Genomic DNA, 115343 nt, shown 5'->3' with positions numbered 1-115343 from the left:
GTTCGGTCTTCCTGTGGAGCGCCTTGGTCCTCTGGTGCTTCTGGCCCGCATGCGTTCCAATTCATCATCATTATCATTGTAATTCATGGTAAAACACCTCATTTATCATTTAATTTAAAATGCTGTAACATGGTATTATCTATTCTATAATGCGCCGGTAGCTCTGCCATTCTCCCGTGGTGATGCCAACCTCCACATTATTGATGTTTCCGCTTGTCTCCTGGATGCACAGCATCTGACCGTCCGCTGCCCAGCCAAGGAATATGACCACATGGGCCTGGGGGCCGGTGCGTATGCAGATATCCCCGGGAACCAGCTGTTCCTTTGTGACGGCTGTTCCGCTGGAAATCAAGGTGCCGGTGCTCTCCGCGCCCAGACCGCGTCCTGATACGGACCAGTATAGCCAGTTGATCCAGCCCGAACAGTCCAGGCCCTTAAGGAATCGCCCGTCCTCGTCCGGCGTGACAATGGAACCGAAATTGTTCCCTGTATATCCGGGAGAAGATGGTTTCCCGCCCCAGTAATAGGGGACTTTTCCAACCGAGGTAAGCGCATATTTTACAAAATCCCGTTTCATCTGGCTGGTGTTCTCAGGAACCATGCTCATATATAGATCGATCTCCCCAGAGGTCAGGGGATTTCGCAGGAAAAGATCCGTGGTATTCAGGCCATATTCCTCATACCAGTCCTGAGCGATCAATGTCCTGACCCCTTCCATAGCGGACTCATCCCACCCTTTCCACGAGGATGAGACTTCAGCGGATGCATAAGAATCCGCCGGAAACAGTCCATTTGACTCAGACGCACCTGTTACCACTATGGTGATGGAAAGGTCTATATGTCCGGGACAGGGGGATTCAGAGGCCAGGGAAGGTTCCGATTCCGTAGCTGTAGAGACAGCTGTTTCACCGGGTCCCACCCGTTTTTCACCGCTGACGGAAGCTGCGGCAGGGGGTGTCTGTCCGTCAGCAGGGGCTTCCGTCTGCCCGGTTATGGCTGCAGCCTCTTTCAGGCAGCTGCCGTCACAGTAGTAGATGTCACCCATCTGCAGTGAATATTGATGGGAATTGTTCCACATGTTTGCCGCGTATTCCTCCAGCTGGTCCATACTGCTTAAAACACCGTGATAATAAAGCGTATTTGCCATGGAAATGATATCGCGGGCATTGGATGTACGGCTGGTTGCCTGTCCGTCTCCATCCAGAAAACTCATGCTGATATTTTTAAATTGCGGTATGACTCCTGATGCGGCAGTGACAGCCTGGACCGGCAGACCCATCTGGGCAGACAGCCGCTCCGGCGTATAGCTGTACAGGTCATAAAGTCCCGAGGACCACCTGGCGTCCATGCTTGAAAGCATGCTGTATAGGCGGCCTGCATAACTGTAGGTGGCATCGGCGGCATCCTCAGTCCCTTCATACAGATAAGCCAGGTTTAGGATATAGGGACTCATAATCTCTGCATTGGCAGGGGTGGCCTCAGAATAAGAAGCATAAGGCGGAAAAGCAAAAGAAGGCTCTCCCTTAAGCGTCTCCTGGACCGCACTGTCTTTCATTTCCCCGTCAGGGGCAGCTGAAACCTGGTCTGAAGGCCTCTGTGAATGTTGCCCTGCCCTGTATGATATGTAACAGCCTGTACTTAAGACCAGGATCAGGACGGTTCCTTTCAGTATGTGATGTTTATAAGTTTGATACAGCTTGCGGGCTGTCTGGATCAGATCATGGTTCTTATCATGGTTCATCTTAGTTTATCCTATGGGTATCGTCTTATGGGGTTATCCTACTCTCAGCGGATAAGGGAACAAGTGTCCCTGCACATAAAGAGTAATCCCGGCAGTGTCAGTAATACTGCGCTTATATCGCTCCCCATTATAACACAATGCCTGGGGAAAAAACAGAACAAATCTCTTAAGTAATCATTAATAATGGGACCTCACCCAAAATATGGTTGACGCATAAAATAGAGTGAGATATAATATTTTCATTCTATTTAAGGAGGAATAGAATCCAATAGCAAAGCTAAGCGCCATGCACCTTTTACCGGGAACGTGAACAGCAGAACAGCTGCTGCCGGTGAGAAGGTTAACGAGGAGGAGAGATAATCGAAACATTCGGCGGATACTCTCCCATGCGGTCCGGGCGTGTGATATACCGTTAAATATGCGGGTAACTGCAAAACAGAAGCGGTATAACCGGACAGGGATCAATGGAAAAATCAAATAAAAACCCCCACAACTGGCATTGTTAAAAATCTGGCATACAGTGACAGCTTATTTTTTATGGCCATTTTTAGAGCATCCATGTGGTGGAAAAAAGAGAGGTAAAAATTATGTGCGGGATTATTGGATATACAGGCCCTCTTGAGGCCAAGGATCTGCTTTTAAATGGACTGTCGGGGCTGGAGTACCGAGGTTACGACAGCGCCGGAATTGCCTATTTTAATACGGCCTCACAGGTAAAGGTCATCAAAAAGGTAGGAAAGGTGGCTGCTCTCAGGGAGTGTGTTAAAAAGACAGGGGATATATCCCACTGCGGAATCGGCCATACACGATGGGCAACCCATGGAGGTGTCACAGATGAAAACGCCCATCCCCACCGCGCCGGGCAGGTGACCCTGATCCACAACGGTATCATTGAAAATTATCATCAGCTGACAGAAGAATATGGAATCCGGGACAGACTGGTGTCCCAGACCGACAGTGAGGTGGCTGCCTGGGTACTTGATGCAGTGTACGAGGAATGCAGCCATGATCCCCTGATCGCCATTGGGACGTTCGTAAAAAAGCTGGAGGGCTCCTACGGCTTTTGTATCCTTTTTGACGACCGGCCCGGGGAAATATATGCGGTGCGCAGCGTCAGCCCGCTGGTGGCCTCCTACACGCAGTCAGGGGCAATGGTGGCCTCGGATCTCACTGCCCTTATCTCTTTTACAAAGGAGTATTTTGTGGTTCCCGAACATCATATCCTGCGCCTGACCCCTTACAAGATCCGGGTATATGATATGGACTGTTCCAGGATACAGCCTGAAATGCTGGAAGTGAACTGGAATATGGATGCTGCCATGAAAAATGGATTTCCCCATTTTATGCTGAAGGAGATCCATGAACAGCCGGAAGCGTTAAAGAATACCATCCTTCCCCGTCTGGCGGGAGGACTTCCTGATTTTACGTCAGATGGGATCCCGGATGAATTATTTACAGACTGCGGACAGATCCGCATCATTGCCTGCGGAACGGCCATGCATGCAGGTATGGTGGCAAAAGCGCTGATGGAACCGCTGCTCAGGATTCCTGTTACCGTGTCCATTGCCTCAGAATTTCGATATGAGGATCCCCTTATAGATAAAAGCACACTGGTGATCGTAATCTCCCAATCCGGTGAGACCATCGATACCCTGGCAGCCATGAGACTGGCAAAGTCCCTGGGCTCCCGCACGCTGTCCATTGTCAATGTAAAGGGATCAACCATTGCCAGGGAAAGCGACCATGTGCTTTACACCCATGCCGGCCCTGAGATCGCTGTGGCCAGCACCAAGGCCTATTCCGTCCAGCTGGCTGCATTATATATGCTCTGCTGCCGCATGGCCCTTTCAAGAGAACGATGCAGTGAGGCGGATGCAAAGGAATTTATGGAGGATCTGCTGGCGGTGATCCCGGCCATGGAATCCATGATCGGCCAGTCCTCCCATATTAAGTCCTTTGTACGCCATCTGATCCGTGAGAGGGATACCTTCTTTATTGGCAGAGGGCTGGACTATGCGTTTTCCTTGGAAGGCGCCCTCAAGCTGAAGGAAATATCATACATTCACGCAGAGGCATACGCTGCCGGGGAGCTAAAGCACGGAACCATTGCACTGATCTATGACAATGTCCCGGTTATTGCCATTGCCACCCAGGATCACGTATTTGCCAAAACCATCTCGAATATCAGGGAAGTTAAGGCAAGAGGAGCCTATGTCATCCTCCTGGCCAAGGAGCAGGCAGCCATAGAGGATGGGGTGTCGGATGTGGAACTTAGGATACCTGACCTTGAGGACCGGTTCACCGTGTTCCCCATAGCCGTTGCCCTTCAGCTCATTGCCTACTATGCATCCATTGGCAAGAACCTGGATGTGGATCAGCCCCGCAATTTGGCAAAATCAGTGACAGTGGAATAAAAAGCTGAAAACAAAACCGCCGAAAACAAAGCCGCCGCCCGCCAAAATCAACTGGCGGGCGGCGGTTTTAATTACGGGCTTTACTGCTGTTTTTTGTACTGCTGTTTTACCTTTGCGAAATTCATGATCACGTCCACCGCACCTTCCGGCCCGGTGACGCTGCTGTTAAGGCACAGGTCATAGCTGCGCGGGTCGCTCCACTTCTTATTGGAGTAATAATTATAGTAGCTGGAACGCTGCTTATCTGTTTTGATCATAATATCCTTTGCCTTGGATTCATCCACCTTATAAAGCTCCTGAAGGCGTTTCAGCTTATCCTTGTCATCTCCTGTGATGAACACGCTGACTACATTGGGGTAATCCTCCAGTGCATAATCCGCGCACCGTCCAACAATTACGCAGGAGGCTTCCTCTGCCAGCTTCTTGATGGTATCAAACTGCGCAAGGAATATCTTATGGTTAATAGGCATGTCGGAATATCCGGAAGCCGTGTATCCCATGGAATAAGAATCCATTACCAGGGAGTACAGGAAACTGCTGGTGGGTCTTTCATCGTGCTTTTCAAACAGTTCTTCGCAAAGTCCGCTGTGCTTTGCTGCCATGGATAACAGTTCCTTGTCGTAACACTTAATCCCCATCTTCTCGGCCAGCATCTCGCCGATTAATTTGCCTCCGCTTCCACACTGTCTGCCAATTGTGATAATAAGATTATTTGTCATTCTACATTCCCCTTTCTGCTCTCTATGTCATGTTATGAATGTATCATATTTTATCTATTAAGTATTATAACTCAAAAATTCAGAAAAGTATATAGAAATGTACAAAAAGATATAAAATAACCCAAAGGATTTCGACAAAAGTGACAACTTGTCTTATACTGTCTCTTATAAATATGCTTTTATCGCAAAGTACGGAGCAGTTTATCAAAGTATTCTGGCAGGGGGGCTGTGAATTCCATGTACTCCCCTGTGCGTGGATGCACGATTCCCAGGATTCCGGCATGAAGGGTCTGCCCGGTCAATCCGGGGACCGGGCATTTGGCCGGGCCGTAAACATGGTCCCCCAGCAGTGGATGGTGAAGGCTGGCCATATGCACTCGGATCTGGTGGGTCCGCCCTGTCTCCAGGCGGCATTCCACATAGGTAAACTGGCTAAAACGCTGTAATACCCGATAGTGGGTAATGGCGCTGCGTCCATTGCTGTAGTTGATGCACATTTTCTTGCGCTCGGTCTGGTGGCGCCCAATGGGGGCAACCACGGTCCCCTCCTCCTCTTTTATGACACCATGGACAATGGCCTGATACCGTCTGGTGATGGAATGTTCCTTGAGCTGGGCGGCAATGGAATTGTGCGCCATATCGTTCTTACAGGCAATGAGCACGCCTGTGGTATCCATATCGATCCTGTGGACGATTCCCGGTCTCATAACCCCGTTTATACCCGAAAGCTGGTCTTTGCAGTGGTACATGAGGCCGTTGACCAGGGTATGGCTGTAATGGCCGGCAGCTGGATGGACCACCATGCCTTTGGGCTTGTTGATCAGAATGATGTCCTGGTCTTCATAAAGGATATCCAGGTCCATGGCCTCGGCCTCAATCTCCGGCTCCACGGCCGCGGGGACCTCCAGCTCGATATGGTCATCCTCAGACACCACATAGCTGGCCTTTACGCCTTTTTTGTTAACCAGAACCTGCCCTGATTTAAGCAGCTTCTGGATATAGGAACGGCTTAATTCGGGGCAGGATTCAGACAGATATTTATCGATCCTCATATCGGATTCCATGTCCGTTGGATAAAATTCCTGTTTCAAGTGACTTACTCCTTTTCGGCATTGCCGTGTTTTTTGATGGCAAAACAAGCCATGTCCTCGTCCTTGTAATAGAACATGATAAGGATCACAAGGCAGGCCGCCGCAATGGTAACATAACAATCCGCCACATTAAATATAGGGAAATTGATCAGCTTAAAATACAGGAAATCCACCACGTAACCCTGGCTGATCCGGTCGATCATATTGCCTACCGCACCGGCGCTGACCATCATCAGACACACGGACATGGGACGGTATTTCCTGTCAGTGGGCATTTTCACCATCAAATATGCCACTGCGCCAAGTACCAACAGTGCGATCAGGAAAAAGAAAAGCTGTTTTTCCTGCATCATGCCAAAGGCCGCTCCCCTGTTTTCCGAGTAATAGAATTCAAAAACCCCATCCCAGACCACAAAGGGCTTATGTCCCTTTAAATGTGCGACCACCAGTCCCTTAGTCCATTGGTCCAGTCCCACCAGAATCACAAATCCGATCATAAAACTGATCAGAATGGACTTTTTCTGTTTTGTCATTCTTTATGTCCTCCTATGCAGTCAAATCCTTCTTTCATCTCGTCACTGCTCACGGTCCTGTCCACATAAGCATTCCCCATGGACCGGAGAAGAATGAACTTGACCACGCCGGCGTCCATCTTTTTATCACTTTTTGCAGCTGTGTGGACCTCATCCCAGGTGAGCCCGTCCACGGTTACGGGAAGTCCGTAAGCATCAAAGACAGACCTCAGATCCCTAAACTCCTCCTCTGTAATCATTCCCCTTTTATAGGAAATATATCCGGCTGCAATACATCCAAGGCCCACACAGTGGCCGTGAAGCATGGTAAAATCCTTTAACTTCTCAACCGCGTGGCCCAGGGTGTGGCCAAAGTTTAAAAGCGCCCGCTCTCCCTGCTCAGTGGGATCCATTTCCACCACCTGCTTTTTGATGCGGTTGCTCTCAAAGACCATTTTCTGGCACAGCGTCAGATCCCGGGCCCCGATTCCCTCCCGGCTGTCCTTAAGCCACTGGTAATACTCCTTATCCTTGATCAAACCATGTTTGATCACTTCCCCCATGCCTGAGGAAAACTGCTCATTGGACAGCGTCAGCAGGGTACTGAGGTTGGTGTACACAAAACGTGGCATATGGAATGCTCCCACCATGTTTTTGTAGGCGTCAAAATCCACACCGGTCTTACCTCCGATGCTGGAATCCACCTGGGATAAAAGAGTTGTGGGAATTTGGAAAAATCCCACGCCTCTCAGGTAAGTGGCTGCAGCAAAACCGCACAGATCCCCAACCACACCGCCTCCCAGTGCGGCAAGCATATCCCTGCGGTCAAAATGTTCCAGGATCAGGTGCTCATACAGTCTCTTGACTGTATCCAGGTTTTTATTTTCCTCACCGGCGGAAAACACATACACGGAGACCTTTTTGCAGCACTCTGAAAGGATGGCTGTCACCTCCTCCAGGTACAGCTTTGCCACATTGGAATCCGTCACAATACATATCTTATGGTCTTTCAGGGAAAGACCCATTGCCTCATCCTTTAGTCCTGAAAAGGATGTGTCCATCACAATGTCATAAATAGGCTGTCCATCCCTGCACACGTTCATTCTGTCTGCCATACCAGTTTCCTCCTTTATGTACTTATAACAACAAATCGGCAGACGCTCGTGGTCTGCCGCATTCACTTCCATATCGTCTTTCTCATCCAAATGCATTATAAACGAATATTGAGTCCTGACACATCCATTCCCATAGCGCCGCCTGCGGCCAGGATGTCCTGGAAATCACCGGATAGTTCAACGGAATCAGGAGTTGCAATAAAGATATAGTTGGATATCTTCTGAAGATTACCGTTCATGGAATAGGTTGCCCCTGATGTAAAATCAATGATCCTCTGAGCTACCTCTGTATGTATACCCTCCATATTAAGTACCACTGCCTTGCCTGCCAGGAGATAATCACAGATGTCCCTGGAGTCCTCCATAGAGGTTGGCTTTATCATGGTTACTTCCATGCTGCGCCGCATGGGCACTACTTTGGGATTCGATCTTCCTAAAAATCTTGGCTTGTCCTGTTCTTCCTCATCTTCATATTCCGTACTTTTCTTTGTAAACAGCCCCTTGCGGGGAGCTTCCTCTTCAAAGTCATCGTCCAGGTAGTAATCATCATCTTCCTCTTCAGGACTTAATCTCATGGTATCCATTAACTTACCTAACAGACTCATCTTACACTCTCCAATCTCTATATGAAGTGTCCCCTTAAGCGTGTCCAGACACTGGTTCCAGCAATCAGCTCACTGGCGGAAACACCTTATCGTATACCGAAAATACCGGTACCGACCCTAACCATGGTTGCGCCTTCCTCAACAGCAACCTCATAATCCCCAGTCATTCCCATTGAGAGCACACCCATAGTAACATTATCAATGTTTTTCCTACCTATGTCAACAGCAAATTCAAATAATTTTTTAAAAATTCCACGATTTTCTTCTGGATTGTCTACAAATGGCGCAATTGTCATAAGTCCTTTTATGTGCACGTGGGGAAAATCCTTTATGGCCATGACGGCATCCTCAACTTCCTCCAGCATGAACCCGTATTTGCTCTCCTCCCTGGCCACATTGACCTCCAGAAGAATGTCCACATCCACCTCTTTTTTTGCTGCTTCCGCTTCAATCTGCCGGGCCAGGCGCAGGGAGTCCACGGAATGGATCATCACCGCGTTGCCGATCACCTGGCTGACCTTGTTGCGCTGAAGATGGCCGATCATATGCCAGCGGATGTCCTGGGGCAGTTCCGGCTTCTTGGCCAGGATCTCCTGGACCTTATTCTCTCCAAAGTCCCTGGTTCCTGCAGCATATGCCTCCTCCAGCATGGGAACCGGTTTTGTCTTGCTCACGGCGATCAGAGTGACTTCCTCCGGTCTCCTGCCCGCCCTGATACATGCTGCATTGATGGTTTCCCTTACCTGATCCAGATTTTCTTTTATCATTTACTCGTTCCTCCTTGCCGGCCTTAGCCTTCTTATTGATACAGAAGCTGTCCCTCTTCCACCATGGAAGCATCCAGCACAATATGGTCATAAACGGACAACCCATAGGTCATATTCCGCCTTATGGTATAAAATTCATTGTTGGAATCCAGTATATCAATTTGTTTGAAAATTGTATAGCCCTTATTTATGTTGTAAACACCTTTTAGGGAAGCCGTGCGCCCGATCTGATACCGTTCAGAGGACGATGGCTTGACAACGTAATCCCCGGCCTTGAATCCTTCCTCCTCATTCATATCCACATAGAAGAATTCATCATCTGAATAATAGATGGTGGTCGGCACAAACACAACAGAGGATCCGTTTTCCGTGTACACTTCCTTATTAAATCCGCTTTCTGAAGAATCGCCTCCCTGGGTCATATAATCTATGGGGATCAGGTAAAAGCTTTTTTCAGTCACAGCGCTGGCCGGTATCTTAAGGCCGTCCGTCTGTTCTGTCTTGATCTCAAAATCAATAAACCGGTCTGATATAAACTGTTCCATATATTTGGTGAAGTCCAGTTTGCCATAGGAGGCCCCGTCCTTACCGGTAAAGGTGGAATAGGAAGCCGGTGTGCTCATGGAGTAATCCCTGAAGATAACCCGCAAAGTGGTCTTATCCGAATATAGGGAAGCGTCCTCCTCTGTGAGGGGGAAAACAATGGACCAGTTCTCAGAGGTGATGATCTTATAGGCAGGGGAGCCGCTGTCAATAAGCTTTCCTGACTTATTAAGGGTCTTTACATAGGTATCCCTGTTAAAACTGGCCGCTTCGATATCAGCGGTGGTCACTGTCTCATAATTGTCAAAGCCATAAGACACAACCCCGGACACATCGGTCCGGACCTGTTCAAAGACTGCGCCGGACTCCTGAGCCAGCTTGTCCAGCTGATCCAGGGCGCTGAAACTGGAATATTCCATGACGGAAGCTTCCAGAGAATATCTTGCATCGTAAATGGAAGAAAAGTCCTGATCCCTGAAAGACAGTACAAAGGAAGTCAGCTGCTTTTTCAGGTCGGAAAGACTGTCATCAGACAGGGAATTGCCGGCCTCCGCATTGTCCTTTAGCAGCTCTTCCAGACTTCCGGTTTCATCCAGGGAATAGATCCTGCTGCCCACCGATGCCCGCTTGCCTTCCCTGAGATAATAATTAATGTAGCCTGAACGGTCCGCATTCCTTACCTGCTCCTCCCTGAGAATCAGCCCTGTGTACATCCGGTTGCTGACAATGCCTCCGTCAACTACTTCATAAAACTGGATTTTTTCTCTTTTCAGATATGTATATACACTGAACACCAGGTAGAGGAAAATAATCGCAAAAATGATCATGCCCACATTGATATTCAGAGGCCGCTTGTAGCGGACAACCTTCTTGTTCTTCTTAGCCATGGAACAAGGCCACTCCTTTTCTGAATCAAAGAATAAAAAATAACAAACAACTGCCCGCCATACCAGGCATGTATGTCCCGGCACGGCAGGCAGCCCTATCACTCCTGTCACCTATCTTATCACAAAAAATGTATCATTACAATGAAATAATCACATCACCTTTGGCGCATTCCGGAAGCTCTTCTGCATCCAGGGAAATACTCAGTACAAAAGTTACATGATACTTTTCACCGATATTTTTCAATGTCATATATGTATCGGATATGTCAGCCCCCTCCAGGCATGACAGCTTTAAAAAGCTATCCAGGTACATGGTTTCCAAATCGTGATCTTGGGAAATGATACCGCAGATAAAACCTAAAAATCCTTCATTGTTTGTAATTGGGAATTCATTGACATTAATGAGACGAATCTTATTATTTAACTCATACATATGCTGGGCACTTTTATCCAGATATACGACAGTGCCGTTGGCCCCCTTGATTGCTGCATTGGCCATATCTAACAGATGTTTGGTCTTGCCTTTACCCTTTTTTCCTGCAATAATCTGAACCATACGAATCTCCTCCTTGAGTTATATATGTTGTATAAAAAATCAATTAAGATTACTCTAATTATAGTATAACTTCATAGAAAGCGCAATCACTATTTGACGATTTTAGAAATTATATTTGCCATATTGTCATAAAGATGCGGACGGCTGTCCGCCTTCAATACAACCGATATATACTCCTTGTCAGAGTCATCCCGTGAAGCCATAATCAGGCAATACCCTGCCGCCTTGGTGGTGCCTGTTTTTCCCCCAAATACTTTGAGGCCGTCAGGCGTCTCCCTCTCGCCTGTCATGAACCAGTTTCCGCCCTTCCAGGTTTTTGTTACAGGCTCGCTGTTCTTATTGTGGTAATTGGCCGTATAGGCCGTAGTACCCACGATCTGGCGAAATGCAGGATACTTCAGCGCCTCGTTGAAAATAAGATACAGATCGTATGCGGTCGTGTAATGATCCGGGTCATTCAGCCCGTGTGGATTGACAAAATGGGTGCCTGTGGCGCCAAGGCGCAGAGCCTCCTCATTCATCATGTCCGCAAAAGCATCAATACTTCCCGCAATATGGACTGCTATGGCTGCCCCCGCGTCATTTCCGGAGGGAAGCATAAGACCATAGAGCAGCTGTTCCAATGTCAGGGTATCGCCCGGCTCTATACCGCACAGGGTGGCGCCGGATTCTGTGATTACGGCATCCTCCGTCACATGGACGCGGGAATTCAGGTCACCTTCCTTGATTGCCACCAATGCTGTCATCACCTTGGTAACGCTGGCCGGATACAGCTTTTCAAATGCCTCTTTGCTGTACAGGACTTCCCTGTCGCTGATATCGAACAGGGCTGCTGCCTCGGATGTGGCAAAATCAGCATCAAACCCGCTCTCGTCCGTAACCACGCACAGGTCGGATGCAAACGCATCCGCAAAACGCGCGGGCGCCGCTCCCTCATCCAGGGCCGGAATACGCTCCTCCAGAACATAGGCATCTTCATATCCGGCAGAACATCCGCTTACACAGACAGATACACCTAAAAAAAGCGTACACAAAAGGGCAGATGCCCGTCTTCTGCCTTTTAATCTGCCCCAAACCGTCATTACCTGGCAACCTCCCGCCATTCCATGTCACCTCTGTCCAGAGCCTTGATCAAAAGCTCCGCGGATGCCAGGTTGGTGGCCAGGGGAATATTATAGATATCACACAGACGTACCACATTGTTTACATCCGGCTCATGAGGTTTTGGATTGTTGGGATCCCTTAAAAAGATGACCAGATCCATCTCGTTGTGCTCAATCTGGGCAGCCATCTGCTGCATACCGCCTAAATGGCCGGCAAGATACTTGTGGATATTCAGATTGGCAACCTCCTCGATCAGTCTTCCCGTGGTGCCTGTGGCGTACAGGGTGTTCTTGCTGAGAATCCCCCTGTAGGCGATGCAGAAATTCTGCATCAGTTTCTTTTTTGCGTCATGTGCAATCAAACCAATTGTCATATTATATAACCCTCCTTGGATTAGAAATGTCTTGTCTCTCTTTGAAGTCCTACGTTCAGCACCAGCCCCATACCGATGAAGATACTGATCAGGGAACTGCTTCCAAAACTGATAAAAGGAAGCGGAAGCCCCGTGTTAGGGAAGATACCAGTGGCAACCGCAATGTTGGCAAATGCCTGGAACGCGATCAGCGTTGCCATGCCCACACACAGAAGCCTACCGGATAGATCCCTTGCCCGGCCAGCCAACATAAGACATTCATATACTATCAGTAAAAACAGTACGATCACTATCACACAGCCTATGAATCCCAACTCCTCACCTATTACGGCGAAAATGAAATCCGTCTGCTCTTCTGACAGGAAATTACCATTTTTTACAGAAGCAATCGTAGTATTAAACAGCCCCTTGCCTTTTAACTGACCGGAGCCGATGGCAATAATGGAATTGTTCTGCTGGTAGCGGGCCTCACCATACTGATCCGGATAGAACCATGCCAGGATACGGCCTGCCTGATATTCCTTAATAAAAGGGATCATTCCATGGAGCAGCAGGTAAATGAACGTAGCAACCATGGGAATGGTTACAGCAAGGGTTCCCATGATCCACTTATAACTGATGCCGCTGGCAAATACAATTCCCAGTATCATCACCATGATCACAAGACAGGTAGACAGATTCGGCTGCTGAAATATGAGTGCTGCCGGAGCTGCGAACAGGACGGCAGCAATCACAACAGTACTGACCTGATTGATCTTTTCCTGATATTTCATGAAATACCAGGAAAAAGTCACAATCAGGCCAATCTTTACAAATTCCGATGGTTGTAACTGGCCGAGTACCGGCACTTCAATCCAGCGTTTTGCATTGTTGACTACTTTGCCCCATATCAGCACAGCCACCAGACTGGCGATACACACGCCGTAAATAGCTATGCTGAAATTTAATATCTTATGGTAATCAATGAGTGACAACCCTATAGCCACTGCGAGTCCCACCAGGACCCCCATCAGCTGCTTGCTGACTGCGTCTGCGTCCAGATTAGTGGCACTTCTTATGACAAGTATGCCGATGACGTTAAGCGCAATCATGTAAAATATCAGCCGAAAGTTAAAATGTCTAAAATCATAATCCAAAAACATCTAATATAGCCCCTTATTCGATATGGAACGAATCGGTATGTTGGCATGAAGCACAGGCAGGGTCCGGCCGCTGCCGGAAAGAGGACTGTCTGTTTCCATCTGTATCTGGACGTTGTCCTTTTCTATCTCCATATATTTTGAAATGACGTGAATCACATCATTTTTTATCATCAGTATCATCTCCGGTGAGCAGCCTGCCTTGTCGGATACCAGCAAAAGCTTAAGCCGCATCTTAGCTGTCTCTCCGGAACGCCGGGTGTGAAACCTTAAGAACCATCTCACCTTGACACCATCCCTTCTAAGCACGCCTTAATATACTGCGCAGTCTGGCAAATATAGTCTCAGCCTGTCCGGGATTGGTCATAGGAACACTCTCTCCCAACAGCCTTCGGCAGATGTCCAGGTAAGCCTGTCCGGCCGAGGAGCCCATACCCACTAACGGTTCTCCCTGGTTGGTCGATACAACGATATTCTCGTCATCAGGAACTGCTCCGATAATGTTTACTGCCAGAATGTCCGTCACATCGCTAAGGGACATCATGTCCCCCCTCCGGACCATGTCAGACCGTATCCGGTTGACGATCAGATCCACTTCATCCAGCTCCGCATGTTCCAGAAGACCAATGATACGGTCTGCATCGCGGATCGCGGATACCTCGGGGGTGGTTACCACCAGGGCGCGGTCCGCGCCGGCGATGGCGTTGTAAAATCCCTGTTCGATACCGGCCGGACAATCAAGCAGTATGTAATCAAACTCTTCCCTCAGGTCGTCCACCAGCTTAATCATCTGCTCCGGGTTCACAGCAGTCTTATCCCTTGTCTGCGCAGATGGCAGCAAGTAAAGGTTTGGATATCTTTTGTCTCTTATCAGGGCCTGCTTCATACGGCAGTTGCCTTCCACCACGTCTACAAGATTGTAGACAATGCGGTTCTCCAGTCCCATGACCACATCCAGGTTGCGCAGGCCGATATCAGTATCGATCAGCACTACACGTTTACCCAGTATAGCCAGTCCTGTTCCCACATTGGCAGAAGTAGTCGTTTTGCCTACCCCGCCTTTTCCAGAAGTAATCACAATGACCTCACTCATAATGAAATCCTCCTGAAAATTACTTTACCTTCCTATTGTACATTAAATTTCGTAAATTTACCAGTATTTTTTTGGCATTAAGCAAAATTTAACATATTGTTTAGGAATGTTTTTTTGAGCGGGCGAACCTGGATCTCTCCATTCTCCACAAAAGCAAGCATCGGTCCTCTTCCTAAACGCTTGTTCCGCTCATTGAAACGGCTGCTGATATCGCTGATGCGTATCTGCAGCGGCGCCATCTCAAAGGCCATGATCACGGCGTCCAGATTGCCCGCCACTCCGGCTGTCACGGTACCCCTTAGATCACCCAGGATAATGACATTGCCTTTGGCAGTCACCCGTGCCCCATGGTCCACATCGCCAATGATGATGATGCTGGCTTCTGATTCCAGGCAGTCTCCCCTTCGCAGTGTTCCGCGGTAAAACTGCCCGGTCTGGGAGCTCAGCTCCATCAGCTTATCATTCAGTGCTTTCTCACAACGTTCAATCCGCTCCGCATCCGTGTCCAGAAGACAGAGCACCTCGATCTGTGAGTTTCTCGTAATCGTATCAACAATCTCGAATTCCTCCGCCGCAGTAAGGATACGCCCTTCCAATGTAAGGGTCATCTGGACTGAACCCCAGAACCTGGCGCTTTCGCTGAATTTCTTCCCGATGGCTTCCACTAACTCGCCAAAGGGAAGGTCCGGGTCCAGGATCACGGTCATGCCCGCCTTACTGCTTTTGATTACTACCGCATTGTGCATACAATCACCTCTTTTGCTGGTTTAGTCACCAATATTTACATTTGATACACCTAAGGCTCCGGAATCAAGGATCTGATCCAGGGTCGTATATCTATAATAATACTCATACACCTTTTTGCCAAGGGTTGCCGCGTTGGTTCCTGCATAACCGTAAGGAATATTTACTGTAACAGCAATCTCGGGATGGCTGTAAGGTGCAAAGGATACAAAGAAGGCATGGTTGGATCTGGTCCTGTCCTCCTGGGCAGTACCTGTTTTGCCTGCAACCTCCACCGGGAGGTCTGAGAAAATGCTCTTGGCAGAGCTGTCCGTGATCACCCGCCGCATACCGGTCTGGACCGCGTTCCAGGTGGAGTCCGAAGCCTCAATGTGGGAACTTGCAGTGGGCGCGTAATCCGTGATCAGGTTGCCGTTGGAGTCCGTGAGCTTATCCAGAAGGCTCAGTTCAAATACGGTCCCTCTGTTGGCAATGGCCGCCACATAGCGGGACAGCTGCACGTTGGTGTAGGAATGGGTGCCCTGCCCCATGGCGGAACGCTCAGGGTCCTCCGTGGAGATCTGAGGTTCATTTTCCGGGATCTCCACTCCCGAGGTGTGGTCCAGTCCAAACATGGCCGCATATTTGTGCAGGGTATCCAGTCCCTGCTCCGGTGAATAGGTGCCGTCAGGTTTGATACAGAGCCTGTGGGCCAGTTCCGCAAAGAAATAGTTACAGGAGTTCTGTATGCCCTCCTCTATGTTCTCGCCGCCATGCCGTCCCGGATAAATCCAGCACTTGATGGGATTGGAAACCTGGTCGTAAATACCGGTACACTCAACGGTATCCTGAAGTCCGATCACACCTTCCTCCAGGGCAGCCACCGCAGTGATGGGCTTAAATGTGGAACCCGGGGCCTTCTGGGCCTGGGTGGCATTGTTGTACAATGGTTTGGACATATCATCCTGGAGCTGGGCAAAGTACACAGCATCCACGCTGCCCGACATCAGGTTATTATCATAACTGGGATAAGTTACAAGGGCTTTTACCTCCCCTGTCCGCACATCCGTGACCACGACCCCGGCCGTACAGGGGTCCAAGGCCAGCTGGGCCGGCGTCAGGTCCAGGTTAGAGATCTTTTCCCGGATAAACTGGAACGCATAGGTGCTATCTCCTGTCCTGAGGGCCGCTATCTCCTGGGGATTGTTCTCCAGCACGCCCTGTGAAAAGAGGGCCAGGCACAGCTGGTTGCCGGTGATCACCTCGTCATTTACAAGATAGCGGAACATACGCTTGGTAAACTTGTTGTCAGTTTTCAGGGACTCGATCACATAATCCACCAGCTGGCCAAAGATATCGTCCGCATCGGAATACTTGCTGGATACATCCAGCCGTGTGGTATCCACCCAGCTGCCGGCAATTCCGCTGTAGATATAATCCCTTAAGCTGATGCTCCCCTCTTTCCATGCCTGATACTCCGGCGAGGACTGGTCGATCCTGTCCTTTTGGATGATACCGATGGAGGAATCCGACAAAAATGTATAGATATAGTTCATGTAAGTGGACATATCCTTTGGCAGGTCGTTCATGGCCATGGCGTGTGCACTCATAAGCTCGTTGCGGATATTGGTCAGGATCTGGTCCCTGGATGTCACATAGGTGCTGTATATTTCCTTTTCAATGTCCGAGGCATCCTCCCTGGCCATATCCGGAAGGGACAGGACATTGTTGTTGATCAGCTGATAATACGCATCCTTTACAGGTATCTTTTTCTTGGAGGAGTCCGCTGTGGTCAGCGGGTCCACGTCCTCATTCCTCAGCCAGTAGGTGATGATACCGGCCAGCTGCTGTTCGATCAGCTTGTAGGTGGCGATCTGAAGGTCCCTGTCAATGGTGAGATAGACATCATCCCCAGCCTTGGCATCTGTTTTTTCAATGATCTCACGGGGGCGTCCCATATTATCCACATACATCCTGGAGTATCCCTTTTCACCCTGAAGCTCCAGCTCCATGGATTTTTCAATCCCCGTACGCCCCACAATATCGTTCAGGTCATATTTCTTAGAGTCCTGGGGAAGCCCGGCGGCCTCATCGGTGTGGCGCCACTGTTCGTTGAGTTCGTCCAGCTGGTCTTCCTGGACCTTGCCTGTATAGCCAATGATGGGGGCAAAGAACAGACTGTCGTTGTATTTGCGGACAGAGGACTGTTCCACGGAAACACCCTTTAAGTCGGCAATGTTTTCATTGATCTCGGTCATGGTTTCATTGCTGATGCCCACAGCCACCGTGGTGGTCTCGTATTTCTGGTATTCGGTCAGTTTCATGGTGTAAATGATGTTGACCATGTCAAGGGCGATCTTATCCGGAAGGATCAGGGCATTTCCCTTATCATCCTTCATCTTGTCCAGTTCATAGCTGTGCTTTTTTGTCTCAAATGCCTCCCTGGCCGTGATATTCCTGGGATATTTCCCCTTGGGGTCGTCCAGCTCCGCGCTGGATGAACGGCCGTAAAAGTTCAGGAGGAACCTGGTCTTGGCAGACTCGGAGGTGGAAGTAAAGATCATCTCTCCGTTCTGGTCCATGGCCACCTCAAACTTGCCCTCCACGGTTTCTCCCCGCCGTTCCAGTATGGTTACAAGACGGTACAGCATCTTATTGCGGTCAGCAGGCCTGGAGTAATCTCCCGTGTCCTGGATGACTACGGAATATGCCAGTTCATTGTAAGCCAGCTCATATCCGTTGCAGTCATAAATCTTACCCCGGGTGCCTGGGGTATCCACGCTTCTCTCCGTCTTCTGCATATATTTTTCCTGGTAGTCGCTTCCGTCCAGGATCTGCATCCGGAACAGTTTCCCCACCAGGCCCGCAAACATTACGGTAAATATGACAGAAAGGGCAAAAAGCCTGGAACTGAACAGCTTTTTAAAAAATTCCTGTACGATCTCCAAAAGTTCTTCAAACAAGATTCTTGTCTCTCCTTTTTCCTATATCTTCCACGCGTCTGCTGGCAGATAAGAACAGCCGGTAAATCAAAAGGGTGGTCACCGCCGTGAAAATGATCTCGGGCAGCATGATATTCCTGAAATAATAGGGAAGGTTCAGCCTTCCCCGTATCAGGAAACGGAATACATAAACGTACATGCTGTACCACAGCCCGTTCACAATACTTAAGATCAGGGGCAGGGTAATGTAGTCCTCATAGTAATATTTGGTGAAAATACCGTTCACATATCCGATATAAATATAGATCAGGGTATAGAACCCAAAGGGGCCGCTGTAAAAAAGGTCTAACAGCAGTCCTGATAATATGCCGTAAAGCATCCCCGCATTCTTTCCATGGATAAACCCAAAGGAGAATGTGAGGATCAAAAGCAGATTAGGCGTTGCGGACAAAAACGGAAGTAAAGGGAATACGCAGTTCTGCACCGTAAATGCCAGCACAATAAACAATATATTGATAAGAACCTGTTTTACCTTTGCATGAATCACTGGGCAGCCGCCTCTCCTGTATCTTTGATATCCGTGATGATCAATACCTCCTGCAGATTGTCAAAATCCGCAATGGGAATCAGATAGCCTGACTGGGTCAGGTGGTCCGGGTCAATGGTTACATCTGTTGCATACCCAATAAGGATTCCGGGCAGGAACTTGGAACTGATATTGGAGGTGATAATCTGGTCCCCGTCCCGCAGCTGGGCATCCTTTGAAAAATCGGTGAGCTTCAGCTTCCCCTCCTCGTACAGGGTCAGATCCCCTGCCACGATACAGGTATAGGAGGAATCCAGCTTCATGGCTCCCACGCGGCTGGAATCATCAATAATGGAACGGACCGTGGCATAATTAGCCCCCACATCCGTGACGATCCCCACCAGTCCTCCGTCAGCCACCACGTTCATATCCACAGCCACTCCATCCTTGGAGCCTTTGTTGATGCGGAAAACCTGGAACCATTTTTCTGAATCCCTGGCAATGACCCTGGCTCCGATTTTCTCATACTGCATATATTCCTGGTCCAGCTCATACAGCTGCCGTAAGCGGTCCAGTTCAAACTGCTCAGCCTGAAGACGGTTGTTGTCCTCTGTGAGCTGGGCCACCTGACTTTTTAATTCTTCGTTTTCCGCCAGTGCATCCTTCAGCGAACCGTAATCCCTTATTTCGTTATAGATTCCGGTGCCCACTGCATTGACCCCGGACTGGATGGGAATAAGGAAATATCCCACTCCTGTCCGCAGCGGTTCCATGATACCGTCTTTCAGGGAGGTGATGCAGATCATCAGCACACACAGTACCGTGAGTCCCGTAAGTATATATTTGCTGTGTTTAGATTCCATGGATTAACTTCCTCTTACAATATTTTCTGTTCGCGGAAACTGAGGTAACACCTGTCTCCGATGACGATATGGTCGATAAGGGTAATACCGATCAGGGCTCCTGCTTCCTTTACACGCCCGGTGAGCATCCGGTCTGCTCTGCTTGGCGCCGGGTCTCCGCTGGGATGATTGTGCACCAGCACCATGGACACCGCGCAGCAGCGGAGCGCTTCTATGAGGATCTCACGGGGAGTGGTGACCGATGCGTTCACGGTTCCCCTGGAAATAAGATGGTCTTTGATCAGAACCTGTTTGGTGTTCAGGAACATGACCCTTATTTCCTCCTGCTCCAGGTGGCGCATATCTTCCATATAATAATCGGAAATCTCCTGGGGGTTCCCAAAGGAAATGGGATTGACCCGGGCTCTTCTCTTCCAGATCCGTCTGGAAAGCTCGCCGATACATAAAAGCTGTACCCCCTTCACTTTCCCCACGCCTTTGATCTTCATAAAATCATTCAGGGAATGATGCAAAAGCCCCAGCAATCCGTCACCGGGACTGCCAAGGGCCAGAAGCTTTTCTGACAGGGCCAGGGAAGACTGGTCCCTGCTGCCTGTGCGTATGATAACTGCCAGAAGCTCTGCATCTGTCAGGCCCTCCGGGCCATGGCAAAGACATTTTTCATAGGGACGGTCCATACTGGGCAGATCCTTCATTCTTATTCTTTCCATCTCTCTCCTAACTACGCACCTCTCCAAGTACAAAGTTAAGAAAATAGAGCTGTTTAAATAAACCGGTAAATGATCAGGGCCACAGCGATTCCGATTATGCTGGCCATGGTGATCTTGATGGTAAGTCCAAAGGTGATGACCAGAATCCCGAAATTGATGACCAACGGGGAATCCAGTCCAAAGGATTGTCCGAAATTCAGCCATTCAAGCCAGGGCACCCCCTCGGCCAGCTGTCCCATAAAGCCGCCCAGCACAATACCTGCCAGGAGCATGATCAAAAGTATCCAGAAATTCTTGTAATGCATGTACCTTGTCCTCCGGTCTACCTAATTAGTATATATTACCATAAGTCCTTTAAAGTGTCATCTTAAAATTTTCAAAACACCGTCATCCAATAATTGCTGCAAAGATTTAAGGATTCCCAGCTTTGCATGGTACCAGGTCAGTCCTCCCTGGAAATATACAGCATAGGGCGGCTTAATGGGACCGTCCGCGGAAAGCTCAATGGAGGATCCCTGGACAAACGCTCCGGCAGCCATAATGACCTGGCTGTCATATCCCGGCATATCCCATGGCTCCGGCGTTACATAGCTGTCCACGGGCGCGGCTGCCTGGATCCCCTTGCAGAAGGCAATGACACCTTCCGGTGTGCCAAAGGTAATGGCCTGGATAATGTCATGGCGGGACTCATTGCTGTCAGGAACCACCTGAAATCCCAGGCGTTCATAGATATTGGCGGCAAATACAGCGCCCTTTAAGGCGCCTGCAACAACCGTGGGGGAAAGGAACAGGCCCTGGTAAAGCTGCTGGTTGATCCCCAGGCTGGCGCCCACCTCTTTTCCAAGTCCGGGAGCGCTGAGACGGTAGGATGCCCTGTCCACACATTCCTTTGTTCCCACAATATAGCCGCCGATGGGGGCCAGGCCTCCGCCCGGATTCTTGATCAGGGATCCCACGATCATGTCGGCTCCCACATCCGTAGGCTCTTTTTCCTCCACAAACTCTCCATAGCAGTTATCTACCATGCAGATCACATCCGGCCTGATCTCTTTGACAAAGGAGATCAGTTCACCGATCCTGTCCACGGAAAGGGTGGGACGTGTGGCATATCCTTTGGAACGCTGGATGGTTACCAGCTTTGTCCTGGGATTCATTGCCTTTGCGATCCCGGCAAAGTCAAAGCTTCCGTCCTCAAGAAGGTCCACCTGCCTGTAGGTCACCCCGTATTCCTTAAGGGATCCCACGGAATCGCGGATGCCGATCACTTCCTCCAGGGTGTCATATGGTTTGCCCACCGGGGATAAAAGCTCATCTCCGGGGCGGAGGTTGCCTGATAAAGCCACGTGCAGCGCATGGGTACCGCTGATCAGCTGGGGGCGCACCAGTGCGCTTTCTCCATGAAATACGCTGGCATATACATCCTCCAGAGTGTCACGGCCCAGGTCATTGTATCCGTATCCGGTGGTCGCGGCAAAGTGAATGTCGCTGACCCGGTTATCCTGCATTCCCTTGATAACCTTCATCTGGTTATACTCGGCAATGGCGTCAATCCCTTCAAACCGCTCCTTCAGCCCGGCTTCCACTTCCCTGCCAAACTCCATTACCTGGGGGCTGATGCCCAGTTCCTTATACATCCCTTGTAAACTTTTTATGTCCATTTTATATCTTATCTCCAATCCGTCTGATCCGGCTGTTATTATTTTATAAGCGTTTTCTCCCGCGCCAGTTTGTCATTATATCACAATCCCCTTCGCCCTGCAATCCTCTATTATCTGATCCAGCAGCCGGGAAGTATTGTTTTCAAATTCAGGCAGGTTCAGCCACCGCACATCCCTCTCCCGCTTAAACCAGGTCAGCTGGCGCTTGGCAAAATGTCTGGTATCGCGTTTTAGTATATACACAGCCTCATCCAGGCTTACGCGGCCTTCCAGGTAATCCAGGATCTCTTTATAGCCAAGTCCCTGCATGGAGGTCTGTCCACGGCGGCACCCCAAGTCCCTGAGCTTGTTTACTTCTTCAATAAGACCGTTTTCCATCATCTGGTCCACTCTGCGGTCAATGCGTTCATAGAGCAGGGAACGGTCCGTATTCACTACATAGTATAGGAAGTTATAGGGGGATTCCCTCTTACGTTCCTGCTCGTTGTGAAGGGATATCTTTTCCCCGGTGATCCTGAAATACTCTATGGCCCGTATGACACGCTTTAAATTGTTGGCATGGATCTGGCCGGCCGCCTCAGGATCCACCTCCTGCAGCATGCTGTGGAGAAGATCCGGCGCCGCCTCTCCTGCTTCTTCTGCCAGGGCTTCCAGTTCACTGCGTACAGGGCTTGCTTCGTCATTTTCCCGAAAGTCGATATCATATAGGAGGGCCTGGATGTAAAAGCCCGTGCCTCCTGCAACAATGGGCACATGTCCGTGGCTGTAGATTTCCGTCAGCGCCTCTTTGGCCAAGTGCTGAAATGTAACCACGTTAAAGTCCTGGTCCGGATCCAGCACATCGATCAGATAATGGGGAATCCCATCCATCTCATCTGGCGTGATCTTGGCTGAACCGATATCCATGTGGCGGTACACCTGCATGGAATCAGCGCTGATGATCTCCCCGCCAATGGCCTTGGCCAGCTGAATGGACAGGGCTGTTTTCCCCACAGCGGTGGGACCGGTGAGAATAATGAGAGGCTGTTTCATTGGCTGTTTCATTTGCAGCTGTTTCATTTTCCGCAGCTCCTTTCGTTGTCAGTCTACACAATTCGCTTGAACTTCTTTTCCAGTTCATATTTTGTCATGGAAATAATGGTGGGCCTGCCGTGGGGGCATGCGTAGGGATTGTCCAGCTGCAGCAGCTGGTCAATAAGTTCATTGGCCTCCGCGGCGGACAGGGAGTGATGGCCCTTGACCGCAGCCTTACAGGACATGGAAGCCACCCTCTCGTAGATGATATCAGGATTGTGCACCGAGATATCATCGGAAAGCCCGTCTATCATTTCGATCAAAAGTTCCTTCTGGGCAATGGAAAACAGGTTGGCAGGAACGCCGCGCACTGCATATTCCCGGCCTCCAAAGGGTTCTATCTCAAATCCCATTCCTGTAAAATAACTCATGTATCTGCTTAACAGGACCTCCTCGTTCATATTCAGTGTGAGGATAATAGGCGGTTCCACCATCTGTGTGTCGTATTGCCTTGTTTTTAAGGTCTTTATGGTTTTTTCATAGAGTACCTTTTCATGGGCCGCGTGCTGGTCAATAATAAAAAGCTGCTCATTGTACTCCACCATCCAGTAGGTGTCAAACAGCTGGCCAATGAGTTTATGCCTCAGTCTGGCCTTGGGATCCAAAAGCTTTCCGTCAAACAGGTCCAGCTGCTCCGGCTCCTTTGGCGCCGGGGCATTGGACTGATCTTCTGCTAAAGTGGGGACTTGATCCTGTTTATCTCCAATATATTTGTTTGAAGTGGAGTCTGTTTTGTTGATATCCTGTAATTTCTCAGAAAAAGTGGAGGCAGTATTCTGAGTGGCGTTTGAATCCTTCATGGCATTGGCAGCAGCCTCCTGCTCCCGTTTTCGCACTTTCAGCCATTCCGGCATCAGTTCATTCACATAGGATGGCTTGGGCGGAGGTGTCCGGGCATAACTGGCAGATGAGGAAGCCTTGTCCTGGGCTGCGGGCTGGGCGGCGCGGTTCATGGACTCGCGTCTTTTTACCTCAAACGGCTCGGGCCTGGGTGACAGCCGCTGGGCCAGGTCCGCGGCCTCCTTCTCCTTTTTTTCGGCGAGGCTCACCTCGGGTATCAGTTCCTTGTGGGCCAGGGCATCCGCCACCGCCTTGACCACTGCGCGGTAGACAGCTTCTCCGTCAGAAAAGCGCAGCTCCATCTTGGTGGGGTGGACATTCACGTCCAGAGTGTCCTGCTGTATGGTAAAATGCAGCATGGTGAAGGGATATTTGTGCTGCATCATAAAGGGCTTATATGCCTCTTCTATGGCTTTTGAAATCACGCTGCTGCGGATATAGCGTCTGTTGATAAAGTAGTTTTCATAGTTGCGGTTGGATCTGGCGATCACCGGCTTTCCGATAAATCCAGACACTTGGATATCGCCCTCCTGGGCGTTTACGGCCAGAAGATTGGATGTGATCTCACGTCCGAACACGGTGTAGATCAGGTCTTTTAAATTATGGTTTCCTGAGGTGTAGAGCTTGTTCTGATTGTTTTGTATAAAACGGATGGAGATATCAGGGTGGGACAGGGCGATCTTTTCCACCACGGCAGCCACATGGGCCCCTTCTGTCATGGGGGTCTTTAGGAATTTTTTCCTGGCCGGGGTGTTATAGAACAGATTGCGGGCAATGATGGTGGTTCCTTCCGGCGCTCCGATCTCCTCCAGCCCACGTTCCGCTCCTCCCTCAATTTGGTAACGCGAGCCTGTCAGGCTGTCGCTTGTTTTTGAGATCAGTTCTACCTGGGCCACTGCGGCAATGCTGGCAAGAGCCTCACCTCTGAAACCAAGGGAGGAAACAGTGAAGAGGTCCTCCACGGATCTGATCTTGCTGGTGGCGTGGCGCAGAAAGGCCAGGGCGATCTGGTCCCTGGGGATACCGCAGCCATTGTCCGTTACCCGGACCATGGAACAGCCCCCGTCCTTAATCTCTATGGTCACGGCAGTGGCCTGGGCATCAATGGCATTTTCAAGAAGTTCCTTTACCACGGAAGCCGGCCGTTCGATTACCTCTCCTGCCGCTATTTTGTTAATGGTGCTTTGATCTAATACAGTAATGTTGGCCATATGGTATCCTTTCCGTCAATGCTTTTGTATGTTATATGGGTTTGTAGTGTACGTAACCCTAAAAACGCCGGCCCCAAGTTACTGGAGGGCCGGCTCCTTAATCATTCGTTTTTGCAGGGGTGAACTTTCTGACCCGTACCCACTTCACTGCCTTTCGTTTTACAAATCCATCAAACCTTCCAGAAGATGTACGGTCATGGTCCCCTGTTCCGTATCCACATTCAGGATGCAGTCCTTGATGGCGGGTATTAACAGCTCCCTGCCGTTTTTCATCTCTACCACATACACGTCATTGGCGCCTGTTTCCAGTACGTCCTTCAGGACGCCAAGGGCTTCCCCGTCCTCTGTAAGCACCTGAAGTCCTATGAGGTCTGTGATAAAGTATTCATCCGGTCCCAGTTCCACCGCATGGTCCCTGGTAATGAGCAGGTCTTTGGATTTGTATTTTTCAATATCATTTATATTGTCATATCCCTTGAATTTGAGAATGACCATGTTTTTAAAATACTTCACCTGTTCAATCTCAAGAGGTATCTGTTCTTTTCCTGTGTCAAGTATAATTTCTTTTAATTCGTTAAAGCGTTTGGGGTCATCTGTTGTGGGAAATACCTTTACCTCTCCCCTCACTCCATGGGTAGATGTGATAACGCCTACTCTGAGCATGTCTTCCATATAATATATAACCTTTCTCACCTAGCAAGAAACAAACCGCCAGCCCAGGGGCCGGCGGTCCATCAATTACTGAATCTCAACAATTACTTTCTTGTCTTCTTTGGATGCAGCGGCCTTGACTACGGAACGGATTGCTTTTGCGATCCTGCCCTGTTTGCCAATGACCTTGCCCATATCGGCAGGAGACACCTTAAGTTCGATCAATGTATCTTCGCCCTTCATTGATTCGGTAACGACAACTTCATCTGGGTTATCGACCAGTGCTTTCGCAATCACTTCGACTAATTCCTTCATCTCTCCACCTCATTTGAGTCTTACTGAATGCCGGCGATCTTTAAGAGTTTTCCAACAGTCTCAGTAGGCTGTGCGCCTGTTGCGATCCACTTCTTAGTCGCTTCCTCGTCAAACTTGATTACGCTTGGTTCTCTGGTTGGATCATAATAACCGATCTCCTCGATGAACTTTCCATCTCTTGGGGATCTGGAATCAGCAACTACGATTCTATAGAAAGGAGCCTTCTTCTGTCCCATTCTTTTTAATCTCATCTTTACTGCCATGTGATTTTCACCTCCTTGTGATTTGTTCTTATATTAGACATACAGGATATCCTGTTTGACTAGCTTAATGTATTGTGTTACCGGGGCCTTAAAATGGAAATTTCATCTTACCGCCCATAAGTCCGCCAAGACCGCCGAAGCCGCCCCGCTTTTTGCCGCCGCCCATAAGGCCGGGCATCTGTTTCATCATCTTCTTCATCTGGTCGAACTGTTTGACCAGGCGGTTGACTTCACTGACCTCCACGCCTGCGCCCTTGGCAATGCGCTGCTTTCTGGAGGGGTTCATCAGGTTGGGATTGTCCCTTTCCTCCTTGGTCATGGAAAGGATAATGGATTCCACCCTGCGCATGGATTTCTCGCCCTCATCCATATCCACACCGGAGAGCTGGCTGCCCATGCCCGGCATCATGGAGAGGATACTTCCCATACCGCCCATCTTTTTGATCTGCTGCATCTGGGTCAGGAAATCATTATAGTCAAATTCCGCTTTGCGCAGCTTCTGGCTCAGTTCCCTGGCCTGCTCTTCATCTACCTCGGCCGTTGCTTTTTCAATCAGGGACTGGATATCTCCCATTCCCAGGATCCTGGAAGCCATGCGGTCCGGATAGAACTGCTCCAGATCGGACAACTTCTCGCCCATACCAACATATAGGATCGGTTTCCCTGTGACAGCGCGGATGGAAAGCGCCGCACCGCCTCGGGTATCGCCATCCAGCTTTGTGAGGATGACACCGTCAATACCAATTTTTTCATTAAATGTGCCGGATACGTTGACCGCATCCTGTCCGGTCATGGCGTCTACCACCAGTATGGTCTGGTATACGTCCACATGATCCTTAATCTCCACCAGTTCTTCCATCATGCCTTCGTCTATGTGAAGGCGGCCGGCAGTATCCAGTATGACCAGGTTCATTCCGTTCTTAGCCGCATGCTCCACAGCAGCTTTGGCAATGTCCACCGGTTTATTCCTGTCCCCCATGGTGAAGACAGGGACGCCGACTTTCTCTCCGTTGATCTGCAGCTGTTTAATGGCCGCAGGACGATATACATCGCAGGCTGCAAGAAGAGGCTTTTTGCCTTTGGCTTTCATCTTGCCCGCGATCTTGGCCGTGGTGGTGGTCTTACCAGCACCCTGAAGGCCTGCCATCATAATGATGGTGATCTCGTTGCCCGGTTTCAGGGCAATCTCCGTGGTTTCGGAACCCATGAGCTTTACCAGCTCTTCCGTTACGATCTTGATAACCGTCTGTCCGGGGGTCAGACTGCCGAATACATCTTCCCCAACCGCCCGATCCTGAACCGAGCTGACAAACTGCTTTACTACCTTGAAACTCACATCTGCCTCAAGCAGGGCCATCTTAACTTCCTTTAAAGCAGCTTTTACATCTGCCTCTGTCAGTCTGCCCTTGCCGCGCAGGTTTTTGAATACATTCTGTAATTTATCGGATAAGCTTTCAAAAGCCATGAATACCTCCTAAGGGCCGCACCGCTGCGGGTTACAGGGTGCCGGTGATTTCTCCCGACAATCTGCGGATCCGGCCGATCAGGGCCATATCTCCGGTTCGGGCACATTCGTCTGCCAGGTGTTCCACTTCCCTGGCCATATCCCGGATTTTCATGAATTTGGCCACCAGATGAAGCTTGGCCTCATATTCTTCCAGTATCTTGTCACATCGTTTTATCAGATCATGGACACCCTGACGGCTGATCCCCAGTTCTCCTGCTATCTCGCTGGGAGAAAGATCATTAAACACCACGTCCTCATACACTTTGCGCTGGTGTTCTGTCAGCAGTTCTCCATAAAAATCATACAGTAAACCTTGTTCCACAATCTTTTCCATTTCAACCACCTGTGATATCATACACGATGGCAGAAAGAATGTCAAGCATTTTTACTTGACATTCCCTGAAAGTTTTTATAAATTTTTATTTACCCGTTATAATGTACATTTTTACAGCCAGCATAGATAAAAATAGCGGCCAGGAGACAGATGACTGTCACGGAACGGTACAGCTGGCCATGGCCCGGATAAAACTGGGATCCGATCAGGCTGAACCCGATCCCAAACATGGCAACCATGATGGGAACCAGGGAGAAGAACAGGTATTTGCCCGTGGACATTACATTTTTCGGGGGGTTGCAGCGGGTCAGCTTGACGAGCGGCAGCCTTGCGAGACGGAAACAGGGACCAAAGGTAAATGAAGCCTGGTACGCGATCCCCTCCAGCCGGATCAGGGCATATGTTTTCTCCAGTCTGATCGTTTCATAGTCAAGATGGTTCCTTTGGGCATAGATAGCGGTTTCCCGTGCAAAGTCAGTGGGGTTCAGGATCTCTTCCTGGGGTTCAAAATAAATGTACTGGCCATGAAGTTCCTTTTTAAACAAAATCCAGTCTTTTTTGATGTTCTGGAACAGGAAGCCCTGTTTTTCATCCTCATGGATCTCCTTAAGACACTGACCGATCTCCACGGGGCTCAGCTGTATTCTCTCTTCCAGACGGGTGCACATCTGCCCCATCTTTTTTAGCTGCTCCACCTCTCCATCGATCTGGCTGCGGCGCATCTGCATCATTTCCCCCAATCCTATGCGTCCCTCATAATAGCCGCGTATATCTTTTATGGGAATGCCAAGCTGCCTGAAAAGCTTGATCTCCAAAAGCCGTACAATGTCCTCCTCGCTGTAATCCCTGTACCGGTTTCCTTCCGTGCGCCCGGGCTCCAGCAGTTCTTCGCTTTCATAGTACCGGATGTTTTTTCGGTCCAGCCCGGTTCTGGCTTCTGCTTCTTTCATCTTCATACAACGCACCCTCCTTTCCTGGGATACATTGATTGTAAACTATACAGGAACTGTACAGTCAAGTATATTTTTGGAAATAATGGGGAAATGATAGAGAAATTTTTATAATCCCTTGTGATAGCCATAAAAAGCAGCCCGAAGCGGATCATTCCACCCCGGACTGTAAAATTATGGAATATTTAGTTGCTGTTGTAGTTGGGGGTCAGGACGATCTCTCCGCTGATGATCTTTTCCTTTGCCTCGTCAGCTGCTGCCTTTGCCTCATCAGTCGCCTTGCTGCTGTAAGGGGCGATACTGATAACGCCTTCCTTTAAACCGGGGTTTTCAAGTCCGCCGAAGGTGCCTGCATTGATGATGTCGATCTGGGAGGTGATCATGGTGGGGATACTTACCATAAGGGAGGTAAGGCACAGGTCGTCCTTTACCAGGGATGCCTGGTCGGAGGTATATCCGATACAGAACACACCCTTTTCCTCACATGCCTCAAATGCTCCAAGCCCTGTCTCATCGCAGGTCTGAAGGATCACGTCAACACCCTGCTCGATCATGGCCAGGGCGGTTTCTTTTCCCTTGGAGGAATCATTAAAGGTGCCGGTGATCACTGTTTTTACTTCCACGTCAGGTCTGGCTGCCTTTGCGCCTTCCACAAATGCGTTTTTATCGGAAGCCTGCGTGCTGTTGTCTCCGCCGCCGATGTAGCCGATCACGCCGCTCTGACTCTGCACTGCTGCCAGCACGCCGCACACGTATGCGCCCTCATACTCCTTGTAATCATAGAAAGCAATGTTGGATGGGGCTTCTTCGCCTTCAGGCGGGTTTCCTGTGATGAAGAAATATTTTTCAGGATAATCCTCAGCCACGCGGACGCAGGCGTCTCCGTACTGCACGCCGTGTCCGATCACAAAGTCATAATCCTCCTCGCAGTAGCTTCTGAAGGTGGACTCCATGTCAGCTGCCTGCACATCCTCTGTATAGGCGATCCCATAGCCCTGGGATTCCAGTTCCTTAAGGCCCTCATAAGCGCCCTGGTTCCAGGATTTGTCCGTGATAAAGCCTGGGAGAAGGATAGCAATCTTGGATACTTCCCCGGCAGCGGCTTTTTCACCTTGTTCCTGGGCTGCCTCTGTTTTTTCTGTTTCAGCTGCCTTGGTGGTTTCTTCTGCTTTGCTGCCGCAGCCTGTGATCACAGATGCTGCCATGGCGGCACACAGAAGAAGGGATACTACTTGTTTGCTCTTTTTCATAATTACGTCTCCTTTTGTATTATATTAATCCTGCCAAGCAGGTAAATAGGCCGGTTACCGGCTTTCCTTATTATATATTTGTCCCAGATACCGGGGAGCATGGATATTGCGTCCGAATATCACAAGACTGATGAGCGTCACCGCATAAGGAAGGGCCACAAAAAACTGGTACGGAAGGGGGGACCCCAGCGCCTGGAGCCGCAGCTGCAAAGCTTCCACCGTACCGAACATGAATGCGGCGCATACCGCAAACACAGGGTTCCACCTGGCAAGGATGGTGATGGCCAGACAGATAAAGCCGCGGCCCGAGGACATATTTTCCGTAAATGTCCCCACTATGCCGCAGGAAAGGAATGCGCCTCCGATGCCTGCCATAAAGCCGCTGAACATATAGGTGCTGTATCTGATCTTCACCACATTAATGCCGGCCGCGGCCGCGGCCCTGGGATTTTCCCCTGCAGCATCCACTTTAAGTCCCAGGTTGGTATATTTTAGCAGGAACCATACAAGGGCAGCGGCTATGAGCGCAATGTACACAAGTACATTGTGTTTGAAGAAAATATCACCGATAAACGGGATGCGGGACAGAACAGGGATCTCAATATTCTTTAATATGTCCACTTTGATCTTATCCGTACTCACGCCATACACGGCCCTGTACAGGAAGTTAGTAAAGCCAAGGGCAAAGATATTGAACATGATGCCCACCACGGACTGGTCCTGCTTGCGGCTGACGCCCCAGAATGCGATGAGCAGGGCCCCGCACATTCCTGCCAGTCCTCCGGCCAGGATGCCAATGACTATACTGGATGAATGGTAAGCTGCCATAAAGGATATGAGGGCGCTTACCAGCATCTCACCTTCCAGGCCGATGTTCATCACACCGGAACGCTCTGACACCACGTCACCCACTGAACCGAATATCAACGGTACGCTCATGCGCACGCCTGCTGTAAAAAGAGGAACCAAAAATGCCGCTGTTAAGATCTCACTCATTTTTTCACCTCTCCTATTCTTTTGTCAGACTGTTTCTTCTTTCCCGCTGCTCCGAAAAAGCTGAAGCCCAGCAGGATGAACAGTACGATCAGGGCCTGGAGCACATTGAGGAACAGGGAGGAAACACCTGTTTTTACCTGCATGGTCTCCGCGCCCGAGGAAAGGGCTGCCAGAAGAATGGATGATACCAGGACCCCCACAGGGTGGAGCATTCCCAACAGCGCCGCCACCACTCCGTCAAATCCGTAGGAGCCGGCCAGGCCTTCCAGCAGACGGGTCTGGGTGCCTGCGATCTCAATGGCTCCGGCCACTCCTGCAAACGCACCGCTGACCAGCATGGCTGACAGATAATATTTTTTCTGGCTGATGCCTCCAAAGGCAGCGGCCTTGATGCTGCCGCCCAGGACCCTCAGTCGGTATCCGAAGCTGGTCTTTTTGATGACGATCCAGTAGATCACAAAACCGGCCAGGGCAATGAGGATACCCGCATTCATACGGGAACCTTCAAAGAGCTTTGGCAGTGTGGAAGCCACCTTGGCGGACTGGGGGATATTTCCCTTGGAATCCCTAAGAGGATAATAGACGCAGTAGCTTAAAAACTGCACTGCTATGTAATTCAGGAGCAGTGTTGTAATGATCTCACTGGCCCCGAACTGTGTCTTAAAAAAGCCTGCGATCCCGGCCCACAGTGCGCCGAATACGGCTGCGGTCAGGATTCCCAGGGGAAGCCACACGGGCCCCAGGCTTTTTGCAAGAGGGGAGATCCCCACAATGGTCATGCCGATGGCGCCCAGGCAAATCTGCCCCTCCCCGCCCAGATTGCTCAGCTTGGCCTGGAACGTAAAGGATACTCCCAGTCCCACGATCAGGATGGGCACCAGCTTTACGGAAATTTCTCCAATGCTTCTAAAGGAGCGGAAGGGCCGTACCAGAAGGTAATAATAGGCCTCCAAAGGGTCAACGCGGAGGATGGCGATAAAAATGCCTCCGATCAAAAGGGCGGCCAGCACGGCGGCCAGGGTAATGAGACATTTGACCGCTGTCCCGGCTTCCTGCATGGAATCAAGTAGTTTCATCTGCCGTCACCCCCATCATCATCATACCTACTTCCCGGACCGTGGTCTTTTCAGGAACCACCTCTCCCACGATCCTGCCCCGGTAAAGGACCACAATGCGGTCCGAAAGGGCAAACAGCTCCTCAAAATCCCCGGACAGGAGAAGGAGCCCCATTCCGTCTTCCCGTGCCTTAAGGATCTTTTCACGGATAAACCAGGTGGCTTTGATATCCAGCCCTCTGGTGGGATATGCACAGATCATGGCTTTGGGGTGTTTGCTCAGCGCCCTTGCCAAAATAAACTTCTGCAGGTTTCCGCCTGACAGGTTGGCGCTCCTGTCAGTGATCCCCCTGGCCCTTACATCAAAGTCGATCATGGCTTTGGCTGCCTGGGTCTTTATAAAGCGGTAATCCAGGAACCACCCCTTTTTAGGAGGTTTCCTGTTCCTTAAGATCCAGTTTTCATAGAGAGGGAAATCAGGCACACTGCCCACATAGTTGCGGTCAGCAGGGACATATGCAATGCCCTTATCAATAAAGTTCTTTGCATTTCTGGTGGAAACCTCCTCACCGTTGATCCGCACCGTGCCGCCCAGGGCTTTGCGGACCCCTGCCAGCACTTCGGCCAGCTCCACCTGTCCGTTACCCTCCACACTGGCGATTCCTACCACCTCTCCCGGGTACACGGACAAGGACACGCCGTTCAGGGTTTTGACTTTTCGGTCATCCTCCGCCTCCAGGTTCTCGGCGCAGATTACAGGCACCTGGTTTTCATGGCAGGTCTGTTTTTTGTCAAATTCAGGCGGATTCACTTCCTCTCCCACCATCATTCGCACAATGGTGGATTTATCCGCATCCCTGGTATCGATCTGACCTGTGACGCGCCCTTTGGTGAGCACTGTGATACGTTTGCTGATCTTCAGGACTTCGTCCAGCTTATGGCTGATAAAGATCACCCCTTTGCCCTCGCTGACCAGATTGGAAATGATCTCAAACAGGCCATCGCATTCCTGGGGCAGGAGAACCGCCGTGGGCTCGTCAAATATAAGCAGGTCCGCACCTGTGTACAAAAGCTTGAGGATCTCGACTTTTTGCTGCATGCCGATGCTCAGCTGCTCCACAGGGCTGTGAAGATCCACATCGATCCCGTATTTTTCCTTCAGATGTTCCAGGTTCTCTTCTATCTTCTTGCGGTTTGTAATAGAGAAGGTCCCCGCATCCCCCATCAGACCTATGTTCTCAATGGCCGAGAACACGTCCACCAGCATAAAGTGCTGATGGACCATGCCGATTCCATGACGCAGGGCGTCCTTGGGGGACTGGATCTTCACCGGGCTGCCAAAACGGCGGATTTCTCCCCTGTCCGGCTTATAGATCCCATAGATCACATTCATCAAGGTACTTTTGCCGGCGCCGTTTTCGCCTAGAAGGGCATGGACTTCTCCGGGATATACGGTAAGATTTATGTCCTCATTGGCTGTAAAGCTGCCGAATGTTTTTGTAATACCTTTTAATTCCAGTAATGGAGTCTGGTTGTCCATGGATGTTCTCCTGTTTATTTGCAATGTACTTTGCACCACAGTTCCTGTACCGGCGGGATCTGCTCCCTCATACCCGGGGCAAGGCGGCACCATATAATGCCTTTCACCGGTCTGGGAAATTCGTGGCGTGTCTCAATGATGCGCGTAGGGGTTACGATATAGTCAATGGCTGTATCATACTCCTCCACCGTAACATCCACGTCAGCAACCTGGCAGTCATGTCCGGCGCCAACGATAACGGAAGTTTCATCCACAATGCCCATGGTGTACAGCATGGCCCATTCCAGATCAAAGTAGCCGTGTCCCTTGCCAAAACGGATGCCGCTGGGGGTGATGGCGGAAGCGCCTGTGACCAGCATATCGATGTGGCCCACGGATTCCTTTAACTGCTCCAGTGTCTGGTGCTTCCAGTAACGGGAAACGCCGTCCAGCAAAGATGCGACCTCCTCTTTTCCTTCGGGGATAAACTCGGGTTTGATGAGGAAAAATCCCCGGGTGATCCCGTAGTTTGTCATGACCACGGTCTTTTTATCCCGGAATGCTGTTTCACGCAGTTTTTCCAGGTTATTGTCAGGGGTGATGAAGATCACCTTTGCATTTTTATACATATCTGTGGAGGCCAGCAGAGCGGCGCCCTTGTCACTGCCCTCGTAATCTGCTATAAACTCTGAAAATTCCCAGCTGAATTTGGAATCCGGCCTTGCAACTTTAAGTAACTCTTCCCAAATCTTAACCCTTGCTGTTTTTGCGTCCATCTTCATTTCCCCGCATTCTCCTTTGTGTATTTATTGTTTTTTCTCATATTGAGCATTCTTATTATTAACACAGCTAATATTAGTATGTTTTTCCATGTTTGTCAATATAAAATTAACACACAGATAAAATTGCACGGGGAGGGGGAATTATACCCTCTTCGGGCGCCGTGGTCCGGCCACGGTCCCCTTTCCCGGAACGTAAAAAATCCCCGGAAGCCTGTTGATCGGACACAGGTTTCCGGAGATTTCCGGTATTAAATGTTCAGTTCTCTTTTTCCAGCACGATTTCATAACTGCAGCTTCCGCTAAGCGACTTCTTTTCACCTGCAGGGCTGATGATCTGGATCAGCCTCCATCCATCGGCCGCTTCATTCATAATGATCTCTTTACAACGCTCAAAGGTCTCCAGATTGCCTGTTTTTAAATTCCCGTCAAATGGGACCTCCACAAATTTATAGTCAAATTTCCCCATAATAACAGCTCTTTCTCTTTTGATATTTGCCTTCATTATAAGAGAATGATTCATAAAGATGCTATTGGAATTTCAAAGGGGCATATAAAGATTGTATATAGATTCAGGAATCATTCCTGATTTCTCTACATAACCATATTGAGCACCAGCAGTTCTGCTATCCCCACCCCTGTCATGATCATGGATACGGCCGTCTTACATTTTAACTGGTCCTTTAAGTCCGTCAGGCCGAACATTCCGTTGAATACCCAGAATCCGCTGTCATTGAAATAGCTGAATGCAATGGCGCCGATACAACATGACTGCGCCAGGAGAATGGGGTTCACTCCCAAAACGCTGACCAGCGGGGCTGTCAGAGATGCGGCCGTGGTGATGGCCACGGTTGCAGACCCCAGGGCCAGACGCATAAGGGCGCCGATGATCAGGGGAATGAGGATGGCCGGTATGGGCCATGACACTACGGTGGCGCCCAGCACGTCACCGATCCCGCTGACCTTGATTACATTGCCCAGGGAACCGCCGGCACCTGTGATCAGCATGATCATTCCGGTGTCCTTGATGCTGTCGTTCATGATGCCCAGGAGTTTCTCCTTGTCGATCTTGGCGCCCAGGCCATAGACAGCCAGGGTGGTTCCGATACCCAGGGCTACGATGGGGGAACCTAGCAGACTGATGATGGTATATGCGGTTCCCTCCGGCATACCTGCAAAGTCAGCTATGGTCTTGGAGAGGATCAGCACCAGGGGGATAAGAATTGGGGCAAGGGACGGAGCCAGACCGGGAAGTTCCCTGGCATTCATGATCTCCTCCAGCTGGTCCATGGTCTTTAAGTATTCTTTTTTGTATTCCATGCGCTCAAATGTACCGTCCTCATGGGGGATCTGGTAAATATTTCGTCCCACCCATTTGGCATACAGGATAGCTGCAACAAAGATCAGGATGGACATGCCGCTTCCTGCCAGGATCATCTGTCCTACGTCAATTCCCATCATTCCGGCGGCTGTCAGCGGACCCGGTGTGGGGGGAACCATTACATGGGTGCACTGCAGGCCGCAGGCCAGTGCCAGCGCCAGCCCGACCACGGACTTGCCGGTGACCCTGGACATGGCTTTACACAGGGGGGCAAAGATCACAATGGCAGAGTCCGCGAATACGGGAATGGAAACCAGCCATCCCGTGATCCCCAGTGCCCACTCCTCCTTTCCCTTGCCGATCAGGCGGATGAACGTGTAGGCAAGGCGTTCTGCAGCGCCTGTCTTTTCCAGGATACCGCCCATCATGACCCCAAGGCCGATGATGATGCCGGTGCTCTTAAGTGTGCTTCCAAAGCCGTTTTGGATGGCATCAATGGCCTCAGATGGGCTCATATGTCCCACAATACCTGTGATCAGTGCTGCCAGGAGCAGTGCAATGAATGTATGGGTCTTTGTTTTCATGACAAGAAATATCATAACGGCAATGCCTAAAAACAGTCCCAGAAGCATTTGTGTTTCATTCGTCATAACGGTTTGACTCCTATTCTTTTGTGTGATTGTAACAGTTCAGGACGGCGGGAAAATAACATTAACGGACAAGACAGGGCTTCTTGGAATTGAACTTCCATCCCGGGATCAGATACTGCATTACAACAGAGTCATCCCTGCCGCCCAGGCAGTGATCCAGGTACAGCTGATGGGCTTTTTTTACCTGTTCCATGTCCACCTCTATGCCAAGTCCCGGTTTCCTGGGAACGGCCACACAGCCGTCCACGATCTGTAATGGTTCCTTGGTCAGGCGTTCCATCCCCTCCTGCCAGATCCAGTGGGTGTCCAGGGCATTGTATTCGCCGGGCACGGCTGCGCCCACCTGGGTAAACATGGCCAGTGAAATGTCAAAGTGGTTGTTGGAATGGCTTCCCCATGTATATCCGAAATCATGGCACATCTGGGCCACCCTCACGGAACCGTTCATGGTCCAGAAATGGGGATCGGCTAAAATAATGTCCACGGCCTGGGATTCCAGGGAATGGCCCACCTCACGCCAGTCTGTGGCGATCATGTTGGTGGCTGTGGGGAATCCGGTCCGGCGGCGGAATTCACTCATGATCTCCCGGCCTGAATAAACGCCTTCAGCTCCGCAGGGATCCTCGCAATAGGTCAGGATGCCCTGCATCCCCTTTACATACTCAACCGCCTCCTCAAGGAGCCATCCTCCGTTGGGATCCAGGTCGATCCTTGCGTCCGGGAACTCTTTCTTTAAGGCCCGGATCACATCCATCTCTTCGTTACCCGCAAGGACGCCGCCTTTTAACTTGAAATCCTGGAACCCGTATTTTTCCTTGGCAGCTTTGGCAAAGGCCACGATCCTGTCCGCTGTAAGGGCCTCCTCATGGCGGATCCTGTACCACTCACAGTCTGCGTCCGGTTCGGCATCGTAAGCCAGATCGGTCTTGTTGCGGTCCCCCACAAAGAACAGGTAGCCCAGCATCCGTACCTTGTCCCTCTGCTGTCCCTCTCCCAGCAGTTCACATACGGGAACACCCAGGTGCTTTCCTAACAGATCCAGGCAGGGCGCTTCGATGGCAGTGATCACATGGACCCCGGTCCTCAGATCAAAGGTCTGGTTGCCTCTCACATCCTCCTCGCCCTTGGAATCCAGATGTTTTTTTACCTTTAACAGGGTGCTTTTGTACTCGGCGACCTTTGTACCCTCCACCAGCGGAATACATTCCTCCAGGGCATTGGTGATCTTTTTGCCTCCCGGGACCTCGCCCACGCCCATCTCGCCGTTGTCCGCGTAAAGGACCACCACATTCCTTGTGAAATAAGGAGCATGGGCACCGCTCAGGTTCAGCTCCATACAGTCCTTTCCTGCTACCGGATACACTTCCATTTTTGTGATTACAGGTGTTGTCATATTCGTTATTCTCCTTTTGTTTGATAAGTTCTGATCCCTGTTCCTTGTTGTTATCTTCATTTTAAAGGAACATTTACACTTAGTCAAATTACTTAATTTTATTTTTACTCTTAAAAATATTTATAGTTTTATGATTGTAAAAATATAGGTGATAATTTGCCGCAGCACAAAAACAGGGCTATACAGAATAGGTGACCACTCATCTATCCTGTATAGCCCTGTGTACTTTTTATGTTTTCTGCACAAGCCGGATCATTGATCGGCAAAAACCGGATTTTTAAATCAGCGCTGTGACAATGGTTTGTAATCCTCTTCCTGCATTACGCTGGTATAAGCAGGGCGGATGATCTTATCCATGTTGATCAGCTCCTCAATGCGGTGAGCACTCCAGCCAACGATCCTGGCAATGGCAAAAATAGGGGTGAACATCTCCTCGGGAATATCCAGCATGCTGTATACAAAGCCGCTGTAAAAGTCAACATTGGCGCTGACGCCCTTATAGATCTTGCGCTCCTCCGTGATCACCTTGGGACCCAGTTCCTCGATCATGGAGTAAAGCTCAAAGTCGTCAATGCGTCCCTTCTCCTCTGAAAGCTGCTTGACAAAGCGCTTAAAGATCTCGGCACGCGGGTCGGACTTGGAGTAGACCGCATGGCCCATACCATAGATAAGGCCCTTTCTGTCAAATGCTTCCTTGTGAAGAAGCTTCTTCAGATAGGATTCCACCTCATCCCTGTCCTTTAAATCCTTTACATTCTGTCTCAGGTCTGCCATCATCTCCACTACCTTGATGTTGGCGCCGCCGTGCTTGGGCCCCTTTAAGGAGGCAAGGGCTGCAGAGACAACGGAATATGTATCGGTTCCTGAAGAGGTGACCACATGGGTGGTAAAGGTGGAGTTGTTTCCTCCGCCATGCTCCATATGAAGGATCAGCGCCAGATCCAGTACATGGGCTTCCACCTGGGAATACTTCATATCAGGACGCAGCAGGCGCAGCAGGTTTTCAGCCGTGGACAGCTTCTCATCCGGACGGTGGATGTACATGCTCCCATCCCGCTCATAATGGTTAAAGGCATGATAGCTGTATGCGGCCAGCATGGGCATGACGCTGATCAGCATCATACTCTGCCTCAGGACATTGGGAATGGAGATATCCCACGCCTTGTCATCATAGGATGCCAGAGTAAGGATACTCTTGCTCAGGGAAACCATCATATCCTTGGACGGCGCTTTCATAACCACGTCCCGGACAAAATTGGTGGGCAGGGTGCGGCTGTATGCCAGGCTGTCCCTGAACTTAGACAGCTCCACGTCATTGGGGAGCTCCCCGAAAAGCAGCAGATAAGCAATCTCCTCAAAACCAAACCGGTTGTCTCTCACTACTCCGCCTATGAGATCATAAATATTATAGCCGCGGTAGAATAGCTTGCCCTCACAGGGAACCTTTACCCCATCCACAACCTTATTGGACTCAATTTTGGACACTTTTGTCAATCCGGCAACCACGCCGTTTCCATTCTTGTCACGAAGCCCACGTTTCACCTCGTACTTTTCGTAGAGCCCTAAATCAATCCTCTCATCATTCAGGCAGATATCTGCCCACTGACCCACATTGTCCAAAAATTCCTTTGTCTGAATCATGCAAATCGTCTCCTTCCGTTTTCGATATAGTATCCTCCTGTAAAATCAGTAATAGTACTATTTTAATATATTTTGGAAATTATTGCAATACTTTCCTATTCCTCTTCCAAATCTTTTATCAGCTCCGGGAAACGCTCCCTCTCAAATTCCTGGATGGAGATGGACTTTTTATTGGGATTTGCAAACACAAAGGTCTTGTCCACGTTCTCCACATAGTTCTGGATTTTGTCATTGGTGGCGCTTATGATGGCCTGGAATCCCAGACCGCGGATGAGTTCAATACAGCTGGCCACCTTCTCCGCATCCATTTTGGAGAACGCTTCATCCAGCACCACCAGGCGGATGGTGGGATTGCGTTCCATCTTGGGGGAGAGATTGATGCGGTAGGCCTGGGCAAAGCTGGCAAGAAGAGCTACATATAACGGGTTCTGGCCCTCTCCGCCTGAATTCTTCTTGATCATCCGGCTCAGGCGTATTTTGATGACCTCATCCTCGTTTTGGATCAGCTGCTGCATGTCAAAGGAAAGGTAAGTGCGGTAATCGGCATATTTGTCCATGTTCCGCTTGGCTTCCTCCATCTGCTGGGGATTGGCGTTTTCCGGAGAGATGAATATGCTTATGAGTTCTCCCATAAGCTCCCCGTACCGGTTCTCGTGCTGTGCGGTGAACAGGTCCATCTGATGATCAAAGGAATCCGCCAGCTCGGAGGGGTTTACCTCCAGGGACTCGTCCATGAACATATCATAGTACCGGCCGTCCGCCCCCCTGTTGCGTCCAATGACAAACTGGTATTTATCCTTTCCAAAATCCAGGCGGCTGATGATACGGTTCAGCTCGTCCTTTCGCAGCATGGCTTCACGGATCGCGCTTCGGATCTTGTACATAAAGTCATTTTTAAAATGCTCCACCGCTGCCCTGGCCTGTTCGGCCGCCTTTTTTCTGTACTCGTCCAGGTGGTCGCAGGACAGGCTCTTTAGCAGGTGGTCATAGGCCTGGTTGTCCTTTGTGTTGACCGGGAAGTTTCGGTTGGGATAGCGCCTCAGGTAATCGGTCCGTACGGTCATCAGGTTTTGGAAGGCCGTGTCCCTGCTCTCCGTAAGCTTAACACATCTGGCGGCATAACTCTCCCTTTCCCTGTCATATCTGGGGTGGTCCTTGGACGAGAGGTATCCGGCCAGCTGGGACTCGAAATCGTGGTTTGTCTCCCATCCCCGTTCCTGGTCCGTCAGGGTCACGTTCAGGGCAATGGCCGCATTCTGATAACGGCTGATCTCATTTTCCTTATCCCTTATCATATTCAGCAGCTCATCCCGCTCCCTCTTTTTGCCATCGCACAGGCTGACCACAGCCTTTCTCTCCTGCTCCAGCTGGTCCACGTTCTGAACCTTCAGTTTCTCCAGTTTCTGAAGGATCCGCTTTTTCTCGCGCTGTTTTTCATTCCAGGAACCGATATCCTTAAGCCACTCCATGTACTCTCCAGGCTCCAGTGATAGCTGCTCCAGGGTGAGGATGCGCTGGCATTCCCTGACCACCTCTTCATGGGGCTTTCTCTGGACGCCCAGGGATTCCAGTTCCTGCTCCAGAAGGCGGATGCGCCGTCTCATGCTGTCCTTGCCAATGTAGGCAAATTTGCTGTATTGATCCGGATTGATATACTGCAGCCGGTAGCTGTGATACAGCATGCAGTCCGGCGTAATGCCGATGCGGCACTCACGCAGGTCCTCTATGGTCTGGCACTTGATGACCTTGCCCAGGAGCAGATCCATGTAGGGCTGTATGTAGGACTCCCTGACCGTTACCTCCCGGGACAACGCATTGGGCAGCACCGCGTGCTGGCTTCCCGAAATCTTTTCCGTATCCAGCACAGCCACGCTGTGATATTCTTTTTTGTCCAGTTCCCCGTAGATCTTCAGGGCAGCTTTGGCATACCCCGGGGCCACCACAAGACTCAGCTTCTGGCTGCCCAGATAGCCCTCCACCGCATTGCGCCACTGGGCATTTTTAACCTCCAAAAGGTCGGCCAGAACATGGACATCCACGCCCTTTCCCGTCTCCTCCAGCAGACGGCGCTGCAGGAAGGTTCTGGCGTTTTCCAGATATTTGGGATATGCCTTGCTTCCGGAGCGCAGTTTCTCCAGCTCATCCTTAGTCTGCTTTTCCTTGTTTTTCAGGTCCCGGATCACAGAGGACGCTTCCTGGCGCTGCTTTTCCGTGTCGGTGCACATGGAGCCAATGGACTCCTTTAACCGGCAAAGAGTGTGTTCATCAATGGTGCGGTTTTCAAATTCCTCAATATCCCAAAGGGTTTGATTGGAGGTGATATCCTCCTCCTCCCAGCATTTTAACGCCTGTGTGGTCTGCTGCCACCTGGCTTCACTTTTTCCCAGGCGCTCCAGCAGCTCGTTCAGACTCTCCGCCTGCTGCTTCAGGTCCTCGTACCCGGTGGATGCAATCCGGCGCAGCAGGTCATCGCTTTGTTCCGTCAGGTCAGCGATCTGTGTTTCCACGCCCGCCCTTGCCTCCTCCTGGCGCAGCAGGTCTGTTTTGGCAAGATTCAGCTTGTCGGCCAGAGTTCTGACCTGGGTCTGGAGGTCCAGAATCTCCAGCTTTTTCACAAAATAGGTGCATTTCTTGATCTGGTTTTCCTTTTCCTCATAGGACGCAAAGGCCTGGCGGATCTCCTCCAGGTCCCGTATTTCCACACAGGTATCCTCGATCTTCTTCCTCATGCGCCCGTACTGCATCACACTCTCCTGCATATCCTCAATGTGGATATCCATTTCCATGCAGATATATTCTTTCACAAAATCCTCCAGCTTGATATTCATGCGAAAGGGAATGGCGCGTTTGAACAGAAGAGGAAATTTCTCAGGATCCAGCCCGCCCAGATAGGTATCGTAAAGGATCCTGCGAAACCGTTCATTGTGGGAGGTTGCAAAGCACTCCTCTTTGTTGTAGTGGGACTGAAGGTATGACTCCACTTCCGCAATGGACATGGTCCTTTTTCCGGTGCGGTATTCATTTTCCCAAACAGGGCCTTTATGCCAGAAAAAACGCCGCGAGATATCATTGGTGGCTGTCTCCACGTCAAATACGATCCCCACGCACTGGCATTCACCTGTATCACTGCGCTTCAGCTCCAGCACAATGGTGGAGCTGAAGTTCTGGTTCCTCAAATAGGAGAACTCATTGTTGTCCCCAATGTTGACCATGCCTCTCAGGTACTCGATCAGGCTTCGGTCCGAGTCATCAGCCGCCGCTTTATTAAAGAACCCACGCCCGTCCGTGTTGGCGTACAGAAGGATCTGCATGGCGTCAATGACCGTGGATTTGCCGCTTCCCGAATGGCCGGTGAAAAAGTTGATATTTTCATTAAAGGAGAGGGTGCGCCTGCTGATATAGTGCCAGTTATTCAGACAGATCCTGGAAAGGGCAAGGAAGCGGCTTTTTCCTGGGGTCCCTTCCTGTGGAGCAGGGGAATGTTCCTGGGCTGTCCGGTTTATTTCAGTCAATTCCATTGTCTGACGCTCCTTTCTCCTCTATGTTCTTTTCTTCGGGTCCATTTTCCTCGGGTCCATTTTCTTCGGGTTCATTTTCTTCGGGTTCATTTTCCTCAAGTTCATTTTCTTCCAATTCGCTTTCTTCCGTCACATCAGGTTCCTCAAGCGGAAGGTCCGCTTTTCCCTGTACGCCCTCATCCTCCTGCCGCTCATCAAAGGATGCCAGCAGCTGTCTGGCATCATCCCCCATAAGCACCACGTTGATGCAGGGATAGATGATCATGCGGCTGTCGCTGTTTAAGTCCTCCAGCAGGTCCAGTGGCTCCAGTATCTGATATTTTTTGAGAAGTGTGACTGTCCTGCGGATGTCCGTGGGGGAGGGCTGCTTTTTAAAGAGACGGTAGCTGCCCAGCTTTTCATGGATCTCCCTCAGGGTAGTGTAGATATTGACGCTGGTGGACACGCTCTCCATCTGCTCATCGTAGATCAGCTTCAGCACCAGCAGATAGAGAGTGGCCAGCTTGGGCAGCTTATCTCCGATGAGATTTTCTCCCTGGATATAGATAAGGCCCAGCTGGCTGTTCTCCTGAACTTCGACCCCGCTGACCGCAAAATAGTTCCTGATAAATTCCAGATGCTTGTTGCAGGCGCGGAACTCCTGGTTATACTGGAAACGCCAGGTGCGCCTGTCAAATTTGCGCTCCAGGATAAATGTCTGGTGGAGCAAAAGGCGTATGGATCCTGTGACCTGGGCCTGTTCTTCCTGCATCAGGCCGTCATAATAGGGTATGTCAAATGGCATTATTTTTTCCTCCTTGCAAATACAAAGCCCGGATAGGTGTATCTGCCGTTGTGTATCATCTCCGGTTCCTGGTCCTCCACCTCATAGGCGCTTTTTAAGCGGGTGGAATAATCGTAAGCCAGGATCAGCTTTTCAAACTCCTCGTCATTGGAAACAGTATCCTTGTCCACTGCCATGATCCCGTTCTCCATATGGGTTTCAATAAAGCCTTCGATCTCTTTTCTGCTGTAGCGGTTCTTTACCTTGTTCAGGTTCAGGACCTCCTCCATGGACAGCTCCCTGGACAGGGCCTCGTCCTTTAACTGTTCTTTAAAATCCGTCTTTGTCCTGCGCTTTTTGTACAGGGATCGTTCCGATAAAATACTTACCTGGGACAGGTTCATCCTGGCCCCAATGGATGATACATCCTCCTGGGGACAGTCATATTCCGATAAATGGTTCAGCAGCTGCACCACCAGTCCCTTCATGTTATCCTCCTGGTTCAGGAGATAGTTGAGCCTGGTAACCGTGGCCCGCACATAGCGGGTGTGTTCCTTGTCCATGTTGGCAATGCGGTGCTCTATGTCGTCAAAGCCGCGTTCCAGCTGATCCAGCTTTTCCATGACTTCTGCCTCGGTTACATTGGAGGGTTTCCGCACAAAGAAACCAGCGGGCCTTGCGCACATCTGCCCGATCCATTCCTCGTCCTGGCGCATGGCTGTGATCCAGCGTTTGATATCTGTTTTATACAGATAAAAGTTATCGGAAGTCTTAAGGATATGGTATTTTCTGTTTACAATTTCTTCCACATAGCGGTCCAGATGCTCTTTAAGCAGGCTCTCATAATTTTTCTGCTCCAAAAGGCTGCCGAAGAATTTGTCCATATTATGGAGCATATCCTGCAGAGACTTATTCAGCTTCTTTGTATTGACCAGCGCGGTGTTGAGAAGGGTTATACTGGACCGGGGATCATTTTTCAGAGAAAATAGAATGGCATAGACATTCTGGATATAAATTTCCGTCTCATCTTCCTCATCCCTTGCAAGCCTTGCAAATGCTTCGATCATAACAGCCGCATAATCGGGGATGACAATATTCACGGTCATATTGGCATAATCATCCACTTTCCTCAGCCAGCCGTTTCTCAAAAGCCAGTTCAGGACCCTGGTGGCTGGGGGCTCAAGGGTATCCCAGTCATCTTCCGTCTCGTCCTGCCATAGGACATACTTTTTTCTGGAAAAATATTCGCTGAGAAGCTGGATGCACATTTCCCTGCTGAGAAAGTAGTTGCTGTACTCATATTCCTCATTGATTTTTAATAGCGCTTCAATATAAGTAGACCGGTTTATAGAGCGGAATAAGCTCCAAAACCGGTCCGGTATTTCATTCATAAGTATCATCTTAATCCTCCGGTAACAACCTGCCTTTGACAGCGGTTTTCCGTACTATTATAGCAGGAAACAGCCTATGTGACAATCAGTAAAATCCTCCTGTTACCACACGGACACTGTAAATTGTGTTTGCGTAATCGCTTAAGTGGACATATCCGTCAATGGGATCCATGGCAGTGATGTCATAGGAATCTTCCTCTGTTCCCGTGAGCATGATCCAATGTACGGCGCCGCTTTTGCGCCTTACCTTTACAATGGGGTATTTCCCCTGTTCTATCATACGGTTGATGAACGCACTTGACATTTGGCCGTCCAGGTCCACGGTTACGCCTGGAAGGGCTTCCTCCAGGTTTTTCCAGATAATGGCGCCGCTTTCATTATAGACCCCGTGGTCATTGAACAGCTGGTTTAACTGTCCCGGCGTGTAATCGTAAATGCCCTGTCCCTTTAGGGATGCCGCGATGCAGCAGGTCAGGCAGCCTGAGGAACCCATGGTGTCCCTGGCCTCCCCAAGGGGGTTCCCGGCCCACTTTTTATCCATCTGATGGTAATCAAAATACCCTTCTAACGGAAAACTGCCGGCATAATAAGCATCACCGGCAATCTGGATCCCGCCCTTTCCCCTATGGGTCATCCAAATTGCAGCGGCTGTCAGGATACAGGCCAGCGCTAAAACGAGGATCCAGGCAGTATGTTTTCCCTTTAACTTTGTCCTTTTTACTGTATTCATGTCCTTATTCCCCCGTAAAACCAGATATAAAAATTATATCAGCTTAAATGGACAAAGTCTTTATCCTAACCTTAATATTTATTACGATTTAGATGATGAGAGAGCCGCATGGTCAATGATCGCCTGCACCAGTCCGCCGATGTGGTAGCTGGAAGCCGTGATGTGGGCCTTATGTCCGGATCGTTCCAGCTCCCGGGCTGTGATATCACCGATACAGACCATCTTTGCATCCGGCAGCCAGGATGGCATGCCAATGGAGTCCATGCGTTCAAAATAAGCCCTGACCCCGGAAGCGCTGGCAAATGTAAGGTAGTCCAGCGTTTCGGTTTTATCTGCAGGGCTGTCATTTGCAGGGCTGTTATTTACAGAACTGTCATTTACAGAACTGCCCTTTACCTCGTACAATGGGATGTCGTCAAACAGGATCCCCGCCTGGCCCAGCAGCCGGGTCAGCACAGGGGAACCTCCCTTTGAACGTGCGATGAGAAGCCGGTCCGCTGGTGTGAGGATGCCGCAGAGCCCCTGTCCCAGCGCTTCGGCGCAATAGGAATCCGGCATATAATCCTCCTGGAACCCGTACCTCTCCAGCTCCCGGCCGGTCCCCTCCCCGATGACGGCGAATTTGACATGCCCCAGGCTTCTGTAATCCCTGCCCGCAGCCCGCAGACCCAGGAAAAACAACCTTACCCCATTGGCGCTGGTAAACACGATCCATGTATATTGCTCCAGGTTTTTGTAGGCATCCTTCATGGGAGCGCTTTCGGCATGGGAGATCACCTTCATGTCCAGAACCCATGAAACCTGGGCGCCCTGGGCTTCAAGTGCGCGGGTCAGCCTGCCTGCAAACTGTTCCGTGCCGGTGATACCGACCCGGATCCCGGAAAGGGGCCTTAATGCGCTGCACTTCATATCATAGGCTGCCGTCTCCCCCACCACAATAACGGCAGGGGTGCGGATACCCTCTCTTTGGACCGCATCGTGGAGGCGGGACAGGGCGGCCCGGACCACGCGCTGGCCGGGAAGGGTTCCCCTCTCAATAACGGCGGCCGGTGTATCCGGCGATTTGCCCCCGGTGATCAGACGCTGTGTGATGGCGGGCAGCTGCCCCAGACCCATAAGGAATACCAGGGTGCCGGGAAGGGAGCCATAGTTCTCAAAGTCGGGGGGCAGGCACTCCCCGCCCTCCCTCATATGTCCGGTGATCACATGAAAGCTGCGGCTTACCGCCCGGTGGGTGACAGGAATTCCCGCACACTCAGGGACTGCCACGGCTGAGGTGACGCCGGGGACAACCACATAGGGGATCTTATGGGCTTCAAGGGCCAGGATCTCCTCCCCGCCTCTGCCGAACACAAAGGGATCGCCGCCCTTAAGCCTTACCACCGTCAGCCCGGATAAGGCCAGCGTTACAAGCAGTTCATTGATCTCCTCCTGTTTCATGGAGTGACGTCCCGCCTGCTTTCCTACATAAAGTTTCCGGCATGTCCCGGGGACCCAGCCAAGGAAATGCTCTGAGGCCAGGTGGTCGTAAACCACGGCATCGCAGGAAGCCAGAAGTTCCCGGCCCTTTATGGTCATAAGGCCCGGATCTCCCGGTCCGGCCCCTACCAGGTACACTATTCCCTGTTTCTTCATATCAGCCAAGCTCCTTTCCGGCCTGTTCCGCCATTTGCCGTATCTCCCGGGGGGTAATGCCCCCCTCCAGGCAGGCGCGTTTTGTGATATTGTTCTTGCGGCTGATTCCCCAAACCTTCATTCTTTCCCCGGACAGCTGTGAGAAGATTCCCACCGGCTCATGACAGCCGGCATCTAAAAGCTGGAGGACTGCCCTCTCCAGGGTCAGACACAGCCTCCCCTCCCGGTGATCCATGGCTTGGCACAGAGCGGCTGCTTCGCTTCCCTCCCTGGCTTCCACGGCCATCAGCCCCTGGCCGCCGGCAGGTATGAACAGATCCGGCCGCAGGAAACGGAAATCGTATCCGTCATGCCCCAGCAGATCCAGGCGCTTTAGACCCGCGGCCGCCAGTATGATACCGTCAAAGGAGCCTTCCTCCAGGCGCTTTAACCGCGTGTGTACATTTCCCCTGAGAATGCCGCACTGCACTCCCTTTGAACCAGGCCATAAAATCTCATGGTTTTCCATGGCTTCCAGCTGCCTTCTGGGGCTGGAGGTACCGATTCCTATGATTTCTTTTCCTGTCTCCATGGCCCCTTTCATGGTTACCAGCACATCCCTGGGGTCCTCGCGGTGAGAGACGGCGGCAATGCAAAGTCCGGGCGCCAGCTCCATGGGAAGATCCTTTGCGCTGTGTACGGCCAGGTCAATGGTCCCCGCCTTTATGGCCTGCTCAAATTCTGACACAAACACACCTTTGCCGCCAAATTCCTGGAGAGGCCTGTCTAAGATCCTGTCTCCCAGCGTGTCCTTTGTAACCACCTCTATCTCAAGCCCCGGACAGGCTTGCTTCAGCTCCTCTGCCACCAGCTGTGTCTGGATCAGGGCCAGCGCGCTCTTCCTTGTGCCGATGCGGACGACTTTACTCATGTTCTTGCTCCAACTTTCTGTTAATAATGATTTCTGCCTGCTCAGGTGTCAGCCTGCAGCCGTTTTCCAAGCCTTTCTCCGCCAGTTCATAGAACAGACCGGACCGTACCTCTGGGGAATGGGGGAACAGGGCCTTGATCCGCCCCCTGTATCCGCTCAGCTGCTGTGCAAGATCCCCCAGATTGTCCGGAAGGATCCGGCTGATCCGCGCCTTCAGATATCTGGCGATCACAGGGCTTGCGCCTCCGGTGGAAATGCCCACCACCACGGGGCCGTCCCGCACAATGGAGGGAAAGATAAAGGAACACTCCTCCTTTACGTCCACCACATTGACCGGAATCCCCTGTCTATGACAGACAGCGGATATATGGCTGTTCAGTGCTTGGTCGCTGGTAGCCGCTATGACAAAGTCAGCATCCAGCAGATCCCCGTCCTCAAATGCCCGGCGGGACAGGGTAAGCCTGCCCCTGTAAACAGGATCCGCACCCAGTTCCAACAGACCGGCGGACAGGTCTGTGGACACCACCCGTATGATGGCGCCATAGGGCAGCAGGTCCCTGACCTTGCGCAGGGATACCCCGCCTCCTCCGGCGATCAGCCATTTCTTTCCCTCTATATCTGCAAAAAACGGAAAATATGCCATTTCCTTACCTCCTCCATCAATCCCATATCTGTCTCCTGTCCCGCTTCCTGCAAAGACATTGAATGAGACGCAGACAGAAGTTGGTCCATGCTGTCCGCGTCTCATTTGGTAGCGTCATACACTTGTATTAATCCATGTCGCGCTGCTTTCTCCGCTCCTCCAGGATGCGCTCAAAATCTTCTTCCGTGAATCCGATATCAGCCAGTCTCTGCCTGCGCTTTTCACGGAGTCTGAGCTGGCGCTGGCGTTCCGCCTCCTGCCGCTTTTTGATCCAGAAAAAGCCGATGGCTGCAAGCGCTGCCAGGACAAGGATCACGCCGCCCACAATAAACACCGGGGTGGGGATCTTAACACCGCTGCTGTCGGGAACCTGGGGATCCTGGGTCTGCGGCTCTTCCTGGGAAGGAAGTGGGGCGGCCGTGTTTACGGATTGCTCCCTGGTGGTGAAAAGCCAGGCATCCCCGATCTTTCGTTCATTGTATGTATAAGACAGTTTAGCCACAGCGCCTTCGGGATGGTCGGACGGCAGGTCGGTGACCAGCTGCTTTTGTGCGTCCACAAACTGGGCATCATTGGGAAGGGTGATCACGGCTGCCTTGTCAATATAGAGCTGGCCGGGTTCATAGGTCTCGGAACCGATGGTGACCAATGCATCCCCTGTTACATAGTCTGTTTCATTGTCAGCTATGCCGACATTCTTAAATCTTGCAAACCCGAAATCCATGATTGTCTTAGTGTCGGAATAATGGGTCTTTTGGGTACTCCTTAAGGTAACCGCGATCTGGCTGCGGCCATCCCGCCTGGCGTATGTGACAAGGGTCTGGCCGGCCTGGGAGGTCCACCCGGTTTTACCGGCAACCGCATCGGGATAATACTCCTCGCTGCTCTCGTCCTCGGTTATAACAAGCTTGTGTTCCATGGAAAACGTCCTTCCGTCCGGGTTGTTGATGGTTGCCGGGATGGAAGCCTTTTTTGTGGAGCTGATCTCCAGAAGGGTGGGATTCTTAAATGCCTCCCTTGCAATCAGAGCCATGTCGTAGGCGGAGGTGCGCTGGGTGTCATCGTTCAGCCCCGAGGGGTTGGCAAAATGGCTTTCCTGACATCCAAGCTCAGCCACTTTGCGGTTCATCATATCCACAAACCCGGACCGGCTGCCTCCGATGTACTCGGCCAGAGCATTGCTGGCCTGATTGGAAGACTGCAGGAGCATGACGTAAAGGCAGTCCTTTACGCTGAGCACATCCCCCTCCTCCAACGCCAGTTTATTGCCGCTGCCTGATTCTATGTTGTACACCGCATCGTGAGAAAAGGTCACAGGAGCGTCCAGGTTGTCACAGTTTTCAATGACCACCAGGGCGGTGAGCAGTTTGGTGATACTGGCCGGGATCTTTTGTTCATGTATGTTCTGGGCAAACAGGACCGCTCCGGAATCCATGTCCATGACAATGCCGGCCTCCGACTGTACCCCTGTGTCAGTGGGCCAGTCCGGCTTTGCAAACGCGGTTACGGTCGACAAAGATAACACCATGACGAGACTTACGATAATGTATGATAAACGATGCATATGTACCTCTTCTTTTACTCTCTTAATAAAACAGTCTACACATGATTATATTTTAATAAGGGGCCGCTGTCAATGAATTAAAATTTCTTATTCTCTCTCTTTAAAAAACTAATTAGCCATCCAACCGTATCTGAGGTATACTTATACTTGGTATGCAATGCCTGTGTACCGTACATTGACGCACCGGAGGTCTTGTGGCATGGAAAATTTTACTAAAATGCTGAATGCTCAGCTGATTCTTCTGATTTATATGGCAGTGGGGATGTACTGTATGAAGGTACATATCATCAACCAGGAGACGAAAAAGAAACTGGTGGACCTGATCCTTAAGATCACCCTTCCCTGTATGATCTTCAACTCCTTTAACAAGCCGCTGACACCGGAGGTCCTGATGCAGACGGCTCTGATCCTGGTGGTGGCCTTCTGTATTTCCATCCTCTCTTTTTTTCTGGGAAAGGTGATCTACAACCGGTATCCCCTGGAAAAGAAAAGCATCCTCCAGTACTGTACTCTGGTCAACAACTCAGGATTTCTGGGAATGCCCATGGTCGCTTCGGTTTACGGAAATGACGGATTATTTGCAGCCTCCATTTTTATTATCCCCAACCGTATCTTTATGTGGACCGCAGGGCTGTCCGTGTTCACCACCGCTGATCTTAAGACAAAATGCCGCAATATCCTGCTGAATCCATGTATCATCACTGTATTTTTGGGACTGGCACGGCGGATGAGCGGGTTTCCGGTTCCCGGCTTTCTGGACACTGCCATTGCCAATATAGGCGCCGTCACCTCACCCCTTTCCATGATGGTGATCGGGACCATGCTCATTGGCGTGCCCTGGAAAAAGCTGTTGGAGCCCAGCCTGTTTTATCTGGCATTTGTACGTCTGATCGCCCTTCCCCTGGTGGCTCTGGTTATTCTGAACCTGATCCGGGTGGAACCCATGCTGGCCGGGGTCTCCCTGATCCTTACAGGCATGTCTGCGGGAAGCACCAGCGCTCTTCTGGCCGCTAAATATGGGGCGGACGAGGATTATGCCTCCAGATGTATTGTGACAACCACCCTTCTGTCCCTGGTTACCATACCGCTTCTGATGCTGCTTTTGTAACGGATGTCCGCGCACTAAAAAGCCCTGAGTGTGTTCCTTACGCTCAGGGCTTTTGGTTATATGAATATGTTTTTATCAGGTGATGGGCGCGGGATTAAAAATACAGAAGTCATTATATAATTTATATTTCTCGGCAAAGCTCTGCTTTCTGCCGCTGGCCACGTCAATGATCTCGTGGAACAACTGTGTTCCGATCTCCTGGATGGTAGCTTCACCGGTGGCAATGGGGCCTGCGTTCACATCAATGAGATCCTGCCACTGCATCTTCATGTCGTTTCTTGAACATACCTTGATCACAGGAGCGACCGCCAGGCCATAGGGGGTTCCGCGGCCTGTCATGAACACCTGAAGGCCGATCCCGCTGGCCAGCTGGCAGGGACCGCATACGATATCGCTGGCCGGTGTGGCCGCATAGATCAGTCCCTTTTTGGATGGTTTTTCCGCCGGCGACAGCACCTCCACAATGGGGGACGTGCCTGACTTGGCAATGGAGCCCATGGCCTTTTCCACAATGTTGGACAACCCTCCCTTTTTGTTTCCGGGAGTGGGGTTGGCGCTTCGGTCCACCTGTCCGTTTTCCAGATATCGGTCATACCACTTCATCTCGTCAGCCAGCTTTTTGCCAACCTCGCTGTTGACGCAGCGCTCACCCAGAAGATAGACTCCGTCCCTGACTTCCGTGACTTCAGAGAAGAGAACCGTGGCGCCGCCTTTTACCAGCATATCTGCCGCGTATCCGGCAGAAGGATTGGCGGTGACTCCGGAAAAAGCATCACTGCCCCCGCACTGCATACCAATGAGCAGGTCGCTGAGTGGAAGGGTCTGGCGGGTTCTCCGGTTTAATTTTGCCAGCTTTTTCTCAGCCATTTCCATCAGGGAGCTGATCATGTCGTCAAATCCCTTTTTTTCCTGGAGGATGATCACGTTTTCCGGGGAAATGTCAGCCTCATCCAGCAGCATTTCCACTGTGAACTTTTCACATCCCAGGCCGACCACCATCAGCTCCCCGCCGAAGTTGGGATGCTTTGCAAGGTTTCTCAGGGCGCGTATGGGAACCTTGGCCTCAGGTGCGCCGATGGCAACGCCGCAGCCGTAGGCATGGTTGATGGGGACAATATCATCCACATTGGGATATTTGGGCAGAAGCTCCCGCTTCATCCGCTCCACAGCCACGTTCAGGACTCCTGTCACACACTGCACCGTTGTGCTGATCCCAAGAATGTTCCTGGTGCCCCCGTACCCTCCGTTGGGATTTACATACCCTTCCCATGTCACGACCGGCGGATCAGGAAGGTCCGTTACCAGGTTGGTGGCAAAGGTCATCTCGTCCACGGATGGCGGGGTGGGCAGCTTAAGCATGGTTTCATTGATCCACTGGCCCTTTTTTATGGGGTCGATGGCATAGCCCAGCACCACCCCGTAGCGGACGATCCTGCCGTCTTTGGGGATATCGCACAGGGCGATCTTATGGGCCTGGGGGATATCCTGCTCCGCAACCACACCGTCCATGACCTGGGTTCCGGCCGGAATGTCATTGACTGCAATAGCCACATTGTCTTTGCCGCTGATTTTAATGTATAAGGGAACGCTCATTTTTTTCCTCCTTTAGTTTATGTGCACTCCCGGAGTACACTTATGAATTAATTTCATTATAGCAACGGATCACTCATAAGTAAAATTATTAGATTTAAGTTTACTCTTAAAAAAATTACTATTACCTGTTGCCCGCCTTGATCAACTGATGTAAAATGAAACTGATGCAAAAGGATATTTGTGCAGGAAACCATCCTGCTCTCATAAAAGGAGATCATATGGACACAAGACAGATTGAATATATATTGAAGATAGCGGAAGAAAATAACATTACCCACGCAGCAGCCAAGCTTTTTATCACCCAGTCCGCCTTAAACCAGCAGCTGATCAAGCTGGAGAATGAATTGGGAACCCCCCTCTTCCACCGTTCCCGTACCAACTGGCACCTGACAGAAGCCGGTGAGATCTATATCAGGAACGCCAAGGAGATCATGCGCCTGAAGCGGGAAACGTATCAGACCATCCACGATCTGTCAGACGGAAGATGCGGCCACCTGGCCGTGGGCTTTACGGCCGGAAGGGGGATCAATATGTTTACCCGGGTGTACGGAACCTTTCACCAGCTCTATCCCAATGTGATCATTGAACCGGTGGAGGGCATTGTCAAGCAGCTCCAGAAACTGATCTCCATGGGCGATCTGGATCTTGCGTTTCTCACATTAACGGACAAGGACAGGAGCGATGATCTGTATGAACCGATCTATGACGAGGAGCTGTTCCTGGTGATCCCGGCAGGACATCCCTTGGCCGGCACCCGGCCCGAAGAGGGGGAGGACTATGCCACCATGGATATCCGTAGGCTTGAGTACGAACCCTTTGTGCTCATGGACCGCCGCTCTACCATGAGTACCATGCTCAACCGCATTTTCGCGGAAGCCGGCTTCAGCCCCCAGGTATTGTTTGAGACAGGCAATAACCATACCATTATTTCCATGATACGGGCCAACATGTGCTGCGGCATCCTGCCCTACTACTATGTAAAGGACCTGGACCAGGATTTCTGCTGTTTCCACCTGCCCTCCCGCCCAACCTGGCAGTTTACGGCCAGTTACAAAAAGGGCCGCTACCTCAGCCGCCCGGCCCGCAGCTTCATCGATCTGATGAAGGAGCAGTGGGGGGACAAGATAACGGCCACACAGTGAACCTTGCCGACTATAATATAAAGCGGGCATTGCAAAGCCCTTGTGAAGCAGCCTTTAGATCAGGCCGGCAGCTCTCATTTCAGCCTTGATCCTGTCTAATACAGGACCTTCCGGTGTTGCCAGATTGGGCTTATAGGGAAGACCAATGTCCCTTCCCCTCAGATTGGCCATATCCTTTGCCGCCACGGGAAAGCTGGCTCCGTCCATGGACAGTCTTACGGGATTCAGCTTAAACTGTGCTTCCAGGGAACCCTGAAGGTCGCCGGCCACATACTTATTGTAAACATCCACGATCAGTTCAGGCATGAAATTGGCCGCCGTGCACACGCCGCCCACTGCGCCATGACACATGGATGCGTATAACAGGGTGTCCTTTCCGCCAAACACCTTAAAGCCCACATCCCTTGTCCGCCTGATGAACTCAGAGGTCTGGGTGATGTCGCCGCTGGTATCCTTCATTCCCACAATATTGGGAACTTCATGGGCAAGGCGCTCCACCAGCTTGCCGGACATGGTATAGTTTACCCGGCCCGGATTGTTGTACAGCAGTACGGGTGTCTCAGGCACTGTTTCGGCAATGGTCTTAAAATGCAGATACAGCTCATCCTCAGTTGGCTTTAAGAACATGGGCTGCAGCACGGAAATGCCGGCCGCACCGCACCGCACCGCCATCTGAGCAAGGCGGCAGCACTTTTTGGTGCTGATCGCACCGATTCCAAAATATACAGGTACACGGCCGGCCGCCTGGTCGATCATAATCTTTAATCCGCGCTCCATCTCATCTTCCTCAATGACATAGAACTCTCCGTTACTGCCAAATGCCAGGATACCCAGTACGCCTCCCTCGATCACATAGTTAACCTGATCTCTCAGCTTTGCCTCGTCAATAAACTCATTTTCATTGACAGGAGTGAGAATGGGGACAATGACACCCTTGATAAAATCTGTATTCATGACGCTTCTCCTTTAGGGGTGATTATGACTCAACTGTGGTATTGGCGATCTTCTCGTAGTACTTAACAATACTGGAGTGGTCTTCCTTCTCGTAGCCGTCAGCCTTTAAGCCCTGCATGATCTCCATCAGCTGTCCTGTTAAGGGAACCGGGGAACTGATGGCATGGGCTGCGTTCAGCGCGTTGTTCAGGTCCTTAATATGCAGTTCAATGCGGAAGCCGGGTTTGAAGTTTCTGCTCAACATCATAGGTGCCTTTGCATCCATAACAGTGGAGCCTGCCAGTCCGCCTCTGATCGCCTGGTATACTAACTCAGGATCTGTTCCAGCCTTTTTTGCAAAGGTAAGGGCTTCAGATACGGCAGCGATATTGACGGCAACCACGATCTGGTTAGCCAGCTTGGCAACATTGCCTGAACCCAGCTCACCCACATATACAACAGAGCCGGCCATAACCATGAGCATGTCGTAATACTTGTCAAAGAGTTCCTTTTTGCCGCCCACCATAACGGACAGGGTACCGTCAATGGCCTTTGGCTCTCCGCCGGAAACAGGTGCATCCAGCATATCGATTCCCAGCTTGGCCAGTTCAGCGCCGATGGCCTTGCTCTCAGTTGGGTCAATGGAGCTCATGTCAATTACAACTGTTCCTGGCTTTGCGCCTTCTGCAACACCGTTTTCACCCAGTACGGCAGCACGTACATGAGGGGAGTTGGGAACCATGGTGATCACTACCTCACACTGTTCGGCAACCTCCTTGCCGTTGGCGGCAGCTACAGCGCCGCAGCCTACCACCTCGTTCACTGCGTCCTTGTTAAAATCAAAAATAACCAGCTCATAACCAGCTTTTAATAAATTCTTGCTCATTGGCTTTCCCATAATGCCTAATCCGATAAAACCTACTTTCATTTCATTACCTCACCTTTCATTCAATTTGGCCATTCATACCCTTGGCGGACAAGAAGGCGTGTGTGCCCTTGCTGCTGAGGATATCCCTGACCTATGACCACATTATATCTGACCGTTTCTTTTTCTACAATTGACATTGTAAATAAAAAAGACGGCTTTTTATATACAAGCCGTCCAGTCTTTCAAAAAATGATTCAATTATGAAATAGTAGTTTCAAATATATTTTAATTTTATTTCATTTCAGTCCCATATCATACTTACTCGATATTATACTTCTTCATCTTCCTCCAAAGAGTGGCCTTGCTGATTTTCAGGCTTTTTGCAGTGCGTTCCCTGTTTCCGCTGCATTTTGCCAATGCGGTCCGGATCTGTCTCTCCTCCTCGCTCTGCACAGGTTTTATAAGACCTGCCGGCCGATCTTCCTTTTCATACTCACCGGGAGGGGAGATTTCTTTCGGGGGATACAACTCTTCCAACATGGCACGCACCAGGATCTCGTCAATGCTTCTTTTTCCAGCGGTGAGCACCAGACGGTTCATGTAGGAATCCAGCTGGATCCTGTTGCCGGGCCAGCCATATTCCTTCAGGCACTGGCGTGCCCCCTTTGTCAGCACATGATATCTGGAATATTGGTCGCAGGACTCTTTTAAAAGGTCTTCGATCAGCTGTTCCAGATCCTCGGGGCGCTCCCTGAGAGGGGGCACCTGAAGTTTAAGTCCAGACAGCAGATAGAACAGGTCCCTTCTGAACCTGCCGTCCTCCACCATCTCCCAAAGCCTGGTATAAGGCAGGGTGCTGGATGCCATGATGCGGATGTGAAAATGCACCGTTCCCGCAACGTCCCTGCTGCTCCCTGTTTTGTAGCGGATCAGCTGGTACAGCCCATACTGGCTGGACAGGGAGAGATGTTCCACATCTTCCATGTAAATGGTTCCCTCATTGGCCAGAAACACCGCTCCCTTATCGCCAAAGATCATATCATGCTGCTCTTCCCCGGAAAGGCCGTTGCAGGTGAGGGAAAAAAACGCCCCGTCATTATACAGGCCGGCATTGTGCATACTCTCTGCCATGAGGCGCAGTTCGCTTCCGGTCTCCCCCAGGATCAGCACCGGCTGCTGGGATTGGGAGTAAAGCCTTGCCAGATGGATACAGTCCTGCATGGGCCTGGAGTTCTGGACCAGGGATGAAAAGCTGCCCCTGGCGATCAGGCCGTGATGCTTCAAATGGTTTCCGTCCGCGTGATCCCGCTCTTTTACCGGTCTCTGGCGCTTTACCTTGTGACAGGTAAGGATGGCGCCTTCCACCTCATCCCCCACCCTGACAGGTGCAAGGATGGCAAACACAGGGGTGCCGTTAGCCTGCATAAAGGAGGAATAGCTTTCATCCCGCCCTTCCAGCACCCGGACCAGTTTTCCCTGGTCGATATCCTGGAATACCTGCTCCATCCTCCGGCCTATGATCTGCTCGCCCTCGGGTCCCAGGATATCCCTCATCACAGGATTGACCGTGGTAATGACACCATTCCTGTCCATGTTTACCACACCGTTAAAGGAATAATCCAAAAGCGCTTCGATCTGGGCATTGCTCCTCTTTTCAGCGCCCATGGCAAAGTCCATGCTTTCCGCCATGGCAAATGCCATGCGCAGGGAATCCTCGGTCATGGAAAGAAACAGGGAGGGAAAACCGGCTTCCTTTGCCGTGGCCACAGCCACATCCCCGCCGATCATCAGGTCGGCGCCTTCCTCCATAGCCAGCTTGGCCTGTTCTTCCAGTCCAGCCCCGTTGGATGCAAAGTAAGTGCGCAGCTTGATGTCATAGATGGTCTCAAAATACGTCATATCACAGAACATATTCTTCACACCTACCACGGCAATGATCGGTTTTGTCTTACCCACGATCTGCTTTGCCTTGACCACCAAAAGGGCCATCTCCTGGGCGGTTGCCACGATCTCCACCACAGGGATATCCGTGTACTGCTTGATAATGGAAGCCTGGAGTCCCCTGGCAATGATGATGGTAGCCCCGGCAGCAATAGCGCTTCTGGCCTCCACCACTGCGTTCTCTGTCTGGATCATCCGCATGTCACTGATGGCGTATTTCTTTTCCTGCAGGATATTGTGGGCCTGGTAAAGCATTTCCTCCCTGGGCACCAGAAGAACGATTTTCCCCATAAGTCCTCCTCTACTGCTTCTCCAGTCTTGTCTTCATAAACTCCAGTCCGGCCAGGATCAGGCCGCCCAGAAGGAAGAACAGGATCCTGAACGTGTCAAGACCCATGGGATCCCTGGGCACGTCCAAGGTTGTGGGTCCCATGGTAATGGCATAAAGTGAGCCTATCATCAGGCCTATGATGGTATAGATGGCCTGGGAGCGGTAGCGCTCAAGGCACAGCTTGATCAGTTTAATGATCCCCACAATGCCTGTGATGACACCCAGACCAAACACCGCCAGAATGGGCACGTAATTCAGGTTCATATGAAGAAATTCTTTTACAGCCCCTATGATGGGTACATAGATACCAAAAATCAGAAGCAGTGTGGAACCGGAAATTCCCGGAAGCACCATGGCGGTGATGGCCACCATGGCGGTGATGAACACATAGACGACCAGTCCCAGGGACAGATGTTCCACTGAAACATTGATCCCCTGCCCGCCGGCGGGGTTAAAATACGAAATGCAGAATACCAAAGCCATCCCTGCAAAGGTAAAGATCAGATTGCCGTATCTTCCCTTCATGGAATGCCTTTCCTCCCTGATGACCATGGGGATCGCAAACAGGGTCAGTCCCATAAAGACGGAACTGATTTCATAAATATAATCCTGAAACAGGCCTGAAAGTACCAGGACGGACAGGCAAAAACCCAGAATCCACCCGATGCCCAACTTAAAAAGGAAGATAAATGCCTGTTTTCGCCTGGCATTATCCTTTCCCATCAGATCATTAAGCGAATTGATAAACTCATCATAAAACCCAAGCAAAAAGGCAATGGTTCCCCCAGATACCCCCGGAACGCTGTCCGCCATGGCCATGCAGAACCCTCTGATACCGTTTAAAAGCACATGTATTTCCTCCTGTCGATTTCTTTCAACAATTATACATGAATTATGGGGAAATTCAAGTAAAATATAAAGTCATCTTATTTCTTTTTCAGCTTTTATGTGGTATCATAGTGCTAATTTATGCTGGAAACCAACACTAAAAATGTAACCCTGATTATGTAACGCAAAGAATGTAATGCAAAGAATGTAATGCTGAGAATGCAAGGAGGTAACATCATGTATGAGCTGATCCAGGCGGGACCCAGAAGCTTCTATATTAATTGTCCTGCTAAAATAGGTGTTTTTAAAATAAACGATACTCAGGTCTGTCTCATTGACAGCGGAAATGACAAGGATGCCGGCCGAAAGGTCCGCCAGATTCTGGAACGGGAGGGCTGGCAGCTTCACGCCATCATCAACACCCATTCCAATGCAGACCACATTGGAGGCAACCGGTATCTCCAGCAGCAGACAGGCTGCAAGGTGTATGCAAAAGGTGTGGAGGCTGCCTTTACCGCTTACCCGGAACTGGAACCAGCATTTCTTTACGGAGGTTATCCCTTTGCGGATCTGCGCCACAAATTTCTTATGGCCCCAAGCAGCCAGGTGAGCGACATGGATTCCCTGTATGAAGACGAGGCCCTGAGAGAACTGGAGATCATTCCTCTTCCGGGCCATTTTTTCCAGATGGTGGGGGTGCGCATCCCTGATGGCACCCTATTCCTGGCTGACTGCCTGAGCAGCCGCGCCACCCTGGACAAATACAAGGTATCGTTTATATATGATGTGGCTTCCTATCTGGAGACCCTTGACAAAGTCATGACCATGGAGGCCGCCCTTTTTGTTCCCGCCCATGCGGAGGCGACCGACAGCATCCGCAGTCTGGCCGAGTACAATAAACAGTGCGTCCATGAAATCGCGGCCAAATTGCTGGAGCTGTGCGCTGCCCCGCAGACCTTTGAGTCGGTTTTAAAAGCTGTTTTTGATTACTACGGCCTGACCATGAACTTCCAGCAGCATGTGCTGGTAGGCTCCACCATACGCTCCTACCTGGCCTGGCTGAAGGATACGGGGCTCCTGCAGGCATACGTACAGGACAACAGGATCATCTGGTCCGTGTGATCTGAGCGGTCTAATCTGAACGGTCTAATCTAAGCGGTCTGGATGTGTGATCACCGGACCTCTTATTCACCCTGCAGTGCGTCAAATCCCTGCTCGCCGGTACGCACCTTGATCACATTTTCCACATCATATACAAACAGTTTTCCATCTCCGATATTTCCTGTGTACAGGACTTTTTTTGCCGTGGCGATCACGTCCTCCACCGGAACCCTGCTCACCACTACTTCCAGTTTGATCTTGGGAAGAAGGGCCACTTCCTCTATCTTTATGCCTCTGTAATAATTGGCATGGCCCTTCTGGGTGCCGCAGCCCATGACCTGGGTAATGGTCATGCCGGTCACTCCCAGCTGGGAAAGGGCATCCTTGAGGGCCACAAATCTGGCCTGGTTAAATACCATGACTATTTTTGTCAGCTTGGCTGTTGTGGAAGCCGGTTTGGATTCGGGGAAATGTTCCACGGTAACGGATTTTTCCATGGAGATCCCTTGGGAAGGCTCTGATTCCTGTGATTTGCCCATGAATACCATGGGCATAAAATCCGCATAGGAACTGGTCAGGTTGTGTTCGGTAGCATCCAGCCCCTTAGTCTCCTCTTCCCAGCTGGCCCGAAGACCGATGGTGTGCTTTAAGACATTAAAGGTGACGAACATGGTTACGGTAACCCATGCAATGACAGCGATCACGCCGATGAACTGGATCATCAGAAATCCTGCGCCGCCGCCATATACCAGGCCGCCCTCGGCAGCAAATACCCCGGTAAGCAGAGTTCCCGCAGCACCACACATTCCATGGACCCCAATGGCCCCCACAGGATCATCGATCTTACACACCTTGTCAATGAACTCAATGCCGAATACCACAACAAAAGCGGCGATCAGGCCAATGAAAAAGGCTCCCACAGGGGTTACAAGGTCACATCCGGCCGTAATGGCAACCAGGCCTGCCAGGGAACCGTTCAATGTCATGGAAATATCCGGTTTTTTGTAGCGGATCCAGGTAATGACCATGGTGGCTACCGTGGCCGTGGCCGCTGCCAGGTTGGTGGTTACAAAGATATTGCCCGCTGAATACACGGCAGCATCGCTGTCCATGGCAACCGTGGAACAGCCGTTAAAGCCAAACCAGCAGAACCAGAGAATGAACACTCCCAGGGCTCCAAGTGTAAGGCTGTGGCCCAGGATCGCCTTTGGATTCCCGTCCTTGTCATATTTCCCGATACGGGGCCCCAGGATCTTTGCCCCTATGAGGGCAGCCACTCCGCCGCACATGTGGACCGCAGTGGAACCTGCAAAATCGTGGAATCCCATCTGGGCCAGCCAGCCGCCGCCCCAGATCCAATGGCCGGATACAGGATATACCACTGCGCTGATCACTGCGCTGTAGATACAGTAGGAAATAAATTTTGTCCTCTCTGCCATGGCTCCCGACACAATGGTTGCAGCCGTTGCGCAGAAAACAGTCTGGAAGATCAGAAAGGCGGGAAGGGGCACCCCTGAAGGAAGGACCGCGCTGTAGTCGCCTCTTACCAGCGGATCCAATCCTCCCACCAGTGCGCCTGTGCCCCCAAACATGATGCCAAAGCCTGTAAGCCAGAACAGCGGGGTACCGATGGCAAAGTCCATCAGGTTTTTCATGATGATGTTTCCTGCATTTTTAGCCCTTGTAAACCCGGTCTCTACCATTGCAAAACCTGCCTGCATAAAAAACACCAGAGCTGCGCCTAGCAGGACCCAGATAGTATTAACTGCTGAATAATCCATAATACGTTCCTCCTTGAGGTTTGTTTTTGATGGGGATGACGGTGCCGGATGGCACTGGAACAACAAAAGGGTGTATTGCCGCCGGTACCTGGCGATTGCAATACACCCCATTGTGCACACTGTTGCTTACGTAAGAACAGAAAAAGCGCCGGTTATAAGCACCAGCGCTTTTCTTTATGTGCCTTATTATAGTGTGCTGACTTTTAAAAGTCAACCACCAATTAAGTTTTCGTTAATAAATTATAAAGAAAGAATAAAACACCAATTATTTTCAGCAAAATGTTAAAGGTCAGATTTTTATCGCAGACTGGCGGCCTTCCAGCGCCCGGCCTGGGCCTCAAACTGTTGGTTTACCCAGTCCACTCCTTGGGCCAGACCGTCCGCATTAAAGTCAAACAGGACCTTCTCCTTTTCACTGTCCGGGGTAGCGTCATATCCATATGGCTCCGGCCATACGGTAACACCCAGTTTAGGCTTTTCTTCCCCTTCCGCCTCCACCTTTTCCATTTGGAAACGCATTCCCTTGTGGCTTCCAGTGAATTTTTCCTTTTTCAGGAAATTAATAGGCATGAAATCTTTTAATTCCAACATGACGGCACCTGCTTATTTTTCGTTTTCACTTAACTCGGCCAGTGTTACAGCCAGACCTGCGATGGCGGTATCCTCCACCTCGCCGGATGTATAAAGGGTATATTTGGTACTGCCCCATTCCCAGGAAGCCAGGCGGCCGCCGCTTTCCGTGGTCTTGACCTGAACCTCGGTCTCCTGTCCGTTGCTTCCTGCTGTCTCTGTGAGCACACCCTCTTTAAAACGTTCAAAAATGCCTGCGAAATCCTGGGCTGTGTCGGAGGCCCGGTAGGTGTACTCAGTGCCGTCAAAGGTGAACTGCACATCCGCCACTTCTCCATTGATGATATAATAGGAAGGGGACTCTGCTTCCTTTGGCAGCACCATGTGAACGCCTATGGCCTCAAAGTCCAGGACACTGTCCGCCTCCTTCATGGGGTTAGGCATGCCCTGGGATTCCGTCTGTGTGGCCGCAGTGGTCTGGGCCGCGGTGGTCTGGGCAGGCGGAGCGGGTTCCTTGGCACATCCGCCCAGCACAGAGGCGGCTGTTACAGCAAAAACCAGCAATGAGTTCCTTAAGATTTTTCCATAATGATCCATATATATTCTCCCTTTTCCAATCTGCCATACGTTATTCCATCACTCCTCAGGCCTGAGGCCAACGGTCTGGCAATATTCCTGCAGGGTCCTGTGGAGCTGTCCCTCGGACGTCTCATCACACAGCACCACGATCTTATCTCCCGCCAAAAGCATGGTATCCCCCCTTGGCACAAACTCGGCATCCCCCCGCATCAGGGACACCACCAGACAGGTCCTTGGCCAGGCAATGGCGGATACCTTTTTGCCTTCGGCAGCGCTTCCATGGAAGATCATCCCCTCCACCAGGACCTTTTCACCGGTCAGAGTGGCTTGTTTGTCCGGATTCTGCTTTCGCAGCAGTCTGTGGAGCAGCTGGTCATAAACAGGTGCGCAGTGGAGCATATCGGGCACCAGGTAAGCGGCCAGGGATACCATGGACAGTGTGAGCAGGTGAGAAAAAGAGCCTGCCATCTCGCTGATCAGGATAATTCCTGTTATGGGCGCCCTGACAATGGCTGAAAAGTATCCCGCCATGCCAAGAATGATAAAATTCACCAGAAGTCCTGACAGAGAAGGGCTCATATGCTCCGCCACACGGTAATAAATACTTCCGATAATAGCCCCCAGCACAAGCAGGGGAAGAAAAATGCCGCCCGGAGCGCCTGAGCCAAAGCTGACCATGGAAAAGCAGAACTTGACCACCAAAAGCAGGCACAGGGATCCCAACACCATATCCCCGGCAGACAACTCCTCCACCAGGGCGTGGCCTCCGCCCAGGACTCCCCTGTATAAAAAGCCGAACACTCCGGCCAGCATAAAGGGGATCAGGATCTTTACAAGGCGCCAGGGGATCCTCTCATACAGGTCCTGGGTCTTGGAAAGTGTGGTGTTGTAGACAACCCCCATTGCTCCGATTATAACTCCCAAAAACAGCACATGCCCGTAAGTGGATAAGGGCATCATGTGGGTAATGGTAAATGTAAAAACAGGTTTCAGTCCAAACACATTTCTGGAAACAAAGTCCGATGTGATGGAGGCCGCCATGGAGGATAGGAGAAGCTCCGGTGAAAAATGCTTATGTACCTCCTCCAGGGAAAACAGGATACCCGCGATGGGAGCGTTAAAGGCAGCCGACAATCCGGCGCTGGCACCGCATGTGATCAGCAGCTTTTCCTCAGTCTTAACACGCTTAGTGACCCTTGAAAAACCTTTGGCCGCCATGGCGCCCAACTGGATGCTGGGACCTTCACGGCCCAGGGAAAGGCCGCATCCCAGTGACAGGATGCCGCCCCCCAGCTTGGCTAACAGCACCCGCCACCAGCATTCATCGATCTCACCCATGATCTCGCCCTCGATCTGCGGGATGCCGCTTCCGGAGATCAGGGATTCCCATTTGAGAAGCCATGCCACAATAAAGGCCGCCGCTGCCAGGATCAGGAACCACACAGGTATGAACCATGGATGGCTCTGACCAAAATCCAAAATGGAATGCAGCAATGTGTCCGCGTATCCGATCAAATACCGGAACGCCACCACCACAGCGCCTGCAATGGCCCCCACTATCACTCCTTCTAATATTAACTCATAGCGAAAACTCCGGTAACGGTTAATCGTATGAGTAACCGTATGTTCTTCCGGCCGCATCATATATACCCCCCTGTTTCAAATCACTTTGAAAGCCCTTTCTTACACTTTCCATTACATCTCGCTGTAGGTTCCCTTGAATTTAACAAGCTTCGGACGGTAGCCCGCACCTGTGAGCGCCGCCACGATCTGATTCTTGTGGTCTGTTCCAAATGCCTCCATGGTGATGCGGAGCTCCACGGCAGCGTTGCGGTTGATGCTGATAAACTGGTTGTGCTCCAGCTTGATGATGTTGCCCTGTTCCTTTGCCAAAAGGGATGATACCCTGGCAAGTTCACCCGGCTTATCAGGAAGAAGTACGGAAACCGTGAACACGCGGTCCCTCTGGATCAGGCCGTGCTGCACAATAGAGGACATGGTGATCACGTCCATATTGCCGCCGCTTAAGATGGAAACGATCTTCTTTTTCTGTACATTCAGATGCTTTAATGCGGCAACGGTGAGAAGACCGGAGTTCTCCACGATCATTTTGTGGTTCTCCACCATGTCCAGGAATGAAACGATCAGCTCGCTGTCCTCAATGGTGATGATATCATCCACATTCTGCTGGATATAGGGGAAAAGCTTTTCTCCCGGTCTCTTGACCGCGGTGCCGTCCGCAATGGTGTTCACTTCGGGAAGGGTGGTCACCTGTCCCTGGCGCAGGGATTCCTGCATACAGTTGGCGCCCGCCGGCTCCACGCCGATCACCTTGATCTTGGGATTAAGAAGCTTTGCCAGGGTGGAAACGCCTGTACACAGTCCGCCTCCGCCAACGGGAACCAGTATGTAATCCACGGTGGGCAGTTCCTTTATGATCTCCATGGCAATGGTGCCCTGTCCTGTTGCCACGGCCAGATCGTCAAATGGATGTACAAAGGTATATCCGTGTTCCTCCGCCAGCTTATAGGCATAATCACATGCTTCATCGAACACATCGCCCTCCAGCACCACCTCGGCGCCATATCCCTTGGTGCGGTTTACCTTCATCAGGGGCGTGGTGGTGGGCATAACAACGGTGGCCTTCACACCGGCCAGCTTGGCTGCATAGGCAACGCCCTGGGCATGGTTGCCCGCTGATGCGGTGATCAGGCCTTTGGATTTTTCCTCATCACTAAGGGTGCTGATCTTATAGTAAGCGCCTCTCACCTTGTAAGCGCCGGTATACTGCATGTTCTCCGGTTTAAAATACACCTTGTTGCCGGTCTGGGCAGAGAAATACTCGCTGTATACAAGCTTTGTCTCCGTGGTCACTTCTTTTACAAGATCAGAAGCTTCTTCAAAACACTCTAATGTCAATTCTTCCATAATTGGGTCCTTCTTTCCATCGTTTGTCTTCTACTATATCACGTTACAGTGCTGAATTCAAGAATTCCTTTGTACATTGAAAAGTGCATTGACAAAATCATCCGCATTAAATTTCTGCAGATCATCAATCTGCTCACCAATGCCAATATATTTGACGGGAAGCCCTAATTCAGACTGGATGGCCACCGCGATACCGCCCTTGGCCGTGCCGTCCAGCTTGGTGAGGATGATCCCCGTAATATCGGCAACCTCCATAAACTGGCGCGCCTGGGCCAGTGCATTCTGGCCCGTGGTGCCGTCCAGCACCACCAGGGTCTCCCTGTAGGCATCGGCGTATTCTTTGTCAATAATACGGTTGATCTTTTTAAGCTCCTCCATCAGGTTCTTCTTATTATGGAGCCGGCCGGCCGTGTCACAGATCAGCACATCCGCCTTCCTGGACTTGGCGGCAGCCACGGCGTCATAGATCACAGCCGCCGGGTCGGAGCCTTCCTGCTGTGCGATAATATCCACTCCCGCCCTGCCGGCCCATTCCGTCAGCTGTTCAATGGCAGCGGCGCGGAATGTATCCGCCGCTGCCAGTATCACCTTGTGGCCGGAATCCTTAAGCTGTCCCGCCAGCTTGCCCACGGACGTGGTCTTGCCCACGCCGTTGACCCCGATGACAAGGACCACGGACTTTTTGTGTTCAAACTCATAGGCATTCTCACCCAGGTCCATCTGTGCCTTGATGCTGCTCACCAGCAGTTCCTTGCACTCCTCCGGCTCCTTGATGTGCTGCTCCTTGACCTTGGCCCTCAGATCCTCCACAATGGACATGGTGGTCTGGATCCCCAGATCGCCCATGATCAGTGTCTCCTCTATCTCCTCGTAGAAATCATCATCAATGGCGGAAAACCCACTGAAGATGGAATCAATGCCGGATACGATGTTGTTGCGGGTCTTGGCAAGCCCTTCTACCAGACGACCGAAAAATCCCTTCTTTCCCTCAGACATAAACCTTCACTCCTTAATTGTCATTTACATTTATCAATAATCATATCACAGTTCCTGTTATTTATCCAGGTCATCCTCTATCAGGTTAACGGAAACCAGGGTGGATACGCCCTTTTCCTGCATGGTGATACCGTACAGGCGGTCCGCCGCCACCATGGTTCCCCTTCTGTGGGTAATGACGATAAACTGGGTGTTCTTGATCAGCTTGTGTAGGTATCCCGCAAAACGGTCCACGTTGGAATCGTCCAGGGCTGCCTCGATCTCATCCAGCAGGCAGAAGGGGGAGGGCTTCAGGTTCTGGATGGCAAAGAGCAGGGAAATGGCTGTCAGCGCCTTCTCGCCGCCGGACAGCTGCATCATATTCTGAAGCTTCTTGCCCGGAGGCTGGGCGATGATCTGGATTCCCGCTTCCAGGATATCTTCATCCTCCATCAGTTCCAGTGTACCCCGGCCGCCTCCGAACAATTCCTTGAACACCTTGTCGAATTCCGCGCGGATCTGGGAAAACTTTTCTTCAAACTGGCGTCTCATGCCAGTGTCCAGTTCCTCGATGATCTTTTCCAGCTCCGCCTGGGCCTGGGTCAGGTCATCATACTGGTTTTTCAGGAATTCATACCGCTCAGATACTTCCTTATAGTCCTCAATGGCGTTCACATTGATGTTGCCCAGTCCCCTGATCCTGGATTTCAGCTCATCGATCCGCTTTTTCACCTCTGAGGAGGATTGGTATTCCTCCTTTTTTAACTCCAGGGCTGTGGAATAGGTCATCTCATATTCGGTCCACATATAGGATGTGGAATGCTCCAGCTTTTCTTCCAGCTTTTCCTGCTGTGCCTGGATACGGAACATGTCCTTGTCCAGGTCGGCCAGACGGCCGGTCAGTTCCTCCCGCCTGGCAAAAAAAGCTTTCTGCCCTTTGGTCATTGTCTCCCTGCGGGCAGCCCGCTCCGCGATGATTGCTTCCAGCTCCCTCATCCGCGTATCGCCGTCCGCGATCAGCGCCTTCAGACGTTCAATTTCCTGCTGCTTGCCCAGGATGACCTGCTGTGCGTTACCGGTGCCGGCTTCCAGGGACTTAAATTCTTCCTCCAGTTTCCGGATCTCACCGGCCACACGGTTTGTATTTTCTTTTATAAAGTCCTGCTTCTGGACCAGGTTGGCAGTTTCCATCTGGACAGCGGACAGGGCCGCGGCAGCCACCTCCCGCTCTTTGCGGGCATTTTCCAGGAGCGTGGTCTTTTCCTCGATCTCCTGGTTGGCCTGGGTGTTCTTGGACTCCAGTCCTTTGGTGTCCTCCTCCAGGGCCGTCCGGCTCTGGTTGATCTCCTTTACCTGTTCCTCAAGCTGTCCGTGTTCCCTTACAAGGTCGCTGGAGGAATCCGCGATCTCAGCCTTCTTGTCCTCCAGCTGGGAAATATTCATGCGGATGGTATTCTCTTTGATGGCAAGGGACTGGATCTCTGCTTTTAACTGCTCCAGCTCCGCCTTTTTCTCCTGGGCCAGGCTCTCCTTCAGAGCCAGTTCATTCTGGATCTTCTCAATCTGGACCAGCGCCTTGCCGCAGGCCTCCTCCAGTTCTTCGATCTCCCTGCGCCGTCCCAGCAGATTGCTGCTGTTTTTAAAGGCGCCGCCTGTCATGGAACCGCCGGCGCTGAGAAGTTCGCCCTCCAGGGTCACAATGCGCAGGCTGTATCTGTATTTCCTTGCCAGGGCAATGGCGTTGTCAATGGTATCCACCACCACCACCCGCCCCAAAAGATATCCGGCCAGGCCTTCGTACTGTTTGGCCGCCTGCACCAGGGTGTTTGCCAGACCCAGCACGCCTTTTTCCTTTAGGGCCGCCGGCTGTGGGAAATGCTGGTTTCCATTAATGCTGGTGAGAGGCAGGAATGTGGCCCTGCCGTACTTATTCTTTTTCAGATATTCGATCAGCTGTTTGGCAGTTGCCTCGGAGTCTGTTACAATATTCTGTATGCTCCCTCCCAGGGCTGTCTCAATGGCTGTCTCATATTTTTGTTCCGTGGAAATAATATCCGCCACAACGCCGTGGATCCCATGGACCCGGTCCCTCACTTCCATGACACGGCGGATGCTGTTGCCGTATCCATCGTAGCGCTCAGCCAGGTTCTTCAGGGATTCCAGCTTGGTGTAAGCCATGTGGTATTCCTGCTGGGTATCGTTTTGGTTGCGTGTGAGACGCCTGACCTCTCCCTCGGCCTCTGTCATGGCATCTTCTGTTTCCTGGGCCAGGAACTGCTTGTTCTCCATCAGTTCCCGCACCTGGTCCAGGGCTGTCTGTTCCTTATGGATGAGTTCATCCTGAACAGACTCATCACTTTTATACTTAAGCAGTTTCTGCGTTACCTCGCTGCGCCGCAGATTTACCTGCTCCAGCATGGTCTCATAACGCTGCTGCCTGGCGGTAAGGGATGCCTTTTCATTGAGGGACTGGATCACCGCAGCCTTGGCTGCTTCTATGGAATCATCCAGTGTACGGATCAGCTCGTCCTGGCGGTCCAGCTGCCCCTGGGCCATGTTCTGGCGCTCCCTGGCATCCGATACTTGTGCATCCATGAGGGAGTATTCTTCCTCATAGGAGGACAGCTGTCCTTTTTTAACTTCCAGTTCACCGGTGATGACGGTCCTCCGGCTGGAGAGATGTTCTTCGTTCATCTCCTCCGTATGTATCTGTTCGTTCAGGACATTGATCTGGCCTTCCAGGCTTCCCCGTGAAACCGTCTCACGGTTTAAGGTTTCCCTGTCCGCCGAGATCTGGGTCTCCAGGCCGGTCAGGTCCTGCTCCAGCTTTTCATACTCTGTTTTCAGGCGTTCTGATTCTTTTCTGGTATCATCCATGTCGCCGGATAACAGGCTGCAGTTTTTTTCCACCTCCTGCAGCTGCCGGCCGATCGCCTCCGTGTCCATAAGGAACAGGTTGGCATCGCAGATCTTCAGTTCGTCCTTTAACTGCAGGTATTCCCTGGCAGCCCTGGACTGTCGTTCCAAAGGCCCCACCTGTTTTTCCAGCTCCGACAGGATATCGCTGACACGCACCAGATTTGCCTGTTCATCCTCCAGCTTTTTCTGGGCAATGGCTTTTCTCCGTTTGAATTTAACGATTCCGGCCGCCTCGTCAAATAGTTCGCGCCGTTCTTCCGGCTTTCCGCTTAATATCTTATCGATCTGACCCTGCCCGATAATGGAGTATCCCTCCTTACCGATACCGGTGTCGTAGAACAGTTCATTGATATCCTTCAGCCTGCAGGAGCTTCCGTTGATCATGTACTCGCTCTCGCCGGAGCGGTACAGACGGCGGGACACAGTGACCTCATCATAGTCAATGGTCAGCTGATGGTCGCTGTTGTCCAGTGTAATGGCAACATAGGCAAAGCCCTGGGGCTTTCTCATCTCGGTGCCGGCAAAGATCACATCCTGCATGCTGGCGCCTCTGAGCTGTTTGATTCTCTGCTCTCCCAGGACCCAGCGCACCGCATCGGCCACATTGCTTTTGCCGCTGCCGTTTGGTCCTACGATTCCGGTAATGCCGTTGTGGAATTCAAACAGTAATTTATTGGCAAAGGATTTAAAACCCTGAATTTCAATACTCTTTAGATACATGCTTCACCTGCTTATTTTCTGTGTCGGCGGGTTTCAGGCATCCCCTTGTTATACGTCTTCCGCCTTCAGCTTCAGGATGCCGTTGTATGCTGCCACCTGTTCCGCGGCCTTTTTGGTGCGTCCCACGCCGCGCCCGATCTCCTCGCTTCCGATTTTGGCGCAGACTTCAAAGGACTTGTTGTGGTCCGGTCCATCTTCCCTGAGAATTTCGTAGGACAGGGCGGCCGCCTGGCGGCTCTGGACCATTTCCTGTAAGATAGTCTTGCTATCATAAAAGAGCTGCTTGTGTTCAATATCGTTGAGGATAAAACGATGTATGAACTCTTTTGCATTAGCAAAACCACCGTCCAGATAGATTGCGCCTATAAGTGCCTCCATGGCATCGCTTACCACGGAATTGCGGCAGCGTCCTCCGGTGGCGTCCTCCCCCTTGCCCAAGAGCAGGTAGTCCCCCAGACGGATATCCCCCGCACAGTAAGCCAGGGTTGGTTCGCAGACAATGCTGGCCCGTATTTTAGTCAGATCACCTTCCGGCAGTGATTCGTATTTGTGGTAAAGAAAATCACTGGTGACGATCTCCAGGACAGCGTCTCCCAGAAACTCCAGGCGTTCATTGCAGCGATTGTGGTCCAGGCGGTGCTCATTGGCATAAGAACTGTGTGTCAGGGCCTGGGAAAACAGGTTTGGATTTTTAAACTGGTAAGAAATCCTTTCTTCTAATTCTTTCAAATGGCCGTTCATATATATCCTTCTTTCTATTAGTGACCTGCCTAAAACGCACAAAAAGGGCTGTGCTCACAGCCCCTGTGCCATCATTAATTTAATGCGTTCTTAATCTGCTCTACTGCGTCTCCCACAGTCACAATCTGTTCTGCAGCTTCATTTGGAATCTCAATATCAAACTCCTCTTCAATTCCCATAATGATCTGGAAAATGTCCAGCGAGTCTGCACCCAGGTCATCTACGAACGTAGCTGCCATTGTCACTTCCTCCGGTTCAATGTTCAACACTTCTGCGATAATTCCCTGTAATTTCTCAAATTCCATCTCTTAGCTCCTCTTTCTTACAATCTTGTTTTTACGTTCGTCCTTCGGACTTATTCTGTGCCTTTTGCTCCTAAGGATTCCCGGATCTTTTCATTGATCTCCTGCTCCTTGAACGTGACACATTGAATAATGGAATTACGCACTTCCGTGCGCTTGGAGTTGCCATGGGTCTTAACCACCAGGCCATTCAGGCCAAGAAGCGGTGCCCCTCCGTATTGGCTGCCGTCAAAGGCCTTCAGTGTCTGCTTCAGCGCCGGTTTCACAAGTAGTGCTCCTATCTTGCTTCTTAAGGTGGACATCATCCCTCCCTTAACCATGCTGATCAGAGTGGCCCCGACACCCTCATAAAGCTTTAAAATGACATTGCCCACAAATGCTTCGCAGACAATGACATCCGCTGCGCCATGGGGAATTTCCCTGGCTTCAATGCTTCCGATGAAATTGATTCCCTCACATTCCTTTAACAATGGAAATGTTTCCTTCACCAGCGCATTGCCCTTTTCTTCTTCCGCACCGATATTGACGATTGCGACTCTTGGATTCCGGATCCCCATCACATGCTCCATATAGATGGAGCCCATCTGGGCAAACTGCACCAGATGAGATGCGCGGGCATCCACGTTAGCTCCGCAGTCGATCAAAAGTGATACGCCTTTTTCTGTTGGAATAAGCGGCGCTAAAGGCGGTCGTTCCACGCCCTTGATACGCCCCACGATTACCTGTCCACCCACCAGGATGGCCCCTGAACTTCCTGCAGAAACAAAGGCATCAGCCTCCCCCTTTTTCACAAGGTTCATACCTACCACTATAGAAGAGTCCTTCTTCTTTCTAATAGCGTTAACCGGCGGCTCCTCGGTCGCGATCACCTCTGTGGCGTTCACCACCTGGATCTGGTCCTTGTTGTAAGTGTATCTGCCTAATTCCGAAGCAACTGTCTGCTCCTGGCCAACAAGCAATACCCGGATCCCCGGCTTCGCATTCACAGCTTCCACTGCTCCTGCCACCATCTCGCCCGGCGCAAAGTCTCCGCCCATGGCATCTACCGCTACTTTAATCATACTGACTCTCCTTTCGGTCCTGCATACAACTTATAATATACTAGATATCATTCTATAAATCAATATGTTTTTTATCCTGTTTTTTGAAATGCGGGGGGAGTAAAAATATGGTTCCCCTCCCGTACCAAAACCATGCGGATCCGGCTCTTTCAGAAGGAGCCAAGACAGGGAACAGGCATCAGTTCCTCCATGTTGTCACCTCCTTAAGAGGTCTCCTGGGCCTGGGAGCCGGGGTCTCGTCCCCATACCCGATGGAAAGCGCGGCAGCCAGTTCCCCCTCTGCATTCATCCATTCCTTTAGTTCCCTGTACGCAAAAAAGATATCGCAGATCCACAGGCTTCCCAGGCCCAGTTTTGCTGCCTCCAGCGTCATGTTTTCAATGGCGGCTCCGATAGACTGGTAGTTGCAGATCTCATAGATCCGTTCCTCCGGGGTCAGTGGTGCGGACAGGCCAAGTCCCAGGGTGTTGACAATCAGTATGGTGGCAGGCGCCTGTTCCATTATAAACCACCGTTACCTGTTCGGCAATCCAAAGGTTATTAAGGTTACTATTGCAATCCCTTCCCCTTATATTATAGAATAAAGCCAGGAGGACGGCCTTTAAGAAGACCGGATAGAGGAATGGAAACAAGCGCGATTCAGGACTTATGCAAAACCGGACTTTTTGCCGGGATATCCCACCGGGACGCTGAGCATCTGCTGTCCTGCCTGGATACACAGGTGTGGAAATATACCGCGGCAGCTACCGTGATCGAGGAGGGCAGCTGTGTGAGGCGCTTTGGTGTGCTTCTCAACGGGCAGGGACGTTCCTACCGGACAGATCCCTCAGGCCGCACCATAACCATTACCCTGCTCCGTGAGGGCAGCGAAATAGGCGTGCTTCTGGCCGCCAGCCGGGAGTGCAAAAGCCCGGTTTCAGTGGAGGTATCGGAGGGTTCCTCCATTCTTTTCATATCCTACACCAGCCTGACTGGCAGCTGCTGCAAAAACTGTCCCTGCCACAAACAGCTGCTGCAGAATTTTATGGGCATAGTGGCGCAAAAAGGGCTGGTGCTCCATGAACGGATCGACTGTCTGCTCAAACCCACGGCCAGGGAAAAGATCCTCACCTATCTCAACTGTATATCCAGGGAAAAGGAAAGCAGCTCCTTTACTATTCCAATGGATCGCAGCGCCATGGCTGAATACCTGAACATTGACCGCAGCGCTCTGTCCAGGGAACTGTCCAGGATGAAGGCGGATGGCATCCTGGATTATTACAAAAACCAGTTCCGGCTCATGAAATCTCAATAACCCGCTGGGCCCAGCCGCGGTAAAAGGATTCCTCATGGGAAACAAGGAGGACGGTTCCCGGAAATTGGGACAGGGATTTTTTCAGGGCATCCTTGGCCTGGATATCCAGATGGTTGGTGGGCTCATCCATGATCATCAGATTACAGGGTATAAGTGTCAGGATACACAGCTTCACCTTTGTCTGCTCCCCTCCGCTTAAGGTGCCGATGGGCTGCAATGCCTGTTTAGCGGAAATGCCGCAGTAAGCAAGATGTTGTCTTACCTCCCTCACTGTCATATCCGGAAAAAGATCCGATATGACCTGAATGGGCGTCATGGTCTGGTCCGTCCAGACAAGCTCCTGTTCAAAGTAGGCCGCAGTTACCTGGGCAGACAGACGGACCCTTCCGCCCAGAGCGGGGATCTGCCCCATGATCGTTTTCAGAAGGGTGGATTTCCCAACTCCGTTAAATCCGGTGATGACTGCCTTTTGCCCGCCTTTGACGGAAAAACTGATATCCTCTAATACCGGCTCCTGATACCCCACGGTGAGATGTCCCACGGTGAGATGCTCCGTGTCTGTAAACGGAAGGCAGACAAAAGGAAAGGCGGGCTTGATCTCCCTGTTTTCCAACGCGTCCATGCGTTCTAAGCGGTCCAGCTGCTTTTGCCTCCCCCTGGCCATCCTTGCATTCCGCCCCGCAATATTCTTCCGGATAAATTCCTCGGTCTTTTTGATCTCCTTTTGCTGGGCTGCATACTGGCGCTGGTAATCATCTCTCAGCCGTGTTTTCTTTTGAACAAACTCAGAATAGGTGCCATGGTATTTGGTTATTGTATCATTGTCAATATCACAGATACGGTTGGACGTCACTTCCAGAAAATGATCGTCATGGGATACCAGCAAAAAGGCGTTCTCAATTCCGGTCAGATATTCCCCCAGCCATGTAACCTGCTCCTGATCCAGAAAGTTTGTTGGTTCATCTAAAAGAAGTACATCCGGCCGCTCTAATATGAGCTTGGCCAGGATCACCTTTGCCCTCTGCCCTCCGCTCATATGGCTGACCAGACGGTCTAATCCCATGCCGGTCAGGCCAAGGCCTGACGCAACCTGCCTGATCCGGGTCTCCACGGAATAAAAATCACATTGCTCCAGATATTCCTGGTAACGGGCGGCCCGGACCAGCATTCCATCTTCCCCTTTTGCCGCTCCCTCATAGAGCCGGTTCATTTTTTCTTCCGTCTTATACAGATGTGAAAAGGCGGAACGCAGGAATTCCTTAACGGTCAGGTATTCTTCCAGCTCTGCATACTGGTCCAGATATCCCACCGTGATCCCGGGCTGCCGTACAATACGGCCCTGGTCCGGGATGACCTGCTCCGTGCATATTTTTATCAGTGTGCTTTTCCCGGTTCCGTTCTGACCCACGATCCCTATGTGCTCTCCTTTGTTCAGTGTAAACTCCGCATTCCGGTACAGCACGTGATCGCCGTAGGAATGGGATAACCCGGTAATAGTTAATAAACTCATAATCGTATATCCTCACTTTTTCTGATTTCTTTAAACAACAAAAGGCCACGGACAAAACATTGTCCATAGCCTTTGACTGCTTAAAATCCCGGGAAATGTGCATGAACCGAATACGCCCTGTAAAAAACAGGACGGTATGACGTTACGGTTATCCGCTTCATTTCCCGGTGAAATCTTAAAGCGTGGTTCTATACGCTATACTCTGCACAATGTTTCACCGGTATGGATTGTACAGAGTTGAGTTTCTTTTTAAACTGGTCCGACAAATAAAAGCTCATGATGATTCTCCTTTTACAAATGCAGCCCCATATTATCACACAGCTGCGGGTATGTCAAGCCTCCATTATAACACCAGACTTGAAACTTATGTTACAATCAAAGCAGAAGGTAATACTTATATTACGATCAAATTATGTTACGGTCAAAGCAGGAGGTATCAAATTGGGACGAACATATTCCACATCGGAGATTGCCGGGATCATAGGGATCCATCCAAACACCGTGCGTTTGTATGAGGAGCTGCATCTGATCACTCCCCCGAAGCGAAAGGATAACGGCTACAGGGTCTTTACAGAACTGCAGGTAGACCAGTTTATCAATGCGCGCCTTGCCTTTCAGGTGGAGATCCTTCAAAACGGACTGCGAAGCCTGGCCATTGATGTGATCAGGGCGGCTGCGGATCAGGATTTCACCCGGGCTATCCGGCTGGTCAACCAGTATATGGCCCGGGTAGAGACTGAGATGGCCGGGGCCGAGGAAGCGATCAGGATCACAAAGGCCCTTCTGTCCGGAATGGATGAGGAGGACGGGGATCTGCAGCTTACCAGGAACCAGGCGGCTGATTATCTGGGAATTACCATTGACACGCTGCGCAACTGGGAAATGAACGGACTGATGAAAATAAAACGCAGACAAAACGGTTACCGCGTTTACCGGGACGCGGATATCAAACGGCTGAAGATCATACGGGCCCTGCGCTGCGCCAATTATTCCCTGGCGTCCATCTTGAGAATGCTCCGGGCCGTATCTCTTGACCCGGATGCGGATCTACGGACAGCCATCGACACCCCGGATGATGAGATCATCACGGCTTGTGACAGCCTGCTCTCCTCCCTTTCCCATGCCGGAAAGAATGCCGCCCTTATCCATAAACGGCTGTGCTGCATGAAGGAAAAATATTCATAAAAAATTAATAACCCTCCACTTTCACACCAGTCTTTTGACTGGTGTTATCCTTTAGTGAAAAAGGAGGTAATTATCATGAACGCAGTGATTGCGGTAAGGGGACTGAGCAAGTCCTATCATGGCCGTCCGGCAATTTGCGGTTTAACCTTTGAGGTGCAACGAGGGGAAGTCTTTGGGCTTCTGGGCGCTAACGGAGCGGGCAAAAGCACATCCATAGAGTGTATCCTGGGGACCAGGCAGGCGGACAGCGGCACCGCGTCCGTTCTGGGTATGGATCCCATATCCGGGCGCAGGCAGCTGTTCCAAAAAGCAGGGGTGCAGTTCCAGGAATCCAGCTATCCGGATAAAATACGGGTGGGCGAGCTCTGTGAGGAAACCATGTCCCTTTACAGGGAACCGGAGGATTATAAAAAGCTGCTGCGCCGATTCGGACTGGAGGAAAAATCTCACAGTCCGGTCAGCGACCTGTCCGGCGGACAGAGACAGCGCCTGTTTATTGTATTAGCTCTGATCCCCGGACCGGAAGTGGTGTTCCTGGACGAGCTGACCACCGGGCTTGATGTAAAGGCCAGAAGGGAGGTATGGAGGTATCTGGAGCATCTTAAAAAGGAAGGCATGACGATCCTTCTCACCTCCCACTTCATGGATGAGGTAAACGCCCTGTGCGACCGGGTCGCCATATTAAAAAGAGGCAGGACCGTCTTTTGCGGTACGGTACAGGAGGCTGTGGATGCCAGCCCATATTGTACATTGGAGGAAGCATATCTGTGGTTTACAGAGGAGGAAGAAAATGAGAACATTTAAGACAATGCTTAAGATCGAATCCAGGCTCTCTGTCCGGGGAATGGACATGGTGATCTTTGCCCTGTGCATGCCGGTGGTCATGGTTTTTATCCTGGGTATCATATTCGGGGACAGGCCCGCATACCAGGGAGCGCCCTATACATTTTTAGAACAGTCCTTTGGAGCGCTTTCCACCATTGCAGTCTGCGCAGGCGGTGTCATGGGTCTGCCCCTTCTGGTGTCTGATTACAGGCAGAAACACATCCTGAAACGTTTTCAGGTAACACCTGTAAGCCCGGCCATGATATTGGCCGTGCATGTCACCATCTATGCAGCCTATTCCCTTGTGTCCCTGGTACTGGTCTACGCAAGCGCAGCCCTTTTGTTCGGTTACCGCATGCAGGGCTCTCCGGCAGCCTTCCTTTTGTGCTATATTCTGGTTATGCTGTCCATGTTCAGCATAGGCATGATGGTGGGAGGCATTGCGCCTGATATGAAATCAGCCAGTGTGGCGGCATCTGTCCTGTATTTCCCAATGCTGATCTTTTCCGGGGCCACCCTGCCCTATGAGGTGATGCCTGAGCCCATGCAAAAGGCAGCCGGCCTGATGCCCCTTACACAGGGGATCAAGCTGCTAAAGGCAGTCTCATTGGATCAGGAGCCGGTTACCGTCTGGATTCCCATGGCTGTCATCACGGGCGTGTTCCTTCTTTGCAGCTGTATCAGCCTTCGCTTTTTCAGGTGGGAGTAGTTTTATTCAGGAAAGGAGATCCGTCATGCTCATCTGCTCTCCTTCCTGCTTATCATCAAATTCATTCATAAAGGAAAAAAGGCGGCCGATATCTGTCTCCAGGCCGCCGGGGAAATAATGCAAAGTTCCTGCTCCGGCGGTGTGTAGGGATCCAGCCGCGGTACGGGTTCATACCGATTTTGGCTGATAAAACGGATTTTACGCTGATCTCATGCATGGGTCATATCTCCTGTCCTGACCTAGATCATATTGGCAAAGCGCTCCACTGCCTTTGTAAAGCTGGCAATGGTCTGATCCGCATCCCCGTGTTCGATCCCGTCCCGCACACAGTGTTTGATGTGGCCTTCCAACACCACCTGGCCCACCTTGTGAAGAGCGGACTTGGCCGCATTGATCTGTGCAAGGACATCCTCGCAGGGAACATCCTCATCCACCATCCTGTCAATGGCCTGGACCTGTCCGATGATCTTCTTCAGGCGGCGGTGTAAATTTTCAGAATCCATACATTGTTTCATGTCAGGACCTCCTTATAGTCGTTTGTTTCAAATTGTCCAGCTTCCACCGGTTTGCTGAAATAGTATCCCTGGATGGTCCTGCACCCAAAAGATTTGAGAAGTTCCAGCTGTTCCCTGGTCTCCACTCCCTCAGCCACACATTCCACATCCAGGCTGCGGCACATATTGACAATGCATTTTACAACTGTCTGGTTGGTCTCATTTTCCGCCAGGTTGTCGATCAGGGATTTGTCCAGCTTTACCTCATCAAAATGTATGATGGAAAGAATGGACATATTGGCGTAATTGGAGCCGAAATCATCCAGTGAAAGCTTAAATCCGGCTTGCCTAAGCCGCGAGCCGATGGATTCTATGACTTTATGTTCAATGTCTCCAATGCTCTCTGTTATCTCTATCATAACCAGGCCGCTGGGTATATCATACCTGCTTTTTATTTCCCTCAGGATCCGGAACAGATCGCTTTCCAGCAGAGTAATCCTTGAAAAGTTCACGGAAACAGGCACCAGGGGCCTGCCCTTTTCTTTCCATCCGCAAAGGAGCTTCAGTACCTGCTCCAGCATGTAAAAATCCAGATACCGGATCAGCTTTACCTTTTCAAGAAGGGGCACGAACTTGCCGGGCGGCTTCACCTCCTGCCCGGGGTCATGATACCGGGCCAGAGCCTCCACGGAGCGCAGTCCGCCGGTGGCTGAATCCAGCTTGGGCTGCAGATAGATTTTGTAGTACCCGTGTTCCATATCGGAAAATAGCTTTTTTGCGTTTTCCGGTGAATAATGTTTCCGCACATCATCGCTGATCTTGTAATAGATCTGTTTATTGACGATCATCAATTCTTCCGCATGGTGAAGGGTGGTATTAAAGTCAGTCAGATGCTCCACCCAGGTACATCCCAGGGAAACACCGTTGGGTGTCTCCATGTCCAGATCATTGCCCATCTGCTTTACCTGTTCCATAAACCCGTCATAATCCATTCCCAGGACAATGATCACAAACTCATCTCCGCTGAGCCGGAAAATCCGGCTCTCCGGGAAACAGGCTCTCATAACAGAGCTTGCAGTCACAATGACCTGATCCCCCAGGCTGTGGCCATAATCCCGGTTCAGCTGTTTTAAGCCATTGATATCCGCAGCTACGATCCCGCAGGAACGGTCCATGGACCTGTCCAGTTTTTCCTGGTACTGGACAAAGCTTCCGCGGTTCAGAAGCCCGCTCAGTGCATCGTGGGAGGCTTCATATTCCAGGCGGTGGTACAGGCGCCGCTTTTTCATCTCACCGGATATGTTCAGGGCTATGGAATCCAACAGCCGGATGGTATCCTGATTAATGGTGGGATTATCCACCCCAATATATCCGCTGACCATGGCCTCATCCTCAAACGGTACGGCAAACAAGCTGTGCGCTCCTCTGGAAGACAGATATTGATACTCACTTGGATAGGTATGCTTCAGCTCATCTGCGCGGGCAATGATCAGATGCTGTTTGTTATGAATGGTTTCATAGATATATGGGATCTTTTTCACAGGCACATTCTGAAGCATGGATTTCTGCGGCGAAATGCCCTTGCGGCACCACTCATACGTATTGCTTATAACCCCGCGCTTCCGGTCGATCTCCGCAATATAGGCGCGCTCCCCATCATAAAAATCAGCGATAAGGGACAGTACCCTGTCAATGGCCTCCTCCAGGCTGCCGGCTGAATTCAGGGCACGGAGACTTTCCAGCATAACGGTCTCCATATGGTATTTGGAGGTTATATTGGAATCAATGAGCACCTTGCTCCCCACATCCACCGCAATCTCCATGCGTACCAGGCGGCCGTTCCACTCCACCAGCTTGTCCTTTACAATGAAATTCTTCCTTAAATAAGGATTCTCATATTCCCACACATAATACTCTTCTGTGCTGAGCTTTGTATTGGTACAAAAGGGGCATGGGCTGTCCCTTCCCTGAAGCACCTCATAACATTTACAAGTCTCAAACTCCTCCATCTTAAGACCGGTGAGCTCCCGTCCCGCCCTGTTGAGATAGATCAGGGAATGGTCCTGGATATCGCTGATATAGACAATCTCCTCCAGCTCATCGATCAGCCACTCCCGGTTTACATACTGCAGCGGTGCAACCTGGGAGGTTTTGCTCCCAAATACACTGTAACAGGATTTCCCTGCCTGTTTTGCGTACCGCAGTGCGGCATCAGCCTTGATGTAAAGTTCATCAAACTTATTCCCGTGTCTGGGGCAGAAGGCGATTCCAATGGAGTTGCTGATTCCCATCTGATCCTCTCCCTGCTCCTGGGCACTCTGAAGTTCCCTGGCAATGATCTGTGCCTTGTTACATGCGGCGGCATCATTGGGGATATCAGGCATGAAGGCAACAAACTCATCTCCGCCCAGCCGGCCCAGGACGGCGTTATCTTCAAATATACTTTTTAATTTATAGGCAATTCCTGCCAGTACTTTGTCTCCGTACATGTGGCCGTAATTGTCATTGACCGCCTTAAAATTATCCACATCAATCATCAGCAGCGCGCTTAAGGCGCCTGCTTGATCCTTCAGCATACGGTTGATCTCCTGAAGACAGGCCGCACGGTTTAAAAGGCCTGTCAGGGGATCGATCCGTGACTGGCGCAGAAGTTCAAGCTCCTTATGCTTTTTCTCTTCAATGTTGCGGACATAGACAAAACCGCTGAGATGTCCGCCTGACAGAATCAGATATATTGTGGTGTTGCACCAGACCATCTTCTCATCCGCGTTCAGGCTGCGGTATTCACAAACCACTTCCTGGCGGCCGTTTTCATACTGTCTGCGCAGGTATTGGGGATTTAGTTCCCGCAGGAATAGACCCCGGTCTTGGGGATGCACATTCTGCTCAGACCATCGGTCTAAAAAACGGCTGTAGCTGCAATTTTCAGACAGGCCCACAGATGCCAGCATGTCCTTATTTTTCTCAGTAATCATCTCCATGATCCGATCATCATCAATATCGATCTCATAACTGGCCAGGGCACCGCCGACCAGGGCCTGACGGTATTTCTCCTCCTGTTGGTACCGTTCCTGTTCCTGATGCTCCCTGCTTATATCCTCGGCAACACCGATGGCAACATTGCCCGGCCGGCTGCCGTGGCTCAGGAGCGTATGGGTGATCCTGTACCATTTTTCTTCTCCGTTCCCCGGGGTCGCACGTATGACGGCACTGGTCATAGTCCTGCCGTCTTTAAGGTCCCGGAACATCTGGCGAAAGGCGGGCAGGTATTCCTGGTCCAGACGGGCACTCTCAAAGGTCTGTTTACTAAAATCACGGATGATCTCAGCTTCCCGGAAGGGCGAATCCGTGGTATTCTCAATACAGGCCCAGTCTTCGTCCATGTGATATTCCCAAATGAGATTATGGCTTTTGGAAAGGGCGATCTTATAGCGCTGGACATTCAGGGAGATCTCGTGTTCCAGCTGTTTCTTTTCCGTGATATCCCAGATCAGGCAGACCAGGATATCCATATCATTTTCCCTTAAAAGGGTGGATTTGACCTCCACCCATATCATGGAACCATCCCTGCAAAAGCAGCGCATCTCAAAGCTCACATAGTGTTCGCCCCTTGCAATGGATTGGTTCAGCTTTTCCCGGATACCCATGCGGTCGTCCGGGTGGATCAAAGAGACTGGGCTGTTGTTCTTCTCTTCGGCAAACTGTTTTGGAGTATAACCATATACACGATAGCAGGCCTCATTGGCGCTGACGATCGTAAGGGTCTCCGTGTACTGTAAAATGCAGATACCGCTGTTGAGAATGGATGCAAAATGGTAAACCGTCTGCCGTTCCATGTCCCCGCTTCGCTGCAAAAGGGCCATGGTTACCTCCACATGTTCATCCAGCAGTACTTTTTGGAAAGAAAGGCAGTAATTATCTCCCCGGAACGGAAAAATCATTTTCAGGTCGGGATACCGGGATGTTGTAAATGGATTCTTTTTTGTAATCTCACCGACAACAGACTCTATATCCATTCCCATGTAATCAGACACAGGATGTCCCAGGAATTGTTTCATATTTTCATGTATAAAGATGATCCTCCCCATTGTATCTGTGATCATGACAAGCAAAGGCGAGCTAAACAGCAAAGGATTATGCGGCATATGATACCTCACTCAGGATAGGATTATGGTTTTACGTTGCTTTCCCGTCTAGTTTACCACGAAAGATCCAACTTCTCAACTTAAAAAGCCCCTGAGACTGTGCTCAGGGGCTTTCGGGGTATGGATATTATTCATTATGGTCAGGATAGCCACGGGGGATTATCCCTCAATGGCAATGTACTTCCTCTCTTCCACTTCCGGCACTGCTTCCTTTTTAGGAATCAGCAGTTTCAGGGTGCCGTCCTCAAATTTAGCCTTGATATCCTCCTGGGTTACGGCATCTCCTACATAAAAGCTTCTGCTGCAGGAACCGCTGTAACGTTCCCTGCGGATATACCTGCCATTGGAATCCTTCTCTTCCTTATTAGAATCAGTGGATGCCTGGATGGTCAGATACCCGTCCCTCAGTTCAGCCTTTACATCCTCCTTCTTTACCCCGGGCATGTTGATGGTAACTTCATAGCCGTTATCCGTATCCTTAATGTCCGTGTTCATAAGGCTGCCGGTGCCGTACCTGTCAAATGGGAAATCAAAAAAGTCATCCAATAAGTTGTCTCTGAATATACTAGGCATTAACATAGGTCATCTCTCCTTTTCCATCATTAATTGCTTTGTATGTTTTGTTATCTATGTTCTATATGTAATATAACACGCAACCAGGTGGATGTCAAGAATGGGGGTGGGAATTTATAGAAAGTTTATAATTCCTTGAACTGTTAATAGGAAACCGTAGCCTCTGGCGCAAGAATTTCCGCCACTTCATTGGAACCATAAGTTAAGATCTTACCTCCTGAGCCTAACGTCCATTTTTGATCGTTTCCGTCTGTTACTTTTGTATTCTTCATGATTTTCCCGCTGGAATTGATCAAACGCTTTCCTTCTCCCGGAATATCAAATACTTCGTATCGGGCAGCAGAATCTGCCTTTTGGAGTTTACCTTTATAATAAAAATTTCCGTCTTTTATGCCTGTGATTCCTTTTCCTTTAAGATCAAAGCAATATTGAGCCCGGGATGAGCCTATACCATCATTTAGCATTGTTTTACCAGTAACACATTTTCTGTCATTGTCTGGTCCTTTACAGTAATAAAATTCACCGTTCAATTCAATCAGACCGTATTGTGCAACTCCATACATATCAAAAACATAATAGCTGTCATGAATTTTTTCCACATGATAGCTGTCTTCTTCTCCAAATTTAGGTTTGCCAGACCGGTCGAAATAATACCATTCTTTTTGTCCTGAACTGTTAAGGTCTGGAGGGCCGTCCAGCTTTAACCACATTCCTTCGACCCGCTCCCCTTCGGCGAGAGTCTTATCCTGATCTGATGTCGGCTGATAAAAGTAACGATAGCCTTTGATCTCCGGTGTGGTGCTGCTAAGTTTTACCCAGCCGGGATACATAATTCCATTACCATCAATGCAGTAGGTTATACCATCCACATTAACTTCTTTTTTGCCTCCCGAAGAACGTTTTTTATTTCCTGAAGATTTGCTGAAATAAAAGTAGGCATACTCTCCATGCTCCTGTACATAATCCACCACATCAGAGTTATCCATCCAGTTCTGCGGGATTTTCAGCCACTGCCATCCTGTAACCCTGGCTCCGTCTTGCCCGCAGTAATAATAGGCATTCTCGTCTTCCTCATCATCCGCTGTTTCGGTCAGCCAGCCTGTCCGCATAACACCGGAAGAGTTAAAACAATAATATTTCCCATCGATTTTGTACCATCCATCCATACGCACATATCCGTTACTATCACCATAATACCAGTTGTTGTAATCTGAATTCCTGGAATCCAGACCACTGATGACAAACCACTGGCTCTGATATAAATATCCCTCATCCCCTATGTAACGCTTTTTACCGTTTTCCTCGGTCAGCCATCGTTTCCGGTAATTAAGGCCATTGGCGTCAAAGTAGTATTTTTTTCCCTCCAGCTCCCTAAAACCGCCTTTGAGCACTGCACCGGATTCAGATGCATAATACCAACTTTCAGACACAATACCGGTGTTGCTGTTAATATTTTCAATCTTAAACCAGCCATCATCCTGAAGGATTCCATTTTCATCCAGATAGTATCGGTTCCCGGATTCATCTGTGTACCAGCGCTTCCTGTAATTCAAACCATTGGCATCAAAGAAGTACCAGTTTCCATCTGACTCCCTCCACCCATTGCGCCATAATACACCATTTGAATCCGCACGATACCAGTTGGTATATTCCTGACCATTGGCATTGGTACTTGTAACAGAGAACCAACCATTTTGCCGATTTCCGTTCTCGTCCACATAGTATCGGTCATCATTCAAGTTAAACCATCTGTTGCGGTAGGCGCTGCCATTGGTGTCAAAATAACAGGTTACACCTTCCAGTTCATGCCAGCCATCCCGCAAAAGGAAGCCATCTTCCGTAACATAATACCAAGTGGTGTAGGAGATCCCCTTGCTGTTTACGTTATCAATAGAGAACCATCCGGGATTCTTTCTGGCCCCCATCTCATCTACATAATATCGTTTATCCTCCAGGTTAAAAAAAGAATTTCTGGGTGAATTTCCTCCCGGGTAAAAATAATACAATTTTCCATTCAAATCATACCAGCCATTTTTTAGTATATTTCCATCAACCCCTGCGTAATACCAGGTGGTACCAGGATTACCGGATGGCAATGATGGTTTGGATGTAAGGCTGAACCACTCATTTTCATACCTGGATCCATCCGACCGGACACGAAAGCGGTTTTCACCTATTGTTACCCAATTGTCTGTTACAATCTGTCCATTTCCTCCCACATATCTCATGGTTCCATCCGGCCATGGAAGCCACTGGTTCACTAATTTTTTATCATTTTCCATGTAAACCCACTGATGGACAGAGTCCTGCTGCCATCCGTCTGCTCCCAATACCGGGATGGTTGAAACGGCAAAAAAGGCGGCCGTGCACGTGATGATTCTTATGAGTTTTTCTCTTTTCATTGATTATGCTCCTTATGAAAGCGCTCCATATATTTTTGTAATAGATACCCCAGCAAATGAAACACCATTTTATTGATTCCCAGGAGGCGTCTCCTTGTCATAATAATTGCCGTATACCACATTTAGATAGGGAACTGTTTGAGCTGCCCATACATATTCCGACATATAGTTTCCTGTGTAAGCCGCCATATATGTTTTATTCCCACTTAACAATTCGTATAGATCACAGGTAAATGATTGGGTATTGACTGAATATATGCCGCGCCGGTGAATCAGAAGTTCCTCGCATTCATGCTCTTTTAATGTTTTCCGCAGGCGGTGGGCAAGTACCCGTATATTCTTTTTGGCTGTGATCTCCGGAACTTCTTCATACAACATATATGCAAGCTGGGAAATGGTTACACTGCCCCCTCGTTTATCCACAAGGATAGCCAGAAGCTCCTTTGCTTTTTTGCTGGGAAAGTATATCATCTGATTATTAATAAAAACATCAAATCCGCAAAATGTCTGAATAAAAATCATATTGTATCTTCCTGTTCAAAAATGTATTTTGCACTCATACGCACATGATAGGCGGAACCGCATTCAACCATCCGGATCCTCCTTAAGCCTTGAATTTCCTCATTCTTCATTTCTAAATCATCCAGTGTGTTCTGATTGTCTTTGATCCTGGTGTTCAGGGTATCCCTTACTGCTTTGGGCTGTTCTTGTTCTTGGTAATACAGAGAATCTCCATATTTCCATTATCACACACCCAATCATGCATCCTACTCCATTGTGGATCATATCATCCCATTCAAATAAACCTCTGCAGAATACTAACTGACATGTTTCAATTACTGCAGATGTGGCAATTCCAATCAGCAGTGCTTTCCACCATCTTACGTTGTGATTTAACACAATCGGCAGCAGCATCCCCATAGGTATCAAGAGGATACAATTTAATAAGTTTTCTTTCAGCAGTCCACTGTCTCCATTCAGAATCCTTTTCCACGACCAGAACAGCTCCAGCTTATACTGTCGTTCGCCTGGTATCCGGGTAAATACAGTGGAACCAAATACGACTCCCAGAAATAAAAAAAGAAGCAGGCCAGCTACAGCCTGTGATAGCATAATACGTTTTTTCGATAACAGGTTACAGACATATATCACGATTATAATGAAGGAAATCAAAAAAAAGATTAGTTCACGAACCGTCCATGTCCTATTGTGTTTAATGATAATTTGATATAAATCCAAATACTTCTTCCTCTTTTCCTTTAAGACACTTAAGTGCATTCCTGTTTCCCGCTCTTAAACTGCCGATACAGTCTATTTCCCATCATCTCCTATACATCTGCACATTGCCTCTGAAATTTCTGCTTCCATCCTCATAGCTTCTGCCCGGCTATCTGCGTTTACGGAAATATATACTTTTAGCTTTGGTTCAGTTCCGCTTGGCCGTATTATAACTGAACAATTTCCATCCAACAGAAACTTCAGTACATTCGATGCCGGCAGGTCATCAAGCCCTTTCAAGTAGTCACATTCTTCCTCGACTTTACTGAACCCAATATGAGTGATGCCGCTGCGGAACCCTGCCATAATACTCCGCATCCTTTCAAATCCGATACTCCCCTCAAACTCATAACTATGAAGCGTATTCAAGCAGTAGCCATACTCTGAATAGATTGCATTTAGTCTATCCAAAAGACTGATACCCCGGGATTTATAATAAGCAAACATCTCACAAATTAAAAATGCTCCCCCCACAGCATCCTTATCACGTACATATTCCCCAGATAAATAGCCATAACTCTCCTCAAAACCAAAAATAAAGGAACTTTCTTTTCCCCTGTTTTCTAATTTTCCAATCTGTTCGCCAATAAATTTGAAACCTGTCAAGACATTGATTGTCCTTACACCGTATTTTTTTGCAATGCGTTCCGCCATATCAATGGTAACAATCGTTTTCACCATGACAGGATTATCCGGCATGGCGTGATGCTTTAAGCGTTGGCTGCAGATAAAATCCAAAAGCAGTATACCAGTCTCATTTCCAGAAAGTAAAATCATTTCACCACCAGCATCCTTAACCGCAATTCCAACACGGTCACAATCCGGGTCAGTTGCCAATAGCAGTTCAGCGCCACACCGGGAAGCGTATTCCATTCCCAATGACATTGCCTCCCTCATTTCAGGATTCGGATAAGGGCACGTAGGGAAATGGCCATCCGGCTGTTCCTGCTCGCTAACTACACAAATATTGGAATACCCACTTTCTTTCAGGATGTGCAGGACAGGTTTCAAACCAGTGCCATTTAAAGGAGAATATACAATTGAAACACTTTTATCCACTTCATCCCCAAATAGTACTGACTGCTTTTTTACTGCCTCAATAAAATCTATATAGACTTCCTCACCGATCCACGAAATCAGCCCTATATTCATGCCTCTGTTAAAGTCTATTACCTTAACGTCATTAAAAATATCCAGCTTCTGGATTTCCGCAAAAATATCCTCTGCGGCTTTTGTCGTAATCTGACACCCATCAGCGCCATATACTTTATAGCCATTATATTTGGACGGATTGTGAGAGGCAGTGACCATAATTCCTGCAGCACATCCCAGCCTTCGCACAGCATAGGACAAACACGGTGTAGGCATCAATTCATTATAAATTGATACGTAAATTCCATTTGCTGAAAAAACCTCTGCAGCTTTTTTTGAAAAAACATCTGATTTAATGCGGCTGTCATATGAAATTGCAATCCTCCATTTCACCGGTGCAAAGTTTTTCTTTATATAGTCAGCAATTCCCTGGGAGGCTTTTGCAACGGTATATGTATTCATCCGGTTTGTTCCTGCACCAATCACTCCCCGCAATCCCCCTGTGCCAAATTCCAGGTCACAATAGAAAGCATCCTCTATTTGGGCTGGGGTATGGGCCATATTCCTTAATTCCTGAACCAAATCCTTATCTAATGTGACATTTTTACACCACCTTTGGTATTGTTCCGTGATTTTTTCTATTTCCATGTGCCACTCCCTCACTTCATGCCAACTCTTCCAGTTCAAATTTCTGCTTGTCGTGTACACTAATCTCCATACCCATCTGTACCTCAATCACTTTTACTTCTGTTCTAGCAATGATTGTGTGACGGCAGCCTGCCTGCATCGAGACCACATCCCCGGCCTTGACCGGCCATTCCTTTCCATCCACAATCACACTCCCCTCTCCGGAGATAATATTCCAAACCTCATCCCGTCTTGCATGGCTGTGATAGTTCATCCGATGTCCTGGATTCAATGTAACCTTGATTGTCAGGCTGCCCGCCTCCACATCAAGGACCCTGTAGTTCCCCCAGGATTTCTCCGCAAACATAATCTGTTGGCTGATTTGGTCTACAAAAGGCTTGATATAACTGGACTGTTCCTTGTCAGACACCAGGATGCCCTCTGGAGAGGCAGATACCACTATGTCTTTAAGTCCCATGCAGACGACAGGAACATCCAGTTCATTAACAACATGGACATTCTCACATATATCATTAAGCATCGCATTCCCCACAACTGAATCCGCCATTGCCTCAGTAAGCGTATTCCAAGTACCAAGATCCTTCCATTGTCCGGCAAAACGCTGTACCTGGATTTTATTTTCTTTCTCTACTACAGCATAGTCAAAGCTGATTTTGTCCAGCGTGTCATATTTGGAAAATAAATCATCATAGTCTGTGAAGTCAATCCGCTCATGGGTCATTTTTAGTACATAACCCAACTTATATGCAAAAACACCGCCATTCCACAATGCCCCCTGTGTTATATATTCTTTTGCTGTCTCTACATCCGGTTTCTCCTTAAACATGGATACCGTACTGGTCTGGTCTCCATCTATTGGGATGATATAACCATATTTTTCACTGGGGTAAGTCGGTTCAATGCCCATCAGGACGAGATTTGCTTCTCCCTTCTGCGCCTGATCTGCCAACTGTTTCAGTGCTTCAAAATAAGAATCATCCACATAAGGGTCTACTGGGCAGACAACAACCGTTTCCTCTTCACTTACGCCCTGTACGTCATGTAAATATGAAGTTGCCAGTGCAATAGCCGGGAAGGTGTCACGGCGGCAGGGCTCTACACTGATTCCCACACTTCCTTCCAATTGATTATGTATTGCAGACACCTGTGACCTGGATGTTGCAATGGTCACTGTAGCTTTGGCATCCATCCTTTTTATCTGGCGGTAGACACGCTGTACCATAGACTCGTATCCTCCCTCTTCGTCCCTAAATATCTTAATAAACTGTTTTGAGCGCACATCATTAGACAGCGGCCATAGTCTTTTTCCTGAACCACCGGACAACAAGATAATATTCATCCAATCTCCCTTTCTGTTCCTAAATAAAGAAAACCGGTATACGGTTAGCTTTGCAGCCTCTATTTTATCGTTCAGCCCTCATAGGATTATTTAAGAAGTCTTTATAAGCCAGGCGGATACCATCCTCAAGTCCGGTCTTATATCTCCAGCCAAGCGCTTCCGCCTTACTAACATCCAAAAGTTTTCTCGGGGGCCCATTGGGCCGTGAAGTATCCCAGAGGATTTCTCCGGTGTATCCCACCACCTTTGCTACCAATTCAGTTAATTCCTTAATGGTCAGCTCTTTACCAGTGCCCGCGTTAACCGTCTCGTTTCCGCTATAATTATTCATAAGGAATACACAAAGGTCTGCTAAGTCATCCACATACAGGAATTCCCGCAATGGACTCCCATCCCCCCAGCAGGTAACAGATTCCCTACCCTCTGCTTTTGCCTCATGGAAACGGCGAATCAGTGCAGGGAGTACATGGCTATGGGTAGGATGATAGTTATCATTCGGACCGTATAAGTTTGTCGGCATCACACTTATATAATCCGTGCCATACTGTCTGTTCAGAAATTCACAATATTTAAGCCCTGAAATCTTCGCAAGGGCGTATGCCTCGTTTGTCTTTTCCAATTCAGAAGTCAACAGGCAGCTCTCCTTCATAGGCTGCGGAGCCATTCTGGGATAGATACAGGACGATCCCAGAAATTCCAACTTCCTGCAGCCATTCTTCCATGCAGAATGAATCACATTCATTTCAAGAATCATATTGTCATACATAAAATCCGCAAGAGAGCTTTCATTTGCAACAATTCCCCCGACTCTTGCCGCTGCAAGGAAAACATATTCAGGTTTTTCCTCTGCAAAAAAATTTTCTACGGCTTCCTGCCGGCACAAATTAAGTTCCTGATGAGTCCTCGTAATAATATTTGTATATCCCTGGCGCCGAAGTTCCCTTACAATTGCTGAACCAACCATGCCTCTATGTCCAGCCACATATATTTTTTCATATTTTTCCATCATAGTATGTTTATCCCCCTACTTAACAACACCCTTTTCCAGATACTCGGCCAAATTGCAGCAGATATGTTCCTCCGCCCTCTCCACAGCCACTTTCTCCATATCATGGTCAACCATAAGCTTTACAAGCTGCTCAAAGCTTGTTTTTGTGGGATTCCAACCTAACTCCGTCCTTGCTTTTGTCGGGTCCCCCCATAGATTCACTACGTCTGTTGGTCTGTAAAAATCCGGGCTTACTTCAATAAGGATCTTTCCGCTCTCCTGATCAATTCCCTTCTCATCAAGCCCCTCACCTTCCCATCGAAGTTCTATACCAACATAATGGAATGCCAGCTGACAGAATTCCCGTACGGAATGCTGGGTTCCGGTAGCTATAACAAAATCTTCAGGTCTATTATTCTGAAGAATCAGCCACATACACTCTACATAGTCCTTGGCATAGCCCCAGTCCCTTAGACTCGATAAATTGCCAAGGTACAGCTTATCCTGCTTTCCCTGCTTGATTCTTGCAGCAGCAAGCGTAATTTTCCTTGTGACAAATGTTTCCCCACGTCTCTCACTCTCATGATTAAACAAAATGCCTGAACAGCAAAACATGTTATATGCTTCCCTATATTCTTTTGTAATCCAAAAACCATACTGTTTAGCCACTGCATAAGGAGAATATGGATGAAACGGAGTTTTCTCGTTTTGAGGTACCTCCTCGACCTTTCCATAAAGCTCAGAAGTGGATGCCTGATAAATCCTGCAGGTATCTGCTAATCCACACTGTCGTACCGCTTCAAGAATACGGGTAACGCCAATTGCATCTACCTCTCCGGAATATTCAGGAACATCAAATGAAACCTGTACATGGCTTTGCGCCGCCAGATTATACAATTCGTCTGGCATTACCTTGTTTATGATACCAATAAGACTCATGGAATCACTCAAATCCCCATAATGGAGATGGAAATTTCCTTTTCCTTCCAAGTGAGTAATACGTTCCCTAAAATCCACACTGGAACGGCGTATCATACCATGTACGTCATATCCCTTTTCTAAAAGAAACTCCGCCAGATAGGATCCATCCTGGCCTGTTATTCCTGTAATAAGTGCTTTTTTCATAATGTTTTCCTCCATTTATTTCATCATTCAAGTAACGCCAAAAACTGCAATTAGCATAATATTGGTTTTTTCACAAAACAAAAAGCCTACGGATAATTAAATCCGCAGGTTCATATTAAAAAATTGCCGCAGGACATAATGCATCATGCAAACGTCCTCTGGCTATAGTTTTCATTTTTTTATATTGACTGAATAGTATGTTTTTTAAAATATTATTCTGTAAGTGTACGTATTATTTTTGCAGGCACACCTCCTACTATACAATTGGGAACCACATTTTTGTTTACTAACGATCCAGCAGCAATTATTGATGAATCTCCCACCGCAATATCCTCATAAAGCGTACTTCTTCCTCCAATCCATACACCATTACCAATTACAATTGTATAGTGTTTTCCTTGACCTGCCCTTCTATCTGTCCCTCCAATATCATGCGAACCGGAAAGTACACTAACATCAGGCCCTATATCACATTTATCTCCTATAATACAGGTCCCACTTCCATAAACAGAAAAATCCGTTCCTAGCCATGTACCTTCTCCAACTGTCAAATTTACAGCATCCCCTAGAATTAATGGCCCTACTACTTTAGTAGTGGATGCAATATTAACGTTTGCTAATTTCAAAACAAAACGCTTTAATCCCCACATACGGGTCTTTCTAGAAAATAAAAAATTAAATATTGGAAGAAAAAACTTTCTCCTAATCCTTTTTATCCGACTTTTTTCCACTATACCATATCTCCTCAATTTTTTACGAAGGCTACAATTTCACTACGCGATTTAGTACCTAATAGTATAATTCCTGTATATGTAATTATTGATGCAGACATCAATAATAATGTTAGCATTAAATCCATGCTAACCATTGACCGTTTGATTATATAACTAACAATTCCAACTAAAAATGAGAGTCCAAAATATGGAAACACATTCTTCAGCATTCCCCATGGAGAAATTTTGAGTACAAATCGCATAATTCCCATCTGAACAATATAATAGATAAGAGAATTAATTACCGTAACATAGCAGACTATTTTGAAGCCGTACACAGCACAAGTGTAAATGCTAATGCATAAAATACAATTGTTGACTGCAATAGATAACGCTGAAACAAGCGGTTTCTCTTTGGCCCTATATGCTTCCACGCAAAAAATACAAAATACATTTTCAACAACTATAGCACAACCATATAAACCGACAAACCAAGATACTTCTAACCATTGTGAACCAAGCAGAATACCAGTAACAATATCACTATACACCAACATAACCATCGCCATGGGGAATGCTATCATCGCCATTAACCGTTGTATCCTGAATAATAAATTTTCAAACTCCTTTTTTTGGTTTTTTACCCGGGACAGTCCCGAGTAAAGTACAGGAATAAGTGCTGAATATAATAACCCGATTATTGAATTGTCTATAGTTATTGGTGTTTTATACAACCCTAAATAGAATGGAGTAAATACACCCGATAAAATCAAAATGGCAGCATTGGATTTAAACCAAGTCATAAGGGTTTCCAACAAAGTAAAGCCACTAAAAGAAAACATATTCTTAAGTATGGAAAAATCAAAAAAGAAAGCAGGTTTCCATATTGGCCTCAAATTAAATAAGAGAGCATAAGTAAAGTCCCTGCATAATGTTCCAAAAATAACCGCCCAAACTCCTGCTCCCCAAAATGCCAGTGCAACTGACACAACCAGATTTATCACTGTTGCAGCAGTTCGTATTTTAAACAGATGCTTAAAGTCCAATTTTTTTCTTAACAATGCCATATGCATGCTTGAGAACGCAGTCATAAACAATGCCAGTGCTGCAACCACAAGAGCGTTTTCAAAACCTGATATGCCAATAATTGTAGCAATATTCACACGAAAGCAAACTATAACCAGCCAAATTATTGTAGAAATCGTCAGATTAAGCCAAAACCCAACGGTTGCATGGCGTTTAAGGTCTTGCTCGTCTGTGAAGGTATGCTGAATAATAAATTTATTACATCCACCATCTGTAAATAAATCAGAAAAACTGGTCACCATTGTAATTGATGCAATCAAGCCAAATGCTTCTGGTGTCAAAAGTCTGGCCAATAACATACTGGTGATAGGAGATACCAATTTTGACATTAACTCTGCTGTTGAGGACCATCTAACTGCTTTATTTATTTCTACATTATTACTCATGTAATTACGCCCTTTCACATATCTGTATCCGCCCGCATTTTCCCACTTCTACTACATCATTTAAAAGAAGTTCTCGAATAAGCTCAAGTAAACGACAGGCAGCATTTTGAGGGCTCCACTCCGTAGTAATAAAATGATATCCTGTTACACCTTTTTCCAATAAACTAGAATCATTAAGTGCTTTTTCTAATGTTCGTGTCAACCCTCTCTGTGTATTATCATACCAATAACCATTTAGATCATTTTCAACCAAATATTCTGTCGCTCCCATTGCTTTGCTTGCTATAATGGCACATGCACAATTTTCTGCTTCATTAATAACTGCTCCCCATCCTTCTAACCGATTACTTGTAGCAACAAATATATTTGCATTCATCATCAAATTGAGGACTTCCTCATTCCTCATCAGTCCGTGAACCTTAATTTGTCTTATATGATTATTCTCAACGTACCTCTTTATCTTTTTGAATTTTTTCCCATCTCCAACAATGTCCAGAGAAAAACTGTATCCCATTCTATGCAGTTTTTCTGTGGCTTTTATTATTTGCATAGGACGTTTCCACCAAATCATTCGTCCAACCCACAAAATCCGCTTTTCATCATGTACTTTTAATGAAAGGATTTCCTCCAAGCTTTCTTTTTTTGTCTCCGTTATATATCCAAACTTCCACATATGTTTATGATTAAACCCACATAAACGGAAGTCCTTAGCAACATATGCGCCCATACACAATAAATGGACATTCCTATGGTACACGGATTTGAAAAAAAATATATTCTTCCATAGCCTATAGTCAACAATTTTAGCAATACCCTTTTTAAAAAGGCGTTCAGACATTAATAAACATAGTCTATTTTTGTTTATCCGCTCATTTAACAGATTTATATCAATTGAACCAAAACTTACAATCACAGCTTCTGCCTCATCAATTAAACTTTGATAGTAAGTTCGTTTCAAGCAGAATTCTTCATGTGAAACAACAAAAGATAAATCCCTGTATTTGTCATACCCAAGTCCACTTCTCTCACTTGTCATTTTTCTGGTTTCAATGAAATAAAAATCCCCTTTATACTGTTTAACAATCTCGTTGCACAGTGGTATTGTATGTGGACTAACAAAATTACTTATAAATAAAATCATTCCATTTACCTCTTACAAGAATAATACTTTTTGTCTATATGCGGCATAGGCTCATAAATATCTTGATGAATGAATGAAAAATATAATCCGATACTTGCAAAATTAAACACTCCTGTTCCAATCATCAGAACCATATATACAACACAGAGCAGCTTACCAAATACCCCACATTTTCTGTAAGAAGATATTATGATCCAAAGCAACAATATAAGTCCTACCAATCCATCACCATATAAAATAGAATATAAAGATGAAAAATAAACAGTTGATGGTCTGTTTCCAAAACCTGTACCGATTATTTTATAAAAAATAGGCAATTCCTTATATAGTTCACCGGCTCCGCTATCTAATCTTCCTAAAACAGCTGTTCCCAATGATCCATCTGACTTGATATACCTTTGTAGCACAGTCTGCCCAACATCTGAATTTATATAAACATTAAGTGCGATAATAATTACGATGGCAACAATCGCACCAAGCAGCAGACTGTTTCGTGTGGTTGATATATTATGTTTAAATAGCATAAGCATGGCAGTAATTAATACGGTTATTGGTATCAATACAATACCTGTGCCAGAAGTCGACATGACAACTCCCAAAGTCATTACTGCTAATTGAAATCTTCTATATTTTTCAGTGTTAGCAGATAATAAATAAGTAAAATATACTAATGCATACGCACAAAAATGTGATGGTTCAAAGAAGAAACTTGTTGGCCTAAATAATATACTATACATAAATTCAAAATTGTAATCTGAGTATCCTTCTGCCGAAGCTAATGGAATATAAATACCATGAAGTATAATACCTGCCCCATAATATAATATACTTTGCAATATTATAAATGCTACGCATAGTAAACTGAATATCCGCAATGTCTTTATTGCAATCGTATAATCAAACCACTTTCTTCCTTGAACGATTACAATCAGCACAACTGCACATATCTTTAAAAATCTAAATGTTATTGAAAACAATGAAGTCTCCAATATTCCTGGATTAAAGGATGCGATTATCGTAAAAAGTAAAAACGCATATAACATGACAAGCCATTTCCAGATTAAATTATCCGCATAGATTTTTCTATCATTCAAAAACATAAACAGAAACAGTATCAATAATAAAAATGTTCCGAGTTCCACATTAGGAATCGGACTTTTATAGGTATTTATTGCGGGTAATATTGTGATTATCACTGTGTATAGTTTATATCCAATAGGTTTCTCGCTCTCAGCATATCTACCACGCATATAAATCCCTTTCTCTTTCAAAATTAAATATTTTTTGGGGTCCGCTTCCTAATCCCAACTAAATCTAACAGTCGAACAAAGATACACATCATCAATCCAAAATAACCTTTATATTCGTACCGATGCTGCATCCATACTTTACCCGGATAAATTACACGAACCAAATCCTTTTTCTTATCATACAATGCTGTCTGAAATAGCAGAAAACCTATTTTGGAAAATTTCTTTTCATGAGGATGAGGCAGTCCAGCGTCTGAGAGTAATTTCACTAATTTTTTGATATTTTTGGGCCTCAATTCATCCAACACCCATTGTGGAATCTGCGTATGCAGAATAACTGACGGTATATACAAAGAAAGGTATGTGGATGTGCATACATGCGCCTCCTTAACCTTTTTCAAAAATAACTCCCAATCAATATCCGTATGTGCAACAATACGGTCCACATCCATATGCAGCCGCATGCCCGGTGCACGGACATAGGAATGTTTTGCCGTATGAATGCATACCTGCAGCAAATTATCCTCTGGAGAAAGAACACGCACCTGTGTATCGCCTACTGTATGGGAGCGTCCAATAAAACCATTCGTATCCGGCTCTAAGTCAGGACGGATCCAACGGCCTGCAACCGCTCTCCATGCTAATTCAAACCATATCTTTTCACCGGTGGGCATTGTAATGAAATACTCCGTAGAACCATCCCTGTATGCTTCTTCCAATTTCTCTGCTTCATACTCACTTCTAAATTTAAAGGTAAAACCATTTTCTATTAAGAGTTTATGCGCTTGATAAAAATCAGTTTTTCTTATTAATGAATCAATATCCTCCATTGGACACTTAACTGTTTCTGGAATCATATCCATCATAATCCCGCCATTTTTTAGGATAACCATTGGTATTCCGTGATCCGACATAAGCTGACAAACCTGGATTGCTGTGTTTTTCAAAAAATCCAGCCGCCTTTTTTCTAAAAGAAACGCTTTCTCCCACTCATCAGGAATGGGCAGCCCCATAGATTTTGCATATGCACCAGTCACACCATGCAGTTCATGTTCGCGGCAAACCACAAACAGCTTCTTTTGATTTACTTTTCCGTATCGTTCTTTTATATCCTGATTTTCCTCTTCAGAGTGTTTTTCTCTTGACATGTCGAGCATGAGCCGATAAATATCATCGTCCAAAAAATTGAACAGCTTTTCCACTTAGTTTTATATCCTTTCTGCTTCATGGCCTATCCTGTACCACGTAATAAACATGCCACATGCTTCAGCCAATTCTTTAGATAACTGTCTCTATGATACTTCCTGTTTATCCACAACAATCTGGAAACAGCGTTTTGTATATTGTTTTTACAACGAAACAAAATTTTCAATGGGATATGCACAAATCCCATTTTGACCCATAATTCTATTCACAAGACAATCCATACTTCTTACCTCTCATATGCATTTCTAAACAGGCCAGGTATTCATCAAATTTGTCAGATCCAAAATCACCTGGCAAAGTTTCCAGTTCATTAAGCTGGAATATCAGGTCTTCCAAAAGAACACAGGCTTCTTTCTCTTTTGATTTTTCAATCTTACAGTAACTCCCAATACCATTTGGCCTAAGTCCTTCCATCAGAACAGCTTTATCATACCAAATACTTCGTTCTCCCCAGGATTCCCAGTCTATAATAAAAATTTTTCCTGTCTTATTCTCAACCCAAATATTTCCTGTCTGTAAATCCCCGTGGGAAAAAAGCAGCATGATTTCGTCTGCCATTCTTACCACTGATGCCAACTTACTTGCAATACATCTCACTGTCTCTTGTCTTCTCACCTTAACACTTATCTGTTTACATACCAAAGCATATAACTCTTCTGCATATTTTGAACCGCTGATTATACGCCTTCTATCCTTTGCATACTCATAAAACATATTATAGGCCCGATTGACATATATATCATAATCATCAGAGATACGGGCCAGGGGCCTTCCATCTATAATTTTCTCCATATAACGGTTAGGGGTAAATGAAATCAGCTGCGGCACAAAATCTGGTAATCCATTTTGGGTCCGAAAAAAGATTTCTCTTTGTAAATCGTCTTGTGGAAATCCATATTTGGGTATGACCTCTACTGTATTTTTTGAAAAGTTGAAAATCCTGTATTTTCTATTACACGGATATATTAATGTATTATCGTCAATCGCAGCATGTACCGTTATCTTCTTTGAACTCATACATCCGTAGCTGCTTAAACACAGTCCCACATATACACCCGTAAGAATTCTTTTCAAAGCATTATTCCGGACACTATACTCACATAAAAGATATTCCAACACCTTCCTGCTTGGCTTAGCAGTTACAATTGCATTTAACTGGGGATATATATATAACCTCGTATTCTGTGTTTTTTCAGTGTAATATCTGTCCAGCGTTTCATCGTTTATCCTATAGAAATCTTCTCTTAAAAGCATCTGACTGATTTTCATATACAAGCCTTTCTGATGTCATCGAAGACTTTATCAATCGTATTGGTTGCCTCAATACGCCACTGCCACACATTTCTCCCGGCTAAAAAATCGTACATTTCGATTCGTTTCCGCCTCACATCAATAGGCTCAGGAAATGGCTCGTCCTTTAAACCACTTCTGCGCATGGATTCCTCTGCTGGTATAAACATGACAATTGACGGATTCGGTTTCACCATGGTTTTCAATGTTAATCTCCACCAAAAGCCATGCTCAAAATCATATTCTGGGTATTTCAACTTAAAATCAATATATGTATCCCAAATATAACGATCACAGATTACTGTTGTTCCAAAAATCTCTTTTAATCGCAAAACCAGGGTATAATACAACCACAAATCCATCAATGATGCAATAAAAAGTAGCCTCCTCTTTATCGGGCTACCATTTACCTCCTCGGAAAACTTAATGCGCTCTTCTTTACTTATATTTTTTTCTTTCCTGAAAAATCTTTTTACCGCCTGGATTCCCGGGGTATATCCGCCACGGCTCCATATAACCTCACATTTTCGCCCTTTGCTTTTTAGTTCTTCACATAAAAGTTCAATTTGCGTTGATTTACCACAACAATCGATACCGCTTATTGAAATCATCTTCTTCCCCGCCTTTTCGTTTTACATTTTTCTAAAACGACCAGATATTGACGCGCTATGTAATCCGGCTTATAGATACCTTCATCAAACTTTACTTCTGATATATAGGCACTTTTTATTTTTCCTATCCATTCGTCTACCGAATAAGGATCCTCCACATAGCATGCCGCATTTTGTGTGATTTCCGGAATACATACCATGTTCGTAGTAATAACAGGCACACCTGAACTGATTGCTTCTACTAAGGGCATTCCAAAACCTTCAAAAACGCTTGGGAACAAGAATGCCTTACAATTGCTATACAGACAGTTTCGGACGTTATTTTCCACAAAGCCAGTTAAAACGAGTTCATCTGTAAGTGAATAGGATTTTGCCACTTGACGCAATTCCTCCTCCATACCGCCATTCACGCCACTGATTACCAGCTTGCAGGGAATATCCTGAATATTCTGTTTCTTAATCTCCCCAAACACCTTAACAAGGGTCACAAGATTCTTATGCGGATTTAACTTGGAAACCGTATAATAATATTCCTCTGGATTAATTCCATATTGCATCCTCATTCTGGCAAAATCACATTTATCAGATACATCAATCGTAATTGGATCATAAATGGTTGTCAGGTTATCCCCGGATATTTTATATGTATCTAAAATATCCTGACGGACAAAATTTGAAATACAGACAACCTGCTCCGATGTCCTTACCGTATTAAACCAGCTTATACGAAGCCAAATATTAGTCACCCAGGAATGATTTTCTGGAAAATGCAGTGCTTCCAAGTCATGAATAACTGTAACAAATTTTATTCCGCTAATATTGAAAAATGGTTTCGCATAAACGGGTTCCAAACAAAGCCCTATTCTGTTCTTTTTTAGAAAGCGGCTTAGGCATAAATTCTGCCATATAATCCTCTTAGGTACAGACCCTGCATTCACAGGCGCAATAATCAGATGTATTCTTTCATCCTCTTCATATTTTCTGAAATACTGCTCATTATCCAACGCAGCAATAATATACAATGAAAACGTATCCTTTGTCTCCATAAAGCCCTGAAGCAGGTTATGGGTAAAAGATTCTGTGCCTCCAACAATTTTATGACGAACCCAGGTAACATCCAAGGCAAACTTAATATTCATCCAATCTCCCCCTGCAGCATGTACCTCTTAAATAATTCTTTATACTGTTTCGTAACCGTTATACTGCTAAATTTCTCTTCCGCCGTTATTCTGGCACATTTCTTATAACGTTCAAGAGTTACTTTGTCCATATATAAATGTAAAATTTCCCTGGCAAGAGTATCTGCTGATCCATCTGTAACCGCAATACCTATCGGATTGTTTTCCAGCAAAGAATACAGATCATCCTTCTTGGTACAAATACCAACAATTGCTTCACCACAGGCCATCATGCTATAAACTTTACTCGGCATGAACAAATGGGCCATGCTCGCTTCCTGTGTCACAATCCCTATGTCGCCACAGGCCATTGAATACGGAAATATATTATCTGGCTGCAATGGAAATAGCTTTATGTTTTCCGATTGGTTTTCCTTAATAAACTGTTCCACTATTGGATATTTGGGACCATTTCCTATAAACACAAAGCAAATCTTCCTCTGATTTTGAAGTACCCTTGCAGCTTCTAATATAACCTCTATATTATGACCCATACCCATTTTTCCGGAATAAAGAACAATAAACTTATCGCATAGTCCGTATTCCTGGCAGAATGGATTTTCCTGTTTTTCCATTGGCTGTAATAGCCCTATATCCGCAGCAATCGGGATACAGGTAATCTTTATCTTTTCTCTAAGGCTACTTTTTATGGATACCGCCATCTGTTCCCCTATGGTTAACATTTGATTAACTTTGGGATAGTTTACAGAGTTCCATTCATGCCAGAGCCTGCAGATAACTTTTACTGCCGGATTCTTAATGGTACTTTCAATCACTTGCGGATATATGTCCCAATTCATATAAATAAAAGGGGCTTGAAACTTCTTTTTAAGTTTTAACCCTAAATATGCATTGATTGGTGGATTTGATACTGCAAATATTAAATCATAGTGCACGCTTTGATTTTCTTTCATCCACTGGTTTACAAAACGGAAATGTCTATACCAACATACAAGCCTGGATTTCAAACTGTCTGCTTCATGTTTGGGAGATTTAATAACATTCCCTCTGACATTGCTGCCAGTAATGATATCTATATGTACCCCTTCTTCCAATGCCTCAGCCAATACATCCACATACCACTGCGGTATCACTTGGGATACAATTAATACTTGTTTCTTCAACGCCATCTGACTACCTGCTTTTCCTTTGTTTCTACCACTGTTCTCAATACAAACCATCCTGATTTCTAAACCATACCGCTCTCATCCCAAGTTTTAGGGGGGCACTAAAATCCTTTTTAATATTATCCCCAACGTAACACATCTGGGTAAAAGCCACATTCAGCTTATCTGCCATCTGAATGAATGCTGCTTCATTTGGTTTTCTATATTTAACACCGCCAAGTTCGTCCGTAACAATAATATGGTCCATATATTTTCCTAATCCTAAAACCCGGATTTTCGCCCTCTGACCTTCTGGTCTGCCATCTGTAATGACACCTAGCTTATATCCATGACATCTTAGTTTTGTCAATAGTTCCATGACCCCATCATACAAATGAATATCCGGCTCATGTAAACGATATACCCCCAGACATCTCTGACGGATTTCCTCTGTATATATACCTTCCATGGAAAGGACTTCATCTATGGCAGGCTTCTTTTCCAAAAAAAGACGCCACAACTTCCTTTCTGCATTTTTCACCTGGGGAATGACCTTTGCTACCGCACGATATCCGCTTCGTATATATTCCTTTTCTCCATAAAGCGTATCATCAAGGTCAAATACTACAGCTTTCAGCCCTTCTGTATAGTTCAGTACATCTGCTATTTGATTTATCTCAATCATCTGTTACCTATCCTGGCTTTTCCCTTTTTCACACAGATACTCTGGTCAAAACGGCTATATATTTCTCCGTCCCTCGCTGCTTTTTCCACATACTCCATTCTCCCGCCTGTGAGCATTTTAATAACTGCTTCCGCACTGTCAGCTCCTGCCTTCATACTAAGAGGTGCGCCGCCGCCAAAACGTGGATTGATCTCTATATAATAGTCCTCCCCTGTATCTCCATCACGGATAAGCTGTACCGTAATCTGCCCACAAGGTTTAAAATCTTTGATTAACATCAATATTTCATCTATCATGGTATCATCTTGAATAATCTTTGTTTTAAGGACTTCCCCTGCACGGACTGCCAATCTCTCCCTGGGAGTAATATATACCGGGTTTCCATAATAATCACAGAATACATCAATCGTATATTCCCTGCCGCTTATGAATGGCTGGATAATGTAATCTTCAATCTTTTCTGCATACCGTTTTAAATCTTTTAAATTATCCACCCTGTAAGCATTCATGCTTGAACTGCCATCCTTGGGTTTTATAAAAGCGGGAAAATGCTGTTCTCCAGCCTTAAAGGCAGCTTCGTATTTTACCAAATCATTAAATGGTAACGGAGATTTTAATCCTAATGAAATAAGATAATCAGCAGTATAATTCTTGTCTCTGCAGAGTTTTACTTTATCTGCTGCGCTAATTAACACTTTTGTCCCAATTGCCTCAAATTGTTCCTTATTTCCTGCCAAAACCAACAAGTCTGTGTCAATCATCGGTATCAGACAATCTACCTTTTCTTCTTTACAAAGCTTAAGAAGCATTGGAATATACTGTCTATCTTCAATCCGGCATACGATTTGTGTTTTATCACAGAAATACAATGCCGGGGCATCTTCTGTTATATCTGTTCCCATGATTATTAAATCAACCTTTAACTTCTCTGCTGCACAGCGAAAGGCCTGCATCAATTCCACACGGCGTCCAACACTGGTAAAAAGTATTTTCATCCTGCTCTCCTTCTGTATTTCACCTGCTGAACAAACTTTTAGTCATTTGCTTCTTTTTCGGATATATGATTAGGTGTACCTGTAAAAAACTCCATTGTCGCTGCTGTTTGTGAATGGATTCCTTCACGTTTTAGAACCGTCTTCACTGTCTGAAATACGATTTTCCAATCTCCTATAAAGGTAATATGGTCTACATAATAGACATCTTTATCAAACTTATCTTCCCATGTAATAGAATTCCGCCCATGCACCTGTGCATAGCCAGTAAGGCCCGGCCTGACTTCGTGCCTTCTTGCCTGCTGTTCATTATAAAGAGACAGATAGGACACTAACAATGGCCGTGGTCCAACCACACTAAGTGTTCCATTAAGAATATTCCATATCTCTGGAAGTTCATCGATACTAAGCCGTCTGATTTGCATTCCAAATGGTGTAAGACGTTCCTCATCCGGCAAAAGATTACCATCAGCATCCCTTTCATCCGTCATTGTACGGAACTTATATAAAGTGAATATCTCCCCATTCAGTCCCGGACGCTTTTGTTTGAATAACACAGGTGTTCCCAATTTAATTCGCACAAGAATCATGATTATTAGCAGGATTGGGGATAGAACAATTAAAGCTAATAATGCACAGATAAAATCCTGTGGACGTTTTATATATTTCTCATAGAATCCTTTTTGATGAGGGATAAAATACTTATTATTTTTATGTATTGTCTTTTCCACCTTTTAATCCTCATTCAAAACAATTCTTAATTATCTCAATAATTGTTTCCTGCTGCGGGGCCGTCATCTTATTATCACTTGGCAGACACAATCCCCGATGGAAGATATCCATGCCTACATCTAACGGCATACCATCCTTTCCTTTGTTTCCACTTTCAAGATATGCATTCGTATTTGCTCTTGCGTTCCCATCACGGGTGATAAAGCCATTCATTCTATATATGGGCTGCATGTGCATGGGTTTCCAGATTGGACGGCCCTCTGCATTATATTTTGATAAATTTTCCAAGATCTCTGTCGGACAGCTTTTACCGGATTGACTGATATACAAAGCCTCTTTTTCTCCTCTGACCTGCTTACACATTGCCACCTCATCAATTAACATACAGCTCAGCCAGAAGTTAGGTTCCGATTTATTGCTGTCATATGGATTCATCCGAACCGGCAATCCTGACAGTCCCTTTTTATACCGCTCATATATTTCCTTTTTCTGCTTAATATGTTCCTCTAAATATGGATATTGCCCACGTACAACGCCTGCTATTAAATTACTCATACGATAATTGTAACCTAATTCCTCATGTTGGTACCAAGGAGCATTTTCTCTAGCCTGCGTAGACCATTTGCGCACCCTATTTGCCGCATCAAGGTCATCTGTCAGCAGCATGCCCCCTGATGAACCAGTAATGATTTTATTTCCGTTATACGAAATACAATTATACATACCAAAGTTTCCTGTTTGAATGCCTTTATATGTCGCGCCAAGTGATTCAGCAGCATCCTCTACAATCACAGCTCCATGTTTGTCACATATTGACTTGATCTCATCTATTTTGCCTGGTGTACCATATAAATGTGCTACTACCACTACCTTTACATCTGGATAAATTTCAAATGCCCTCTCTAATGCAGCAGGATCCATATTCCAGGTATCATACTCTGTGTCAACAAAAACCGGAATTCCCCCTTCATAGACAACTGGATTTACAGTGGCGCCAAAGGTTAGGTCGGAACAAAAAACCTTATCCCCGCATTTGACTCCTGCAAGCTTCACCGCCATATGTAATGCCGCTGTTCCGGTGGAAAGAGCTACAGAATACTTACATCCTATCTTCTCGCAGGTAAGGCGTTCCACTTCATTAATGTTGGCTCCTACTGTAGACATCCAGTTGGACTCATAGGCTTCCATCACATATTTTAATTCCGGACCGTGCATGGTCGGTGAACTAAGCCAAACCTTATTGGCAAACTTTTCATAACACTTTGTTGTATCCATTTTGTTTCCTCTCCAGTTCTTGATTGATATGGTATTTTTAACTACTCCCTATGCACAATCTCCAACCCTACCTTCACATCCATCCATCTGCCAAACATCTCAATCTGAATCACTGCAAGCCTTTTATGCCTGTCAATAGATGTAATCTTACCTTTAAATTTTGACAAAGGCCCAGACATTATGATAACCTTGTCACCTTTAATAATTCCCTTGGACATTTCAGCTAAATGGGAACTGCCTCCCATCTTCTGCAAAAACACCTTTTCTTCCTCTTTTATAGGAACAAATTCCATTCCATCTCCAAGAATTCTTGTTAATCCCTGTACTTTTTTCAATTCCCAGAACAGTACATCCACCTGTTCTGTAACAAGAAAGATATATCCCGGAAATAAAATATATTGTTCCTTATGCCATTCCCCTTGAAAGCGCTTCATACGTTCGTAGTATGGAATGAAACACTCCTTCAAAGCAGATTCATCTATTATCTTTTTACTTAACTGCAGTACTGCTTCTTCCCTTCCGGCTCTAACTTGTACTGCATACCAGTTTTCCATCTCCAATCCTCCCAATATGTTCCATGATCTAATTGAGAAATCTCAATCTGGATTAGACAGCATTGATTAAATAGGGCAGGCTTCGCCATTCCATGGACAGGATTACGATGCCCTGGATCAACCAAAGCAGGTAATGTTCTTTCCACAGATATAGCTTAACAATATAACAGGTATGATCCCAGAATGCGGCAAAGCGACAATTCTGCGTCCATACCCTTTTTCTCCCCTCTACTTGCCTCCCATGTTATACATTGCGATTCTTTTGTGAATAAAAGGCCTGTCCGCATTTAACACTGCAACACCGGGTTCCAAACCAGCTGCGGCTTCTGACGCAGCAATATCCGCATCCGAACCTTTATAATGGTATTCCGGCACCAGATCACAAACCATCTGCCGTATATTCCCTGTTTCATTCTGGGCAGCTTCCCCCAAGCGGTTAAGCGCTTTTTCAAACCGCTCATAATCCATCTGGATGGGTGTTCCTATCAATATCCGCTCATTTTCTGTTTTCTGAAGTCCTTCCTCATCCATGAGAAGTTCTTCATACAGCTTTTCACCTGGCCTTAGCCCTGTAAAGCAGATGTCTATATCCTTGTACGGTTCGTAGCCGGATAAACGGATCAGGTTCTCAGCCATGTCCAGAATTTTTACCGGCTTCCCCATGTTCAGTACAAAGATCTCTCCGCCCTTTGCGTAGGCACCGGCCTGTATCACCAGGCTTACGGCTTCCGGAATCGTCATGAAATAGCGTATGATATCCTTATGGGTAACTGTCACTGGGCCGCCGTTTTCTATCTGCTGTTTGAATAATGGGATCACGCTTCCGTTGCTTCCCAGAACATTTCCAAAGCGCACTGCAACAAACTCGGTCCTGCTCTTTTGATTGCTCATCTGTATAATCATCTCGCAGAGACGTTTGCTTGCTCCCATGATATTTGTCGGGTTTACCGCTTTATCTGTGGAGATCAGGATAAAGCGCCTGACTCCATATTTGATGGCGGCCCTGGTCGTCTTATAGGTTCCCATCACATTGTTTTTAACGGCTTCACAGGGGCTGTCCTCCATGAGAGGCACGTGCTTGTGGGCAGCTGCATGATATACAATGTCAGGTCTGTATGTACGGAACAGATCTTCCAGCCTGTTTGTATTGCGTACAGATCCGATCAAAACCACCAGGTCCAGCTGAGGGTATATGCGCCGGAGTTCCTGCTGGATCTCATAGGCATTGTTTTCATATATGTCAAATATGATAAGCTGTTTCACCTGATGTCCTGCCAGCTGTCTGCACAGTTCGCTTCCAATGGAGCCTCCGCCGCCGGTGACCAGGACCACCTTACCTTTTACATAACCCATGATCTCATCCAGATTGGTTTGGACAGGCTCCCTGCCCAGCAGATCCTCTATCTCCACCTTACGAAATCTTGAAATCGTAATTTCCCCATTGATAAGCTGATATACGCCGGGAAGCATTTTAACCTGACATCCTGTTTCCTGGCAGATCTTTAAAATGTCCCTTATATCCTCCGGGGAAGCCGTGGGAATCGCCACATAGATTTCGTCAATTGCCTTATCCCGGACAAGTTTTCCTATATCCTCACGGCTGCCTGCAATGGATACCCCATCTATGACACGTCCAAGTTTGTCCTTGTCGTCATCTACCATGCAAACAGGATATCCATGGAATTTTTCACTGGTTTTCATTTCCTTTAATATTAATGCCCCTGCCTGCCCTGCTCCAACGATCATCACCCGCGCAGGCCTGTTTTTTTCAAGAAAGCGGTTGATCCGGTTTATTATCTTTTGAAGCACCTGAAAACTGGCACGTCCGCTCATGGCTGCAAATGTTATCAGAACAAACCACAAAATGTAATAACTTTTTGGCATGCGCACTTCAAACATAAGGATCCCAACAGACTGTGCCAGGGCAGCAGCCAGACAAGCCAAAACCACCTGCAGCATTTCACGGATTCCTGATACACCCCACATAATGGCATAAAGATGCCCTGCATAAAAAACAAGGGATACCACTGCCATTTGAAGTAAGCCGTATTTCCACACTTCCCTGGCATACTCAATGGGAATTAAAGACAAACTCAAGTCAAATCGCAGTCCAAGGGCAAGGCATGTACAGATCCAGACCATTGCCATGTCATATACCCAAAGTATCCTCATCCTCACACGCTTGCTGTGGGGCAGGTACGCTTCTAAATCCAGTTTATTTTTACCTTTCACTTTCATAATCCCCTTTTGTGCCGTTGTACAGGGCCTTAACGTTTGTAGATTACGGAAAGAGTGCCTGAATTGGGAATATTAAACCAAAGCATCTTGGATGCGGTATCGATCCTGTTTGGCTGGATCAAAGTCCAGGTACCTGTCAGGTTATTGTAAAAAAGAACCTGCACCTCTCCCAGTCCGTCAACCAGGTTTGGAACATACAGCGGGACTTCCACCAGACCGGCCTTTTCCGTATTGGTTGCTGCATCCTTTGTGACGATGGCATGTGTTCCCACAAGTGCGTTATACCCGGTCAAATCCACACCTGGAACCACCTGGTTTAAAGGCTGGCCATTATTAATGCCATTGATTGCGTTTACAGCAATTTCGGGAAGACCTGCTACAGCGCTGCCCCCTCCCTGTACAAACTCAAGTGCCGTATTTCCCACAACGGCCTGACCTCTGCTGTTTGTGGTAACCGCTGTCTCGCCTGCAGTCTGTCCAACGCCAATTTCAACCGCATTGGCTCCCTGCCCGGATCCGGTTACAGAAGAACTGCCTGATGTGGAACCACCGCCCGTAACGCTATCCACCCGCTCCCCGATGTCATACTCACTATCCCCGCTGTTATCCCCGATCACCGGGCCTGTACCCGGGCTGTTGGCTCCATAGGAGCATACTGTCTGTGACGCTGCAAGTGCAGCAATTAATGCCATGGCTGCAATCCTTTTTTTCATCATTTCTTCCCTTCCTTTCTAACATCAGCTATTTATAATAAGTATTTATTACATACCTATTTTCATCTCTTTTTACCAGTGTATACAAGCTTAGTATTCAGATTAGTATTCATTCCTGCCGGTAAAACATATCCAAAATAACAGACTGTATCCCTGCCTGATCAGGATGGTACTCGTCATAGATCGGAGTCTCCTTTGCCTGGCCGGGAAGTGTGATCATATCTGCGGCTCCCACATCCTGCCCGCTGCCTAAAAAGGCCAGTGCCATATCCATGTATCTGTCTTTTGACATATCCGTTACCATATAGGGTGATATGTCGTTCATGATTCCCGGCACAAAGCTGTCACCCTCTCCAGCCTTTTCCACGGCAGCCCGCAGGAATCCTTGTATATATGATTTCTGCCGTTCCGCACGGTCCAGTGCGCTTTGGGCTTTCCCGGTATCCCTGTAACGGATGTATGCTTCCGCCTGCCTGCCCATGAGAGTGACTGTATTTCCGCAGATAAATTCAGGGTCAATCTGTTCCATTCCCTGATTCTCTATGGTTACGGCAACGCCCCCAACCCCGTCATTGATCACCGGCAGGGCGGACATGCTGACTGCCATGTATCCGTCAATGGACAGCCCTCCCAACAGATTGCTGACCGCTTCCGTCATGTACCGGCAGCTCTTTTCCCGGCCGTCTCCATAAGCATAGGCTAAGGTCAGGTGCTGAATATCCCGTCCCAGAATATTTCCGCTTAAATCAGTCAGCGTAATCTCCGTCATGGTATCCCTTGGTATCATAAGGATCCTCACCTTATCCCTGGCAATGTCCTGAGCAACAAGGAAAATTGCATCAGCCTGTCCTCCTGAGCCGGCAACTGTGGGTTCCTTCAGGCTTTGGGGCCTGTCTATACCCATACACAGTATGGCTTTTACATGGGCGTTGCGGCGGTATATTTTTCCCTGGTATTCAATCTTTTGCGATTCGCTTTCCAGGTTGTCTTCAGCCTGTTCCCGGCGCCACTGAGCCACATCTTCCGCCGATGTCATCTTCTCAGCATACAACCGGCTTGTGTTGTGAATAAAAAACAGAGTCAGCAGTGAGAGGAATGCAACAACCGCCTTCTTCCAATTCTTATGGTTTGGATTCTTCCTGTTTTCTGTTTGCTTCATATATGTTATTACCCATTTCTGTCCATAGACTTATGCCTCTATACCCCCCCCCCCCGGTATTTCTGTAATATTTCCCATAGTATTTCCCATAATATTTTTTGTAATATCCATTCTCATATTCCTTGTCTACCCGGTTCAACACAGCTCCCAAAATACGGCACCCGCTCTTTTCCAATTGACCTTTTACTTTCTGGACCAAATGATAGCTGATAGTACCGCTCTCTATTACAATGACTGCCCCGTCGCATTGATTAGCAATAATGGCCCCGTCAATGAGATTTGCCATTGGCGGTGTGTCAATGATGATGTAGTCATATCTTTCCTTAGCTTTTTCCAACAATTCCCGGAACAATGAGTCTTCCAACAGTTCAGCCGGATTTGGGGAATAGGGACCCGCAAGGATGATGTCAAAATTTTCCACGTCAGTGGCATAACAGATCTCATCCAGGGATTTTTGTCCGCTGAGATACTGGGAGAGCCCATTGGGATTGCCCTTGATCTCATACCTTTTTATCAGTACAGATTTGCGTATATCCGCATCGATCATCAATACCTTTTTTCCTATGCTGCCAAGGGAGGCGGCCACTGAAAATGTAATCTCACTTTTCCCCTCATTGGGCAGTGAACTTGTGAACATGATGGTTTTCAGGCTGCTTCCGCAAAACTGCATATTGGTCCGGAGCGTTTTGATGGACTCTTCAAAATGATAATTCTTCTCCCCTGTATTTTTCAGATTTAATATTTGATCCATACCTTGTCTCTCTCCTCTCAGCCCTTTTTTGATATGGGCTTCTGTTTTTTCCGGCTTTTCTTTCGCTTGTTTTTTTGGACCAACGGATTATTTTCCGCTTCCCCATTTTCAGGTATGGCGGCCAGAACACTGATTCCCAGATACCGGGACACATCTTCCTCAGAGCGTATGGTATCGTTCATAATAACCTGGAGGGATATGATACCGCAGGCTGCCACGATCATGGCCAGCCCTCCCAGCGCCGCGTTTTTCTTTATATTAGGGGATGTAGGGACAGAGGGAACCACACCGTTCTCTATGATCTTAGGCGGGATCATTTCCATAATATCCCCAATGTAATCTGAGGACGCCTTGGCCACCGCATCTACAATGGCCTTGGCTCTTACCGGATCGGTGTCTGATACTGACATGTTTAGGATCCTTGTATCGGCAGGGTTGGAGATGCGTATCATATTTTTTAATTGGGTGTATGATAGATTCAGCCCCTGATTTTCAATCACCTGTTCCAAAACCGGCCTGCTGGTGATCATTACACTGTAATCCTTTGTGAGCTGGCTTCCTATCTGCAGATCGGCCAGGGAGGTCAAAGTTGTCTCCTTTGACAGTACATACACCATGGAGGTGGACGTATACACTGGTTTTAAAATCATTTTGCTGTATATACCGGATCCGAGGCATCCCGCCAACGCGGCCAAAATGATCACCCATGCTTTTTTCTTAAATACAAACAATAACTCCAATATATCAATTTCAATTTCGTTCTCGTTCCGATCTTCATATATGTTGTTTTCCATTGCTGTTACCTTTTCCATACTTTCTTTTGCTATATCATTCTGTCCAGAAGAATGAATTCAGGATTTACCATGGTCACCTGAAGCGCTGTGTTCCCCCCTATATTGCGTTCAATCCATGAAATTGCGTTTTTGATGTCCGGTGGTCGGTTCCATGGATTATGCATATCAGTGGCAATGAAATGAATGATCCCTTTTCTTAAGCATCGCTTACACCTCCTGGCACGTTGATCCGTCCATCCGCCATCCAGACTCCGGGAATTCATCTGAAGATATGCCCCGCATTCAACCAATTCCGCCAAATCCTCCAGATGGTTAAGGGATGTATAACGCTCCACATGGGCGATTACGGGAAAATAGGAAGCCTGTATCAACTGGCGCACTGCCCTTTGGATCCTGCCCAGGCTGTCCGATGGTTCAAATTCCACCAGCACATATCTGCTTCCGGCCAGGGTAAGTGCTTTATTCTGGTCCAGATAAGCTGTAAGGTTTTCAAAATACATGATCTCCTGCCCAAGGCTGACCCCATAATCCTGTGCAATGGATTTTGCCTCCAGATCCAGGCGTGAGCCTAAATCCTGAAGTTTTTCCACATCCTGTTTATATGTATAATGAGGGGTAGCTATGATGTGCCGTATCCCCTGGTCATATGCCAGCTTTAACAGTGCCCTGGATTCCTCCCAGTCCCGCGCCCCGTCATCCACTCCAGGCAATACATGGGCATGTATATCGATCCATCCTTTATTCAACATGATTTCCTTCCTCCAGCACCTCGCTCATGCATTCATGGATCCCTCGGATCACATCGATCCCGCTTCTGAAACTCATCTGCTTTTTAGCATTTCTCAGTATGCCCTGAATACTTGCGTTCCGCCTGGAATATACTCTGATGGAAAAAAGATGTTTGGCCGCGCATATGTTGTTGGGATTGAATTTAACAGGCTGAAATTTTTGATCAGATTCCATGTGTGGTAAATCTTTTTTTGTTTTTCTTGCAGAAGAAATATTCACCATATGCCTGTATTCATTACACTTGCTCGGCACACCTGCCATGTCCATAATGCGCTCAAGCTGTATCAGCATATTGTCAAGGCCAAAGAAGGGGAACGGCTGCTCCTGGTAGAACGTCTGCAGATAGCCTTTTGCGATACTGTTGTAATAACATTCGATCACAATAAATATGGTGGCTGTATATTCGGGATATTTTCCGCCGTCCCTTGGGATATCGTCTTCCGCAATGATGTAGTCTTCAAGCATTCCCGCGTCCATACATCTTCCTTTCTATACTCAGAACCGCCTGGGATTCCTTATATTTATTTAATCGGACACGACATTTGATTTTGGTTACCACAGACTATTCATTCTGCGGTACTTCCATAGTATTTTTCAAGGTTGAGATGGACATGGGGGGATGTTTCGTATATTGAAAAAACAACAATTGTATTTTTTGACACACAAACAGGCCGGCAAGCATATATTTTCCTTCCCGGTCTGTTTGGTTTGAGAAAAATAAGTGTATGTATATTGACTCCATCCAGTTTTTGTTATAAAATACAAGGAGTCTAAGTCCTAATTATTTAAATATGTTGACATGGCACCACAGAATGAATATTCTGTGGTATTTCCATAGTTTGGCTGACCGCAGAATGAATATTCTGTGGTATTTTTTCGTCCACCACAATGTTCATCCGGTTCATCACCTTTTCATACTGTTTTATGCTGGCTGCCACATAGATCCGCGTTGTTTCAATGGAGGAATGGCCCAGGATGTCCGCCAGATGAGCCAGGTTTTTTTCAATCGCGTAAAAACTTTTAGCAAACAGGTGACGGAAATTATGGGGAAATACTTTTGATTTCTCCACTCCTGCTTCCTGGCATATCTTTTTCATGGAATGGCATATATTGCTTCTGTCCAGACACCGTCCGCTCCTGGTCCTGAAAATACAGCCGCTTTGTATTTTCATGTTTTTTATATATTCTTTCAGCTTTTTAACAAGATTTCTTGGAAAAATAATCACCCGGTACTTTCCTTTCAAATATATTTCCGCTTTTCCCTGGTCCACTGCTTCCACAGTTACATAGGGAAGTTCACTGATTCTGATCCCGGTGCCGTATAGAACCTGCATAAGGAAATACATCTGGGTCTTTCCCTGTCGGATGGTGGTTTCCAGAAGCCGCTTATAATCGCGCTCGGTCATCTCCCTCTTTTCATCCACATATGCCTTTCTTTGGACCTTCAGGAATTTGACTTTATACATCTCCATGTTCATATATCTTAAATACGAGTTCACTGCTGATAATTTTCCGTTCACTGTCTGTGCCCTGCACTGTGTGCTTAGATACTGCCTATACTGTATGAGCATTTCTTTGTTTATTTCCCCAAACTTCCCAGCATCCATAAAATCCAACATTTCCGCTGCATCATGCAGATATTTACTGATAGTGGCATCTGATTTCTCCTCCATCTGCAGATA

At 48.2% G+C, this 115343-nt stretch carries 104 protein-coding genes (2 of these 104 cut by a window edge); 8 read left to right on the top strand and 96 right to left on the bottom strand.

Features of this window, described 5'->3' with window-relative positions; translation table 11 throughout:
• Positions 1 to 87, bottom strand: the 5' end (the start) of a protein-coding gene (locus ABID13_RS06715) for an LCP family protein (protein WP_007864826.1). 1899 nt of this gene lie to the left of the window's left edge; only the first 87 of its 1986 coding nucleotides appear in the window; it begins with the start codon at positions 85 to 87; the stop codon falls past the left edge of the window.
• 52 nt (positions 88 to 139) lie between these two features.
• Positions 140 to 1741: an NlpC/P60 family protein gene (locus ABID13_RS06710; RefSeq protein ID WP_048930465.1), complete on the bottom strand. Its 1602-nt coding sequence runs from the start codon at positions 1739 to 1741 to the stop codon at positions 140 to 142.
• 587 nt (positions 1742 to 2328) lie between these two features.
• Here ABID13_RS06710 and glmS point away from each other — a divergent pair.
• The gene (glmS, locus tag ABID13_RS06705) at positions 2329 to 4155 is read left to right on the top strand and encodes a glutamine--fructose-6-phosphate transaminase (isomerizing) (RefSeq protein ID WP_007864830.1); all 1827 of its coding nucleotides are present in this window, start codon (positions 2329 to 2331) and stop codon (positions 4153 to 4155) included.
• A gap of 80 nt (positions 4156 to 4235) precedes the next feature.
• Here glmS and ABID13_RS06700 read toward each other — a convergent pair whose 3' ends face one another.
• The 45 genes from ABID13_RS06700 to ABID13_RS06480 all read right to left on the bottom strand — a co-directional run bounded on the left by ABID13_RS06700 (position 4236) and on the right by ABID13_RS06480 (position 50984).
• The gene (locus ABID13_RS06700) at positions 4236 to 4874 is read right to left on the bottom strand and encodes a cytidylate kinase-like family protein (protein WP_007864832.1); all 639 of its coding nucleotides are present in this window, start codon (positions 4872 to 4874) and stop codon (positions 4236 to 4238) included.
• A gap of 179 nt (positions 4875 to 5053) precedes the next feature.
• The gene (locus tag ABID13_RS06695) at positions 5054 to 5965 is read right to left on the bottom strand and encodes an RluA family pseudouridine synthase (protein ID WP_048930464.1); all 912 of its coding nucleotides are present in this window, start codon (positions 5963 to 5965) and stop codon (positions 5054 to 5056) included.
• A gap of 5 nt (positions 5966 to 5970) precedes the next feature.
• Positions 5971 to 6498: a signal peptidase II gene (gene lspA, locus ABID13_RS06690; RefSeq protein ID WP_048930463.1), complete on the bottom strand. Its 528-nt coding sequence runs from the start codon at positions 6496 to 6498 to the stop codon at positions 5971 to 5973.
• On the bottom strand, positions 6495 to 7592 hold the full coding sequence (gene aroB / locus ABID13_RS06685) for a 3-dehydroquinate synthase (protein ID WP_048930462.1): 1098 nt from the start codon (positions 7590 to 7592) through the stop codon (positions 6495 to 6497). The genes lspA and aroB overlap by 4 nt, the downstream gene beginning before the upstream one ends.
• Positions 7593 to 7687: 95 nt before the next feature.
• Complete coding sequence (locus ABID13_RS06680; protein ID WP_007864841.1) at positions 7688 to 8197, bottom strand: cell division protein SepF; 510 nt, start codon at positions 8195 to 8197, stop codon at positions 7688 to 7690.
• An 86-nt stretch (positions 8198 to 8283) separates the two neighbouring features.
• Positions 8284 to 8964, bottom strand: coding sequence for a YggS family pyridoxal phosphate-dependent enzyme (locus ABID13_RS06675; protein WP_007864844.1), 681 nt, complete (start codon positions 8962 to 8964; stop codon positions 8284 to 8286).
• A gap of 32 nt (positions 8965 to 8996) precedes the next feature.
• Complete coding sequence (locus ABID13_RS06670) at positions 8997 to 10394, bottom strand: biotin/lipoyl attachment domain-containing protein (protein WP_007864846.1); 1398 nt, start codon at positions 10392 to 10394, stop codon at positions 8997 to 8999.
• Positions 10395 to 10530: 136 nt separating this feature from the next.
• On the bottom strand, positions 10531 to 10950 hold the full coding sequence (locus ABID13_RS06665; RefSeq protein WP_007864849.1) for a hypothetical protein: 420 nt from the start codon (positions 10948 to 10950) through the stop codon (positions 10531 to 10533).
• Between the two features lie 89 nt (positions 10951 to 11039).
• Positions 11040 to 12032: a D-alanyl-D-alanine carboxypeptidase family protein gene (locus ABID13_RS06660; RefSeq protein ID WP_007864852.1), complete on the bottom strand. Its 993-nt coding sequence runs from the start codon at positions 12030 to 12032 to the stop codon at positions 11040 to 11042.
• Positions 12032 to 12427, bottom strand: coding sequence for a methylglyoxal synthase (gene mgsA, locus ABID13_RS06655; RefSeq protein WP_007864855.1), 396 nt, complete (start codon positions 12425 to 12427; stop codon positions 12032 to 12034). The genes ABID13_RS06660 and mgsA overlap by 1 nt, the downstream gene beginning before the upstream one ends.
• Before the next feature lie 20 nt (positions 12428 to 12447).
• Complete coding sequence (locus ABID13_RS06650) at positions 12448 to 13569, bottom strand: FtsW/RodA/SpoVE family cell cycle protein (RefSeq protein WP_048930461.1); 1122 nt, start codon at positions 13567 to 13569, stop codon at positions 12448 to 12450.
• Positions 13570 to 13851: a cell division topological specificity factor MinE gene (gene minE / locus ABID13_RS06645; protein WP_007864872.1), complete on the bottom strand. Its 282-nt coding sequence runs from the start codon at positions 13849 to 13851 to the stop codon at positions 13570 to 13572.
• Positions 13852 to 13867: 16 nt separating this feature from the next.
• A complete protein-coding gene (gene minD, locus ABID13_RS06640) occupies positions 13868 to 14659 on the bottom strand; it encodes a septum site-determining protein MinD (RefSeq protein ID WP_007864875.1) in 792 nt (263 codons plus the stop codon).
• A gap of 77 nt (positions 14660 to 14736) precedes the next feature.
• A complete protein-coding gene (locus tag ABID13_RS06635) occupies positions 14737 to 15405 on the bottom strand; it encodes a septum site-determining protein MinC (protein ID WP_007864878.1) in 669 nt (222 codons plus the stop codon).
• A 21-nt stretch (positions 15406 to 15426) separates the two neighbouring features.
• A complete protein-coding gene (locus ABID13_RS06630) occupies positions 15427 to 18345 on the bottom strand; it encodes a penicillin-binding transpeptidase domain-containing protein (protein ID WP_007864879.1) in 2919 nt (972 codons plus the stop codon).
• On the bottom strand, positions 18338 to 18871 hold the full coding sequence (mreD, locus tag ABID13_RS06625; RefSeq protein ID WP_007864882.1) for a rod shape-determining protein MreD: 534 nt from the start codon (positions 18869 to 18871) through the stop codon (positions 18338 to 18340). Before mreD ends, ABID13_RS06630 begins: the two co-directional genes overlap by 8 nt.
• The gene (mreC, locus tag ABID13_RS06620; RefSeq protein WP_007864883.1) at positions 18868 to 19713 is read right to left on the bottom strand and encodes a rod shape-determining protein MreC; all 846 of its coding nucleotides are present in this window, start codon (positions 19711 to 19713) and stop codon (positions 18868 to 18870) included. The genes mreD and mreC overlap by 4 nt, the downstream gene beginning before the upstream one ends.
• 14 nt (positions 19714 to 19727) lie before the next feature.
• On the bottom strand, positions 19728 to 20423 hold the full coding sequence (gene radC, locus ABID13_RS06615) for a RadC family protein (RefSeq protein WP_040416777.1): 696 nt from the start codon (positions 20421 to 20423) through the stop codon (positions 19728 to 19730).
• Positions 20424 to 20476: 53 nt separating this feature from the next.
• Entirely contained in the window at positions 20477 to 20728 is a 252-nt protein-coding gene (locus ABID13_RS06610; protein ID WP_007864887.1) for a DUF4321 domain-containing protein, read from the bottom strand.
• A 57-nt stretch (positions 20729 to 20785) separates the two neighbouring features.
• Positions 20786 to 22081 carry a methionine gamma-lyase family protein gene (locus ABID13_RS06605; RefSeq protein WP_007864889.1) on the bottom strand — a complete coding sequence of 432 codons (1296 nt, stop codon included), beginning with the start codon at positions 22079 to 22081 and terminating at the stop codon, positions 20786 to 20788.
• A gap of 75 nt (positions 22082 to 22156) precedes the next feature.
• Positions 22157 to 23113 (bottom strand): tRNA (adenosine(37)-N6)-dimethylallyltransferase MiaA, encoded by a 957-nt coding sequence (miaA, locus tag ABID13_RS06600; protein WP_048930543.1) that lies wholly within the window; start codon positions 23111 to 23113, stop codon positions 22157 to 22159.
• A gap of 53 nt (positions 23114 to 23166) precedes the next feature.
• Complete coding sequence (mutL, locus tag ABID13_RS06595; protein WP_048930460.1) at positions 23167 to 25206, bottom strand: DNA mismatch repair endonuclease MutL; 2040 nt, start codon at positions 25204 to 25206, stop codon at positions 23167 to 23169.
• Between the two features lie 159 nt (positions 25207 to 25365).
• Positions 25366 to 25878 (bottom strand): ribosome maturation factor RimM, encoded by a 513-nt coding sequence (gene rimM / locus ABID13_RS06590; protein WP_048930459.1) that lies wholly within the window; start codon positions 25876 to 25878, stop codon positions 25366 to 25368.
• A gap of 66 nt (positions 25879 to 25944) precedes the next feature.
• On the bottom strand, positions 25945 to 26172 hold the full coding sequence (locus tag ABID13_RS06585; protein ID WP_007864899.1) for a KH domain-containing protein: 228 nt from the start codon (positions 26170 to 26172) through the stop codon (positions 25945 to 25947).
• Between the two features lie 20 nt (positions 26173 to 26192).
• Positions 26193 to 26435 (bottom strand): 30S ribosomal protein S16, encoded by a 243-nt coding sequence (gene rpsP / locus ABID13_RS06580; protein WP_007864902.1) that lies wholly within the window; start codon positions 26433 to 26435, stop codon positions 26193 to 26195.
• A gap of 88 nt (positions 26436 to 26523) precedes the next feature.
• Positions 26524 to 27900 carry a signal recognition particle protein gene (ffh, locus tag ABID13_RS06575; protein WP_007864905.1) on the bottom strand — a complete coding sequence of 459 codons (1377 nt, stop codon included), beginning with the start codon at positions 27898 to 27900 and terminating at the stop codon, positions 26524 to 26526.
• A 31-nt stretch (positions 27901 to 27931) separates the two neighbouring features.
• Complete coding sequence (gene ylxM, locus ABID13_RS06570; protein WP_048930458.1) at positions 27932 to 28276, bottom strand: YlxM family DNA-binding protein; 345 nt, start codon at positions 28274 to 28276, stop codon at positions 27932 to 27934.
• An 89-nt stretch (positions 28277 to 28365) separates the two neighbouring features.
• A complete protein-coding gene (locus ABID13_RS06565; protein ID WP_048930457.1) occupies positions 28366 to 29232 on the bottom strand; it encodes a MerR family transcriptional regulator in 867 nt (288 codons plus the stop codon).
• A gap of 179 nt (positions 29233 to 29411) precedes the next feature.
• Positions 29412 to 30476, bottom strand: a complete 1065-nt coding sequence (locus ABID13_RS06560) for a BMP family protein (RefSeq protein WP_007864914.1) — start codon at positions 30474 to 30476, stop codon at positions 29412 to 29414.
• Positions 30477 to 30530: 54 nt separating this feature from the next.
• A complete protein-coding gene (locus ABID13_RS06555) occupies positions 30531 to 31472 on the bottom strand; it encodes an ABC transporter permease (RefSeq protein WP_007864916.1) in 942 nt (313 codons plus the stop codon).
• Positions 31469 to 32548 (bottom strand): ABC transporter permease, encoded by a 1080-nt coding sequence (locus ABID13_RS06550; RefSeq protein WP_007864918.1) that lies wholly within the window; start codon positions 32546 to 32548, stop codon positions 31469 to 31471. The genes ABID13_RS06555 and ABID13_RS06550 overlap by 4 nt, the downstream gene beginning before the upstream one ends.
• Positions 32535 to 34067, bottom strand: coding sequence for an ABC transporter ATP-binding protein (locus ABID13_RS06545; protein WP_007864921.1), 1533 nt, complete (start codon positions 34065 to 34067; stop codon positions 32535 to 32537). Before ABID13_RS06545 ends, ABID13_RS06550 begins: the two co-directional genes overlap by 14 nt.
• A 14-nt stretch (positions 34068 to 34081) precedes the next feature.
• Positions 34082 to 34828: a 5-formyltetrahydrofolate cyclo-ligase gene (locus ABID13_RS06540; RefSeq protein ID WP_007864923.1), complete on the bottom strand. Its 747-nt coding sequence runs from the start codon at positions 34826 to 34828 to the stop codon at positions 34082 to 34084.
• 256 nt (positions 34829 to 35084) lie between these two features.
• Entirely contained in the window at positions 35085 to 35294 is a 210-nt protein-coding gene (locus ABID13_RS06535) for a DUF4177 domain-containing protein (RefSeq protein WP_007864926.1), read from the bottom strand.
• A gap of 125 nt (positions 35295 to 35419) precedes the next feature.
• Complete coding sequence (locus ABID13_RS06530) at positions 35420 to 36796, bottom strand: GntP family permease (RefSeq protein ID WP_048930456.1); 1377 nt, start codon at positions 36794 to 36796, stop codon at positions 35420 to 35422.
• Between the two features lie 61 nt (positions 36797 to 36857).
• Positions 36858 to 38189 (bottom strand): enolase C-terminal domain-like protein, encoded by a 1332-nt coding sequence (locus ABID13_RS06525; RefSeq protein ID WP_007864932.1) that lies wholly within the window; start codon positions 38187 to 38189, stop codon positions 36858 to 36860.
• Between the two features lie 282 nt (positions 38190 to 38471).
• Complete coding sequence (locus ABID13_RS06520; protein WP_048930455.1) at positions 38472 to 39830, bottom strand: citrate/2-methylcitrate synthase; 1359 nt, start codon at positions 39828 to 39830, stop codon at positions 38472 to 38474.
• Positions 39831 to 39925: 95 nt separating this feature from the next.
• Complete coding sequence (locus ABID13_RS06515) at positions 39926 to 43348, bottom strand: ATP-binding protein (protein WP_242849276.1); 3423 nt, start codon at positions 43346 to 43348, stop codon at positions 39926 to 39928.
• Positions 43335 to 44132 carry a DUF4194 domain-containing protein gene (locus tag ABID13_RS06510; protein ID WP_048930454.1) on the bottom strand — a complete coding sequence of 266 codons (798 nt, stop codon included), beginning with the start codon at positions 44130 to 44132 and terminating at the stop codon, positions 43335 to 43337. Before ABID13_RS06510 ends, ABID13_RS06515 begins: the two co-directional genes overlap by 14 nt.
• Entirely contained in the window at positions 44132 to 45511 is a 1380-nt protein-coding gene (locus tag ABID13_RS06505; RefSeq protein WP_048930453.1) for a Wadjet anti-phage system protein JetA family protein, read from the bottom strand. The genes ABID13_RS06510 and ABID13_RS06505 overlap by 1 nt, the downstream gene beginning before the upstream one ends.
• Positions 45512 to 45587: 76 nt before the next feature.
• A complete protein-coding gene (locus ABID13_RS06500; RefSeq protein WP_082082550.1) occupies positions 45588 to 46232 on the bottom strand; it encodes a hypothetical protein in 645 nt (214 codons plus the stop codon).
• Between the two features lie 81 nt (positions 46233 to 46313).
• Complete coding sequence (gene cobA / locus ABID13_RS06495) at positions 46314 to 47867, bottom strand: uroporphyrinogen-III C-methyltransferase (protein WP_048930452.1); 1554 nt, start codon at positions 47865 to 47867, stop codon at positions 46314 to 46316.
• Position 47868: 1 nt separating this feature from the next.
• Positions 47869 to 48777 (bottom strand): hydroxymethylbilane synthase, encoded by a 909-nt coding sequence (hemC, locus tag ABID13_RS06490; RefSeq protein WP_048930451.1) that lies wholly within the window; start codon positions 48775 to 48777, stop codon positions 47869 to 47871.
• Positions 48770 to 49420, bottom strand: a complete 651-nt coding sequence (locus tag ABID13_RS06485; RefSeq protein ID WP_007864959.1) for a precorrin-2 dehydrogenase/sirohydrochlorin ferrochelatase family protein — start codon at positions 49418 to 49420, stop codon at positions 48770 to 48772. The genes hemC and ABID13_RS06485 overlap by 8 nt, the downstream gene beginning before the upstream one ends.
• Before the next feature lie 127 nt (positions 49421 to 49547).
• Entirely contained in the window at positions 49548 to 50984 is a 1437-nt protein-coding gene (locus ABID13_RS06480) for a D-alanyl-D-alanine carboxypeptidase family protein (protein WP_045092212.1), read from the bottom strand.
• 199 nt (positions 50985 to 51183) lie between these two features.
• Between ABID13_RS06480 and ABID13_RS06475 the strand changes: the two genes are divergently transcribed.
• On the top strand, positions 51184 to 52092 hold the full coding sequence (locus tag ABID13_RS06475) for an AEC family transporter (RefSeq protein ID WP_048930449.1): 909 nt from the start codon (positions 51184 to 51186) through the stop codon (positions 52090 to 52092).
• Between the two features lie 75 nt (positions 52093 to 52167).
• Here the strand turns inward: ABID13_RS06475 and garD are convergent, their stop codons facing one another.
• Complete coding sequence (garD, locus tag ABID13_RS06470) at positions 52168 to 53685, bottom strand: galactarate dehydratase (protein ID WP_048930448.1); 1518 nt, start codon at positions 53683 to 53685, stop codon at positions 52168 to 52170.
• Between the two features lie 218 nt (positions 53686 to 53903).
• On the opposite strand from garD, the gene ABID13_RS06465 reads away from it, so the two are divergent.
• A complete protein-coding gene (locus ABID13_RS06465; protein ID WP_048930447.1) occupies positions 53904 to 54827 on the top strand; it encodes a LysR family transcriptional regulator in 924 nt (307 codons plus the stop codon).
• Between the two features lie 54 nt (positions 54828 to 54881).
• Here the strand turns inward: ABID13_RS06465 and ABID13_RS06460 are convergent, their stop codons facing one another.
• From ABID13_RS06460 to ABID13_RS06445, 4 genes are all read right to left on the bottom strand, one after another.
• The gene (locus tag ABID13_RS06460) at positions 54882 to 55781 is read right to left on the bottom strand and encodes a dihydrodipicolinate synthase family protein (protein WP_048930446.1); all 900 of its coding nucleotides are present in this window, start codon (positions 55779 to 55781) and stop codon (positions 54882 to 54884) included.
• 22 nt (positions 55782 to 55803) lie between these two features.
• Positions 55804 to 56688: a 2-hydroxy-3-oxopropionate reductase gene (gene garR / locus ABID13_RS06455; protein ID WP_045092214.1), complete on the bottom strand. Its 885-nt coding sequence runs from the start codon at positions 56686 to 56688 to the stop codon at positions 55804 to 55806.
• Positions 56689 to 56946: 258 nt separating this feature from the next.
• Positions 56947 to 58860 carry a PrpR N-terminal domain-containing protein gene (locus tag ABID13_RS06450; RefSeq protein ID WP_048930445.1) on the bottom strand — a complete coding sequence of 638 codons (1914 nt, stop codon included), beginning with the start codon at positions 58858 to 58860 and terminating at the stop codon, positions 56947 to 56949.
• Between the two features lie 10 nt (positions 58861 to 58870).
• Entirely contained in the window at positions 58871 to 59749 is an 879-nt protein-coding gene (locus tag ABID13_RS06445) for a DUF368 domain-containing protein (protein ID WP_007865030.1), read from the bottom strand.
• A gap of 216 nt (positions 59750 to 59965) precedes the next feature.
• Between ABID13_RS06445 and ABID13_RS06440 the strand changes: the two genes are divergently transcribed.
• Positions 59966 to 60850 carry an MBL fold metallo-hydrolase gene (locus ABID13_RS06440; RefSeq protein WP_048930444.1) on the top strand — a complete coding sequence of 295 codons (885 nt, stop codon included), beginning with the start codon at positions 59966 to 59968 and terminating at the stop codon, positions 60848 to 60850.
• 62 nt (positions 60851 to 60912) lie between these two features.
• Here ABID13_RS06440 and ABID13_RS06435 read toward each other — a convergent pair whose 3' ends face one another.
• The 11 genes from ABID13_RS06435 to ABID13_RS06385 all read right to left on the bottom strand — a co-directional run bounded on the left by ABID13_RS06435 (position 60913) and on the right by ABID13_RS06385 (position 73907).
• The gene (locus tag ABID13_RS06435; protein ID WP_048930443.1) at positions 60913 to 62610 is read right to left on the bottom strand and encodes an ammonium transporter; all 1698 of its coding nucleotides are present in this window, start codon (positions 62608 to 62610) and stop codon (positions 60913 to 60915) included.
• Positions 62611 to 62907: 297 nt separating this feature from the next.
• Complete coding sequence (locus ABID13_RS06430) at positions 62908 to 63201, bottom strand: hypothetical protein (protein ID WP_007865039.1); 294 nt, start codon at positions 63199 to 63201, stop codon at positions 62908 to 62910.
• A gap of 12 nt (positions 63202 to 63213) precedes the next feature.
• Positions 63214 to 63777 (bottom strand): hypothetical protein, encoded by a 564-nt coding sequence (locus ABID13_RS06425; RefSeq protein ID WP_045092217.1) that lies wholly within the window; start codon positions 63775 to 63777, stop codon positions 63214 to 63216.
• A gap of 39 nt (positions 63778 to 63816) precedes the next feature.
• Positions 63817 to 65400: a ClC family H(+)/Cl(-) exchange transporter gene (locus ABID13_RS06420; protein WP_040416849.1), complete on the bottom strand. Its 1584-nt coding sequence runs from the start codon at positions 65398 to 65400 to the stop codon at positions 63817 to 63819.
• A gap of 54 nt (positions 65401 to 65454) precedes the next feature.
• The gene (gene ilvA / locus ABID13_RS06415) at positions 65455 to 66687 is read right to left on the bottom strand and encodes a threonine ammonia-lyase (protein WP_007865049.1); all 1233 of its coding nucleotides are present in this window, start codon (positions 66685 to 66687) and stop codon (positions 65455 to 65457) included.
• A 57-nt stretch (positions 66688 to 66744) separates the two neighbouring features.
• On the bottom strand, positions 66745 to 67683 hold the full coding sequence (gene ftsY / locus ABID13_RS06410; protein ID WP_007865050.1) for a signal recognition particle-docking protein FtsY: 939 nt from the start codon (positions 67681 to 67683) through the stop codon (positions 66745 to 66747).
• Between the two features lie 57 nt (positions 67684 to 67740).
• The gene (gene smc, locus ABID13_RS06405) at positions 67741 to 71301 is read right to left on the bottom strand and encodes a chromosome segregation protein SMC (protein WP_048930442.1); all 3561 of its coding nucleotides are present in this window, start codon (positions 71299 to 71301) and stop codon (positions 67741 to 67743) included.
• Between the two features lie 48 nt (positions 71302 to 71349).
• The gene (rnc, locus tag ABID13_RS06400; RefSeq protein ID WP_007865052.1) at positions 71350 to 72042 is read right to left on the bottom strand and encodes a ribonuclease III; all 693 of its coding nucleotides are present in this window, start codon (positions 72040 to 72042) and stop codon (positions 71350 to 71352) included.
• A gap of 74 nt (positions 72043 to 72116) precedes the next feature.
• Positions 72117 to 72347 (bottom strand): acyl carrier protein, encoded by a 231-nt coding sequence (acpP, locus tag ABID13_RS06395; RefSeq protein ID WP_002564308.1) that lies wholly within the window; start codon positions 72345 to 72347, stop codon positions 72117 to 72119.
• Between the two features lie 50 nt (positions 72348 to 72397).
• On the bottom strand, positions 72398 to 73405 hold the full coding sequence (plsX, locus tag ABID13_RS06390; RefSeq protein ID WP_007865063.1) for a phosphate acyltransferase PlsX: 1008 nt from the start codon (positions 73403 to 73405) through the stop codon (positions 72398 to 72400).
• A gap of 178 nt (positions 73406 to 73583) precedes the next feature.
• Complete coding sequence (locus ABID13_RS06385) at positions 73584 to 73907, bottom strand: nitroreductase family protein (RefSeq protein WP_007865065.1); 324 nt, start codon at positions 73905 to 73907, stop codon at positions 73584 to 73586.
• A 120-nt stretch (positions 73908 to 74027) separates the two neighbouring features.
• On the opposite strand from ABID13_RS06385, the gene ABID13_RS06380 reads away from it, so the two are divergent.
• Positions 74028 to 74699, top strand: coding sequence for a Crp/Fnr family transcriptional regulator (locus ABID13_RS06380; protein ID WP_007865078.1), 672 nt, complete (start codon positions 74028 to 74030; stop codon positions 74697 to 74699).
• Here ABID13_RS06380 and ABID13_RS06375 read toward each other — a convergent pair.
• Positions 74683 to 76209: an ABC-F family ATP-binding cassette domain-containing protein gene (locus tag ABID13_RS06375; protein ID WP_045092219.1), complete on the bottom strand. Its 1527-nt coding sequence runs from the start codon at positions 76207 to 76209 to the stop codon at positions 74683 to 74685. The two genes, ABID13_RS06380 and ABID13_RS06375, sit on opposite strands and share 17 nt — an antisense overlap.
• 441 nt (positions 76210 to 76650) lie before the next feature.
• Here ABID13_RS06375 and ABID13_RS06370 point away from each other — a divergent pair, with 441 nt between their 5' ends.
• The 3 genes from ABID13_RS06370 (at position 76651) to ABID13_RS06360 (ending at position 78928) form a co-directional block, all read left to right on the top strand.
• On the top strand, positions 76651 to 77394 hold the full coding sequence (locus tag ABID13_RS06370) for a MerR family transcriptional regulator (protein WP_048930441.1): 744 nt from the start codon (positions 76651 to 76653) through the stop codon (positions 77392 to 77394).
• 75 nt (positions 77395 to 77469) lie between these two features.
• Positions 77470 to 78198: an ABC transporter ATP-binding protein gene (locus ABID13_RS06365; protein ID WP_048930440.1), complete on the top strand. Its 729-nt coding sequence runs from the start codon at positions 77470 to 77472 to the stop codon at positions 78196 to 78198.
• The gene (locus ABID13_RS06360; RefSeq protein ID WP_007865088.1) at positions 78185 to 78928 is read left to right on the top strand and encodes an ABC transporter permease; all 744 of its coding nucleotides are present in this window, start codon (positions 78185 to 78187) and stop codon (positions 78926 to 78928) included. Before ABID13_RS06365 ends, ABID13_RS06360 begins: the two co-directional genes overlap by 14 nt.
• Positions 78929 to 79167: 239 nt before the next feature.
• Here ABID13_RS06360 and ABID13_RS06355 read toward each other — a convergent pair whose 3' ends face one another.
• From ABID13_RS06355 to ABID13_RS06200, 32 genes are all read right to left on the bottom strand, one after another.
• A complete protein-coding gene (locus tag ABID13_RS06355; RefSeq protein WP_007865091.1) occupies positions 79168 to 79443 on the bottom strand; it encodes a metal-sensing transcriptional repressor in 276 nt (91 codons plus the stop codon).
• Complete coding sequence (locus ABID13_RS06350) at positions 79440 to 83567, bottom strand: EAL domain-containing protein (RefSeq protein ID WP_082173943.1); 4128 nt, start codon at positions 83565 to 83567, stop codon at positions 79440 to 79442. Before ABID13_RS06350 ends, ABID13_RS06355 begins: the two co-directional genes overlap by 4 nt.
• 159 nt (positions 83568 to 83726) lie before the next feature.
• Positions 83727 to 84146: an Hsp20/alpha crystallin family protein gene (locus ABID13_RS06345; RefSeq protein ID WP_007865094.1), complete on the bottom strand. Its 420-nt coding sequence runs from the start codon at positions 84144 to 84146 to the stop codon at positions 83727 to 83729.
• A 137-nt stretch (positions 84147 to 84283) separates the two neighbouring features.
• The gene (locus tag ABID13_RS06340; RefSeq protein WP_048930439.1) at positions 84284 to 86542 is read right to left on the bottom strand and encodes a hypothetical protein; all 2259 of its coding nucleotides are present in this window, start codon (positions 86540 to 86542) and stop codon (positions 84284 to 84286) included.
• A gap of 69 nt (positions 86543 to 86611) precedes the next feature.
• A complete protein-coding gene (locus ABID13_RS06335) occupies positions 86612 to 87064 on the bottom strand; it encodes an AfsR/SARP family transcriptional regulator (protein ID WP_007865099.1) in 453 nt (150 codons plus the stop codon).
• Positions 87065 to 87181: 117 nt separating this feature from the next.
• On the bottom strand, positions 87182 to 87655 hold the full coding sequence (locus tag ABID13_RS06330; protein WP_242849280.1) for a VanZ family protein: 474 nt from the start codon (positions 87653 to 87655) through the stop codon (positions 87182 to 87184).
• Between the two features lie 198 nt (positions 87656 to 87853).
• Positions 87854 to 89560, bottom strand: a complete 1707-nt coding sequence (locus ABID13_RS06325; RefSeq protein WP_048930438.1) for a phospho-sugar mutase — start codon at positions 89558 to 89560, stop codon at positions 87854 to 87856.
• Between the two features lie 16 nt (positions 89561 to 89576).
• Positions 89577 to 90899: a sugar phosphate nucleotidyltransferase gene (locus tag ABID13_RS06320; RefSeq protein WP_045092224.1), complete on the bottom strand. Its 1323-nt coding sequence runs from the start codon at positions 90897 to 90899 to the stop codon at positions 89577 to 89579.
• Between the two features lie 64 nt (positions 90900 to 90963).
• A complete protein-coding gene (locus ABID13_RS06315; RefSeq protein ID WP_330412779.1) occupies positions 90964 to 91905 on the bottom strand; it encodes a GDP-L-fucose synthase family protein in 942 nt (313 codons plus the stop codon).
• 18 nt (positions 91906 to 91923) lie between these two features.
• Complete coding sequence (gene gmd / locus ABID13_RS06310) at positions 91924 to 93015, bottom strand: GDP-mannose 4,6-dehydratase (RefSeq protein ID WP_048930539.1); 1092 nt, start codon at positions 93013 to 93015, stop codon at positions 91924 to 91926.
• Between the two features lie 209 nt (positions 93016 to 93224).
• Positions 93225 to 93743, bottom strand: a complete 519-nt coding sequence (locus ABID13_RS06305) for an acyltransferase (protein ID WP_048930436.1) — start codon at positions 93741 to 93743, stop codon at positions 93225 to 93227.
• Between the two features lie 14 nt (positions 93744 to 93757).
• Complete coding sequence (locus ABID13_RS06300) at positions 93758 to 95197, bottom strand: oligosaccharide flippase family protein (protein ID WP_082173940.1); 1440 nt, start codon at positions 95195 to 95197, stop codon at positions 93758 to 93760.
• 4 nt (positions 95198 to 95201) lie between these two features.
• Positions 95202 to 96338 carry a glycosyltransferase gene (locus ABID13_RS06295; RefSeq protein WP_048930434.1) on the bottom strand — a complete coding sequence of 379 codons (1137 nt, stop codon included), beginning with the start codon at positions 96336 to 96338 and terminating at the stop codon, positions 95202 to 95204.
• 5 nt (positions 96339 to 96343) lie between these two features.
• Entirely contained in the window at positions 96344 to 97588 is a 1245-nt protein-coding gene (locus ABID13_RS06290; RefSeq protein ID WP_152649031.1) for a hypothetical protein, read from the bottom strand.
• 23 nt (positions 97589 to 97611) lie between these two features.
• Complete coding sequence (locus ABID13_RS06285) at positions 97612 to 98790, bottom strand: nucleotidyltransferase family protein (RefSeq protein ID WP_048930433.1); 1179 nt, start codon at positions 98788 to 98790, stop codon at positions 97612 to 97614.
• A 205-nt stretch (positions 98791 to 98995) separates the two neighbouring features.
• The gene (locus ABID13_RS06280; protein ID WP_048930432.1) at positions 98996 to 100063 is read right to left on the bottom strand and encodes a protein kinase family protein; all 1068 of its coding nucleotides are present in this window, start codon (positions 100061 to 100063) and stop codon (positions 98996 to 98998) included.
• The gene (locus ABID13_RS06275) at positions 100060 to 100695 is read right to left on the bottom strand and encodes a dTMP kinase (RefSeq protein ID WP_048930431.1); all 636 of its coding nucleotides are present in this window, start codon (positions 100693 to 100695) and stop codon (positions 100060 to 100062) included. The genes ABID13_RS06280 and ABID13_RS06275 overlap by 4 nt, the downstream gene beginning before the upstream one ends.
• The gene (locus ABID13_RS06270; RefSeq protein WP_048930430.1) at positions 100692 to 101834 is read right to left on the bottom strand and encodes a glycosyltransferase family 4 protein; all 1143 of its coding nucleotides are present in this window, start codon (positions 101832 to 101834) and stop codon (positions 100692 to 100694) included. The genes ABID13_RS06275 and ABID13_RS06270 overlap by 4 nt, the downstream gene beginning before the upstream one ends.
• On the bottom strand, positions 101831 to 103003 hold the full coding sequence (locus ABID13_RS06265; protein WP_048930429.1) for a glycosyltransferase family 4 protein: 1173 nt from the start codon (positions 103001 to 103003) through the stop codon (positions 101831 to 101833). Before ABID13_RS06265 ends, ABID13_RS06270 begins: the two co-directional genes overlap by 4 nt.
• Before the next feature lie 37 nt (positions 103004 to 103040).
• Complete coding sequence (locus tag ABID13_RS06260) at positions 103041 to 103664, bottom strand: HAD family hydrolase (RefSeq protein WP_048930428.1); 624 nt, start codon at positions 103662 to 103664, stop codon at positions 103041 to 103043.
• Positions 103661 to 104659, bottom strand: a complete 999-nt coding sequence (locus ABID13_RS06255; protein WP_048930427.1) for an ATP-grasp domain-containing protein — start codon at positions 104657 to 104659, stop codon at positions 103661 to 103663. The genes ABID13_RS06260 and ABID13_RS06255 overlap by 4 nt, the downstream gene beginning before the upstream one ends.
• A gap of 38 nt (positions 104660 to 104697) precedes the next feature.
• Complete coding sequence (locus ABID13_RS06250) at positions 104698 to 105387, bottom strand: sugar transferase (RefSeq protein ID WP_276325543.1); 690 nt, start codon at positions 105385 to 105387, stop codon at positions 104698 to 104700.
• A gap of 10 nt (positions 105388 to 105397) precedes the next feature.
• Positions 105398 to 106663: a DegT/DnrJ/EryC1/StrS family aminotransferase gene (locus ABID13_RS06245; RefSeq protein WP_048930426.1), complete on the bottom strand. Its 1266-nt coding sequence runs from the start codon at positions 106661 to 106663 to the stop codon at positions 105398 to 105400.
• 41 nt (positions 106664 to 106704) lie between these two features.
• On the bottom strand, positions 106705 to 107217 hold the full coding sequence (loaP, locus tag ABID13_RS06240; RefSeq protein ID WP_048930425.1) for an antiterminator LoaP: 513 nt from the start codon (positions 107215 to 107217) through the stop codon (positions 106705 to 106707).
• Between the two features lie 228 nt (positions 107218 to 107445).
• A complete protein-coding gene (locus ABID13_RS06235) occupies positions 107446 to 109455 on the bottom strand; it encodes a polysaccharide biosynthesis protein (protein ID WP_416387691.1) in 2010 nt (669 codons plus the stop codon).
• A gap of 29 nt (positions 109456 to 109484) precedes the next feature.
• The gene (locus ABID13_RS06230) at positions 109485 to 110168 is read right to left on the bottom strand and encodes a hypothetical protein (RefSeq protein ID WP_048930536.1); all 684 of its coding nucleotides are present in this window, start codon (positions 110166 to 110168) and stop codon (positions 109485 to 109487) included.
• A gap of 109 nt (positions 110169 to 110277) precedes the next feature.
• The gene (locus tag ABID13_RS06225) at positions 110278 to 111327 is read right to left on the bottom strand and encodes an LCP family protein (RefSeq protein WP_048930424.1); all 1050 of its coding nucleotides are present in this window, start codon (positions 111325 to 111327) and stop codon (positions 110278 to 110280) included.
• Positions 111290 to 112078, bottom strand: a complete 789-nt coding sequence (locus tag ABID13_RS06220; protein WP_048930423.1) for a CpsD/CapB family tyrosine-protein kinase — start codon at positions 112076 to 112078, stop codon at positions 111290 to 111292. Before ABID13_RS06220 ends, ABID13_RS06225 begins: the two co-directional genes overlap by 38 nt.
• 17 nt (positions 112079 to 112095) lie before the next feature.
• The gene (locus ABID13_RS06215; protein WP_048930535.1) at positions 112096 to 112872 is read right to left on the bottom strand and encodes a YveK family protein; all 777 of its coding nucleotides are present in this window, start codon (positions 112870 to 112872) and stop codon (positions 112096 to 112098) included.
• Positions 112873 to 112901: 29 nt separating this feature from the next.
• Complete coding sequence (locus ABID13_RS06210; RefSeq protein ID WP_007871023.1) at positions 112902 to 113621, bottom strand: CpsB/CapC family capsule biosynthesis tyrosine phosphatase; 720 nt, start codon at positions 113619 to 113621, stop codon at positions 112902 to 112904.
• The gene (locus ABID13_RS06205; protein WP_048930422.1) at positions 113611 to 114138 is read right to left on the bottom strand and encodes a hypothetical protein; all 528 of its coding nucleotides are present in this window, start codon (positions 114136 to 114138) and stop codon (positions 113611 to 113613) included. The genes ABID13_RS06210 and ABID13_RS06205 overlap by 11 nt, the downstream gene beginning before the upstream one ends.
• Before the next feature lie 308 nt (positions 114139 to 114446).
• Positions 114447 to 115343, bottom strand: partial view of a tyrosine-type recombinase/integrase gene (locus tag ABID13_RS06200; RefSeq protein ID WP_048930421.1) — the 3' portion only. It continues 36 nt past the right edge of the window; the window shows 897 of its 933 coding nt (coding positions 37–933); its start codon lies off the right edge, out of view; the stop codon is at positions 114447 to 114449.

This window comes from Enterocloster citroniae, from assembly GCF_040545455.1.
GTDB lineage: Bacteria > Bacillota > Clostridia > Lachnospirales > Lachnospiraceae > Enterocloster > Enterocloster citroniae.
This window is presented reverse-complemented; position numbering and strand designations above follow the sequence as displayed.

What these genes read in the sequence shown, in the direction of transcription:
- ABID13_RS06675 (WP_007864844.1), bottom strand. Translation starts at nt 8,964, where the DNA reads ATGATAAAAGAAAATCTGGATCAGGTAAGGGAAACCATCAATGCAGCA.
- ABID13_RS06605 (WP_007864889.1), bottom strand. Translation starts at nt 22,081, where the DNA reads ATGGACATAAAAAGTTTACAAGGGATGTATAAGGAACTGGGCATCAGC.
- ABID13_RS06650 (WP_048930461.1), bottom strand. Translation starts at nt 13,569, where the DNA reads ATGTTTTTGGATTATGATTTTAGACATTTTAACTTTCGGCTGATATTT.
- ABID13_RS06560 (WP_007864914.1), bottom strand. Translation starts at nt 30,476, where the DNA reads ATGAAAAAGAGCAAACAAGTAGTATCCCTTCTTCTGTGTGCCGCCATG.
- plsX (WP_007865063.1), bottom strand. Translation starts at nt 73,405, where the DNA reads ATGATTAAAGTAGCGGTAGATGCCATGGGCGGAGACTTTGCGCCGGGC.
- cobA (WP_048930452.1), bottom strand. Translation starts at nt 47,867, where the DNA reads ATGAAGAAACAGGGAATAGTGTACCTGGTAGGGGCCGGACCGGGAGAT.
- ABID13_RS06315 (WP_330412779.1), bottom strand. Translation starts at nt 91,905, where the DNA reads ATGGAAAAATATGAAAAAATATATGTGGCTGGACATAGAGGCATGGTT.
- ABID13_RS06255 (WP_048930427.1), bottom strand. Translation starts at nt 104,659, where the DNA reads ATGAAAATACTTTTTACCAGTGTTGGACGCCGTGTGGAATTGATGCAG.
- ABID13_RS06235 (WP_416387691.1), bottom strand. Translation starts at nt 109,455, where the DNA reads ATGAAAGTGAAAGGTAAAAATAAACTGGATTTAGAAGCGTACCTGCCC.
- ABID13_RS06420 (WP_040416849.1), bottom strand. Translation starts at nt 65,400, where the DNA reads ATGCGGCCGGAAGAACATACGGTTACTCATACGATTAACCGTTACCGG.
- ABID13_RS06585 (WP_007864899.1), bottom strand. Translation starts at nt 26,172, where the DNA reads ATGAAGGAATTAGTCGAAGTGATTGCGAAAGCACTGGTCGATAACCCA.
- ABID13_RS06510 (WP_048930454.1), bottom strand. Translation starts at nt 44,132, where the DNA reads ATGCCATTTGACATACCCTATTATGACGGCCTGATGCAGGAAGAACAG.
- ABID13_RS06515 (WP_242849276.1), bottom strand. Translation starts at nt 43,348, where the DNA reads ATGGAATTGACTGAAATAAACCGGACAGCCCAGGAACATTCCCCTGCT.
- ABID13_RS06220 (WP_048930423.1), bottom strand. Translation starts at nt 112,078, where the DNA reads ATGGATCAAATATTAAATCTGAAAAATACAGGGGAGAAGAATTATCAT.
- ABID13_RS06450 (WP_048930445.1), bottom strand. Translation starts at nt 58,860, where the DNA reads ATGGGGAAAATCGTTCTTCTGGTGCCCAGGGAGGAAATGCTTTACCAG.
- ABID13_RS06425 (WP_045092217.1), bottom strand. Translation starts at nt 63,777, where the DNA reads ATGGATCATTATGGAAAAATCTTAAGGAACTCATTGCTGGTTTTTGCT.
- ABID13_RS06330 (WP_242849280.1), bottom strand. Translation starts at nt 87,655, where the DNA reads ATGCTATCACAGGCTGTAGCTGGCCTGCTTCTTTTTTTATTTCTGGGA.
- acpP (WP_002564308.1), bottom strand. Translation starts at nt 72,347, where the DNA reads ATGGAATTTGAGAAATTACAGGGAATTATCGCAGAAGTGTTGAACATT.
- lspA (WP_048930463.1), bottom strand. Translation starts at nt 6,498, where the DNA reads ATGACAAAACAGAAAAAGTCCATTCTGATCAGTTTTATGATCGGATTT.
- ABID13_RS06475 (WP_048930449.1), top strand. Translation starts at nt 51,184, where the DNA reads ATGGAAAATTTTACTAAAATGCTGAATGCTCAGCTGATTCTTCTGATT.
- ABID13_RS06670 (WP_007864846.1), bottom strand. Translation starts at nt 10,394, where the DNA reads ATGGCTAAGAAGAACAAGAAGGTTGTCCGCTACAAGCGGCCTCTGAAT.
- ABID13_RS06500 (WP_082082550.1), bottom strand. Translation starts at nt 46,232, where the DNA reads ATGAATACAGTAAAAAGGACAAAGTTAAAGGGAAAACATACTGCCTGG.
- glmS (WP_007864830.1), top strand. Translation starts at nt 2,329, where the DNA reads ATGTGCGGGATTATTGGATATACAGGCCCTCTTGAGGCCAAGGATCTG.
- ffh (WP_007864905.1), bottom strand. Translation starts at nt 27,900, where the DNA reads ATGGCTTTTGAAAGCTTATCCGATAAATTACAGAATGTATTCAAAAAC.
- ABID13_RS06565 (WP_048930457.1), bottom strand. Translation starts at nt 29,232, where the DNA reads ATGAAGATGAAAGAAGCAGAAGCCAGAACCGGGCTGGACCGAAAAAAC.
- ftsY (WP_007865050.1), bottom strand. Translation starts at nt 67,683, where the DNA reads ATGTCTGAGGGAAAGAAGGGATTTTTCGGTCGTCTGGTAGAAGGGCTT.
- ABID13_RS06355 (WP_007865091.1), bottom strand. Translation starts at nt 79,443, where the DNA reads ATGAAACAATGTATGGATTCTGAAAATTTACACCGCCGCCTGAAGAAG.
- ABID13_RS06710 (WP_048930465.1), bottom strand. Translation starts at nt 1,741, where the DNA reads ATGAACCATGATAAGAACCATGATCTGATCCAGACAGCCCGCAAGCTG.
- ABID13_RS06215 (WP_048930535.1), bottom strand. Translation starts at nt 112,872, where the DNA reads ATGGAAAACAACATATATGAAGATCGGAACGAGAACGAAATTGAAATT.
- ABID13_RS06525 (WP_007864932.1), bottom strand. Translation starts at nt 38,189, where the DNA reads ATGACAACACCTGTAATCACAAAAATGGAAGTGTATCCGGTAGCAGGA.
- ABID13_RS06485 (WP_007864959.1), bottom strand. Translation starts at nt 49,420, where the DNA reads ATGGCATATTTTCCGTTTTTTGCAGATATAGAGGGAAAGAAATGGCTG.
- ABID13_RS06480 (WP_045092212.1), bottom strand. Translation starts at nt 50,984, where the DNA reads ATGCATCGTTTATCATACATTATCGTAAGTCTCGTCATGGTGTTATCT.
- ABID13_RS06460 (WP_048930446.1), bottom strand. Translation starts at nt 55,781, where the DNA reads ATGAATACAGATTTTATCAAGGGTGTCATTGTCCCCATTCTCACTCCT.
- ABID13_RS06325 (WP_048930438.1), bottom strand. Translation starts at nt 89,560, where the DNA reads ATGGAAATAGAAAAAATCACGGAACAATACCAAAGGTGGTGTAAAAAT.
- ABID13_RS06245 (WP_048930426.1), bottom strand. Translation starts at nt 106,663, where the DNA reads ATGGATACAACAAAGTGTTATGAAAAGTTTGCCAATAAGGTTTGGCTT.
- loaP (WP_048930425.1), bottom strand. Translation starts at nt 107,217, where the DNA reads ATGGAAAACTGGTATGCAGTACAAGTTAGAGCCGGAAGGGAAGAAGCA.
- smc (WP_048930442.1), bottom strand. Translation starts at nt 71,301, where the DNA reads ATGTATCTAAAGAGTATTGAAATTCAGGGTTTTAAATCCTTTGCCAAT.
- ABID13_RS06275 (WP_048930431.1), bottom strand. Translation starts at nt 100,695, where the DNA reads ATGATTTCAATAAGCGGTATCGATTGTTGTGGTAAATCAACGCAAATT.
- ABID13_RS06440 (WP_048930444.1), top strand. Translation starts at nt 59,966, where the DNA reads ATGTATGAGCTGATCCAGGCGGGACCCAGAAGCTTCTATATTAATTGT.
- ABID13_RS06660 (WP_007864852.1), bottom strand. Translation starts at nt 12,032, where the DNA reads ATGACGGTTTGGGGCAGATTAAAAGGCAGAAGACGGGCATCTGCCCTT.
- ABID13_RS06550 (WP_007864918.1), bottom strand. Translation starts at nt 32,548, where the DNA reads ATGAAACTACTTGATTCCATGCAGGAAGCCGGGACAGCGGTCAAATGT.
- ABID13_RS06335 (WP_007865099.1), bottom strand. Translation starts at nt 87,064, where the DNA reads ATGATTTTTATTCAGACATTTTGCGGATTTGATGTTTTTATTAATAAT.
- ABID13_RS06210 (WP_007871023.1), bottom strand. Translation starts at nt 113,621, where the DNA reads ATGTTGAATAAAGGATGGATCGATATACATGCCCATGTATTGCCTGGA.
- rpsP (WP_007864902.1), bottom strand. Translation starts at nt 26,435, where the DNA reads ATGGCAGTAAAGATGAGATTAAAAAGAATGGGACAGAAGAAGGCTCCT.
- ABID13_RS06635 (WP_007864878.1), bottom strand. Translation starts at nt 15,405, where the DNA reads ATGCACAATGCGGTAGTAATCAAAAGCAGTAAGGCGGGCATGACCGTG.
- ABID13_RS06205 (WP_048930422.1), bottom strand. Translation starts at nt 114,138, where the DNA reads ATGGACGCGGGAATGCTTGAAGACTACATCATTGCGGAAGACGATATC.
- ABID13_RS06280 (WP_048930432.1), bottom strand. Translation starts at nt 100,063, where the DNA reads ATGAAAATCAGTCAGATGCTTTTAAGAGAAGATTTCTATAGGATAAAC.
- ABID13_RS06385 (WP_007865065.1), bottom strand. Translation starts at nt 73,907, where the DNA reads ATGGAACAGGCGCCTGCCACCATACTGATTGTCAACACCCTGGGACTT.
- ABID13_RS06345 (WP_007865094.1), bottom strand. Translation starts at nt 84,146, where the DNA reads ATGTTAATGCCTAGTATATTCAGAGACAACTTATTGGATGACTTTTTT.
- ABID13_RS06530 (WP_048930456.1), bottom strand. Translation starts at nt 36,796, where the DNA reads ATGACGAATGAAACACAAATGCTTCTGGGACTGTTTTTAGGCATTGCC.
- ABID13_RS06520 (WP_048930455.1), bottom strand. Translation starts at nt 39,830, where the DNA reads ATGATTCAGACAAAGGAATTTTTGGACAATGTGGGTCAGTGGGCAGAT.
- ABID13_RS06680 (WP_007864841.1), bottom strand. Translation starts at nt 8,197, where the DNA reads ATGAGTCTGTTAGGTAAGTTAATGGATACCATGAGATTAAGTCCTGAA.
- miaA (WP_048930543.1), bottom strand. Translation starts at nt 23,113, where the DNA reads ATGAAACAGCCTCTCATTATTCTCACCGGTCCCACCGCTGTGGGGAAA.
- ABID13_RS06435 (WP_048930443.1), bottom strand. Translation starts at nt 62,610, where the DNA reads ATGGATTATTCAGCAGTTAATACTATCTGGGTCCTGCTAGGCGCAGCT.
- ABID13_RS06290 (WP_152649031.1), bottom strand. Translation starts at nt 97,588, where the DNA reads ATGCGTGGTAGATATGCTGAGAGCGAGAAACCTATTGGATATAAACTA.
- ABID13_RS06320 (WP_045092224.1), bottom strand. Translation starts at nt 90,899, where the DNA reads ATGAATATTATCTTGTTGTCCGGTGGTTCAGGAAAAAGACTATGGCCG.
- mgsA (WP_007864855.1), bottom strand. Translation starts at nt 12,427, where the DNA reads ATGACAATTGGTTTGATTGCACATGACGCAAAAAAGAAACTGATGCAG.
- hemC (WP_048930451.1), bottom strand. Translation starts at nt 48,777, where the DNA reads ATGAGTAAAGTCGTCCGCATCGGCACAAGGAAGAGCGCGCTGGCCCTG.
- ABID13_RS06375 (WP_045092219.1), bottom strand. Translation starts at nt 76,209, where the DNA reads ATGAGTTTATTAACTATTACCGGGTTATCCCATTCCTACGGCGATCAC.
- ABID13_RS06225 (WP_048930424.1), bottom strand. Translation starts at nt 111,327, where the DNA reads ATGAAGCAAACAGAAAACAGGAAGAATCCAAACCATAAGAATTGGAAG.
- rimM (WP_048930459.1), bottom strand. Translation starts at nt 25,878, where the DNA reads ATGGAAGACATGCTCAGAGTAGGCGTTATCACATCTACCCATGGAGTG.
- ylxM (WP_048930458.1), bottom strand. Translation starts at nt 28,276, where the DNA reads ATGGAAAAGATTGTGGAACAAGGTTTACTGTATGATTTTTATGGAGAA.
- ABID13_RS06380 (WP_007865078.1), top strand. Translation starts at nt 74,028, where the DNA reads ATGGAAACAAGCGCGATTCAGGACTTATGCAAAACCGGACTTTTTGCC.
- mutL (WP_048930460.1), bottom strand. Translation starts at nt 25,206, where the DNA reads ATGGCCAACATTACTGTATTAGATCAAAGCACCATTAACAAAATAGCG.
- ABID13_RS06295 (WP_048930434.1), bottom strand. Translation starts at nt 96,338, where the DNA reads ATGATTTTATTTATAAGTAATTTTGTTAGTCCACATACAATACCACTG.
- ABID13_RS06555 (WP_007864916.1), bottom strand. Translation starts at nt 31,472, where the DNA reads ATGAGTGAGATCTTAACAGCGGCATTTTTGGTTCCTCTTTTTACAGCA.
- ABID13_RS06360 (WP_007865088.1), top strand. Translation starts at nt 78,185, where the DNA reads ATGAGAACATTTAAGACAATGCTTAAGATCGAATCCAGGCTCTCTGTC.
- ABID13_RS06340 (WP_048930439.1), bottom strand. Translation starts at nt 86,542, where the DNA reads ATGAAAAGAGAAAAACTCATAAGAATCATCACGTGCACGGCCGCCTTT.
- ABID13_RS06465 (WP_048930447.1), top strand. Translation starts at nt 53,904, where the DNA reads ATGGACACAAGACAGATTGAATATATATTGAAGATAGCGGAAGAAAAT.
- ABID13_RS06545 (WP_007864921.1), bottom strand. Translation starts at nt 34,067, where the DNA reads ATGGACAACCAGACTCCATTACTGGAATTAAAAGGTATTACAAAAACA.
- ABID13_RS06505 (WP_048930453.1), bottom strand. Translation starts at nt 45,511, where the DNA reads ATGATACTTATGAATGAAATACCGGACCGGTTTTGGAGCTTATTCCGC.
- rnc (WP_007865052.1), bottom strand. Translation starts at nt 72,042, where the DNA reads ATGAACGGCCATTTGAAAGAATTAGAAGAAAGGATTTCTTACCAGTTT.
- ABID13_RS06270 (WP_048930430.1), bottom strand. Translation starts at nt 101,834, where the DNA reads ATGAATATTAAGTTTGCCTTGGATGTTACCTGGGTTCGTCATAAAATT.
- ABID13_RS06430 (WP_007865039.1), bottom strand. Translation starts at nt 63,201, where the DNA reads ATGTTGGAATTAAAAGATTTCATGCCTATTAATTTCCTGAAAAAGGAA.
- ABID13_RS06700 (WP_007864832.1), bottom strand. Translation starts at nt 4,874, where the DNA reads ATGACAAATAATCTTATTATCACAATTGGCAGACAGTGTGGAAGCGGA.
- ABID13_RS06260 (WP_048930428.1), bottom strand. Translation starts at nt 103,664, where the DNA reads ATGATTGAGATAAATCAAATAGCAGATGTACTGAACTATACAGAAGGG.
- ABID13_RS06300 (WP_082173940.1), bottom strand. Translation starts at nt 95,197, where the DNA reads ATGAGTAATAATGTAGAAATAAATAAAGCAGTTAGATGGTCCTCAACA.
- ABID13_RS06365 (WP_048930440.1), top strand. Translation starts at nt 77,470, where the DNA reads ATGAACGCAGTGATTGCGGTAAGGGGACTGAGCAAGTCCTATCATGGC.
- minD (WP_007864875.1), bottom strand. Translation starts at nt 14,659, where the DNA reads ATGAGTGAGGTCATTGTGATTACTTCTGGAAAAGGCGGGGTAGGCAAA.
- ilvA (WP_007865049.1), bottom strand. Translation starts at nt 66,687, where the DNA reads ATGGAAGAATTGACATTAGAGTGTTTTGAAGAAGCTTCTGATCTTGTA.
- ABID13_RS06230 (WP_048930536.1), bottom strand. Translation starts at nt 110,168, where the DNA reads ATGAAAAAAAGGATTGCAGCCATGGCATTAATTGCTGCACTTGCAGCG.
- ABID13_RS06540 (WP_007864923.1), bottom strand. Translation starts at nt 34,828, where the DNA reads ATGAAGATGGACGCAAAAACAGCAAGGGTTAAGATTTGGGAAGAGTTA.
- ABID13_RS06350 (WP_082173943.1), bottom strand. Translation starts at nt 83,567, where the DNA reads ATGCCGCATAATCCTTTGCTGTTTAGCTCGCCTTTGCTTGTCATGATC.
- ABID13_RS06665 (WP_007864849.1), bottom strand. Translation starts at nt 10,950, where the DNA reads ATGGTTCAGATTATTGCAGGAAAAAAGGGTAAAGGCAAGACCAAACAT.
- aroB (WP_048930462.1), bottom strand. Translation starts at nt 7,592, where the DNA reads ATGGCAGACAGAATGAACGTGTGCAGGGATGGACAGCCTATTTATGAC.
- mreC (WP_007864883.1), bottom strand. Translation starts at nt 19,713, where the DNA reads ATGGAATCTAAACACAGCAAATATATACTTACGGGACTCACGGTACTG.
- ABID13_RS06610 (WP_007864887.1), bottom strand. Translation starts at nt 20,728, where the DNA reads ATGCATTACAAGAATTTCTGGATACTTTTGATCATGCTCCTGGCAGGT.
- ABID13_RS06535 (WP_007864926.1), bottom strand. Translation starts at nt 35,294, where the DNA reads ATGGGGAAATTTGACTATAAATTTGTGGAGGTCCCATTTGACGGGAAT.
- ABID13_RS06265 (WP_048930429.1), bottom strand. Translation starts at nt 103,003, where the DNA reads ATGGCGTTGAAGAAACAAGTATTAATTGTATCCCAAGTGATACCGCAG.
- radC (WP_040416777.1), bottom strand. Translation starts at nt 20,423, where the DNA reads ATGGAAAGAATAAGAATGAAGGATCTGCCCAGTATGGACCGTCCCTAT.
- garD (WP_048930448.1), bottom strand. Translation starts at nt 53,685, where the DNA reads ATGAGCGTTCCCTTATACATTAAAATCAGCGGCAAAGACAATGTGGCT.
- garR (WP_045092214.1), bottom strand. Translation starts at nt 56,688, where the DNA reads ATGAAAGTAGGTTTTATCGGATTAGGCATTATGGGAAAGCCAATGAGC.